The sequence below is a fragment of the Pauljensenia sp. UMB10120 genome (genome assembly GCF_030212035.1).
Taxonomy (GTDB): domain Bacteria; phylum Actinomycetota; class Actinomycetes; order Actinomycetales; family Actinomycetaceae; genus Pauljensenia; species Pauljensenia radingae_A.
On record NZ_JASODH010000001.1, the window covers coordinates 115,344 to 230,686 of the forward strand.

Annotated in this window: 101 protein-coding genes and 1 tRNA gene (1 of these 102 only partly in view); 25 read left to right on the plus strand and 77 right to left on the minus strand. The window is 59.0% G+C overall.

The annotated features are described in order from the left end of the window. Positions 1-49 precede the first annotated feature (49 nt). From QP093_RS00500 to QP093_RS00515, 4 genes are read right to left on the minus strand one after another with little or no spacing between them, the layout of a single operon-like run. Positions 50-805 (minus strand): succinate dehydrogenase/fumarate reductase iron-sulfur subunit, encoded by a 756-nt coding sequence (locus QP093_RS00500; RefSeq protein ID WP_285014063.1) that lies wholly within the window; start codon positions 803-805, stop codon positions 50-52. Continuing rightward, positions 802-3,516: a fumarate reductase/succinate dehydrogenase flavoprotein subunit gene (locus QP093_RS00505; protein WP_285014064.1), complete on the minus strand. Its 2,715-nt coding sequence runs from the start codon at positions 3,514-3,516 to the stop codon at positions 802-804. Before QP093_RS00505 ends, QP093_RS00500 begins: the two co-directional genes overlap by 4 nt. A 53-nt stretch (positions 3,517-3,569) precedes the next feature. Further along, complete coding sequence (locus QP093_RS00510; RefSeq protein WP_058236737.1) at positions 3,570-3,887, minus strand: acyl carrier protein; 318 nt, start codon at positions 3,885-3,887, stop codon at positions 3,570-3,572. A 3-nt stretch (positions 3,888-3,890) separates the two neighbouring features. After that, positions 3,891-4,391: a DUF3145 domain-containing protein gene (locus tag QP093_RS00515; RefSeq protein WP_058236736.1), complete on the minus strand. Its 501-nt coding sequence runs from the start codon at positions 4,389-4,391 to the stop codon at positions 3,891-3,893. Between the two features lie 213 nt (positions 4,392-4,604). Between QP093_RS00515 and QP093_RS00520 the strand changes: the two genes are divergently transcribed. Beyond that, positions 4,605-5,360 carry a DUF981 family protein gene (locus QP093_RS00520; protein WP_058236735.1) on the plus strand — a complete coding sequence of 252 codons (756 nt, stop codon included), beginning with the start codon at positions 4,605-4,607 and terminating at the stop codon, positions 5,358-5,360. Here the strand turns inward: QP093_RS00520 and QP093_RS00525 are convergent. The 3 genes from QP093_RS00525 to QP093_RS00535 are packed head-to-tail and all read right to left on the minus strand — an operon-like array spanning position 5,347 to position 8,480. Beyond that, a complete protein-coding gene (locus QP093_RS00525) occupies positions 5,347-6,210 on the minus strand; it encodes a class I SAM-dependent methyltransferase (protein ID WP_285014065.1) in 864 nt (287 codons plus the stop codon). The genes QP093_RS00520 and QP093_RS00525 overlap by 14 nt on opposite strands. Positions 6,211-6,213: 3 nt before the next feature. After that, the gene (gene def, locus QP093_RS00530; protein WP_285014066.1) at positions 6,214-6,705 is read right to left on the minus strand and encodes a peptide deformylase; all 492 of its coding nucleotides are present in this window, start codon (positions 6,703-6,705) and stop codon (positions 6,214-6,216) included. After that, a complete protein-coding gene (locus QP093_RS00535) occupies positions 6,705-8,480 on the minus strand; it encodes a proline--tRNA ligase (protein ID WP_480295378.1) in 1,776 nt (591 codons plus the stop codon). The genes def and QP093_RS00535 overlap by 1 nt, the downstream gene beginning before the upstream one ends. A gap of 110 nt (positions 8,481-8,590) precedes the next feature. On the opposite strand from QP093_RS00535, the gene QP093_RS00540 reads away from it, so the two are divergent. Next, positions 8,591-9,661 (plus strand): aldo/keto reductase, encoded by a 1,071-nt coding sequence (locus tag QP093_RS00540; RefSeq protein ID WP_285014068.1) that lies wholly within the window; start codon positions 8,591-8,593, stop codon positions 9,659-9,661. Between the two features lie 39 nt (positions 9,662-9,700). Here QP093_RS00540 and QP093_RS00545 read toward each other — a convergent pair whose 3' ends face one another. The 13 genes from QP093_RS00545 to rpsB all read right to left on the minus strand — a co-directional run bounded on the left by QP093_RS00545 (position 9,701) and on the right by rpsB (position 22,408). Beyond that, on the minus strand, positions 9,701-11,065 hold the full coding sequence (locus QP093_RS00545; protein WP_285014069.1) for an ABC transporter substrate-binding protein: 1,365 nt from the start codon (positions 11,063-11,065) through the stop codon (positions 9,701-9,703). 29 nt (positions 11,066-11,094) lie between these two features. Then, positions 11,095-11,949: a carbohydrate ABC transporter permease gene (locus tag QP093_RS00550; protein WP_058236730.1), complete on the minus strand. Its 855-nt coding sequence runs from the start codon at positions 11,947-11,949 to the stop codon at positions 11,095-11,097. Next, a complete protein-coding gene (locus QP093_RS00555; RefSeq protein ID WP_285014070.1) occupies positions 11,936-12,808 on the minus strand; it encodes a carbohydrate ABC transporter permease in 873 nt (290 codons plus the stop codon). Before QP093_RS00555 ends, QP093_RS00550 begins: the two co-directional genes overlap by 14 nt. A 77-nt stretch (positions 12,809-12,885) precedes the next feature. Next, positions 12,886-14,049, minus strand: a complete 1,164-nt coding sequence (ispG, locus tag QP093_RS00560) for a flavodoxin-dependent (E)-4-hydroxy-3-methylbut-2-enyl-diphosphate synthase (RefSeq protein ID WP_070727237.1) — start codon at positions 14,047-14,049, stop codon at positions 12,886-12,888. A 50-nt stretch (positions 14,050-14,099) separates the two neighbouring features. Continuing rightward, the gene (locus tag QP093_RS00565) at positions 14,100-15,353 is read right to left on the minus strand and encodes a M50 family metallopeptidase (RefSeq protein WP_285014071.1); all 1,254 of its coding nucleotides are present in this window, start codon (positions 15,351-15,353) and stop codon (positions 14,100-14,102) included. Then, a complete protein-coding gene (dxr, locus tag QP093_RS00570) occupies positions 15,353-16,585 on the minus strand; it encodes a 1-deoxy-D-xylulose-5-phosphate reductoisomerase (protein ID WP_285014072.1) in 1,233 nt (410 codons plus the stop codon). Before dxr ends, QP093_RS00565 begins: the two co-directional genes overlap by 1 nt. Continuing rightward, a complete protein-coding gene (locus QP093_RS00575) occupies positions 16,585-17,136 on the minus strand; it encodes a DivIVA domain-containing protein (RefSeq protein WP_058236726.1) in 552 nt (183 codons plus the stop codon). The genes dxr and QP093_RS00575 overlap by 1 nt, the downstream gene beginning before the upstream one ends. Continuing rightward, positions 17,129-18,361: a dual-specificity RNA methyltransferase RlmN gene (gene rlmN / locus QP093_RS00580; RefSeq protein WP_285014073.1), complete on the minus strand. Its 1,233-nt coding sequence runs from the start codon at positions 18,359-18,361 to the stop codon at positions 17,129-17,131. Before rlmN ends, QP093_RS00575 begins: the two co-directional genes overlap by 8 nt. Beyond that, positions 18,358-19,260, minus strand: coding sequence for a phosphatidate cytidylyltransferase (locus tag QP093_RS00585; RefSeq protein WP_058236724.1), 903 nt, complete (start codon positions 19,258-19,260; stop codon positions 18,358-18,360). Before QP093_RS00585 ends, rlmN begins: the two co-directional genes overlap by 4 nt. Then, a complete protein-coding gene (frr, locus tag QP093_RS00590; RefSeq protein WP_058236723.1) occupies positions 19,260-19,817 on the minus strand; it encodes a ribosome recycling factor in 558 nt (185 codons plus the stop codon). The genes QP093_RS00585 and frr overlap by 1 nt, the downstream gene beginning before the upstream one ends. A 2-nt stretch (positions 19,818-19,819) precedes the next feature. Beyond that, positions 19,820-20,554: a UMP kinase gene (gene pyrH / locus QP093_RS00595; protein WP_371935764.1), complete on the minus strand. Its 735-nt coding sequence runs from the start codon at positions 20,552-20,554 to the stop codon at positions 19,820-19,822. Positions 20,555-20,614: 60 nt separating this feature from the next. Beyond that, the gene (tsf, locus tag QP093_RS00600) at positions 20,615-21,445 is read right to left on the minus strand and encodes a translation elongation factor Ts (RefSeq protein WP_058236722.1); all 831 of its coding nucleotides are present in this window, start codon (positions 21,443-21,445) and stop codon (positions 20,615-20,617) included. A 45-nt stretch (positions 21,446-21,490) separates the two neighbouring features. After that, positions 21,491-22,408 carry a 30S ribosomal protein S2 gene (rpsB, locus tag QP093_RS00605; RefSeq protein WP_058236721.1) on the minus strand — a complete coding sequence of 306 codons (918 nt, stop codon included), beginning with the start codon at positions 22,406-22,408 and terminating at the stop codon, positions 21,491-21,493. 372 nt (positions 22,409-22,780) lie between these two features. Between rpsB and QP093_RS00610 the strand changes: the two genes are divergently transcribed. Further along, positions 22,781-23,287: a M23 family metallopeptidase gene (locus QP093_RS00610; RefSeq protein ID WP_074026184.1), complete on the plus strand. Its 507-nt coding sequence runs from the start codon at positions 22,781-22,783 to the stop codon at positions 23,285-23,287. Between the two features lie 9 nt (positions 23,288-23,296). Here QP093_RS00610 and QP093_RS00615 read toward each other — a convergent pair whose 3' ends face one another. From QP093_RS00615 to rpsP, 12 genes are all read right to left on the minus strand, one after another. Continuing rightward, a complete protein-coding gene (locus QP093_RS00615; RefSeq protein WP_058236720.1) occupies positions 23,297-24,229 on the minus strand; it encodes a tyrosine recombinase XerC in 933 nt (310 codons plus the stop codon). A gap of 9 nt (positions 24,230-24,238) precedes the next feature. Beyond that, positions 24,239-25,411 carry a DNA-processing protein DprA gene (gene dprA / locus QP093_RS00620; protein ID WP_058236719.1) on the minus strand — a complete coding sequence of 391 codons (1,173 nt, stop codon included), beginning with the start codon at positions 25,409-25,411 and terminating at the stop codon, positions 24,239-24,241. Next, on the minus strand, positions 25,386-26,963 hold the full coding sequence (locus QP093_RS00625; RefSeq protein WP_058236718.1) for a YifB family Mg chelatase-like AAA ATPase: 1,578 nt from the start codon (positions 26,961-26,963) through the stop codon (positions 25,386-25,388). The genes dprA and QP093_RS00625 overlap by 26 nt, the downstream gene beginning before the upstream one ends. Further along, positions 26,960-27,400, minus strand: a complete 441-nt coding sequence (locus QP093_RS00630) for a YraN family protein (RefSeq protein WP_074026163.1) — start codon at positions 27,398-27,400, stop codon at positions 26,960-26,962. The genes QP093_RS00625 and QP093_RS00630 overlap by 4 nt, the downstream gene beginning before the upstream one ends. A gap of 144 nt (positions 27,401-27,544) precedes the next feature. Continuing rightward, the gene (locus QP093_RS00635) at positions 27,545-27,847 is read right to left on the minus strand and encodes a DUF2469 domain-containing protein (RefSeq protein WP_058236717.1); all 303 of its coding nucleotides are present in this window, start codon (positions 27,845-27,847) and stop codon (positions 27,545-27,547) included. A gap of 7 nt (positions 27,848-27,854) precedes the next feature. After that, positions 27,855-28,538, minus strand: a complete 684-nt coding sequence (rnhB, locus tag QP093_RS00640) for a ribonuclease HII (RefSeq protein ID WP_058236716.1) — start codon at positions 28,536-28,538, stop codon at positions 27,855-27,857. Next, on the minus strand, positions 28,538-29,266 hold the full coding sequence (lepB, locus tag QP093_RS00645; RefSeq protein WP_257525464.1) for a signal peptidase I: 729 nt from the start codon (positions 29,264-29,266) through the stop codon (positions 28,538-28,540). The genes rnhB and lepB overlap by 1 nt, the downstream gene beginning before the upstream one ends. Before the next feature lie 64 nt (positions 29,267-29,330). After that, positions 29,331-29,684: a 50S ribosomal protein L19 gene (gene rplS / locus QP093_RS00650; protein WP_285014074.1), complete on the minus strand. Its 354-nt coding sequence runs from the start codon at positions 29,682-29,684 to the stop codon at positions 29,331-29,333. Positions 29,685-29,855: 171 nt separating this feature from the next. After that, positions 29,856-31,220 (minus strand): tRNA (guanosine(37)-N1)-methyltransferase TrmD, encoded by a 1,365-nt coding sequence (gene trmD, locus QP093_RS00655; protein ID WP_058236714.1) that lies wholly within the window; start codon positions 31,218-31,220, stop codon positions 29,856-29,858. Between the two features lie 4 nt (positions 31,221-31,224). After that, positions 31,225-31,734, minus strand: coding sequence for a ribosome maturation factor RimM (gene rimM / locus QP093_RS00660; RefSeq protein ID WP_058236713.1), 510 nt, complete (start codon positions 31,732-31,734; stop codon positions 31,225-31,227). A gap of 79 nt (positions 31,735-31,813) precedes the next feature. Continuing rightward, positions 31,814-32,053: an RNA-binding protein gene (locus tag QP093_RS00665; protein ID WP_058236712.1), complete on the minus strand. Its 240-nt coding sequence runs from the start codon at positions 32,051-32,053 to the stop codon at positions 31,814-31,816. After that, a complete protein-coding gene (gene rpsP, locus QP093_RS00670) occupies positions 32,053-32,580 on the minus strand; it encodes a 30S ribosomal protein S16 (RefSeq protein ID WP_058236711.1) in 528 nt (175 codons plus the stop codon). Before rpsP ends, QP093_RS00665 begins: the two co-directional genes overlap by 1 nt. 262 nt (positions 32,581-32,842) lie before the next feature. Between rpsP and QP093_RS00675 the strand changes: the two genes are divergently transcribed. Beyond that, entirely contained in the window at positions 32,843-33,838 is a 996-nt protein-coding gene (locus QP093_RS00675; RefSeq protein WP_285014075.1) for an inositol monophosphatase family protein, read from the plus strand. Here the strand turns inward: QP093_RS00675 and QP093_RS00680 are convergent. The 12 genes from QP093_RS00680 to QP093_RS00735 all read right to left on the minus strand — a co-directional run bounded on the left by QP093_RS00680 (position 33,794) and on the right by QP093_RS00735 (position 50,742). Then, positions 33,794-34,903, minus strand: a complete 1,110-nt coding sequence (locus QP093_RS00680) for an amidohydrolase family protein (RefSeq protein WP_058236709.1) — start codon at positions 34,901-34,903, stop codon at positions 33,794-33,796. The two genes, QP093_RS00675 and QP093_RS00680, sit on opposite strands and share 45 nt — an antisense overlap. Positions 34,904-34,911: 8 nt before the next feature. Next, positions 34,912-36,504 carry a signal recognition particle protein gene (gene ffh / locus QP093_RS00685; protein WP_058236708.1) on the minus strand — a complete coding sequence of 531 codons (1,593 nt, stop codon included), beginning with the start codon at positions 36,502-36,504 and terminating at the stop codon, positions 34,912-34,914. A 66-nt stretch (positions 36,505-36,570) separates the two neighbouring features. Then, positions 36,571-37,725, minus strand: a complete 1,155-nt coding sequence (gene ftsY, locus QP093_RS00690) for a signal recognition particle-docking protein FtsY (protein ID WP_058236707.1) — start codon at positions 37,723-37,725, stop codon at positions 36,571-36,573. A gap of 18 nt (positions 37,726-37,743) precedes the next feature. Next, positions 37,744-38,112: a hypothetical protein gene (locus QP093_RS00695; RefSeq protein WP_070727205.1), complete on the minus strand. Its 369-nt coding sequence runs from the start codon at positions 38,110-38,112 to the stop codon at positions 37,744-37,746. Positions 38,113-38,188: 76 nt separating this feature from the next. After that, entirely contained in the window at positions 38,189-41,710 is a 3,522-nt protein-coding gene (smc, locus tag QP093_RS00700; protein WP_058236705.1) for a chromosome segregation protein SMC, read from the minus strand. 26 nt (positions 41,711-41,736) lie between these two features. Next, a complete protein-coding gene (ndk, locus tag QP093_RS00705; protein WP_058236704.1) occupies positions 41,737-42,204 on the minus strand; it encodes a nucleoside-diphosphate kinase in 468 nt (155 codons plus the stop codon). Between the two features lie 79 nt (positions 42,205-42,283). After that, a complete protein-coding gene (dhaM, locus tag QP093_RS00710) occupies positions 42,284-42,994 on the minus strand; it encodes a dihydroxyacetone kinase phosphoryl donor subunit DhaM (protein WP_285014076.1) in 711 nt (236 codons plus the stop codon). Further along, positions 42,991-43,644, minus strand: coding sequence for a dihydroxyacetone kinase subunit DhaL (dhaL, locus tag QP093_RS00715; RefSeq protein WP_058236702.1), 654 nt, complete (start codon positions 43,642-43,644; stop codon positions 42,991-42,993). Before dhaL ends, dhaM begins: the two co-directional genes overlap by 4 nt. A 14-nt stretch (positions 43,645-43,658) precedes the next feature. Beyond that, the gene (dhaK, locus tag QP093_RS00720) at positions 43,659-44,651 is read right to left on the minus strand and encodes a dihydroxyacetone kinase subunit DhaK (protein ID WP_058236903.1); all 993 of its coding nucleotides are present in this window, start codon (positions 44,649-44,651) and stop codon (positions 43,659-43,661) included. Between the two features lie 86 nt (positions 44,652-44,737). After that, the gene (locus QP093_RS00725) at positions 44,738-46,402 is read right to left on the minus strand and encodes a bifunctional folylpolyglutamate synthase/dihydrofolate synthase (RefSeq protein WP_285014077.1); all 1,665 of its coding nucleotides are present in this window, start codon (positions 46,400-46,402) and stop codon (positions 44,738-44,740) included. A 16-nt stretch (positions 46,403-46,418) separates the two neighbouring features. Continuing rightward, on the minus strand, positions 46,419-49,673 hold the full coding sequence (gene ileS, locus QP093_RS00730; protein ID WP_092648585.1) for an isoleucine--tRNA ligase: 3,255 nt from the start codon (positions 49,671-49,673) through the stop codon (positions 46,419-46,421). A gap of 289 nt (positions 49,674-49,962) precedes the next feature. Then, positions 49,963-50,742, minus strand: a complete 780-nt coding sequence (locus QP093_RS00735) for an SDR family oxidoreductase (RefSeq protein ID WP_285014078.1) — start codon at positions 50,740-50,742, stop codon at positions 49,963-49,965. A gap of 331 nt (positions 50,743-51,073) precedes the next feature. Here QP093_RS00735 and QP093_RS00740 point away from each other — a divergent pair, with 331 nt between their 5' ends. The 4 genes from QP093_RS00740 (at position 51,074) to QP093_RS00755 (ending at position 55,551) form a co-directional block, all read left to right on the plus strand. Further along, a complete protein-coding gene (locus QP093_RS00740; protein WP_285014079.1) occupies positions 51,074-51,544 on the plus strand; it encodes a hypothetical protein in 471 nt (156 codons plus the stop codon). Positions 51,545-51,624: 80 nt separating this feature from the next. Next, positions 51,625-52,722 carry a GntR family transcriptional regulator gene (locus tag QP093_RS00745; protein WP_285014080.1) on the plus strand — a complete coding sequence of 366 codons (1,098 nt, stop codon included), beginning with the start codon at positions 51,625-51,627 and terminating at the stop codon, positions 52,720-52,722. Between the two features lie 121 nt (positions 52,723-52,843). After that, positions 52,844-54,382: a glycoside hydrolase family 76 protein gene (locus tag QP093_RS00750; RefSeq protein WP_285014081.1), complete on the plus strand. Its 1,539-nt coding sequence runs from the start codon at positions 52,844-52,846 to the stop codon at positions 54,380-54,382. 83 nt (positions 54,383-54,465) lie between these two features. Then, positions 54,466-55,551, plus strand: a complete 1,086-nt coding sequence (locus QP093_RS00755; RefSeq protein ID WP_285014082.1) for a substrate-binding domain-containing protein — start codon at positions 54,466-54,468, stop codon at positions 55,549-55,551. A gap of 79 nt (positions 55,552-55,630) precedes the next feature. Here QP093_RS00755 and QP093_RS00760 read toward each other — a convergent pair whose 3' ends face one another. From QP093_RS00760 to QP093_RS00775, 4 genes are read right to left on the minus strand one after another with little or no spacing between them, the layout of a single operon-like run. Continuing rightward, entirely contained in the window at positions 55,631-56,953 is a 1,323-nt protein-coding gene (locus QP093_RS00760; RefSeq protein ID WP_285014083.1) for an ABC transporter substrate-binding protein, read from the minus strand. A 35-nt stretch (positions 56,954-56,988) separates the two neighbouring features. After that, complete coding sequence (locus tag QP093_RS00765) at positions 56,989-57,906, minus strand: carbohydrate ABC transporter permease (RefSeq protein ID WP_285014084.1); 918 nt, start codon at positions 57,904-57,906, stop codon at positions 56,989-56,991. Further along, positions 57,893-58,858, minus strand: coding sequence for a carbohydrate ABC transporter permease (locus tag QP093_RS00770; protein ID WP_285014085.1), 966 nt, complete (start codon positions 58,856-58,858; stop codon positions 57,893-57,895). The genes QP093_RS00765 and QP093_RS00770 overlap by 14 nt, the downstream gene beginning before the upstream one ends. Continuing rightward, on the minus strand, positions 58,851-60,173 hold the full coding sequence (locus QP093_RS00775) for a glycoside hydrolase family 125 protein (protein WP_285014086.1): 1,323 nt from the start codon (positions 60,171-60,173) through the stop codon (positions 58,851-58,853). The genes QP093_RS00770 and QP093_RS00775 overlap by 8 nt, the downstream gene beginning before the upstream one ends. Before the next feature lie 149 nt (positions 60,174-60,322). Between QP093_RS00775 and QP093_RS00780 the strand changes: the two genes are divergently transcribed. From QP093_RS00780 to QP093_RS00795, 4 genes are all read left to right on the plus strand, one after another. Beyond that, complete coding sequence (locus QP093_RS00780) at positions 60,323-62,335, plus strand: M13 family metallopeptidase (protein WP_285014087.1); 2,013 nt, start codon at positions 60,323-60,325, stop codon at positions 62,333-62,335. A 143-nt stretch (positions 62,336-62,478) separates the two neighbouring features. Further along, complete coding sequence (gene pepN / locus QP093_RS00785) at positions 62,479-65,061, plus strand: aminopeptidase N (RefSeq protein ID WP_285014088.1); 2,583 nt, start codon at positions 62,479-62,481, stop codon at positions 65,059-65,061. A gap of 163 nt (positions 65,062-65,224) precedes the next feature. Further along, the gene (locus QP093_RS00790; protein ID WP_058236691.1) at positions 65,225-65,455 is read left to right on the plus strand and encodes a PTS sugar transporter subunit IIB; all 231 of its coding nucleotides are present in this window, start codon (positions 65,225-65,227) and stop codon (positions 65,453-65,455) included. Beyond that, on the plus strand, positions 65,452-65,922 hold the full coding sequence (locus tag QP093_RS00795) for a PTS sugar transporter subunit IIA (protein ID WP_058236690.1): 471 nt from the start codon (positions 65,452-65,454) through the stop codon (positions 65,920-65,922). The genes QP093_RS00790 and QP093_RS00795 overlap by 4 nt, the downstream gene beginning before the upstream one ends. 26 nt (positions 65,923-65,948) lie before the next feature. Here QP093_RS00795 and QP093_RS00800 read toward each other — a convergent pair whose 3' ends face one another. The 3 genes from QP093_RS00800 to QP093_RS00810 all read right to left on the minus strand — a co-directional run bounded on the left by QP093_RS00800 (position 65,949) and on the right by QP093_RS00810 (position 69,027). Next, on the minus strand, positions 65,949-66,392 hold the full coding sequence (locus tag QP093_RS00800; protein ID WP_285014089.1) for a Dps family protein: 444 nt from the start codon (positions 66,390-66,392) through the stop codon (positions 65,949-65,951). 114 nt (positions 66,393-66,506) lie between these two features. Further along, positions 66,507-68,681, minus strand: coding sequence for a 4-alpha-glucanotransferase (malQ, locus tag QP093_RS00805; protein WP_285014090.1), 2,175 nt, complete (start codon positions 68,679-68,681; stop codon positions 66,507-66,509). Between the two features lie 52 nt (positions 68,682-68,733). Then, positions 68,734-69,027 carry a PTS sugar transporter subunit IIB gene (locus QP093_RS00810; RefSeq protein ID WP_082628516.1) on the minus strand — a complete coding sequence of 98 codons (294 nt, stop codon included), beginning with the start codon at positions 69,025-69,027 and terminating at the stop codon, positions 68,734-68,736. A gap of 74 nt (positions 69,028-69,101) precedes the next feature. Here QP093_RS00810 and QP093_RS00815 point away from each other — a divergent pair, with 74 nt between their 5' ends. From QP093_RS00815 to QP093_RS00825, 3 genes are all read left to right on the plus strand, one after another. After that, entirely contained in the window at positions 69,102-70,061 is a 960-nt protein-coding gene (locus QP093_RS00815) for an acyl-CoA thioesterase (protein WP_285014091.1), read from the plus strand. A gap of 15 nt (positions 70,062-70,076) precedes the next feature. Continuing rightward, positions 70,077-71,129, plus strand: a complete 1,053-nt coding sequence (locus tag QP093_RS00820; protein ID WP_285014092.1) for a D-2-hydroxyacid dehydrogenase — start codon at positions 70,077-70,079, stop codon at positions 71,127-71,129. A gap of 89 nt (positions 71,130-71,218) precedes the next feature. Beyond that, entirely contained in the window at positions 71,219-72,061 is an 843-nt protein-coding gene (locus QP093_RS00825; RefSeq protein WP_285014093.1) for a hypothetical protein, read from the plus strand. Here QP093_RS00825 and QP093_RS00830 read toward each other — a convergent pair. Together QP093_RS00830 and QP093_RS00835 are read right to left on the minus strand one after the other, a co-directional pair. Then, positions 72,048-75,344 carry an ABC transporter ATP-binding protein/permease gene (locus QP093_RS00830; RefSeq protein ID WP_285014094.1) on the minus strand — a complete coding sequence of 1,099 codons (3,297 nt, stop codon included), beginning with the start codon at positions 75,342-75,344 and terminating at the stop codon, positions 72,048-72,050. The two genes, QP093_RS00825 and QP093_RS00830, sit on opposite strands and share 14 nt — an antisense overlap. Continuing rightward, positions 75,328-75,981, minus strand: a complete 654-nt coding sequence (locus QP093_RS00835) for a TetR/AcrR family transcriptional regulator (protein ID WP_285014095.1) — start codon at positions 75,979-75,981, stop codon at positions 75,328-75,330. The genes QP093_RS00830 and QP093_RS00835 overlap by 17 nt, the downstream gene beginning before the upstream one ends. A gap of 135 nt (positions 75,982-76,116) precedes the next feature. On the opposite strand from QP093_RS00835, the gene QP093_RS00840 reads away from it, so the two are divergent. Beyond that, a complete protein-coding gene (locus QP093_RS00840) occupies positions 76,117-77,154 on the plus strand; it encodes a DUF2804 domain-containing protein (RefSeq protein ID WP_285014096.1) in 1,038 nt (345 codons plus the stop codon). Positions 77,155-77,327: 173 nt separating this feature from the next. Here the strand turns inward: QP093_RS00840 and QP093_RS00845 are convergent. Beyond that, positions 77,328-77,401: transfer RNA gene (locus QP093_RS00845), tRNA-Pro, on the minus strand. 128 nt (positions 77,402-77,529) lie between these two features. Between QP093_RS00845 and QP093_RS00850 the strand changes: the two genes are divergently transcribed. Together QP093_RS00850 and rarD are read left to right on the plus strand one after the other, a co-directional pair. Further along, positions 77,530-78,138, plus strand: coding sequence for a sugar O-acetyltransferase (locus tag QP093_RS00850; RefSeq protein ID WP_285014097.1), 609 nt, complete (start codon positions 77,530-77,532; stop codon positions 78,136-78,138). Between the two features lie 127 nt (positions 78,139-78,265). Next, positions 78,266-79,252, plus strand: coding sequence for an EamA family transporter RarD (rarD, locus tag QP093_RS00855; protein ID WP_285014098.1), 987 nt, complete (start codon positions 78,266-78,268; stop codon positions 79,250-79,252). Here rarD and cmk read toward each other — a convergent pair. The 7 genes from cmk to xerD are packed head-to-tail and all read right to left on the minus strand — an operon-like array spanning position 79,204 to position 85,079. Beyond that, entirely contained in the window at positions 79,204-79,962 is a 759-nt protein-coding gene (gene cmk / locus QP093_RS00860) for a (d)CMP kinase (RefSeq protein ID WP_092648580.1), read from the minus strand. The genes rarD and cmk overlap by 49 nt on opposite strands. A gap of 10 nt (positions 79,963-79,972) precedes the next feature. Next, positions 79,973-81,115, minus strand: a complete 1,143-nt coding sequence (locus QP093_RS00865; RefSeq protein ID WP_285014099.1) for a prephenate dehydrogenase — start codon at positions 81,113-81,115, stop codon at positions 79,973-79,975. Beyond that, the gene (locus QP093_RS00870; RefSeq protein ID WP_058236677.1) at positions 81,115-81,864 is read right to left on the minus strand and encodes a pseudouridine synthase; all 750 of its coding nucleotides are present in this window, start codon (positions 81,862-81,864) and stop codon (positions 81,115-81,117) included. Before QP093_RS00870 ends, QP093_RS00865 begins: the two co-directional genes overlap by 1 nt. Further along, positions 81,861-82,442: an SMC-Scp complex subunit ScpB gene (scpB, locus tag QP093_RS00875; protein ID WP_058236676.1), complete on the minus strand. Its 582-nt coding sequence runs from the start codon at positions 82,440-82,442 to the stop codon at positions 81,861-81,863. The genes QP093_RS00870 and scpB overlap by 4 nt, the downstream gene beginning before the upstream one ends. Continuing rightward, a complete protein-coding gene (locus tag QP093_RS00880; RefSeq protein WP_257525459.1) occupies positions 82,439-83,260 on the minus strand; it encodes a segregation and condensation protein A in 822 nt (273 codons plus the stop codon). Before QP093_RS00880 ends, scpB begins: the two co-directional genes overlap by 4 nt. Next, positions 83,244-84,116 carry a ParA family protein gene (locus QP093_RS00885; protein ID WP_193600039.1) on the minus strand — a complete coding sequence of 291 codons (873 nt, stop codon included), beginning with the start codon at positions 84,114-84,116 and terminating at the stop codon, positions 83,244-83,246. The genes QP093_RS00880 and QP093_RS00885 overlap by 17 nt, the downstream gene beginning before the upstream one ends. Before the next feature lie 27 nt (positions 84,117-84,143). Next, positions 84,144-85,079: a site-specific tyrosine recombinase XerD gene (gene xerD, locus QP093_RS00890; RefSeq protein WP_285014100.1), complete on the minus strand. Its 936-nt coding sequence runs from the start codon at positions 85,077-85,079 to the stop codon at positions 84,144-84,146. Between the two features lie 150 nt (positions 85,080-85,229). Between xerD and tkt the strand changes: the two genes are divergently transcribed. From tkt to pgl, 4 genes are all read left to right on the plus strand, one after another. Further along, entirely contained in the window at positions 85,230-87,311 is a 2,082-nt protein-coding gene (gene tkt, locus QP093_RS00895; RefSeq protein ID WP_285014101.1) for a transketolase, read from the plus strand. A gap of 147 nt (positions 87,312-87,458) precedes the next feature. After that, a complete protein-coding gene (gene zwf, locus QP093_RS00900) occupies positions 87,459-88,997 on the plus strand; it encodes a glucose-6-phosphate dehydrogenase (RefSeq protein WP_285014102.1) in 1,539 nt (512 codons plus the stop codon). Next, the gene (locus QP093_RS00905; protein ID WP_285014103.1) at positions 88,994-89,944 is read left to right on the plus strand and encodes a glucose-6-phosphate dehydrogenase assembly protein OpcA; all 951 of its coding nucleotides are present in this window, start codon (positions 88,994-88,996) and stop codon (positions 89,942-89,944) included. The genes zwf and QP093_RS00905 overlap by 4 nt, the downstream gene beginning before the upstream one ends. Then, positions 89,941-90,690: a 6-phosphogluconolactonase gene (gene pgl, locus QP093_RS00910; RefSeq protein ID WP_285014104.1), complete on the plus strand. Its 750-nt coding sequence runs from the start codon at positions 89,941-89,943 to the stop codon at positions 90,688-90,690. Before QP093_RS00905 ends, pgl begins: the two co-directional genes overlap by 4 nt. 110 nt (positions 90,691-90,800) lie before the next feature. Here pgl and secG read toward each other — a convergent pair whose 3' ends face one another. The 9 genes from secG to uvrC all read right to left on the minus strand — a co-directional run bounded on the left by secG (position 90,801) and on the right by uvrC (position 100,805). Next, positions 90,801-91,052, minus strand: coding sequence for a preprotein translocase subunit SecG (gene secG, locus QP093_RS00915; RefSeq protein WP_058236672.1), 252 nt, complete (start codon positions 91,050-91,052; stop codon positions 90,801-90,803). Between the two features lie 167 nt (positions 91,053-91,219). Further along, positions 91,220-91,999: a triose-phosphate isomerase gene (gene tpiA, locus QP093_RS00920; protein ID WP_058236671.1), complete on the minus strand. Its 780-nt coding sequence runs from the start codon at positions 91,997-91,999 to the stop codon at positions 91,220-91,222. A gap of 3 nt (positions 92,000-92,002) precedes the next feature. After that, positions 92,003-93,193 (minus strand): phosphoglycerate kinase, encoded by a 1,191-nt coding sequence (locus QP093_RS00925; RefSeq protein WP_285014105.1) that lies wholly within the window; start codon positions 93,191-93,193, stop codon positions 92,003-92,005. Between the two features lie 134 nt (positions 93,194-93,327). Beyond that, positions 93,328-94,335: a type I glyceraldehyde-3-phosphate dehydrogenase gene (gene gap / locus QP093_RS00930; protein WP_285014106.1), complete on the minus strand. Its 1,008-nt coding sequence runs from the start codon at positions 94,333-94,335 to the stop codon at positions 93,328-93,330. 191 nt (positions 94,336-94,526) lie between these two features. Further along, the gene (gene whiA / locus QP093_RS00935; RefSeq protein WP_058236668.1) at positions 94,527-95,507 is read right to left on the minus strand and encodes a DNA-binding protein WhiA; all 981 of its coding nucleotides are present in this window, start codon (positions 95,505-95,507) and stop codon (positions 94,527-94,529) included. Positions 95,508-95,550: 43 nt separating this feature from the next. Next, on the minus strand, positions 95,551-96,558 hold the full coding sequence (locus QP093_RS00940; protein ID WP_070727155.1) for a gluconeogenesis factor YvcK family protein: 1,008 nt from the start codon (positions 96,556-96,558) through the stop codon (positions 95,551-95,553). A 2-nt stretch (positions 96,559-96,560) separates the two neighbouring features. Further along, positions 96,561-97,526, minus strand: coding sequence for an RNase adapter RapZ (gene rapZ, locus QP093_RS00945; protein ID WP_058236666.1), 966 nt, complete (start codon positions 97,524-97,526; stop codon positions 96,561-96,563). Further along, positions 97,523-98,788 (minus strand): formate-dependent phosphoribosylglycinamide formyltransferase, encoded by a 1,266-nt coding sequence (purT, locus tag QP093_RS00950; RefSeq protein WP_285014107.1) that lies wholly within the window; start codon positions 98,786-98,788, stop codon positions 97,523-97,525. The genes rapZ and purT overlap by 4 nt, the downstream gene beginning before the upstream one ends. Next, complete coding sequence (gene uvrC / locus QP093_RS00955) at positions 98,781-100,805, minus strand: excinuclease ABC subunit UvrC (RefSeq protein ID WP_058236664.1); 2,025 nt, start codon at positions 100,803-100,805, stop codon at positions 98,781-98,783. Before uvrC ends, purT begins: the two co-directional genes overlap by 8 nt. A gap of 146 nt (positions 100,806-100,951) precedes the next feature. On the opposite strand from uvrC, the gene glnA reads away from it, so the two are divergent. Continuing rightward, positions 100,952-102,376, plus strand: a complete 1,425-nt coding sequence (glnA, locus tag QP093_RS00960; protein ID WP_285014108.1) for a type I glutamate--ammonia ligase — start codon at positions 100,952-100,954, stop codon at positions 102,374-102,376. Positions 102,377-102,527: 151 nt separating this feature from the next. Beyond that, positions 102,528-104,372 carry an AMP-dependent synthetase/ligase gene (locus QP093_RS00965; RefSeq protein ID WP_285014323.1) on the plus strand — a complete coding sequence of 615 codons (1,845 nt, stop codon included), beginning with the start codon at positions 102,528-102,530 and terminating at the stop codon, positions 104,370-104,372. Here the strand turns inward: QP093_RS00965 and QP093_RS00970 are convergent. Genes QP093_RS00970 through uvrA form a run of 3 tightly spaced genes read right to left on the minus strand, consistent with a single transcriptional unit; the run spans position 104,369 to position 109,236 of the window. Continuing rightward, on the minus strand, positions 104,369-105,397 hold the full coding sequence (locus QP093_RS00970) for a Gfo/Idh/MocA family protein (protein ID WP_058236662.1): 1,029 nt from the start codon (positions 105,395-105,397) through the stop codon (positions 104,369-104,371). The genes QP093_RS00965 and QP093_RS00970 overlap by 4 nt on opposite strands. Position 105,398: 1 nt before the next feature. Then, positions 105,399-106,385, minus strand: coding sequence for a Gfo/Idh/MocA family protein (locus tag QP093_RS00975; RefSeq protein ID WP_285014109.1), 987 nt, complete (start codon positions 106,383-106,385; stop codon positions 105,399-105,401). A 4-nt stretch (positions 106,386-106,389) separates the two neighbouring features. After that, complete coding sequence (gene uvrA, locus QP093_RS00980; protein WP_070727140.1) at positions 106,390-109,236, minus strand: excinuclease ABC subunit UvrA; 2,847 nt, start codon at positions 109,234-109,236, stop codon at positions 106,390-106,392. A gap of 117 nt (positions 109,237-109,353) precedes the next feature. On the opposite strand from uvrA, the gene QP093_RS00985 reads away from it, so the two are divergent. Further along, positions 109,354-109,671, plus strand: a complete 318-nt coding sequence (locus tag QP093_RS00985) for a YciI family protein (RefSeq protein ID WP_070727138.1) — start codon at positions 109,354-109,356, stop codon at positions 109,669-109,671. A 13-nt stretch (positions 109,672-109,684) separates the two neighbouring features. On the opposite strand, the gene QP093_RS00990 is transcribed toward QP093_RS00985, so the two are convergent. The 4 genes from QP093_RS00990 to uvrB form a co-directional block, all read right to left on the minus strand. Continuing rightward, a complete protein-coding gene (locus tag QP093_RS00990; RefSeq protein ID WP_285014110.1) occupies positions 109,685-110,470 on the minus strand; it encodes an alpha/beta fold hydrolase in 786 nt (261 codons plus the stop codon). A gap of 32 nt (positions 110,471-110,502) precedes the next feature. Beyond that, on the minus strand, positions 110,503-112,902 hold the full coding sequence (locus QP093_RS00995) for an HAD-IC family P-type ATPase (protein WP_285014111.1): 2,400 nt from the start codon (positions 112,900-112,902) through the stop codon (positions 110,503-110,505). Further along, on the minus strand, positions 112,902-114,005 hold the full coding sequence (locus tag QP093_RS01000) for a TerC family protein (RefSeq protein ID WP_285014112.1): 1,104 nt from the start codon (positions 114,003-114,005) through the stop codon (positions 112,902-112,904). Before QP093_RS01000 ends, QP093_RS00995 begins: the two co-directional genes overlap by 1 nt. Positions 114,006-114,174: 169 nt before the next feature. Continuing rightward, positions 114,175-115,343 carry the 3' portion of an excinuclease ABC subunit UvrB gene (uvrB, locus tag QP093_RS01005; RefSeq protein ID WP_058236656.1) on the minus strand. The gene runs 940 nt beyond the window's last position, so the window shows 1,169 of its 2,109 coding nt (coding positions 941-2,109); its start codon lies off the right edge, out of view — the gene reads right to left on this strand; the stop codon is at positions 114,175-114,177.

Consider the following 115,343-nt stretch of genomic DNA (forward strand, 5'->3'; position numbering starts at 1 on the left):
GTCAGCCCATCGTCGGGCATGTCATCTCAATGTCTATAGTAGTGGTGCTTTAGCGAGGCTGAGGCCACCTCGACCATAATGCCCTGAGACGTTCGTGTGAGACAACGGCAACAACGTCGAAAGGAATATTCGCAGGACACACTCTGATGCATTCGCCGTAGCCAGAACACGAGCCAAAGTACTGATCCATCGCCTCATTCATGCGCCGGGCACGCTCTGCCCGCTCCAACCCCGGAATGCTCAACGCTGCCAGGTGACCCATCCGTGCACCCGCATACAACGCGGCTGAGCCGTTCGGACACGCCGCAACACACGCGCCGCAGCCGATACACGCGGCCAGGTCAAGTGCACCTTCGGCATCTTGATGACGAATCGGAATCGCGTCCGCATCAGGAGCCAGACCGGTATCAACGGAAGCAAATCCTCCCGCCATCGTGATCCGGTCGAGGACACTGCGATCTACCACAAGGTCACGGATCACTGGAAAGGCGCCCGATCGCAACGGTTCCAGGCGCACATGCGTGCCATCGGCATGAGCGCCGACCCTCTGCATGCAAGCCGGCAGATTCTCACTGAATCCGTGGGGCCTTCCATCAACTTGAATGCCGCATGCACCGCAGATTCCTTCGCGGCAATCCGAATCAAACGCAACCGGCTCGACGCCGCGGGAACTCAGGTTGCGATTGAGGTGATCGAGGAGCTCCAGAATCGACATGCGTTCATCGCACCCGTCCAGTTCGTAGGAGTGGAATGTTCCGACAGCTTCCGGGGCTTTCTGCCGCCACACGTCGACGATCAGTTTCATTGGTAGTTCCTCGTTGCCAGGGGGACGGTAGTAAACGTCAGCTCTTCGGCGTGGTGAGTGCAGGTAATTGCCAAGGGAGCTGCGCCATCTGTCCCCAGGTCATGCCACCCGTCAGTGGTCCAGGCGGATACGTTCATCCACTGGTCGTCGCGGCGCTGCGCCTCCCCCTGCTCCGTCTGGTATTCACTTCTGAAGTGCGCGCCGCAGGATTCCTCGCGATGCCACGCGTCCACACACATGAGTGTGGACATCTGAATGCTGTCCTGAAGCCTGGCAGCTGCAACCAAGTCGGTGTTGAAGTGTCCTGTCTCGCCACTGACACGCAGGTCGGTACCCATGCGCTGTTGGAGTGCGTCGATGTCGCTGAGCGCAGCCTCCAAGCTCTCCTTACTGCGCACAACGCCGCACCCCTGGTACATGATATCGCCCAACTTGCGGGCAAAAGTGTCCGTCGGAGTAGCTCCATCGATGTCGAGCAGGCCCTGCAGTCGCGATTCGACCCCCTCACGGGCAGCGATCACGCGGGAATCATCGACGGAGAGCAACTCCTGGCCTAGAATGCCTGCCAAATAGTCGGGTACTGTGCGCGGGATTGTGAAAGCACCATCGACGCAGGCGGCAAGCAAGGAATTGGCTCCCAGACGGTTGGCCCCGTGGTAGGCCGCGTTCGCCTCGCCGGCTGCAAACAGTCCCGGGATGGTGGTCATGAGGCGGAAGTCGACCCACAAGCCACCCATTGTGAAATGCGCGCCGGGAGCGATGCGCATGGGGCGAGTGTAGGGGTCCTCCCCTGTTGCATCGAGGTACATGTCAAGGAGGTTGCCGTAGCGCTCAGCGATGACGCGTCGGCCCACCCGCTCCAGTGCGTCCCTAAAATCCAGGTACACGCTGTTTCGTTCGGGACCGACCCCATGCCCCGATTCGATCTGCTCGCGCGCAGCACGAGAGGCAATGTCGCGAGGCGTGAGGTTTCCAAACGCGGGGTACTTGCGCTCCAGGTAGTAGTCGCGTTCCTCTTCGGGAATGGTGTTCGGGTCTCGGTCATCGCCAGGGCTGCGTGGCACCCAGATGCGTCCGTCGTTACGCAGAGATTCGCTCATGAGCGTGGTCTTGGATTGCCACGGGAATGAGACAGGTAATGCGGTGGGGTGGAATTGGATCATGCTCGGTGAAGCGAGAGCGGCGCCGGCACGGTGAGCTCGCCATATGCCTGTTGTCGAGCAGTTCTTTGCCAGCGTCGAATAGTAGTAGACGTTGCCGTATCCGCCTGTGGCAATCACAACTGCGTGTGCGGGATGGAAGCGGGTGCGTCCGGTGATCATGTCACGCGTGATCACACCGGCGGCCCGGCCGTCAGCAACGACGACGTCGAGCATTTCGTGGCGCACCCATAACGTCACGCGGCCTGCAGCCACCTGACGCATGAGGGACGAGGACGCTGCCACCTGAAGTTGCTGGCCCGTCTGCCCTCGCGAGTAGTACGTTCGCGAAACCTGCACGCCGCCAAATGATCGTGTGGATAACGATCCGCCATATTCTCGGGCGAACGGCACACCCAGCGCGTTCATGTGGTCGATGACGCGCGCCGATTCAATACCCAGTCTCCATACTTCGGACTCTCTGGCGCGGAAATCACCGCCCTTAATAGTGTCGGTGACGAACCGCTGCACGCTGTCCGAGTCGACTCGTCGTGCCCGCGCCGCATTGATACCGCCTTGAGCTGCCACTGAATGGGAGCGTCGCGGCGTATCCAGAGTTGTGATCGCATCTACCCCAAAGCCCAGTTCAGCCAGAGCCGCTGCGGCACTGGCGCCCGCCAGACCGGTCCCCACAACAACCACCCTGAATGTACGCCTGTTCCCGGGTGAGACGAGGCGCGCGTGGGAGACAAATTCGTCCCACATGCGTTCGGGTTCGACTTCAGGTTCATGGGCGTCAACAGGGGCGCCCTCGTCAATGCGCAGATGCGTGCGTCCGGCAGCGAGCGGAAGTGCGAGGGCGACGCTGATCGCTCCCATGTGCGAAGCGGCGATGACGGTGAGGTCTCCGATCACAACTGCCAAAGCGATCGCATAGCCAGCGATGCGCACAACGGTGCCGATACGTGGTGAGCGCCCACCGAGATCCTGCCAGGCTCGCTCAATGCCGTGGCTGAGGTGAAGGCCTATCGCAATAAGGGCGATGACATATGCCGCGAACATGACAGGCCTGCTCATCGATGCCACCACATTGGCAGCGGCGTAGAAACGAGAGTCGGGATGGCGGAAAGCGGCCGATTCGACCACTGTGCCAATGGTGAGGTCAAGGAGATGGATCACGATAAAGGCAATGAGGACGAGTCCGGTCGGAAGCATGAGCTTTGCTGCCCAGCCGCGATGCTTCAGCCTGCGCGCACCGGGCGTGTGGGTCAACGCGCCGCGGCGCCACAAGATGAGTGCGCCACAGGTATGCAGCAGAACACACGACAGTAAGATCACGCGCAGGATCCACAAAACGGACCCATACGGAAGAGCCGGTTCACCGATCGTGCGCAGCCACTGCGCATAGTGATCCATCTGAGCAGGATCGGTCAGGATCTTGACGTTGCCGACCATGTGGATGAAGACGAACGCCGCCATGATCAGGCCTGTGATTGCCATGACGACTTTGCACACCCATGTTGGAATCGTGACGCGCCGCGCGGTGGGCGTCAACGTGCCGTTGATCGTCATGTCCGATCCTCCTCATATCCAGCCTATCGGGTTCGGGAGGGCTCGTGTGCGGTTCAGGACGTCGAGCGAGCCAGGTTGAGCAGGTCCTCGACCGTTGTGAGTGCATCCACGTCCCGGTCGATCAAGGTGATGCCGAGTTCGTGCTCGATTTGGCTGATCACTGAGTAGCGTCCGAGGGTGTCCAGGTCGAGGTCACCTTCGAGTGTCAGGTCTGCGCGCATCCGGTCTGGTTCGATGGAGGTTTCTTCCAGCAGTGCGTTCATGACGGCTTCACCGACCGTATCGTTGTCCTCCTGATCGCTCTGAGGCGGTTCGTCCATGTCGAGGAGTTCGGTCAAGTCGATGCCAAGCTGGTCGCCGATCGATCCCATGTCTTACCCCACGCGGTTGAGCCAGCGCACCGGAGCTCCGGCACCGGCATAGCGGAATGGTTCGAGCTCATCATCCCACGCCTGTCCGAGCGCAAGATTGAGTTTGTCGATCATCTCTGTCGGGGAATGTGATTCGTCGAGGGCTGCGCGAATCCTTCCTTCCGGCACGACAACGTTGCCTGCCGTGTCCATTTGGGCGTGGAAGATGCCCAGTGACGGCGTGTGAGACCAGCGGCCACCGTCAGTGATCGCGGTGGCTTCCTCGGTGACTTCGTAACGCAGGTGTTCCCAGCCGCGAAGTGCCGACGCGAGTCGGGCGCCGGACCCGGTCTGGCCTACCCATGAGAATTCGGAGCGTACCATCCCGGGTGCAGCATCCTGATCAGTCCACTGCAGGTGCACTTCCTGTCCGAGCGCTGTTCCAACGGCCCACTCGATGTGTGGACACAGCGCTGGCGGAGTTGAGTGCACGAAAAGTACACCACGGGTGTAAGACCTACTCATCGTGACCTCCATTTCGCGTGAGAATCGTCTTCCCCTACGTTCTCAACCGGAAACAGACACGCTGAATCGTGGCGTTACACCCATTATGACGCGTCTACGCCGACTATTCCAGTGCCACGCCGTGAAAGCCTGTTAGCATCGTAGTGTCCCCACTGCGCAGACGGCGCGGCTCCATTTTGTGTGGAGACATGGGTCGAGGAAAGAAAAGAATAGATGGACGACTTTTTCAGAGGTGTTGAAAGCCCCGGCATGATCGATTGGCCGAGCATGCCGACCTACAACACGTTAATGGCAGTCGCAGCCGGTGCAGCGCTCATCGGGCTTGCGATGTTCTTCAGGGAAGTTCGCTCGAACTCCGGCAAGACTGCCGTGCGGGTCGACGGATACGCCATGGCGTTCGGTGCTCTTGGCTTGATCTTGACAACCACCGGCTTGCACATGACGACGACGTGGCCGCTGGCCGCTGGCGGTTTCGCCTACGACAATGTGATCTTCGGTGAAACCTGCCTGGGCTTTGGATCACTCTTACTGTTCGCGTGCTTCTATCTCTGGAAGCAGCGTGACCACATTGCCCGTTCACAGAAGGCTCTGAGCGAACTGCTCCACGCCGCAAAGCCGCTGTCGATTTTCGCCGGCGGACTGGGATTGGGACTGTGGGGCATCGCCTTCGCCGGCGTGATGTACCGACTCTTCACCGCTCCCCCGCAGGAGCCCATTTCCGGTTGGTTTGCACAGTGGCCGTGGTTCGAAGCGATCTTCATGTCACTGTTCTTCTTTGTCATCGGTTTGGGCTGCGTCCTGTTCCCAATCGGCGTGTTCCGCGCTGATAAAGAAGGCACATCTGAATCGCGTGGAGGCGGCATTCTTAACGCTGTCATGTGGCTGTGGCTGGCATGCGGCGTTGCAATCGGCCTATTCGGATGCCTGAACTTCTACACGCACATCGGTCTGATCGTCAACACGATGTGAGATCTGCAGTTGCCACGATTCTGAATGACAGAGGAAGGGCACATGTCGGTGCGGATTCCGGTAGCTTCCAGCTGCTGGGTCCGCACCGTTTCATATCGGGCGACATCGGGAAGAATAACTCATCAATCTCGTCAAGGCGTTTAACAAAGACGCCCTCGTCACTGAGCGCATTGACAATCTGCCCAAGTGAGTGGTTCCACTCCACCGTCGCGTTCTTGCCTGGGGTCACAGAAGAGCCTGCGTAGTCGGCTTCGCTTGAGTCGTCGTCCCATGTGATTCCCTCACGGGTTTCAAAGTACGGGAAATGAAGTTCGAGGGCGTCACATTGCACCGGGTCCTTCAATGTTCCCACAAGAGGATGCACGTCACGTACAACCAGAGTGCCGCCTGGTTTCAGCAAGGAAGCGACAACATGAGCCCACCGGCGTATGTCAGGCACCCATGCAAGGGCACCCTCCGAGGTGTACACAATGTCGAAGCGTTCCTCTACCGCCTCATGGGCAGACAAAACATCCGAGCACACGTAGTCGATGTGGAGGCCTGCTCGGTCGGCAATGCCGCGTGCAATCTCCAGGGATTCTTCGGAAAAATCAAGGCCAACCAGACGGTGCGCCCCCAAGCGTGCCAGTCCTACAGTGTCGGTGCCGATATGGCATTGAAGGTGGATGACGTCGCCGCCCTCGATGCCAGCGCCCTCCAGGTACGGTCGATCCAAGCGTATAGCCTCAGGAATCTTCGCGCGATCGTTCACCAGAGTGTCAACGTCGTAAAACGGTGACTGAGCGTGACGTGATGCCTGCTCCTGCCAGAAGGCGTGATTGAGGCAGAGTGCGTCACCGTGCTCACGCATCAGCTACAGACCCATCTTGCGGATCGCGCGCATCGCTTCCTTACGGTTCTTGCGGTCAAGGCGATCAATGTAAATCTTGCCGTCCAGGTGGTCGCATTCGTGTTGAATACACCGACCCATCAGCTCCTCGCCTTCGACGACAACTGGCTTGCCATCCAGGTCAATCCCCTCGGCACGGGCATACCAGGCACGCTCAGTTGGGAAGAACAAGTCAGGAACTGACAGACAACCCTCATCGCCATCCTGATATTCGTCCTTGGACAACTCGACGATCCGGGGGTTCAGGATGTAGCCCACTTCCCCATCGATGTTCCACGAGAACGCACGCAGACCAACGCCGATCTGGTTGGCCGCGAGACCCGCACGCCCCTCCATATCAACGCCCTCAAGCAAATCTTCGACCAGCATCTTCACGTGGTCATCAATCGTCGTGATCTCCTTGCACGGCGTACGCAGGATGGGATCTCCGATTATGCGAATGTCACGAATCGCCATTATTGCCCCTGATTCATTAAGTCTTGATGAAGTTCACTGACACGCATGAGCGCTTCGTCCACGGGAACTTCATGGCGCTCACCTGTCGCTCTCGTACGGATTTCCACGACACCGTCAGTCAGGCCACGCCCAACGACGAGGGTGATCGGAATGCCGATCAACTCACTGTCAGCAAACTTGACACCTGCCGACATCTTCGGACGGTCATCGTAGAGCACATCGAGACCTGCAGCATCCAACTGAGTGGCCAAATCGCGCGCCGTCGTGAAGATCTCCTCGCCCTTACCCGTAGCGAGGACATGAACATCGAAGGGTGCGATGTGTGCGGGCCATGACAAGCCCTTCTCATCGCTGGTCGATTCAGCCAAGGCCGCCATCACGCGAGACACGCCGATACCGTAGGAGCCCATCGTGACGATGCGGGATTTGCCGTTCTCATCCAGAACGGTCAGGCCCAACGCCTCGGCGTACTTGCGTCCCAACTGGAAAATATGGCCGATTTCGATGCCGCGTTCCAGGTGCAACGGACCGGAGCCGTCAGGTGCGGGGTCGCCCTCGCGTACCTCGGCCGCTTCGATCCAGCCATCTGCAGTAAAGTCACGCCCCTTGACAAGGCCAAAGACGTGCCGTTCGACCTCATTGGCGCCTGTGATCCACGACGTGCCATCCACGATGCGCGGATCGAGCAGGTAGCGCACAGGGTGTTCAATGCCCCGTGCATTGGGGCCCAGGACGTCAGGGCCGATGTAACCGGCGACCAGCTCCGGATGCTGCGCCAGATCCTCGCCGGTCGCGATCTCAACACGCCCCGGTGAAACAGCGGCCTCTAGGCGCTTCATATCGACTTCTCGGTCACCTGGCACACCGATCACCACGACTTCACGCGTGTCGTCAGGATGCGTCAACGCCACTACCACGTTCTTCAATGTGTCGGATGCTTCCCACGGGCGATCCTCACGCGGATGCTCGTCGTTCGCGAACGTCACGAGTGCGTCGATCGTCGTGGAATTCGGCGTCGGATAGACAACTGCCTGGCGCTGACCTTCGATTGGCAGCGGGTCCGGTGCCGGTGTCTTGACAGCTTCCGCGTTGGCCGCATACCCACCTGCAGAGCGAACAAATGTATCTTCGCCAATCGTGCACGGATGCAGGAACTCTTCAGAGCGTGATCCGCCCATTGCGCCGGACATTGCCGAACAGATGACGTATTCAAGGTCCAGACGTTTGAAGATCGCTTCGTACGCCGAACGTTCCAGGTCGTAGGAGGCATCCAGCCCGTGATCGTCAAGGTCGAAAGAGTACGCATCTTTCATGATAAATTCGCGTCCGCGGATCAGACCGGCGCGAGGACGAGCCTCGTCACGGTACTTGGTCTGAATCTGGTACAGCGTGACGGGAAGATCTTTGTACGAGGAGTACATATCCTTGACCAGCAGGGTAAACATCTCTTCGTGAGTGGGGGCAAGCAGATAGTCCCCCTCTTTGCGGTCACGCAGCTTGAAGAGCGTAGGGCCGTATTCCTCCCAGCGATGGGACTGCTTGTACGGGTCGGCTGGAAGCAGAGCTGGGAACAGTACTTCCTGCGCACCGATCCTGTCCATTTCCTCACGCACAACCTGCTCCACCTTGCGCACCACGCGCAGGCCCAACGGGAGCCACGTGTAGATACCGGGTGCGGTACGTCGAATGTAACCAGCGCGCACCAGGAGCTTATGAGAGGTGACTTCCGCGTCGGCGGGATCTTCACGCAACGTGCGGACAAAGAAAGATGACATAGTTTTCAGCACGTCTTCCAGATTAGTTCACCACTGCGCTTCCTGTCAGATCCTGTCCCTGAGATGTCGGAATCCAAGCGAGGCGACCAGCAGCACGAGACAATAGAACCATGATGAATTTTCTTCCAACCGGTACTCCCTGGCTGCCTTCGACGGACCGTTATTCGACCATGCCGACCGCGCGTTGCGCGGACTCAGGTTTGCAGCTCCCTCGCATTGCACTGGGACTGTGGCACAACTTCGGTGACGACCGCCCGTTCCAGACACAGCGTGACATTATTCGCTTCGCATTCGATCACGGTATTTACCACTTCGACATAGCCAATAACTACGGTCCGCCAGCGGGGAGCACGGAAGAGAACTTCGGGAGGATCTTCGCGAAGGATTTGCGGGCACATCGCCACGAGCTCGTCATTTCAACGAAAGCGGGATGGGACATGTGGGAAGGTCCCTATGGCCAGGGCGGCTCCCGCAACTACTTGTTGTCATCTCTGGATGAGTCATTGACCCGTATGGGGCTCGATTACGTGGACATCTTCTACCACCATCGTCCTGAAGGCGAAACGCGCCTGGAAGAATCGATGATGGCGCTGCGTGATGCTGTGGCATCGGGCAAAGCACGCTACGTCGGGATTTCGTCCTACAGTGCGCACGCAACCATTGAGGCACAGTCGATCATGCGTGAACTCGGCGTTCCCCTCGTGATTCATCAGCCGTCGTACTCGATGCTGAATAGGTGGGTTGAAGAAGGCGAGCCCTCGCTGCTGGATACTGCCGCTGAACAGAAGATGGGCGTCATCGCGTTTTCTCCTCTGGCGCAGGGAATGCTCACCGACAAGTACCTGGACGGCATTCCTGAGAATTCACGGCTCGGCGTGGGTAAAGTTTCGCGCGAATTCTTCACCGATGAGACGCTCGATCACATTCGCGCCCTCAACGATATAGCTCATGAGCGTGGACAGGATCTGGCTCAAATGGCTATCGCGTGGGTGCTGCGAGATCAGGGAGCGCGCACCGTGACCACCGCATTGGTCGGAGCTTCCAGCGTGGAGCAATTGTCGAATTCTCTCGGAGCACTCGACGCCACTGACTTCAGCGACGAGGAACTGCAGGCCATCGACGAGCATGCGGTGGATTCAGGCATCAACCAATGGTGGGGCGCAACTGAAACGCGGCCGTAAGGCACCGACTGACCCACGGCCGCGCAAGCGGTATACGTCTTATTCGCCGTTCATGGCGGCGTTCGCCTTCTCGTCCGCTGTCTTCATACCCTCAGCGACGGGAACGCGTCCCTGAAAGACCTCGTTAAGGACTTCGGTGTACGCGGCTGACGCGGCCGTGAAGTTGTCGCCTACAGGCGGATCAATGGTGGGCGCACCATCGGCGACAACGTCGAAGAACGGTTGAATGTCGATCCCCTTGTCCTTCCAGAAATCGAAGTAGACCTGCTGCGCCGCTGTGACCGCAGGCAGATTCGTGCCGTTCTTTCCGATATATTCGTTGCCTTCCTGGGAACCGAGCCACTCCAGAACCTCGGCAACAGCCTCGGGGTTCTCACTCTTCGCATTGCCCGCAACGACGATGCCGTTGGTGACAGAGACACGGCCTGCGGGACCCTCCGGCAGAAGCGCTGTCCCCCACTCAAAATCGGCACTTTCCGCAATGGTGGCCAAGTTGTACAGGCCGGACTGGAAGATCGCCATGTTGCCCTGGAGGAACTGGTTACGAGTGAATTCTCCGTCCATGTTCGTATCGGCTGCCGAGGGAGCCACGTGTTCCTTGGTAATCAGGTCGACAACGTACTGCATGGCCTGTGTGGTCCTGGCGTCAGAGAAGGTGAATTGGTCACCGTTCTGGAACGTGCCGCCGTTGGAGCCAATAAAGGGCAGCATGATTGCCTGGAGATCCTGAGCCGCGTTGTAGCCGTACTGGCTGATCGAATCTGCGTTGAAGTCAGCTGAGTCAGCAGTATTGCCGCTGTTATCCTTCGTGAGCTTCTTGAGCAGGTTGATCAGCGTGTCGTCGCCGCCCTGCGGTGACCATTTCGCATTGGCGAGGTCGTCCGGTGTCACGCCAGCTTCATCGAGGAGAGTCTTGTTGTAGTACAGCGCAATTCCAGCGTCCGACAGCTGCGGCACGCCCCACAATGTGTCATCGAGGGTGAAGGCCTTGACAACATTGGCATCCCACTGGTCGCGCGCTTCGGCGCCCAATGCCTCGTCGATATTGACCATGTTGCCGCTCTTGGCGTAGGACGTGTAGGACGAGTTGTTAATCCAGAACAGGTCATCCATCGAGCCGGCAGCGATATCCGTGCGCAACTTGGTGAAGTAGTCGCTCCACGGGACGACGGAAATCTCCACAGCTATGTCAGGATTCTGGTCGTGAAATGCAGCGAGTGATTCTTCGTAGGCGCCGGCGGCCCCCTCGTCCCACAGCCTCAAGGTCACAGTGGTGGCAGCTCCTGAATTCGAAGCGGTCCCCCCGCTTTCGCCGCTTTGACCGGATCCTCCTGAGCTGCAGGCAGCCAGAGCCAATGCCATGCCCAGAACTCCTGCAAGAAGCGGCTTTCGCAGATGTGTCATCGCTTCATCCTTTCGTGTTGTGGTGGGGTCTACTTAAAGCTCGTGATCGCAATGGAATCGACAATACGACGATTGAAGAGCGCAAATATGAGGATCAACGGTGCCATTGCAATCGTGGTGGCAGCCATGACCAGCGTCCAGTTATTGGTGTATTGGGACTGCAGGCTCGAGGTCGCCACGGTGATCACTGCCCAGTCCTGGCCGGTTGTCACAATCAACGGCCACATGAAGTTGTTCCAGTGCGTCACTACCGTGATCAACGCAAGAGTTGCGATAATCGGGCGGGACATAGGCACGACAATCCGAGTCAATACTCGGATAGTTCCAGCACCATCGAGGCGCGCTGCGTCGATCAGGTCCTGAGGAATGGAGCGGAAATACTCACGAAGCAGGAAGATCGCATACGGGGAGCCGAAGACATACGGCAGCACCAATGCCCAGAACGTATTGCGCAGCCCGCTTTGCGCCATCATCAGATACAGCGGAACGATCGTGACGACCTGCGGCACCATGAGCGTAGCCAGATACACCCAGAAGACGGCGTCACGACCAGGAAAACTGATACGCGCGAAAGCATAGGCGGCCATGATGGAAAAAAGAAGTTGGCCCACAAGGACAACTATCACGACGGCGAACGTCACGCCGAAGGCGCGGCTGAAGTCGACCTTCGTTCCACCTGCAAACAGGTTCGTGAAGTTGTCCAGAGTCGGCGGTGCGGGAGGTTCAAGAGGCGACGAGGTAGCGAACTGCCTTGGTGTCTTCAACGACGTCATGACAGACAACGCGAACGGTGCCAGAACCAGAACCGCACCGATGACCAAGATTGCGTAGACAAGGGTGTTCGTCCACACCGCGGCAACGCCACGCTTCCTAGGAGTACTCATAGGTCATCCTCCGGGAAAAGTAGCGATTCTGAATCAGCGTGATTGCCACCAGGATGACGAAGAGAACCAACGCCGTCACCGACGCTCTGCCCAGATCAAAGTTCGTGAACGCCAGGTTGTAGATCCGGTAGGACAGTACCTCTGTCCGCTTGGCCGGGCCGCCCTCGGTCAGCGCGAAAATCTGGTCGAACATTTGGAAGACGGAAATGGTGGACGTAACCAGTACGAAGAACATCGTCGGGCGGATGAGGGGCACCTTGATTGACCAGAAGATGCGCGTGTCGGATGCTCCATCGACGCGCGCTGCCTCAATGATGTCTTCTGGGATCGCAGCCAGACCGGCCATAAAAAACAGGGCGACGTAGCCGGCCTGGGACCAGATGGATACGAATGCGACTGCTGGCAGGGCTAATGTCGGATCGGTCAGCCATTCGACCCGGGTGCCGATCAGTGCGTTCAGGGCACCGCCGGTGGGGGCAAAAATCCACTTCCACACGATGCCCAGAGCCAGTGGCGCACACACCCACGGGATGACGTAGATAACGCGGAACACTCCCGAGCCTGGTAGTCCTTTCACCATGAGAGCAGCCATCAGCAGGCCGAGGAGTGTCTGAATGGGAATTACCAACAGCACCAGGAGTGCAGTGACGATCAGGGAGTTCACCAGGTCAGGTCCGGTAAGGACAGATACCCAGTTGTCGAATCCGACGAATTGGCGCGGTCCGATCAAATCCCAGCGCTGAAAGCTCAGCCAGATCACAATGCCGATGGGTGCCAGAAGGAAAACGAGCACACCGATCAAACTGGGCACCAAGAGCGCATAACCTGTCACGGTTCGACCCAGGCGATTACTACCCACGAGCCGCTCCCTTCCGCACTTCCAGGCTATCTTTCAACGGTACACAATATCCCCGCTCGACGCGCACCTCACGGTGATCACCGTGCTCCGGCAGGGATGACCTCGACGTGACCGTCGCCTTCTTCAAGGCCCATTTCTTCGGCGAGCAGGTTTGCGCGGCGAATCAGTGTTTCAACAATCTGATCTTCCGGCACTGTTTCGACCACTTCACCCTTGATGAAGATCTTGCCTTTCCCGTTGCCGGATGCCACACCCAGGTCGGCTTCGCGTGCTTCACCTGGTCCGTTCACGACGCATCCCATGACGGCGACGCGCAGGGGAACCGTCAAATCCTTCAGCCCCTCAGTCACACTGTTGGCCAGGGAATACACATCGACCTGCGCGCGGCCGCATGACGGGCATGACACGATTTCCAGTGTGCGCTCGCGCAGCCCCATTGACTGCAGAATTTGAATGCCAACCTTGACTTCCTCGACGGGCGGTGCCGACAAGGACACGCGGATCGTGTCACCGATGCCCTCACGCAACAGGGCGCCAAAGGCGGTAGCCGACTTGATGGTGCCCTGGAAGGCCGGTCCAGCTTCCGTGACACCCAAGTGGAGCGGCCAGTCCCCTCGTTCGGACAAGAGCTCATAGGCACGGATCATCGTGACAGGATCGTGGTGCTTGACAGAAATCTTGAAGTCGTGGAAGTCGTATTGCTCAAACAGCGAGGCTTCCCAGACAGCTGATTCAGCCAAAGCTTCAGCGGTTGGGCCGCCGAACTTTTCATACATACGTTTGTCCAGCGAGCCGGCGTTGACACCGATGCGGATCGAGGTCCCGTGTTCTGTAGCAGCCTGAGTGATGGCCTCGATCTGATCGTCGAACCGACGAATATTGCCTGGATTGACACGTACTGCCCCACATCCCGCCTCGATTGCCGCGAACACGTACTTGGGCTGGAAATGGATGTCCGCAATAACAGGGATGGTGGATTGCTGCGCGATTACTTTGAGCGCAGCAGCGTCCTTATCAGTCGGACATGCCACACGCACAATGTCGCACCCAGCTGCAGTCAGCTCCGCGATCTGCTGAAGTGTCGCCCCGATGTCATGCGTCTTCGTGGTGGTCATGGACTGAACAGAAATCGGCGCGCCGCCCCCCACAGGGACTGACCCTACGTGGATGCGACGAGTCTTCTTCCGAGGAAATCCCACATCCGCAGTGGAGGGCATTCCCAATGCAATTGGCTGGCTCATGGGCTCATTATCTCCCGAAGCATGGCAGTTGGCAGCGATTAACGACGATCTCACAGGGGCAACGTGACAGGGACAACAATGTCGGCAATCACCAGCACAATCGTCATAACCACCAGAATCAGCATCACAGCGTAGGTCACCGGCAACATACGCGCCGTATCAACCGGTCCGGGATCTGGACGATTGCGAAGGCGCGCCCACATGCGACGGGTCCCCTCGAACAGGGCGCCTGCGATGTGGCCGCCGTCCAGCGGTAGCAGCGGAATCAGATTGAACACGAACAACGCCATATTCAGTGAAGCAAGCAGCATCAGCAGCGTTCCGGCAGCACCGGCAAAATCCGTTCCACCTGATTGTGCGTCGTGCGCTGCGCTGGAGGAAATTTCAGCCGCGACGCGACCCACCCCCACAACAGACATGACAGAGTCCTCGCCACGGTCCTTGCCCGTGAAAAGCGACTCCACGACATTCCACACTGCCACAGGGAGCTTGACCACAATTGCCGCTGTGCCGATACCCATCTGTGCCCACACACTGCCCACGGTTGAAACCTGAGCTGAGCGTCGCTCCACCCCGGCAACAATTCCGGTGATATACGAGCCATCAGACACCTGGTGGGCCGTCACGGTCATCGTCTGCTCCACGCCGTCGCGTTCAATTGTCACGGCGGTGGGTTCAGATCCTGTGTGCGCGATCGCGCCGACCAGATCATCCCACTGGTGAACCGACGTGTCACCCCAGGAACGCACCGTGTCGCCTGCGCGGATGCCGGCCTGATAGGCAGGGCCCGGGAATTCTTCCCCGTCGCGCAACGTGATGGTCTGTGGCGCGTCCGCCAGTGTCAGGGATGCGGTCGGAATGCCAATTCCCATCAGTGCCACTGCCGTCAGAACAGCACTGATCAGCAGGTTCATAACCGGTCCGCCCATCATGACAGTGATCTTCTGCGGCACGGACAGCTGATAAAACGGAATGCCGGTTGCATCCTCGTCAATCATTTCCTCGGCGGACTGGCGACGTGCCTGTTCGGCCAAAGTAAGCTTCGAGCCGCGGTGCGTGCGTGTGCCAGGCCGCGCGGGAGGCAGCATGCCCAGGATGCGCACGTAGCCTCCCAGCAGAATCCACCGAATCACGTAGCGCGTACCGCGCCAGGTGCGTTGAGCGATTACCGGTCCGAAACCAACGGAATACTCACTGACGGCAGCTCCAAAGCGTTTGGCTGGCACCATGTGACCGATCTCGTGCAAGGCAACCGAAAGCAGAAGCCCAATGATGACGACGATAATGCCAACGGCTCCCGCCACTAGTGGTCCCCTCGTTCAGATCCCAGACCCGCTACGGCACGGGCACGGTCAGCAGCCCACCGTTCGGCCTCATGGATATCATCCAGTGTTGGATCGCTGACGCCCTCGTGCGCGTCAAGGACAGCCCCAACAGTGTCCACAATGTCGAGCCACCGCACCTGGCCGCGCAAGAATGCATCGACCATGACTTCATTGGCGGCGTTTAATACGGCCGGGTGCGTCGGTGAAGCGGCCACGGCCTGGCGAGCCAGGTCAAGAGCGGGGAACGTATCAGAATCAACGGGTTCAAAGGTCCACGACTGCGATGCTGACCACGTCAGCGGCTGGGCGATGTCGCCTAGCCTTTCCGGGTACGACAGTGCCCAGCCGATCGGCAGGCGCATATCAGGCGGACTGGCCTGAGCAATGGTGGCGCCATCACGCCACGTCACCATCGAGTGCACGATCGACTGTGGGTGAACGACGGGAATAATGCTTTCAGGCGCTATATCGAAGAGCAGATGCGCCTCAATCAGCTCCAGCCCCTTGTTCATCAAGGTTGATGAGTTAATCGTTACCACCGGCCCCATTGCCCACGTCGGGTGAGCCAGAGCCTGCTGCGCGGTGACGTGTGCCAGTTCAGCGCGGGTGCACCCGCGGAATGGGCCTCCTGAGGCGGTGAGCACCAGTTCGGCAACTTCGCTTCGGCCGGTCACTCGCGGCGCCGTTAGACCCTTCTCATGGATCCCCGAGCTGAGGGCCTGTGCGATCGCGCAATGCTCCGAGTCGACGGGAATGATCTGCCCGGGGCGCTGCATTGCTTTCCGGACGAGGGAGCCACCGACAACGAGGGACTCTTTGTTAGCCAGTGCCAACGTGGATCCGGCGGTCAGCGCGGCCAGTGTGGATTCCAGGCCGGCTTGGCCCGTGATCCCGTTGAGGACTGTGGCCTTGGGGTAAGCTCCGGCAAGCTGTGCGACGGCGTCGGCGCCCTCGGCAATGTCTGGACGCGCAGTACCCATCTCGTCCAAGGCAGCGGCAAGCTGGTGTGCTACGGGCTGGGCGAGGGCGACGCGTTCGGGGCGAAAATACCTGATTTGACGGGCGAACAGGTCAATGTTGCTGCCACCTGCTGCCAGCGCGCGCACCCGGAACGCCTCTTCGTGGCGTTCGATGACATCAAGGGCCTGCGTGCCGATCGACCCGGTGGACCCGAGGATTACGACATCGCGCACAAAAGGATCGGTGTGCATCAGTTGACAGCGAGGAGGATCTCAACGGCGCGCCCCAGGTAGGCATCCACAGGCCCTTCAGAATAGGCCTTCGTGCCTTTTGCATCACGGAACGTTGCCAGGCGTACGTCCTCGACAGTGACTTCACCGCGGTCATCGAAGTAGTCAGCCAAGCGGTCCAGAAGATCATCCACTTCCTGTGCGTTGTAGCCTCGGCCGGATGCAGGATGGGAGAAGCGCTCCCCTCGTGGGCGAAGCATGCGGGGGTACAGAGTCGTTGCACGGTCTGCCACGCGTTCATACCAAGCGGATTCGCCGTTGACGGCAATATGGTCGGCACGGTCACGCTGAATGAACGCATCTTCCAGACGGCTCATCGCAGCATCCACTGCTTCACACGCGTATCCGCCGCGTTTGAGCAGGAAGGTCGCCTGGCGGACTTGCTCGGCGCTGAATTGTTCTGCAGGAACACCGCCCTCGTAAGCACTGCGCGCTTCGGTGAAGAATTCGTCAACGAGCTTCGGGTCGTAACCGCGCTTGAAGACACTCACTTTCGGAAAAGAGTCACTCATTCTCACTCCTGCGTTCGATGTGAACCGGGACGGGCCGCTTCTTACGAGATGAGCTTACCTTCTCGACGGCGGTTGCGAGTTGACCACACGCCCCATCAATGTCGGATCCACGTGTATCACGTATCGTGGTCGAAATCCCTGCACGACGTAACGTGTCAACAAATTCATTTTGGGCGGATTGTGTCGATGCCGTCCAGATGGACCCGGGCGTGGGGTTAAGCGGAATGGGATTGACATGGGCCCACGTGCGCCCTCGTTTATTGAGCTCATCAGCGAGGAGCTGCGCGCGCCACGGCTGATCGTTCATATCGCGAATCAACGCGTATTCGATTGACACGCGCCTGCCGGTCGCCATGAAATACCGCCTCGCAGCATCCAGGAGTTCACCGACCTTCCAGCGTGAATTAATCGGAATGAGGTCATCGCGCAGGTCATCGTCGGGTGCATGCAGGGACACTGCCAGTGTCACCGGGATTCCCAAGCCTGACAGCTTGTCGATCGCAGGAACCAGGCCGACAGTTGAGACGGTGATGTTACGGGCGGACATGCCGAATCCCTCAGGCACATCGCGCACGAGTCGGTGCAGCGTGCCCACCAGGTGACGCCAGTTGGCAAGCGGCTCCCCCATCCCCATGAAAACGACGTTAGTCAGGTGTGTCGGCCCATCACCAATGTCGCCTCGGGCACATGCCAAGCGGGCGACGCGCACCTGTTCGACCATCTCACCGGTGGATAGGTTGCGTGTCAGCCCCATCTGCCCGGTCGCGCAGAACGGGCACGCCATCCCGCAGCCGGCCTGAGAAGACAGGCACAGCGTCGTGCGGTGAGGGTAGCGCATGAGAACCGATTCGACGCGGGCGCCGTCGAAAAGCTCCCACAGAGTCTTAATCGTCTGGCCCTTGTCAGCGTGCTGCGCTGTGACTTCCGTCAGGAGCTTCGGGAAGAGTTCCTCCCCCAGCTTCGGACGCAGTGATGCAGGAAGATCCGTCATCTGCGCAGTGTCACCGAGCATGTGCTCAAAATAGTGGCGCGACAGCTGATCGGCTCTGAACGCAGGAATACCAACCGCTGCCACAGCTTCCTTACGTTCAGCAAGGTCCAGGTCAACGAGGTGACGCGGCGCCTTGCCGCGACGGCGCGCGGTGAAAGACAGGACCGGCTTGGCATCAGGATGCGTCGCGCCTTCCGGTGCCTGATCGGTGGGGCGTACTTCTCGGGTGCTCATAGCAGTGTCCCCGGCAATGCATAGCTGACAATGAACGTGAAGACCGGGGCGCACATCAGCACTGAATCGAGGCGATCCATCATTCCGCCGTGGCCTGGCAGGATACCCGACATATCCTTCAGTCCCACGTCGCGTTTGAGCATGGATTCGGTCAGATCACCCACGGTGGCAGCCACAGCAATGAGCGGACCCACAACCAGACCCCACCACCAGCGTCCGCCGAGAGGCACAATGAAACACGCTGCCACAGCCATACACATGGCGACCGAACCAATAAAACCTTCCCACGACTTCTTGGGAGAGATGCGCGGAGCCATCGGGTGACGGCCGACGAGAACACCGCAGGCCCAGCCGCCCAGATCGTTCGAGCAGGTCACCGCCAGGTACATCACCAGAACCCAGCGCCAAGACTGACCCGAGATCATTGTGGCAACGAATGAGGCAAAGAACGGTACGTATACGGCGATAAAAGCCGTGTAGACGAGGTCTCGTCCGTGCGGGCGGTCACCGTCGGGGTCGAGCAGACGCCATGCGCTGGCGATGGCAACAGTCAGAGCCAGAATTCCGGCGCTTACTCCAATCCCGCCCTGGCGGGCGCAGACGATCATCGCAACAGCACCGACATACAGGGGTGCAGTCGGGACGATAATGCCGTCACGGCGCACAGCAGCGGCCAGTTCCCAGATGGCGACCAAGGACATCACGCATACGACTGCGGTGACGGCCCACCGGCCAATAGCGACAGCTACGCCGACAATCGTGATGAGGACGATTGCCGTCGCGATCGCAGCTGGAAGGTTACGTCCGGCGCGTCCGGACACTGACAGAGGTTTGTGATCCTGGGTGGGCCCTGGACGAAAAACCTGTGTGATGATGGTGCGTGTCGAGGCGTGTGCCATCAGATCGTCAGCAGTTCGCTTTCCTTCGATTCGAGAAGCTCGTCGATCTGGCTGACGTGTTCGCGGGTCGTGTTTTCCAAAGACTTTTCCGCGCGTTCGATCTCGTCTTCCCCAGCGTCTCCGTCTTTCTTCATCTTGTTGAGCTGATCCATGGCCTTGCGTCGCACAGCGCGCACGGACACGCGAGCTTCTTCAGCCTTGGTCTTAGCCTGCTTGACATAGTCGCGGCGACGCTCCTCGGTGAGCGATGGCAGCACCACACGGATGACGTTGCCGTCGTCCGAGGGGTTGACACCCAGGTCAGATTCGCGGATAGCGCGCATGATCTCTGCGGTCGAATTGCGATCATAAGGAGAGATCAGGACGGTGCGCGCCTCGGGAATCTGAAACGAGGCCAGCTGTTGCATCGGTGTGGGTGCGCCGTAATAGTCCACCATGATCTGCTGGAACATGCCGACGTTGGCGCGTCCAGTGCGAATATTGCCGAAGTCTTCCTTCGCCACTTCGATGGCGCTGTCCATTTTGTCTTCTGCTTCGAGCAGAACATCATCAATCACGTTTACTCCTCGTCATCTGAAGGTGTTGCAGTCACTAGCGTACCGATTGATTCGCCCATCAGTGCCTTAGTGATGTTTCCTGGTTCGGACATTCCAAACACGCGCATGGTCAGTCCGTTGTCACGACTCAGAGCAAATGCGGCAGCATCTACAACTTTCAAGCCGCGAGCCAGTGCATCCGAGTATGTCAGAAAATCGAAGCGACGGGCATTCGGATTGGAACGCGGGTCGTCATCGTAAACACCGTCGACCCCATTCTTCGCGACGAGCAGTTCGTCGCAGTGGGTTTCCAGTGCGCGCTGAGCGGAGACAGTGTCGGTCGAAAAGTACGGCATTCCGGCACCAGCACCGAAGACGACCACGCGGCCCTTTTCCATGTGACGAATGGCGCGCAGCGGAATATAGGGCTCAGCGACCTGTTGCATGGAGATGGCGGTCTGCACACGACTGGCGACGCCAGCCTGTTCGATGAAGTCTTGCAATGCCAGGGCATTCATGACAGTACCGAGCATCCCCATATAGTCGGCGCGTGCACGGTCCAGTCCAGAGCGTGACAATTCGGCACCTCGGAAGAAGTTGCCCCCGCCCACCACAATGGCGACCTGGATGCCCTGGTGAACTGCCTGCGCGACCTGTTCGGCAATCTGTCTGACGACGGTAGGGTCGAGACCTACTTTGCCACCGCCGAATGCTTCTCCTGACAGTTTCAGTAATACTCGGCGCTGAGACATCGCCATGCACTCTCCTTATTGTGATGATGGCCCCGTCCGTGTGGGCGGGGCCATCATGGCTACTGTTTAGGCTCCGACGTGGAGACGAACGAAGTCGGTCAGAGTTGCGCCGGCTTCCTTGAGAACCTGTCCAACGGTCTTGGAGGGGTCACGAGCGTACTCCTGGTCAACCAGGCAGTTGTCCTTGAAGTATGCGTTCAGGCGGCCTTCAACGATCTTGGGAACGATGTTCTCAGGCTTGCCTTCCTGCAGCGTGATCTTCTCGAGAGTCGAGCGCTCCTGTGCCAGTACATCGGCCGGAACGTGGTCGCGGTCAAGGTACGTCGGCTGGTAGGCAGCGATGTGCATAGCAACGTCGTGTGCAATCTCGCGGCCAGCTTCGTCAGTGGAGACGAGAACGCCGACCTGCGCAGGTAGGTCAGGGCTGGTCTGGTGCAGGTACAGGGTGACCAGTTCGCCTTCGAGACGGACGATACGGCGAATCTCAAGCTTTTCGCCGATCACGGCGCCCATCGTGTTGAGCGCATCCTGCACGGTTCCTTCCTCATGGGAAGCAGCCAAAAGATCCTCGAGGGTGGCTGCGCCGGAGTTGACTGCCGATTCGAGAACCGAATGGGCGAAGTCAATGAACTTCTGGTTCTTGGCAACGAAGTCGGTCTCAGAGTTGACCTCAACCAGGATGCCGGCCTTGTCATCGACAACGGTGCCGACAAGCAGTCCAGCCGAGGCAACACGGTCTTCGCGCTTGGACAGGGACTTGAGGCCCTTGAGTCGGATGATTTCAAGAGCTTTGGCCTGGTCGCCGTCAGCTTCGGTCAGTGCCTTCTTGACGTCCATCATGCCTGCGCCGGTCTGTTCACGCAGAGCCTTGACGTCAGCAGCGGTGAAATTCGCCATTGCTGTCAGTCCTTTCGCAAAAAGTGTAGTGGTCTGCTGAAGCTCTCACTGAGCGTCAGCTGAGGTTTCTTTCTCGGATGCTTCTTCTGACGCGGGTGCGGCTTTTTCGGCCTTTTCTTCAGCCTTGTCGTCGGCCTTTTCTTCAGCCTTGTCCTTGGTTGCTTCTTCAGCAGGCTTGTTGCCCTCAAGCAGCTCGCGTTCCCATTCTGCCAGCGGTTCGGACTGTTCGCCCTCGGTGCTGTCGTCAGCTTCAGCATCCTTCTGGCGGCGCGAGTTGCGTGCGAGGAGGCCTTCGGCTGCTGCATCAGCAATTACGCGGGTCAGCAGGGACACGGCGCGGATCGCATCATCGTTACCGGGGATGCGGTAGTCGACCTCGTCAGGATCAGCGTTGGTGTCGAGGATGGCAACGATCGGGATGTTGAGCTTCTGAGCCTCTGCCACTGCCAGGTGCTCCTTCGTGGGATCAACGATCCACAGCGCTGACGGCAGGGAGGACATGTCGCGGATACCACCAAGGGTACGGGCAAGCTTGTCCTTTTCGCGGCTCATCATGAGCAGCTCGCGCTTGGTGTGTCCGGAGGATGCGACATCCTCGAAATCGATCTGCTCGAGTTCCTTCAGACGCTGCAGGCGCTTGGAAACGGTGGAGAAGTTGGTCAGCATACCGCCGAGCCAACGGTGGTTGACATACGGCATGCCAACACGTGAGGCCTGCTCTGCAATAGCTTCCTGGCCCTGCTTCTTCGTGCCGACGAACAAAATGTTGCCTCCATGAGCAACGGTTTCCTTCACGAAGTCGTATGCAATGTCGATGTCAGCGATTGTCTGCTGAAGGTCAATGATGTAGATGCCGTTGCGTTCCGTGAGGATGAAGCGCTTCATCTTCGGGTTCCAGCGACGGGTCTGATGGCCAAAGTGAACGCCAGATTCCAACAGCTGGCGCATGGTGACGACTGCCATGATCGTCCTTTCTGCGCAATGCGCAGGTCGGGGCACGCAGATGCGTACCGGTTCTCGGTTGTTATCGGCATTATGCCGACCCTGGTGCCATGACCGGATGCCGCCCCGTAGGGACCGTGGCATCCGCGCCCCACCCTCGTCAATTTTCGTGTGAAAACTCGAGTGCGGAAATGACACGCGAAGTCGCCCGCTGATGCGGACGCTCCCCACATTGTAGTCCACGTGGTGGGCATCTCCACCTTCCGGAACTGTGAAGCCCGTCCCTAAACGTCCGTTTCAAAACGTGTCCACAGGTAGATGCGTCGCGTCAACGTGTCCACAGGAGCGCGGCAAGCGATTGCGTGCAAAGCACAGGTAGGTGACAGTGTCGGCATGAGAGTAAGAGGTCAAAGCGCGGGTCGGGTGCTATGCATGCTCGCAGGGGCGCTATCCGTATCGGTCGCCGCATGGGCGGGTGCAGCGCAGCCACTGAGCGATGCGCGCGAGCCGTGGTTATGGCCCAGTGGAGATCCTGTGCCGGTCGCACGCGCTTTCGACGACCTAAAGCACAATTGGCTGCCGGGACATCGAGGGGTCGATCTGGATGTGCTGGTCGGCTCACCGGTTTACGCGCCAGCGGACGGCACAGTTGTGGTGGCAGGCGTCATTGTCGATCGGCCGGTGGTCTCTGTGTCGCACGGATCGGTGCGTTCAACGTTCGAGCCGGTTGAAGCCACGGTAACGCCCGGCGATGAGGTTCGCAAGGGTGATGTGATCGGCCATGTTGCCAGTGGCCACTCCCCCGGCGCTTTGCATTGGGGCGTGAAGTCTGGCCCCCGGACCTACCATGACCCGCTCAGATTCCTCGTTGGACCGATTGTCTTGAAGCCGTGGGAGTGACGCTAGGGGTCACGCACGCGGATGTGCCTGACGGTAGATCGCCGACAGACGCGCAGCATCGACATGCGTGTAGCGCTGCGTGGTCTGCAATGATGAGTGCCCCAGGATTTCCTGAACAACGCGCAGGTCGGCGCCGCCTTCAAGAAGATGCGTGGCGGCGCTGTGGCGCAACGCGTGCGGCGCGACGTCCCGCACACCTGCCCTGGCTGCCAGTCGATGCAGGCGAGCTCGAACAACACGCGGGTCGATACGTTTGCCGTGCTCACCCAAAAATGCGGCGTTCGTTGTCACGCGCGCATCGACGAGGGCGACGCGACCACGGTCCAACCACATATGCAGTGCCTGAGCTGCCGGATCGCCCAGGGGAACAACGCGTTCCTTGTTGCCCTTGCCGAGTACTCTCAGGCATTGCCGGTCGAATGCGAAGGACCCCAGATCCAAACCGCATAGCTCGGAGACGCGTATGCCGGTCGAATAGAGGGTTTCCACCATTGCCCAGTCACGGATATGGACCGGATCGCCGTCGCGCGCTTCCTGACGTGCATAGTCCATGAGTGCGCGCGCCGCCTGAATGTCGAGGACATGTGGTAGGCGCTGGTCACGCGAAGGTGCGGTGACGAGAAGGGCGGGGTCTGCGCTCAGATGCCCGTGATGGTGCGCCCAGCTGGTGAATCCGCGGATGGAGGCGATGCGTCGAGCCAGGGTCGCCCGACTCATCCCATCATTGGCCATGTGGGCGAGCCACTGACGAATCGAGCTGGTGGTCACTGCCTGGTCCAGTGTGGTGCCGTTTGCGATGCGCTGGTCCAGAAAATCTGCAAACTCATTCAGGTCAGTTCGATAGGCGCGCGCAGTGTTGGCTGACAGGCCACGCGAGTGCGCGAGCTCATCAATCCACACGTCGATGAGCTCCCGTACCGGTTGTGTCCTAGCATCACTCACGCGCCTATTTTACGCGGTGCGCTTCCACCGACCGTGTGTGTGCGCTGCGAGCCCTGCAAGCTCGAGAGCGCCCAATGCGCTCATCACATCCTCTATGCTCATCCCTGCCGTGACGGTTATGGCATCCACGCTGGAAGCGGCGCGCCTGGGCAGCGCTTCCCACACTCTGCGCTGGTGGCAAGGCAGGGCGTCGATGCCGTGGTCGGGTGATTGAGGCTGGTCGAAGAGCGGTTCTGTGTTTCCGATGTTCAGGTCAAGGGTGCTGACCATCTCAATAACATCTGCGCTGTCGCGGATCAGCGTGCCGCCCTCACGAATCAACCGATGGCAGCCTCGTGACATTGCTGATGTAACAGGGCCTGGAATAGCTCCGACGTGCCGTCCCAGCTCCATGGCGCGCCGCGCTGTTGCCAGCGCTCCGGATCGTTGATCGGCTTCAACGACGATGGTCGCTTGTGCCAACGCCGCGATAACGCGGTTACGCGTGAGAAAACGCCAGCGTGCAGGGCGCCACCGTGGCGGTACCTCACTCATCAGCGCACCCGCCTCATGGCTGACTATCTCGTCAAAAAGTTGACGGTGTGCTACGGGATACGGCCGTTCGAGTCCGCCAGCCATCACGGCAATAGTGGGGCCCGGAGGCGAGGCGAGTGCTCCCCTATGTGCTGCGATGTCAATGCCGAACGCGCCTCCGGACACCACGCACATACCTTTGGACGCCAGCTCGTATCCCATGTCGGCAGCAGTCTTCTCACCAACCCGGGTGCAGGCTCGTGATCCGACAATGGCGACGGTAGGGCGATCGAGCAGGTGGCCTCGCACCCATAGGCACACCGGCCGCTCGTGTTCCAAGTCGTTCAAAGCCTCAGGCCATTTGCTATCGCTCGGAATCAGCAGCTGACCACCGACGCGTTCAATCCATTCAAGGTCCCCGGCCGGGTCGGCGACCACGGCTCGTGGATGCCAGCGCTTCCAGACAGTCTCCCAATCCCGAGGAATTCCCTGCGCAGTTCGCTCAAGTGCAAGTGGCAAGCTGCCCGGCGTGTCTGCACACACCCAGGCGATCGCCTCATCATCGCCCAGAGCGAGGCGAAGCGCATGGGCGTACACGTCACCCGGTTCGATCACACTGGACCACCAGGCAGCAATATGATGCTCATCGGGCAGTAGGGGGATCGTCATAATCTTCTCCTGTTCGAAGTGAATACGCCATCGTGAAGTCATTCATGGTGGGATGGTTGTGACCTGCCAGATCAGCGATCGTCCATGCCACTCGCAGGACTTTGTCCGCGCCGCGCATTGACAGTGAGCCGCAATCCACTGCGCGCGACATTGCGCATGCGATTGCCTCGTCGGGCATGAAATCCCGCCGCAGGACGGAGCCAGGAACTTCTCGGTTGAGTCTCCAGGGTGTCCCCTCGAAGCGGCGGCGTTGTCGCTGGCGGGCCTCCTCCACACGCTCGCGAACGCATGCCGAAGTCTCCCCCGTATCCATCGCGAAGTCTCCCGCGGTAGGTCTGGACACATTCAATTGAATGTCGACACGATCAAGAAGCGGTCCAGACAGGCGCGACAAGTAGCGGCGCTGCTGCATGGAGGTACATGTGCATCGAGCATGCTTGGAGTTCCGGTTACCACAGGGGCACGGGTTGGTCGCCAAGACGAGCTGAAAAGATGCCGGGAACGTGACGGTTGCGCGCGAGCGGTGAATCGTCATCACACCGTTTTCCAACGGTTCACGTAAGGCATCCATCACTGAGGGGGCAAACTCAGCAGCTTCATCAAGAAACAGCACTCCCCCATGTGCAAGGGAGATGGCGCCTGGTCGCCCCACTGATTGTCCCCCACCCACGAGGGCCGGCATCGATGCCGAGTGGTGTGGAGCTTCGATCGGAGGCTGAGTGATCAGTCCGTGCTCTGCGCTCCACGCCTGCGCCAGACAGTGCAGCGCGGTCGTCGTGAGTGATGTGTCAGTATCCAAAGGTGGCAGGATGGTCGGCAACGCGCGCGCAAGCATGGTCTTTCCGGCTCCTGGCTCCCCTATCAACATGATGTGGTGTCCCCCTGCTGCGGCGATCTCAAGGCCTGTCCGGGCATAAGACTGGCCTCGTACATCGCTCAAATCAAGTAAGGACGGACACTGCGCGCTGGAACTGTAGTGATCGCACTCGCCCTCGGAAGGATGGGAGAAGCCTACGCTTCCGCTGCGCTGGGCAATGCCGCCAACAGATTCGACTAAATCCGCCAGATGCTCGTAGCCGTGGACGGATACACCCGGCACCAGCGCCGCCTGAGCGACACTTGCTGCTGGGACCACGATATCGGTGGTGCCGCCTCGTGCAGCACCTATGACAGCTGCGAGAAGGCCAGGCGGAGGCCGCAGCGACCCATCCAGACCCAGTTCGCCCAAGAAAAGCGTGTCCACCACAGCGTCGGGCGGGATCTGTCCACTGGCCAGCAGAACAGACAGTGCGATCGCCAAATCAAACCCTGATCCTGACTTGGGTAGGCCGGCCGGTGACAGGTTGACGGTGACGCGCTGGTTGGGAAGGCCCAGCCCGCAGGCACTGAGTGCGGAGCGCACACGGTCCTTGGATTCACGCAAAGACGCGTCCGGTAAACCGACCAGAGTAAATGAGACCACACCGTTCGCGACAGATGTCTCCACATTGACTATGTGACCATCCATGCCGATCAACGCAATCGTGCGGATCGAGGCCGTCTGCCCACTCATAGCTGAATGCCCTGACACCAGGTGATATCCGCATTGCGACGCAGCCATTGAGCGCCGTGGCCGCTCTCAAGTGCGCGACTCAAGCATGCTGCCCGGCTGGGGCTGACCTCGATTGAGACCACATCAAATCTGATCGGCGCTTCCGGCCGGTTGGCCGCGCACCATGCGGCCGCTGCCTGCGCGATGCGCGTGAACTTAACGTGTGTCACGGCTTCGAGGCCACTGCCGAACCTGTCACCAATACGCGTTTTCACTTCAATAAAGGTGGTCATCCTCGTGCCGCTACGCGCAATGAGGTCAATCTCGCCGCGAGTCCCGTTTCTCCAGTTACGTGCGAGGACCTCGTATCCACACTCCTGTACGACGCGGGAAGCGCAGTCTTCTCCGGCGCGGCCCAGTGTGCCTCGCCAGTCGATGCGTTCGTCGGTTGCTGTCATAGTGCAACCATGCCAACGAGGTCGAGTCAGTGGCTATCGCGGCTTCAGTATCTGTGGATGCGATGCCTGTACACACGGCATCTGTGGAAGGATCTCTTCCGGGAAAAATCCTGTGGATAGAGCTATTTGAACAGGTCGTAGGACCTACGGAATGTCAAGCTCAGGCTTCGACAGCTCTTCGACGTTGACATCCTTATACGTAATGACCCGCACTGACTTCACGAAGCGAGAAGAGCGGTAAATGTCCCACACCCATGCATCAGTCAACGTGAGCTCGAAGAAAACGTCGCCGCCCATCGGTCGGGCCTGCACATCAACCTTGTTGCACAGATAGAAGCGTCGCTCGGTTTCCACCACGTACGAAAACAGTCCGATCACGTCGCGGTACTCACGAAACAGGTCAAGTTCGAGGCTATTCTCGTAGCCTTCCAGATCATCTGCGCTCACGGTATCATCATGCCCTGTTCGTCAAATTCGTGCTGGGCTCCACGCCGGGAAGTTTCCACGAACGCCGATGCTGGTCACACGCACCCATGCGGCTCAGGGCGTCAATATGGGTGCGCGACGCGTACCCTTTGTTGTGAATCCAGTCGTATCCTGGATCCTCCAACGAGCACATCAATCTGTCTCGCTCCACCTTCGCCAGAACGGACGCAGCGGCAATGACTGCACATTCTGCATCTCCATGCACGCGCGTCATGATGGAAACGTCAGTGCCGACGGGAGAAACACCGAGAAGATCTGCAGCGAGCCAGTTATGAACACCATCAAGTAACGTCACCCCGATAGTGGCTCCATCCCCTCTCACCGCTTCAATCGCCCGCGATGCTGCCAATCTTAAAGCGCCGATGATGCCACCCTCGTCAATTTCTGCGGGGCTGGCCATGCCGACTGCCGAGGCGGCGACCCACTGGTGAATAGGGTCAACGAGCTCTTCTCGAGCGCGCGCAGAGAGCATCTTTGAGTCTGCAAGTCCAACAGGAGCAGGTCCCGATTTTTCAGTCACGAGGGCGACTCCCACGGCAACGGGACCAGCAATTGCGCCGCGTCCCACTTCGTCCACACCTAAAACGGTGGGATACGACTGCAGCAATTCGCACTCGACGTCACGTGTGGCAAAGCGGCGAAGCTGACGCATCACGAATCTTTGACGGCTGAGAAAACATCACGATCGCCTAGCCAGCTCCAGTGACCGAGGGGCCACAGCACCATCGTTGCGCGGCCGACGATCTCGTCAGTGTCAATGAATGCGTTCTCGAGCGGGTTCATATGGAAACGTGAGTCAGCGGAATTCGGGCGATTGTCCCCCATCACCCACACTGATCCTTCGGGGACGGTGACGTCGAATTCCATACGCGATGCTGGTTCGCCTGCAGGAATGTACGGTTCGGTGATCTCCTGGCCATTGACGGTGAGTGCGCCGTTCGCGGTACAGCATTGGACACGGTCTCCGCCTACTCCGATGACGCGCTTGACCAGCGTCTGTTCGCCGTTGGCTGGGAGGATGCCGATAAATTCTCCCACCGAACGCAGGATTCTCCCTGCACCTTCTGATTCTGCGCGAGGAAGCCATCCTTTTGCATCGTTGAACACGATCACGTCACCGCGCTCGATATCGCCTCGGAAGGCCGAAATTCGTGAGACGACGATGCGGTCATTTTCGACGAGCGTGGAACGCATCGAGGGCGAGGGAATCCAGAACATCTGGAAAATAAAAGCGCGAATGACGGTGGACAGGACGAGTGCACCCACCACGATGATGACGCACTCTTTCAACCATGAGAAACCGCTTGACTTCTTCTGCAAAGAGTCATCCTGGTCGGAGTCGTGGTAGCGCTTCCTGTGCTGGATCGGTTGGTAGTTCACGCGTTGACTTCCTCTGAAACTGAGGCCCGGTACCGTGGAGGTACCGGGCGCTCGTGAGTCTCGTTCACTCACTGAACTCGCGGTGCTCGCGCACACGCGCCGCCTTGCCATGACGATCACGCAGGTAGTACAGCTTCGCGCGGCGCACATTACCGCGGGAAGTGACCTCAATGTGGTCAATGGTAGGCGTGTGGATCGGGAAGGTACGCTCAACGCCGACACCGAATGAGATCTTTCGGACGGTGAACGTCTCGGACACGCCGTGACCACGGCGTGCAATAACGATCCCCTGGAAGACCTGAATACGGCTACGGTTACCTTCAACGACTCGTACGTGAACCTTCACCGAGTCTCCAGCACGGAAAACCGGAATGTTATCGCGCAATGACGGTGCATCAACAGCATCCAGTTTCTGCATTTTTACTCCTCAACGTTTCTGCCGCAGGTCAGTCCCGTTTATACGGCGGATCTTGGTCCGCAATTCTTGAGCAGATCGTGCTTTCTGGCGCTCCCCCCGCGGCAGGCTACGCCCAGCTGATCTGACGTTCTAGTGTGCCACAAGAATCGGGTGCTTCCCAAGTCCTGTGAGCTATTCGTGGCGTGATCGCGGCGTGATGTTACGCACGAATACGTCATCGATATTGGCTTTCTCCCCCACCATGAACGTGCGCCTGCCGGCAACTGAGAAACCATGACGCTTGTAGAACGTCTGCGCGCGTTTATTGGCGATCGAGGTTCCCAGGGCAATCTGTGAGTTGCGCCCCTGAGCTTCCACATCTGCGACCGCACGCTCGATCATCGCTCCGGCCACACCTGACCCCTGCCAGAATTCTCTCACGTAGCATTTGGACAGATATGCCGCCCCTAGCTCAAGCTTCCCAGGCCGCACCATCTGGGTAGGCATTCCGTCGGGCCCGGACAGAATAGTCAGGGTGTAGCCGATCAGCTCCGATGAAGCACCGCGCAACTGCGCGACCAGGATCCGGTAGACGGACGGGGACGCGAGCATGCGTTCAAATTCGCTGGGAGACAGGCTTTCCCCAATGAAGGCTGCAATATCGTCCTGACTGACGTAGTCCGGACATGCCAGTGGGAACGTGTTGGCTGCAAGCTCAGAAAGAGCCTCTGCTTCCCCTTCACGCGCCAGCCGTATCATGACATCGCGTCGCCTGGGGGTGATGATCGTGCCGGCACCGGCCAGCACTTCCTTGTCGCGGGTTGACAGGCATTGTGCATCGAGCCGATCAATGAGGTCGGGCCGACGGTGAGCAGTTCTGACCAGTGATCGATCACGGCGCCACCGGTCAATCTCGGCGTGGTTGCCGCTGGTGAGCACGTCGGGCACGTCAATGCCGCGCCACGATCTGGGCCTGGTATACACAGGATATTCGATCAGACCATCGGGCCCATAGGATTCTTCGTCAAGAGATTCAGGATTGCCGAGGACACCCTCGAGCAGTCGTGACACGGATTCGATCAGGACGAGTGCTGCGGCCTCGCCGCCATTGAGGATGTAGTCGCCGATGGAGTATTCGAGGACTTCCACTTCCTGCTCGCGGTAGAAGTCGGCAACGCGTTGATCGATACCTTCATATCGTCCGCAGGCAAGGATGATCTGGTCGACTTCGGCAAGTTTTTCCACACGGCGCTGATCCAGCGGCGTGCCGGACGGGGTCGGAATCGCGAGGACTCTTCGGGCGGAGTCAGAGTGGGAATCAGCCAGGTCGACACTCAGAACCTGGTCGATGCCGCGGCCCCACACGTCGGGCCGCATCACCATTCCTGCTCCCCCGCCGTACGGCGCGTCATCGACAGTGCGATGACGATCCGTTGTCCATTGACGCAGATCATGGGTGTGAATGTCGAGTAGACCCGCGTCCTGGGCCTTGCCCAGAAGGGACAGGTCCAGGACGTCAAAGTAGTGCGGGAAGATGGTGAGCAGATCAATTCGCACGCCGCTATTCTCCGTCCATGTCGTAGTTATCGTCGAACAGACCCGGGATCGGATCAATCGTCATGGTTCCCTCGTCCACGTTGACTTCCGGTACCAGGGCGCTGACAAATGGCACCAGTACTTCCCGGCCATCGGCATCGACAATGATGAGATCTTGCGCAGCTCCGGGCTGCATACCGGTGACTGTTCCCAGGTGTTCGCCCAGCAAAGTGACGGCTTCCAGTCCGGTGAGCTGGTGGGGATACCACGCGTCATCCTCATCGAGGGCATCCACCATTAATTCCGTGCCGCGCAGGTCCTCAGCCTGTTCGCGGGTGGAAATTTCTTCGAAGCCCGCCAGGACGCGGTCTTTGTGTGCACGCAAAGATCGCATCGTCAAAGTGCTGTATTCGCTGTGAGAGGTGTGCACAGTGGTGCCGGGAGCCAGCGCCTGGGGCCGGTCCGTCGTGACTGTCACGTACACTTCGCCCTTCAGGCCGTGGGCCGTCCCCACCACTGCCGCTCTGAGCTGCATCTTTGCTCCTCACGGTATTGTGGGGTCCGGCTCATGTTGAGCGGACCCCACACCTATGCCATATACAGCCTTGGCGCTGTTACTCCTGGTCAGTATCAATCACGTCAACCCTGACGGAGCCGCGAGTCGACAGGCCGTTCATCACGGCGCGCAGTGCGCGTGCGGTGCGACCCGACCGGCCGATCACGCGACCCAGATCATCCGGGTTAACCCGAACTTCCAGCAGCTGCCCGCGCCGGATCGACCGCCGCGTGACACGCACATCGTCAGGATTGTCGACAATTCCGCTGACAAGGTGTTCCAAGGCATCGGCCAGCATTACTCAGCGTCCTTTTCCTCAGCTGGAGCCTCGGCTGCCTCGGCAGCCGGTTCTTCTGCGGATTCTTCGGCTGGGGCGTCGGTTTTAGCTTCGGCTGCCTCGGCTGCTTCAGCCGAGGCCTGAGCCTTGGCTTCAGCCTCGGCCTTTTCCTTTTCAGCTGCAACCTTGGCCTTACGCTTTTCAGCATCTTCCTCAGCGGCCTTAATGGCCTTTTCGGCTTCTGCTGACTGATCGGTCTCAGCGACCTTGACGCGCGAGACGGCGTCCTTCTTGCCGTTGAACTTGGCAATGTCACCGGTCAGCACGAGCAGGTTACGCACCGTGTTCGAGGGCTGCGCACCCACTGAAAGCCAGTACTGCGCGCGCTCGGAGTCGATCTTAATGATAGAGGGGTCGCGGGTCGGATCATAGATGCCGACCTCTTCAATGACCTGACCATCGCGCTTCTTACGCTGGTCAACGACAACGACGCGGTAGAAGGGCGCATGGATCCTACCAATGCGCTTCAAACGAATACGAACTGCCACTTGTGTGGTCACTCCTGTTTCTAACTCGGGTTGGATCGCACATGGTATCGGTGGGAAACACGATGTCACGATAGATCCTGGACACAGTCTCGAGTGGTGAGAGGGACCAACCCTCGACCGGGTACAGCACTCCATTGTGCCACGCATCGGTCTCAATTCCCAGATCTTGTTCCTCTCATCCTCTGTTTCCTGGCGTGTGATCGATCACGACGAGGGCTCACGAGAAGTGGAAATTCAGTGGGTGAAACACCACAATAGCCTTATGAGCACACATGGTGACGTCACGAATGATGATGAGCGCATTGCTCACGACCTGGCGATCCTGGCGGGGGCTGCAGCGCGCGCCGTGGCCAGCTATCTGCGGCGCGCTGTCAGCCACGTTGAATCCGTTGACTTCAAAGCTGACCACCACGATCCGGTCACTGTACATGACAAGCGCGTGGAATCTGCGCTGCATGTTCTCCTGGGCTATTTTGTTCCGGGCTCACGCGTACTGGGTGAGGAAACTGGTGAACGCACCCTGCCCCGAAAATTCGACGGGCCGACCGAGGAGTTCACCGAGGACTTCGAATTTCCCACATCCCCCCTGGTTCAGGGTGCCAGGCGCCGCTGTATGTCGCTGGCTGAGCGCGTCAGGTGGATCGTCGACCCCATCGACGGGACGGCGAATTTCGCAGCCGGAATGCCTTATTTCAACACGTCAATCGCTGCTGAGCTGGACGGCGCAGTCGTTGCTGGAGCAATCAATGCTCCGATCATGGATCACCTGTTCCTCGCTGATCTCACTCATGCGTGGCTGCGCACTGACGGGGAAGACATCGACATTCACGCCCAGGGTCCCACGAGCGAGCGAGACGCGGTCGTGCTGTCATATCACCCGTCACTGCATTCATTCATTAACGATCCTGCCGGTTCAGCTGAAGAATACACTCGCCTAGCGTCAACATATCAGGCTGTTCGTCGGCCAGGTGCCGCAGCCCTCGACCTGGCGATGGTCGCGTCTGGAAGGGCTGGTGCAGTGCTGGCCGGGACGATGAAGCCGTGGGATGTGGCAGCCGGTATCCACATGGTCAAGGTGGCAGGCGGGAACGTCGTGAATGCCCCGATGGGCACTGATCTTCCCGACGGAGTGCGTCCAGGCGTGGCAGCGTGGGTCGGCTCGATGGAGGCCCCCGTCCTCCAGGAGCTTCTTCACCAGGCTGACAGCCGGCGCTCAGGCGACGCGCGTCCCGCCCAAGATGACGGCGACCGGTCGTGACAGTTCGGTAATGTCTGCACGAGGATCAGCCTCGTAGACCACGCAGTCAGCTGGCGCGCCATCGTACAGACTGGGATAGCCGAGGGCGTCGCGAGCCTGCCAGGTCGCGATGTCGAGAATCTTGGCTGGCGGCATGCCTGCCGTGTGCCATCGGGCAAGTTCTGCTGGAAGGGATCCGTGATCCTGGTAGCCGCCGGCATCTGTTCCGGGAAGCAGGTGGACTCCTGAATCGAAGAGGCGCTCATAATGGTCGTGTCGTCCCTCGTAAAGCGTGCGCATGGTCTGCGCGTAGCGCGCGAACTTGCCGTCGGCAGCCTGCGCGAAGGATTCGAAGAGTTCGATTTGGCAGAGCGTGGGTGTGATGACAACACCTTGCCGTCTGGCCTCACTGAGCTGATCATCGTCCATACCGGAACCGTGTTCGATTCCGTCGACGCCGGCTGCCAGCAGATCATCGATTGCTGCGTGAGAAAACGTGTGAGCGGTCAGGCGCGCGCCAGATTCGTGCGCGGCGGCAACTGCGTCACGCAGGACCTCACCTGGCCACAGGGGGCGCAGATCCGATTCTGATCCTTCACTGCGGTCGATCCAGTCCCCCACGATTTTGACCCATCCATCCGAGCGGGCCGCTTCCTGTGCGACCGCTTCAGGCAGTTGCGAGGGCGTGGCCAGTTCGCGCGAAATGCCACGAATGTAGCGTTTAGGGCGTGACAGGTGTGTGCCGCAGCGGATCAAGTGCGGCAATGTGGGATCGTGTTGAATATGCGACGTATCGACAGGACTGCCGCAGTCACGCATGAGCAAAACTCCGCTGTCACGGTCTGCTTGAGCCTGCCGAATCTGTGTTTCCTGATCGACAGGACCGTGAGGACCCAGGCCAATGTGACAATGCACGTCAACGAGGCCGGGAATGATCCACCCGATCAGTTCCTCTTCATCCGCGGCCGGAGGCTGCGCGGCCGTGGAGATTCTGCCGTCACAAATCGACCAGGAGCCTTGCGTCCATGCGGCGGGCTGCGACCCGTCTGAGGAGGGACGCCACAGAGCTGTTCCTGTCAGGCGCATGATATCCGTCAGAATCCGTTGAGCATGCGCTGAATATCCTCGGGGAGTTGGTCCATAGAGGGGCGCTGGGCAGCGCCCTGGCCCTGACCAATGCCGAATGCGCTACCCGACGAGGACGCATTGTTCCTGCGTTCACTGGCTGGAAGCATTGCTTCGAGTTCCTGCTGGCGACGCTTAGCTGGGTTTCCTGAACGCGCCTTCTTCTTTACGCGCGCACGCTGAGCCTTGGCACGGCGTGCATCTTCACGCTGTTTGGCGCGGCCACCATGTCCCGGCATATTCCCCATTCCGGGGAAGCCGCCGGCAGCGCCCATTTGACCCATCATCTCGCGGGCTGCTTCGAAGCGCTTGACCAGTGCGTTGACTTCCGTCACCGTGGTACCTGAACCGCGGGCAATACGGGCACGGCGCGATCCGTTGAGAATCTTGACGTCGTTGCGTTCGGCGGGCGTCATGGAACGGACGATTGCTTCGACACGGTTGACTTCTGACTCATCGAAGTTGGCGAGCTGGTCCTTCATCTGCGCCATTCCCGGAATCATTCCCAGAACCTTGCGCATGGATCCGAGTTTGCGGACCTGCTGGAGCTGGTTGAGGAAGTCTTCGAGGGTGAGCTGGCCACTCATGGCCTTCTCAGCGACCTTCTCGGCTTCCTCCTGATCCATCTTCTTTTCGGCCTGCTCGATCAGGGTCAGAACGTCACCCATATCAAGAATTCGGCCGGCCATGCGGTCTGCGTGGAATCGTTCAAAATCGTCAAGGCCTTCGCCCGTTGAGGCAAAGAGGATCGGCGCACCGGTCACGCCGCGTACGGACAGCGCAGCGCCGCCTCGGGCATCGCCGTCAAGTTTCGACAAGACGACACCGGTAAAGCCGACGCCATCCCTGAACGCGGTCGATGTCTGCACGGCATCCTGGCCAACCATTGCGTCCAGGACGAACATGATTTCGTGCGGATTGACGGCGTCACGAATCGCGATTGCCTGATCCATCATTTCCCGGTCAACACCGAGGCGCCCAGCGGTATCGACGATTGCCACGTCGAAACCATTGTTGATGGCGTAGTTGACGCCGGTTCGCGCCACGTAGACAGGATCACCGACTCCGTTCCCCGGCTCCGGAGCCCAGACCTTGACTCCGGCACGCTCGCCCAGAACTTGCAGCTGCTGGACGGCATTTGGGCGCTGAAGGTCCGATGCAATCAGCATGACCTTCTTGCCTTCTTCCGTCAGCCACTTGCCGAGCTTGCCGGCAAGGGTTGTCTTACCGGCACCCTGAAGGCCGGCCAGCATGAACACGGTCGGCCCCCGGTCAGCGAAGTGGAGTTCACGCGTTTCGCCGCCGAGGGTTTCGACCAGCTGGTCGCGCACGATACGCACAACCTGCTGACTGGGGTTCAGACCCTGTGAGCGGGTCGCTCCGTAAGCGCGTTCACGCACTGCGGCGGTAAATTCGCGGACGACAGGAAGGGCAACGTCAGCGTCAATCAGGGCGCGTCGGATCTGACTGACTGTTTCATCAACGTCAGATTCGCTGAGAATACCGTGCCCGCGAAGTTGTTTGAACGATTCAGTGAGACGATCTGACAGGTTGGAGAACACTGGATCCCTTCCTTCTCCGATGTGGACGCAATGGTCTTACACTAGCGCACCCACGGCGCCGTGTGCTTACGTGGCAGGCTGTCCCACAATTGCCTGAATGAATGACTCGGCATCGAAGGGCGCCAGATCGTCGACGCCCTCTCCCAGCCCCACCAGCTTGACAGGAACTCCGAGTTCCCTTTGGACCGACACCACGATTCCGCCCTTTGCGGTGCCATCCAGCTTCGTCAGGACGATTCCTGTCACTCCAGCCACTTCTGCGAAAATTTCCGCCTGGCGCATACCGTTTTGGCCGGTCGTCGCATCGAGGACCAGGAGGACCTCGTCAACGGGACTGACACGTTCCATGACGCGCTTGACTTTCCCGAGCTCATCCATCAGACCTGACTTGTTCTGCAGTCGGCCCGCCGTGTCCACAATCACGACGTCAACGCCGTCGTCGACACCGCGGTGTACGGCATCAAAAGCGACGGATGCGGGATCGGCGCCTTCACGGTCGGATCGGACCACGTCAACCCCCACGCGGTTGCCCCACGTCTCCAGCTGGTCAGCCGCTGCGGCGCGGAATGTATCAGCAGCACCGAGCAGGACTGTCTTGTCCTGTGCAACAAGCAACCGGGCCAGTTTGCCAATCGTCGTCGTCTTACCTGTTCCATTGACGCCGATCACCAGCACAGACGCACTGACCTTGGTGCCGTTTTCATCAATGTGCGGCTCGCAATGCAGGGAACGATCCATAGTCGGGTCGACCAGTGCCAGAAGCTCTTCGCGTACAATCGTGCGGGCTGACTCGGCATCTGAATGTCCCTCAACCTTGACGCGGGTGCGCAGCCGCTCCATGAGTTCTTCGGTGGCCGGCAATCCCAGGTCGGCCATCAGAAGTGAATCTTCGATCTCTTCCCAGTCTGCCGCGTTGAGCTGCGCGCGCGAGAGAACTGAAAGGAGCGCATGTCCGATAGCGCCAGACTGCGCGAGGCGTCCGCGCAGACGTTGCATGCGGGAGGGAACGGATTCAGGGGTTTCGGTACGCGGTTGCGTCTCAACGTCAGGAGCCGCAGTGGTCTGACCGCTCTCAATAGTGGGTGTGCGGCGTTCTTCAAGTTCGGGGCTGGACTGTCGTCCTCGTACGCCCCACCAGATTCCCACGCCCACAAGGGCAACGAGAACCAACAGGCATACCAGACCGATCGGACTTGTCACAAAATCGGTGAAAGTGTTCATAGTCCTATCATGGCCTATTTAATGCGTGAGTTGCATTTTACGCACGCGTCCGCGCCGCGATGCAGCCTCCATGCGTGTGGCCGCCTCTTCGACACGTACTGCTGCATCCTCGAGGCGTTCATATCCAGGCAGGTCGGTCGCATCGACATACGCCGAGCCGTCTCGCCCATTGCTCCGGAGCATCGTGTCCAGGCTGACAAGCTGAGGATCGATATCCGCGTCCTCATCTGTTCGCGCCGGGTCAGCCCAGCGTTTCGACTGGTCTTTCCAAAGAGACTGCCATGATTGGGCGCCTCGGCGTGACAAGGCCAGGCTTGCCAGGACGCCTCCTGCCAGAGCCACAACAACCAACGTTGTCAGCACGATGACCACAAGAGAACCAAACATGTCTTCATTGTCATGTGTGACGCCAGCGAGAGCCACAGTAAACGCCGCACATGCTCAATTTGTTATCTGTGATCTCCTAAGCATCTGCCAGGCGCTGCGAGACGACGGTTGTGACCCCGTCACGCATCGTCACGCCGTAGAGCGCATCAGCGATTTCCATCGTGCGTTTCTGGTGGGTGATAACAATCAGCTGGCTTTCTTCCTGCAGCTCCCGGAAGATTTCGAGCAATCGCGTCAGGTTCACATCGTCGAGGGCGGCCTCAACCTCGTCCATGACATAGAACGGTGAGGGACGCGCCTTGAAGATGGCGATGAGGAATGCCAGAGCTGCCAGGGAGCGTTCTCCGCCGGACAGCAGTGACAGGCGCTTGACCTTCTTGCCCGCCGGCCTGGCTTCGATCTCGATGCCCGTTGTCAGCATCGAATCTGGATCCGTCAGCGTCAGGTTGCCCTCGCCGTTGGGGAAAAGGACCTCGAAGGTGTGGGCAAACTGTTCGCGCGTGTCGTTAAACGCGGTGGTGAATGCGTCTTCGACCAGGCGATCGACGTCGTCAATGATATGCAGCAAATCGGCTTTCGACGATTTCAGATCATTGACCTGGGAAACCAGGAATTCGTGGCGCTTGGACAGTGCTTCGTGTTCCTCCAGTGCCAGTGGGTTCACGCGGCCAAGTTTTGCCAGGTCACGTTCAGCAGCCGCCAGTGCCTTTTCCTGTTCGGGGCGCGAAAAGGCAGTCGGGTCGCCCTCGCCTGAAAAATCCGGCACGAGGTTATGGGGGCCGAATTCTTCGATGAGCTGGTCAGCTTCCAGGCTGAGTTCCTCCATCGACCGGGCGGTCGCCTGTTCCAAGCGCATCATGGTCTGTGCACGTGCGATTTCGTCCTGGTGTGCCAGGCCGGTGATCTCGGCAATTTCAGCATTGACGGCATCGAGCGCGGCGCGCAATTCGATGCGCTCATGGCTTGACTGCTGACGCAGTGATTCAGCTTCGGCGCGCAGGTGTTCCCAGTGCTCAACGATTCGAGCGGCAACGTCCACGCCGTACTGAGCCTGTTCGGCAACGCGTTGGGCAATGAGCAGCTTGCGCCGGCGCTGGTCCTCACGTTGGGCGTATCGGCTGCGCTCCTCACGGCTGCGCGCTGCTGCCTGCCTGAGAGCTCGAGCCCTTCCTCCGCTTTGTCTCGACCGTTCTTCATTGGTGCGAAGTTCCAGACGCGTGGCCGTCTCATGTTCGCGAGCTTCGCGGGCTATGCGCGCGGCTTCGCCTGCTCTCTGTTGAGCCGGCTCAGCGTCGGGAGCCGGTTCCATGTCTTTGGAGGTGCTCAGCCGCTCGTCGGCGGTATCCACCTGGCTGCGTGCCCATTGAACATGCTCGGCGACTTTACGTGCGGTCGCCTCGCACCTTTGTGTCTCTGCCTGAGCAGCCTTGGCTGCCGACTGGGCGCGCGCGTATGCTTCAGCGAGCTTTGCGCGCTGCGAGTCCTGGGCACGCAAGGCTTTGAGCGCTTCGTTGGCAGCGCGGATCGCCTGATCGAGTACCTTATTTGCGTGAACCAGCTGTTCAGAGGCCTTCTGTTCGTCATCGAGGGCGTGGCGCGCTCCCTCAACGGCCTGTTCGTACTGAGCGCGCACACTCAACACCGAGGAAGTGGAGTGGCCAGATCCGATCAGTGACTCCCCCGTGACAACATCACCGTTGGACGTGACCACTGTTCGAACGTCGGGATGCTCCAGCAAGTCCTGCACTTCGTCGAGATCCCGGCACACGACGACGCTTTCGAGCAGCTTCGTGACGCTGCGCGAAACCGAGTGCGCGTGGGTGATGACGTCCAGCGCCCAGCGCGCTCCAGACGGAAGGGGACCACGTGGCTGCGGTTCCACCTCGTTATTGCCGTCGCCGTCACCGGCGCGCATCATGCGCATCTGTCCTTGTTGGTGTTCGCGGGCGTGACGCAGGCAGTCTATTCCGTTCGCCGTTCCGTCGACGATCGCGGCATCAGCCAGTGGGAACAGTGCTGCGGCAATGGCATCTTCCCAGCCCGGCTCAATGGTCAAGGCTTCAGGGACCGTTCCGAGGACACCGGAGCGGCCTGCCAATGTCGAAGTTGCGTCGTCGGGTGCGAGCTGCTCAGCCAACGTGTCACGGCGCGACTCCCACCTGGCTCGCTCGGCGCGTGCTTCCCGCTCACGCGCCACCAAAGCGTCAACCTGACTTCGGGCTTCATCGCGTTTGACGGAAGCCTGCGAGTGGTTGCGCGCAGCAGTGTCTTCGCTACCCTCGCCATCGGGAGCAGGCGTCTTTCGGAGGGCTTTCTCGGCTTCCTCCTGACGTTTGCGCGCGGCGCGCACCAGTTCTTCTGCTCGATTTTCCTCAGCTTCGGCAGCTACGAGGCGTGAGCGCGCAGATTCGACGTCGCCTGTCAGACGTGCGATCTTCTCACGTCGATCCGCTATCTGGCGCGTGATGCCGGACAGCGTCCCGTGGGCTTCTTCATCACGCTGCTCCGCCTCCTCACGAGCACTGATAGCCTCCTGCAGGCGCCGTCGGCACTCTTCTACTGTGCGCAGAAGCTCGGCGTCCTCGGCACTGGCCTCATCGGCACGCCTGTCCAGTTCGTCAGGATCGTCACCGGAGGGCGCATCAAGTGGACGTTCGAGGGAGGCAATCTTGTCGCGGGCCATCAGAACTGTTGCGCGCAAGGACTCCCCGATCGCAGTGAGGTCACGCCAAGCGGTATTCGCCTCAGTCAAACGCGGATCGGCTTCGCGTTCGCGCTGTTCACAAAGTTGAATACTTTCTGTCAGCTCGCGCGCGTGAACACGCAATTCCTGAGTCTTCTGGGTACGCACCTGGTCGGATTCGTCGTGCGCATTCAGGCGGTCGCGAAGGTCAACGATCTCATCTGCAATCAGGCGTGCCTTTGCGTCACGAACACGAGCCTGTATCGATTGTGCACGGCGGGCCGTTGCAGCCTGGCGTGCCAGTGGGCCAAGCTGGCGGTGGATTTCCTGCGTGAGGTCGAGGACCCTCACCAGATTCTGATCCATTTGCTCAAGCTTGCGCAGGGCGCGTTCCTTACGTCGGCGATGCTTGAGAACACCGGCGGCTTCTTCGATGAAACCTCGACGTTCCTCAGGTGTTGACGAAAGGATCTGATCGAGTTGTCCCTGACCCACGATGACATGCATCTGCCTGCCCATACCCGTGTCGGACAGGAGTTCCTGAACATCGAGCAGGCGCGCTGGGGTGCCGTTGATGGCATACTCTGATCCCCCACCGCGGAACAATGTGCGCGAGATCGTCACTTCTGAGTAGTCGATGGGCAGGGCCCGATCGGTGTTGTCGATGGTCAGATCAACTTGAGCACGCCCCAACGGTGCTCGCGAGGATGTTCCGGCGAAGATGATGTCCGCCATCTGTCCACCGCGCAACGTTTTGGCACCTTGTTCGCCCATGACCCAGGCAAGAGCATCGACGACGTTCGATTTGCCCGACCCGTTCGGGCCGACTACACACGTGATGCCGGGTTCTAAACGCAGCGTTGTCGCCGAAGCAAAGGATTTAAAGCCTCGTAACGTTAAATTTTTCAGGTGCACGTCTTTAAGAATACGTAAAAAGGCAGTTAAGCGTGCATTGCATCGTCGGCAAGCTCCGGGAACCACAGGGCAATCTCGCGTTGGGCAGAGTGCGGCGAATCTGATCCGTGCACGATATTTTCCGCGGTTGCGCGTCCCCACGCGCGGCCCAAGTCGCCACGGATTGTTCCTGGCTCGGCGTCAGTCGGGTCGGTTGAGCCGATTAGTCGGCGCACTCCGTCGACAACGCGTGTCCCTTCGACAACGGCAGCCACGAGCGGTCCAGACGACATGAATTCGATCAATGCAGGGTAGAAATGGCGATGGCGGTGTTCATGGTAATGTTCCTGAAGCAATTCTTCAGAGGCTTGCTGAACTTTCAGACCAACCAGCTTGTATCCCTTTGATTCAATCCGTCGCAGCACTTCGCCTGTCAATCCTCGCCTGTATCCATCAGGCTTGACCAGCACCAGTGTGCGTTCATGGGAGCCGTCTGTGCGTTCGTGTGCCGACATAGCATTCCCCCTCGTAGATGATCGTGCACTTCATGCAGCCTTTCGGCCACTAGGTCAAAAGACCTACATTATTATGCAGTCACTCTTCGAGCTTGTCGACCAGTGCATCTATTGCTTCCTGTGCCTGCGGTCCTGTGGCACGCAGCTGCACAATGTCACCCTGACGCACCCCCAGCGCCATCACTTCCAACGCTGACCCTGCATCGGCTCCGTTGACGAATACTTCTGCATCGAATGAGCCAGCTAAGCGAGCCAACAATGCAGCCGGACGCGCATGGAGCCCTACCGGGTCGGCCACTCGCGCAGTTGCCGTCACAACGTGGTCAGCGGTGTCTTCGTTTTCGTGAATCACGACGCGTCCCACCGGGGAGGCGGCAGAACGCGGCGTGTCAGGAGCGCCAGCCCGTTCAGCTGCGGCGCGCACCTCACTGCGACTACTGCCTGATTGCGCACTGATCGCAGCAGCAATGGTGCCTTCAACGAGTGGAGCATGCGCGTGTTCCAACGCCTCGAAGTCTTCCATTTCCTGGACGGATTCCACGGTCAGATCTGCTGAGCCCATGTCGGTCAGACACACGACGCCTGCACCGTCATGGCCGGTCTCGATTGCTCCGAGTGCGCGGGTAATCGCAGAGGCAACCTTGTCGTAGGAGGTGCCCAGCGAGCCGTCCTGAATTCCCCCCGCGCATTCGATGTGCACGTCGGGTGCCATCTGCTCTGCTACTTCCCGCACGCCCCTCGCCAGGAGGTCACTGTGGGACACGATTACGAGGGCGACTCTTGAGCTCATCGGTTATCCACCGACTTTGCGCCCTTAGCCGCAGCTCGAATAATCATCGCTGAGGAGGCGGCTCCAGGATCGCGGTGGCCTACTGAGCGCGGCCCCAGATATGATGCGCGCCCCTTCGTGGCCTGCATGTCGATCGTGGCTTCAACGCCTTCTTCGGCAGCGCGCGCGGCGGCCTCGAGAATCTCGCAGATCGGGCGCTCCACTTTGGCAGCATCATGAGCGGCGCGAGCGGCCGGTGCCCACGCATCGACCATCGTCTTTTCGCCTTCTTCTGCCTTGCCTCGGGCCTGGATGCCTTCCAATGCTGCGTCGAACATGGCCACCACGTCCCGGGCGGAGATTTCCTGTCCTGTCAGTGCCTGTGATGCGCGCAGGAACGCTGTGCCATACAGTGGGCCGGCAGCTCCGCCAACCGTGGACATCAGGGTCTTCGCAACTGTTTTGAGCAGGGCCGCTGCAGCTTCGTGCGCATGGTCATCGGACTCCATCGCGTCGCGAACGGCACTGAAACCGCGATCCATATTCTCACCGTGGTCGCCATCCCCGATGTGTCGATCCAGGTCAATCAGATATTCTCTGTTGTCTGCGATCGTGTGCACAGCAGTCATCATCCATTCGCGGATCCACTGCTCGTTTAGCGTCTCACTCATCTATGCTCCTGATGTCATTTCCAGGCCGGCGTGCATACGGGAGCATCGAAAAGCTCCACGATGTCGTTGTCCGCCCGTAATAGGGTAACCGAAACACCCGGCATTTCCAGTGACGTCACGTAGTCACCGACAAGGCTGCGTGCCAGATTGATTCCGTCACGCTGCAGCAATTCGGCCACGTGACGGTACACAATGTACAGCTCGCTGAGCGGGGTTCCGCCCATGCCGTTGACCAGCGCAATCACGGATTCGCCTGCTTCGAGGGCCAGATCGGAGCGAACCTTGTCGTAAAGTTCCTCAGTCAGCGTGTCCGCAGTTTCCATCTGACCGCGCCGGTATCCCGGTTCGCCGTGGATTCCGATCCCCAGTTCAATCTCGTTGTCACCCAGTTCAAAGGACGGGCGTCCTGCATGTGGCACGGTGCAGGGCCCCAGTGCCAATCCCATCGATCGGACATTGTCGATCACGTGCTGAGCGATGCGGGTGACAGTGTCCAGATCGTCTCCGCGTTCGGCTGCTGCGCCAGCGATCTTCTCCACTAGAACCGTGCCTGCCACGCCCCGTCGTCCGGCTGTATAAAGCGAGTCCTCCACTGCGACATCATCATTGACGGTAACGGTGGCAACGTCGATGTCGTCCATCTGCACCAGTTCGGCAGCGGTTTCAAAGTTGAGGACATCGCCCGTGTAGTTCTTGACGATGAACAGCACGCCCGCTCCGCGTTCGACAGCCAATGCGGCCTGCGCGATCGGGTCAGGTGTCGGTGACGTGAACACGGCACCGGGCACAGCGGCATCCAGCATGCCTTTCCCAACGTATCCCGCATGTAATGGTTCGTGGCCCGACCCACCACCAGAGACGATGGCAACCTTCCCCTGATCCTTCGCCTGTGCACGAGTGACATAGGCTGGATTCGTATGGACGGTGACGAGGTCGGCGTACACACCACCGAAGCCTTGCAGAGCCTGCTCAACTACTTGATGAACGTCGTTGACCAGTTTTTTCACCAGTGCCTCCTTGAACCAATCAATCTCACATCCATGGTGCCATCCTTCATGGATTTTAACCACGGAAACGGCGACACTCGTGGAAGTCAGCGGCCGTTAGCCTGGGAGACGATCTGCGTGGCCTGCCCTGCCAGTACAATCGAGCCGAACACGATGACGGCCACATTTTCACCCGGCTCAGCGCGTGTTTCCACACGGGTGGCAGCTTCCGCTATTGCTTCGGCGATGTCAGGAATCCGACTCACCCTCGTATCATCGAAGACATCCTCAGCAATGGCCTGCACGTCGTCGAGTTCCATCGCCCGCTCAGAATCCATCTGGGTGACGATCAGCTCGTCCATCACGGGTTCAACTTCGCCGAGCATCGTGTCCACGTCCTTATCCGCCATCGCCGCGAACACGCCGACCACGTGAGCCAGACCGAGATCGTCGATGGCGGCGCGAACGGTACGCGCACCTGCCGGGTTGTGGGCTCCATCCACGATGATCATGGGTGAGCGTCGCACGACCTGCAGCCTGCCCGGTGATGTCACTGCACCGAATGCCTGCTCGACCACCTGCGCGTCCAATGCGCGCTCACCGATGAACGCTTCCACACCTGCCAAAGCGGCCGCGGCATTGTACGCCTGGTGCTCGCCATGAAGGGGAAGGAAAATATCGGTGTACATCGCATGCGGAGTGCGCAGTGACATGAGCTGCCCGCCTACTGCCCTTTCACGAGTCACGACCTCAAAGTCTGTGCCCTCCACCAGGAGGCGCGCACCCACCTGGTCGGCGCGCTCGCGCAGAATCTCGAGCACCTCGTCACGCTGGTGGGCAACAACAGTGATCTGGCCGGGTTTGATGATGCCGGCCTTTTCATGGGCAATGTCCGTGACCGTCTTGCCCAGCCACTTTTGGTGATCAACGTCGATCGGCATAATGACACCGACCTGACCGTCCACCACGTTGGTGGAATCCCACGTGCCTCCCATACCGACTTCCACCACAGCCGCGTCGACCGGATAGTCTGCGAATGCAGCCAACGCCATGACAGTGAAAACTTCGAAGAACGACAGTGTCGGGCCACCCTGCTCGATCGAGCTGTGGTCAACCATGTCGATATAGGGCTGCACATCGTGGTAGGCATCAATGAAGGCCCGGTGCGAGATGGGCTCTCCGTCCAGGCAGATGCGTTCGCGAACGTCCAGCAGGTGCGGCGACGTGAAACGGCCCGTGCGCAGGCCCAGCGCTCCCAGCAGGGCATCCATCATGCGTGCAGTTGTCGTTTTGCCATTCGTGCCCGTGATATGCACGCTCGGGTAAGACGTGTGGGGATCGTCCAGAATATCCATCACGCGAGACACGCGCTCCAGGCTGGGTTGGACTTTGTGTTCCGGGGCGCGCGCCACAATTGATTCGTAGATGCGTGCCACTTCCGCGCGTTCCTGGGCAGCCTGCTGCGCGTCGTCGAGCATGCGTTCGTGATCTTCTTCGTCCGAGGGTGTCCCGTCCTCGTCCTCATCTGATTCGATTTCAGCCAGGATCGACGGATCGGGTCCGAGCAGGAGCGAATTCTCTACCAGTGCACGCAATGCCTCGGCTCGCTCCCGGTCTGCCCGATCCGCCGCTTCTTCGGCTTCCTGACGAGCCTGGTCGGCCTGACGGTCCGCCTCAGATGGCTCATCTGCAGCCTCAAGGTAGGGCAGCAAATCCGCAGGAATGCCACTGGGTTCCTCGTCGGAGCCAAAGAAGGCGGGATGGTCACTCATGGAACAGGGTTCTCCTTCAGTTGTCTGCGTGCACGCTGACGTGCGCTGCCAGCGTATCGCCTGGAACGATGGAAACGGACAGCGACAGTGTTTCGTGCGCGATCATGTCTCGATGCGTTTCCGCATCCGCCACGTGTTCCTCTGGCACGGTCAGCTCCAGGTCGATGCGGTCTGAAATATTCAGATCCTCTCGCTTGCGCTCGTCCTGTACGATGCGGATGACGTCGCGCGCGTATCCCTCGGCAGCAAGTTCGGCGGTGATGTCCGTGTCGAGGACGACCACTGTGCCGTCAGCCAGAACGGATGCAACCTCACCTTCTGATGCTTCGACGGTAGTCGACACAGAGAACTGTCCCTCGCCCAGTTGAACGGGCTGCCCGCCCACCTCGACGTTGGGGAACGTCACAGTCTGACCTGATTCGTCCAGCTCCCACTGCCCCTGCTTGTGGGCTGCGAAAAGCTGGGAGGTGACCTTACGGACCTCGGGGGCGAATTCGCGAGGATTCAATGCCAGTTGCGTCGTCACTTTCAGACCGGAGTGATCCGGATCCACTAAAGTGACGTTCTTGACGTTCACTTCACTGGCAATGAGGGAAGCGAAGGGTTCAAGGGAGGGCGCCGCCTCCGAGACGACGGAAAGCTGACGCAGAGGCTGGCGCACGCGCAGATTATGCGTCTTGCGCAATGCGTGAGCACCTGATACGGCCTGACGCACTGCATCCATCACGGCGACCAGTTCGTCGTTGCGCACTGCCTCGGGCATTGTCGGCCAGTCCTGCAAGTGGACCGATTCTCCACCTGTGAGTGCCCGCCAGATTTCCTCGGTCAGCAGGGGCAACAACGGGGCAGTAACCTCGCACAGGGTCACCAGGGCTGATGACAATGTGTCACATGCGCGCGCATCTTCATCCCAGAAGCGCTGACGCTGAGTGCGCACATACCAGTTCGTCAGAACATCCATATGATCCTGAACCAGTGAACACGCCGTGCCGATATCGTACGCATCCAAAGCGGTGCGAACAGCGTCAGCCAGTGACTGGGTGCGTGCCAGCAGGTAGCGATCCATGACGTCGAGGCCGTCAAGCACTTTCGGATCGTCCAAGGCCAGCGGCTCAGCCACATATCCATTGCCATGATCGGACGCACCTGCGTACAGGGCGAGGAAGTGGTAGGCATTCCACAGAGGAAGCAGGATCTGGCGCACCGTGTCGCGGATGCCACCCTCGTGAACAATGAGGTTACCGCCGCGCACAACCGGTGAGCTCATGAGGAACCACCGCATCGCGTCGGACCCGTACTCATCGAAGACGCGGTTGACGTCCGGGAAGTTGCGCAAGGACTTGCTCATCTTACGGCCATCGTCGCCCAGCACGATTCCGTGGGAGACGCAGTGCGTGAATGCGGGCCGGTCAAACAGTGCGGTGGCCAGAACATGAAGTGTGTAGAACCAGCCGCGGGTCTGCCCGATGTACTCGACAATAAAGTCGCCCGGGTAGTGGCTTTCGAACCAGTCGCGGTTTTCAAACGGGTAGTGCACCTGGGCGTACGGCATGGAGCCCGACTCGAACCAGCAGTCGAACACATCGCTGATGCGGTGCATTGTGGATGTGCCGGTCGGGTCGTCGGGGTTTGGTCGCGTCAGCGTGTCGATGAATGGGCGGTGCAGATCGGTGACCTCGACCCCAAAATCAGCTTCGAGGTCCGCAATCGAGCCGTAGACGTCAACGCGGGGGTATTCCGGATTATCTGAGACCCACACGGGGATCGGCGCACCCCAGAAGCGGTTACGCGAAATGGACCAGTCGCGGGCGCCGGCCAGCCAGTTTCCGAAGATCCCGTCCTTGGTGTGCTCAGGTACCCATGTGATCTGCTGGTTGAGCTCCACCATTCGGTCACGGAAAGCACTGACCTTGACGAACCATGAACTGACCGCCTTGTAGATCAACGGTTTACGGCAGCGCCAGCAGTGTGGGTAGGAGTGGGTGAATGAGGATTGACGCACCATCTTCGCACGCACCTCTTCAGGGCGACGTGCGATGGGCCCTGATTGTTCGCGCAGGTGAGCCAGCACGAGTTTGTTCGCGTCGAACACCTGCACGCCTTCGTAGTCGGGCACCTCAAAGGTGAAGCATCCTGCCTCATCGACAGGGACGACAGGCCTGATGCCGACTTCCTGACAGGCGATCATGTCGTCTTCACCAAATGCCGGTGCTGTGTGCACCAGGCCGGTGCCGTCCTCAGTGGTGACGAAGTCGCCAGCGATGATGGTCCATGCGTTCGGTCCGGGCGTCTGGCCTTCAGCGCGGCGTTCATCGGTATCGAAGTAGTCAAAAATCGGTGCATAGCGCCGTCCGACCAGCTCAGAGCCAGGATAGGTGGCTTCGATCGTCGGACCTTCGCCCAGTTCCTTGCTGTAGGACGCCAGCAAGTCATGCGCGATGATGACGCGTTCACCCGCCAGTTCGCCTTCCTGAGGAACAACCGTAACGTATTCGATGTCCGGCCCAACAGTGATGGCGAGATTGGAAGGCAGTGTCCACGGGGTTGTTGTCCAGATCAGGGCCAGCTCGCCGCTTTCCATGCGTAAGCCGACGGTGACCGACTGGTCGGTGCGGTCCTGATAGACGTCGTCATCCATCTTCAGTTCGTGGTTCGACAGCGGGGTGCGATCGTGCCAGCAGTACGGCAGCACGCGGTATCCCTCATATGCCAAACCCTTGTCATACAGCGTCTTGAACGCCCACAGCACCGATTCCATGTAGGTGATGTCAAGAGTCTTGTAGTCGTCGTCGAAGTCGACCCAGCGTGCCTGGCGCGTCACGTAGTCCTGCCATTCATCCGTGTAGCGCAGGACGGAGGATCGGCATTCAGCGTTGAACTTTTCGATGCCCAGTCCGCCTGGTTTGGTGATTTCGGAAACGTCGTCGATACCGAGCAGGCGCTGTGCTTCCAGCTCGGCGGGCAGGCCGTGTGTATCCCATCCGAAGCGTCGCTCCACGCGATGCCCCAGCATCGTCTGGTAGCGGCCGACGATGTCCTTGATGTAGCCGGTCAACAGGTGGCCGTAGTGTGGCAGGCCGTTGGCAAAGGGCGGACCATCATAGAAGACGAATTCATTGTCGCCGCGATTGCCCGCAGCACGCTCATTGACGGACTTGGCGAAAATATCGTGCTCATCCCAGTACTTGAGAGTCGCCTCTTCCATATCTGGGAAAGAGGGGTTACCGGTTGGATGGGTGTTCCCGTTCAGAGGGTAATGTCCCTGCGCCATGATGGTCCTCGTTTCGTCTCCTGCGTAGCAATACAGGGACGGATCCTGGCGTCGCCAGCTTCCGCGGTACCACCCCGTTTGACGCTCGCGCTCCGTTATCAGGATCCCCGAGCGACCACTCGTTTGGGGCTGTGTCGGGCCCACCCGTCCGGTTCTACTGAAGGCCGAAGCCTCGTTCTTCCAGAAGACTCCCCGCTGATATCCCGGAATTTCCGGGTCGGATCATCGCCACTGCCAATAGTAGCCGACTTGAGGCGCAAGGCTCATGCGCGTCCATGTGGCGTTTGCCCTAATTCGACCCGTCTGTTTCGCGGGCGACAAGCGTATTGCTGGCTTGGGCGCGTGGGCGGATAATCATCGAATCGATGTTGACATGCGAGGGCCTGGTCAGGGTCCATACAATCGCATCTGCAATGTCAGCAGCTGTCAGTGGCTCCGCGACGCCCTCGTACACCGAATCGGCGGCTTCCTGTGACTCCAGGCGACGCAGGGAGAATTCCTCCGTTTTGACCATGCCAGGTGCGATCTCAATGATCCGTACCGGCTCGCCTACTAATTCAATGCGCAGAGTATTGGCAATGATACGTTCGGCGTGTTTGGCGGCCACATATCCTCCCCCGCCGGGATAGGTGTCATGGGCGGCTGTCGATGTCAGGAAGACGATGTCGCCGCCGCGCTCACGCATCTGTGGCAGCAGTGCCCGGGTCAGTTGCAGCGTGGTCTTCACATTGATGTCGAACATGTGCTGCCACTTGTCCACAACGGCGTCAGCGATCGTTTCAACCCCTCTGGCCCCTCCAGCACAATTGACGAGGGCATCCACCGCACCTATCTCGTCAGCGAACCTAGCCAGAGCGTCAACCTGGCCTTCATCCACCAGGTCTGCAGCGAAGGGAATGCATCCGCATTCGTGTGCAAGATCTTTCAGACGGTCACCGCGTCTGGCAACAGCAATGATCTCCCAGTTACGGTCACGAAGCTGGCGAACTGTTTCCTGTCCGATGCCACTGGATGCGCCCGTCACGATTGCGCGGCGCGCGGGCTGGCCTGCAGATGGTGAAGTTGTCATAACTCCATTATGGTCTCTTCGGACACGAAAGGAGGTCCGATGGCATCGCGTCAATTCAGTGAGCGGACCACTGTGCGCGCCTGTTATACGGGCTACGTTGTCCACGCGGTCATCAACAACCTGGCTCCCCTGCTGTTCGTCATCTTTAACGAGTAGCTCGATATTTCCGTCGCACAGCTGGCAATCCTGTCATCGTTTAACTTTGGCATCCAATTGCTCACTGATTTCGTCGCGATGTTCATCGTGGACAAGGTCGGCTACAGGCCGCCTATGGTATGCGCCCACGCGGCAGCGACGGTCGGCCTTGTGCTACTGGCGGTACTCCCCCAGGTTGCGTCCGATCCGTACGACAGCTCTCATCTCGCTTATCGGCACGCAGTACTGGTCACTGCTGCCACTGCTGTGGGCGGTCATTCCTGCCGTGAATCTTCTGCTCTTTCTGCGTGTCCCCTTGCCGCCCACTGTGGCCGACGATGATCGCACACTCGTGAAATCACTACTCGGGATGCCCGTTTTCCTCATTGACCGCGGCTCGTTTCCCCGCCGGAGTGCGGCAATGTTCGCGGTACTGGCGCTCGCAAGTGATGCGGGCGGTGCGCTGGGGCCCGGTGCGGCAGGTCAGCTTGCTGCAGCATCGTCCGGTTTCCTCGAGCCGGTCGCACGGTTTCTTCCTGACGATGGCGGGTCGGGATTACGTGTTGCCCTATTGATCAGCGCGGTCGTGCCACTGGTCTTTGCCCTGTGCGTCCCGCTGGTTGCGCCTCGTGGTTGGACTGTTCACAGCGGCAGTGAGCTAGAATAGAGCGAACCTTCAAAGGGTCTCCCTGCAGCTCGCTATACTCAATAAGAATACTTTTTAAAATCAACGGGATAGGACGCTCCGTGAGTGCTTTATATCAACGGGTCTACGATGACATTCGGAACCGCATCGTCCATGGTGATTTGAAGATCGGCTCACGCCTTCCCCGCGAAGCTCAGCTGCGTGAGCACTATTCCGTCAGTTCCATCACCATTCGCCGCGCACTGGATATGCTGCGCGAGGATGGCTTCATCACGCGTCAGCCTCGCATCGGGACCACGGTCGTGTCGAACACTCCGACCCGCCCTCGCGAAGGGCAGAAAGAACCGCTGATCGGCCTGATTGTCACGAATTTCGACGAGGCGTTCGGTGCGCATATCCTGACCGGAGCATTTGAGGCGTCCTTTGGGACCGCGAATCTGATCGTCAAGTTGACGCGAGGCGAGGCTGGCCGCGAAACCGAAGCGATTCAATCGGTGATCCGGGCGGGCGCGCAGGGCATTATCCTGATGCCACTCATTTCGAAGATGATCAGTCCGGTCGTCCTCAAGCTTGTCGGAGAGCACTTCCCGTTGACGATCCTTGACCGCCACTATCAGACAATTCCGGTAGCTGCGGTGAGCTCGGACCACGAGGCGGGCGCCATTACGGCAACGGAGTATCTCTTTGATGCAGGTCACCGCCATGTTGCCATTATCGGTGCGCCACGAACGGTTACATCCAATGCCGATCGCCACTCCGGCTGGGTTAAGGCACACGCACTGCGCCATATCAGCCTGGATCAGTCACTGTCCTATCACGAGATTCGTTCGACCACACCGGGCACGAACGTGTCGGTGGAAGACGATCAGGTTGAGTTGCGCGCCTTTATTGAGCAGCACCAGGAGGTCACTGCGTTCGTCGCGTGCGAATACAATATTGCGCTAATCTTGCGTGACACCCTCGACGACATGGGTCTGCGCATTCCCGAGGATAAGTCAATTATCTGCTTTGATCACCGTCCAGCTGGTTTCGACCACACACTGTCACGCTTCACTCATATGAAGCAGGAGCAGGAGGAACTGGGTCGACTGGCTGTTGAAACAACGATCCAGCAGATTCGCGAAGGCGCGTCCACGGAGAAGATTTCTTTGCCGTTGACACTGGTGGAAGGCGACACAGTCGCTCGCTTGAACGACTAGTTCTCAACGCGACGATTTTACTGAACCCCTTGACAGACGGTGGGATCAGTGTCACTGTATATTGCACATATTTCGATCAATCATCATGATCTCCAAATACGCATTGATTCGAGGGTGAACAATGAGAATACGCAAGATCGTCCGCTTCCTGACCGCACCGATTATCGCAGCCCTTCTCGCCGTTTTCTGCGTGAGTGCGCCGACGCAGGCTGCGCCGGCAATCCCCGACAAGGCTACGAAAATGTGGAACGCCTTCATCGACAAGTACTGGGATCCAGAAGCCCAATACTTCTATACCTATTCAGACCGCCACGTTCACGCCGGACACCATGCCGGCCCCAGGAACGGTCTGTACACCGATTACTGGTGGGAAGCTCAGCTGTGGAACACCGTGATGGATCGTTACGAGCGAGTGGGCGATGACCAGTCGCGACAGATGATCGATCAGGTCTTCGACGGCTGGCGGGCCTTCTACCCTGACTTTTCACGCAACGAATACAACGACGACATGGGCTGGTGGGCGCAGGGCGCCATCCGCGCATGGAAACTCACCGGTGACGACAAATACCTGACAGAAGCCGTATCGATCTTCGACTTTATCTCGCAGTTCGAAGATGACCATTTCGGAGGCGGCATCTGGTGGAAGAACACCAATGTCGGCAACCCCTACCGCAATGAAAAGAACGTTGCCACCAATGGAACGGCTGCCTGGATTGCAGCTGAACTGTACATGGCTACCGCTGACAGCACGTACAAGGACATCGCGCAGCGTCTGATCGCTTTCCTTGAAGAAGTCTTCTTCAACGGCGGACATCTGAAAGACAACATCAAGGAGGACGGCGTCGTTAACTCCTGGGACTTCACCTACAACAACGGCGCATTTGCCGCTGCGGCTACCCGCCTGTACCAGATCACCAACGATGAAAAATACCTCAACGAGGCTCGCGCAGCATTTGACTGGGCGATCGATAATCTGACCATAGGTGGCATCTTCACTGGAGAGCGGGGCGGCGACGGCCAGGCGTTCAAGGCGATTTTCACCCGCCACCTGCGGGACTACATCAACGTCACCGGCGATGACTCCTATGAGAACTTCCTCAGTGTCAACGCCAGGGCCGCGGCTCAAAACACTGGCCTGAACTCGATCGGATGGACAGACTGGGCCTTCAAGGCTCCCCTGCTCATCACGGAAGCACGCGCGTCAGTGAGCGCCGCATCTGCAGTGTCCATCGTCCATCAAGCGCAACCTGGTTTCACCCATGTTCCATTCCCTGAAGTCGGAACAATCGAAATTGAAAACGGAGCTCATGATGGCATCGACACCGAGGCCAATGGCGAGTACACAGGCCGCGGCTACCTGGCCGGGTGGAACTCGGTCGACACATCAGCCACAGTTGCCTTCCAGTCGAAGTGGGGCGGACTGCACCGCCTGAATATTCGCTATGCAGCAGGAAATGGCGATGCTGCGCGAGCCGTTCTGGTCAACGGTTTCCCCGCTGTCAGTGCACAGATGCCTGCCACCGACGGATGGCAGGACTGGCAGACCGTGTCAATCCCCGTACTGCTGGTACCCGGGACAAATACTGTCGAGCTGAAGTTTGATCGGCTCGTTGCAACGAACTATGCCAACATCGACTCGATCACAATCGAGAAGGGCTAGTCAACGCAAAATTGTGACAGGCTGGTGACGGCGCTCTTCGCACGTCACTGGCCTGTCACCTTTCGTGAAGGGAGCGCGCAGCAGTGCTGTATCAACGCGTCTATGACGATCTACGGGCCGCAATTGAGAGCGGAGAGATTCCCATAGGTTCCACGCTTCCACGAGAATCGGTGCTGCGCGACAAGTACGAAGTTTCCTCCATTACGATTCGGCGCGCTCTGAGCATGCTTCGAGATGATGGCTTTGTTCGTCGACGCCCACGCGTCGGCACGACGGTCATCGCACAGTCACCCCAGCAGGTCTCACCCGCCTCCAAAGATCCCGTCGTGGCTCTCATTATGACCAGCTTCAACGATGCGTTCGGCACCCGCATTGTCGAGGGTGTCCTCGACCGCGCTCAGGACCGTGCGCACATCATGTTGATGCGGACCGGCGGCGACACCAAGAAAGAGCGCGAGGCGATTAAACGCGCGCTGGGCATAGGAGCCCGTGGCCTGATCCTGCTGCCATCCAGCTCGCAGATGATTGATTCATCGGTACTCAAACTTGTCAGCGCCGAATATCCGCTGACCATCATCGACCGACGCTACGACTCGATCCCTGTAGCCGCAGTCACATCAGATCACATGAATGCTGGCATCCAGGCCACCACATGTCTGATTGAAGCCGGGCACCGCCACATAGCTCTCTTTGGTGCCAGCAGGTCACTGACCTCGAATGCCGACCGTCACCGCGGGTGGGTGGCTGCCCATGCCGTCAACGATGTCGCTTTGGATGAATCGCTCGCATGCGATCAGATCACGTCCACGACGCCAGGCAACGCAGGAACACGGAAGGACGATATCAAGCGTATCGGGTCGTTCCTTCGCAACCACCCTGAAGTCACATCTGCGGTTGCATGTGAATTTGCTATCGCGGTGCTCCTTGAAGAAGCGTTAGCCAACCTCGGCAAGTCCATTCCCCGCGACCTGTCGCTCGTGTGCTTTGACGAGCAGCCTTTCGAAACTCTGGGCTCCACGCCACAGCTGACACACATTGCTCAGCAGCAAGAAGAGATCGGGGCGCGCGCCCTGGACGTGACGTTGCAGCAAATCGATGGCGGGGCAACTGCTGACAAGATTGTGCTCCCTACCACTCTCGTACCGGGCAACTCTGTTCGTCCGATCTAATTGAACCGGCGCCACGCACAAAACAAAGAAAAAGAAAGAGCCTCCGGAGCGAACTCCGGAGGCTCTTATCTTGTGACGTTTACTGACCGCCAGTTTCGATCAACTGGTTGACGCCGTCAACGTATTCGGACACTTCCTCGATTGGCTTTTCACCCTTGAGGATCGGTGTCCACACCTGTACTGCCAGGTCACCAGCCTGCGATGCCCACGTGGTTGTCAGGCGAACGCCTGTGGTGTTCTCAACGCCCAGTGAGTATTCCAGGGTGTCTGAGATCGTCGAGCCGGCAAGATCCTTGATCGAATCCAGATAGCCCTGACGCCCGGGCTCGTATGCCGGAGGTGCAACGGGTGTTTGTGCCATAACTTCCGGAATCACTTCAGTTTCGAGGAACTTGGCAACTTCCCAGGTATCATCAGCGTTGGCCGTGCTCTGAGGTGTGCACATGCCGATTGCATCGTAGAACGTGGCAGGAGTGGACTGGCTGGGTAGCGGCGCCCATCCCCACTCAAAGCCCTTCGCATCGTTACCGAATGACTGAGCCAACCACTGGCCGCTCGACATCATCGGCTGCGAGCCTGCAGCAAACAGTGAGGTGGAGTTGTCCAGGTTGAAGTCCGGAGGATTCACCAGGCCGTCTCCAATGGCCTTCACCAGCTTGTCGAGGCCCTCCATGAATTTGTCATCGGCCACGGCTTTCGTCGGATTGTTGACATCGTCAACAAACGGTTGGCCACCTGCTGACATCGCGTACTGTCCCATCGCGACCGGGCCACTCGTGCTGGTCAGGCCATCAAGGAGCAGCGGGTAGGTTGACCCGCCGGCACCCTTCAAAGCGGCGGCAGCTGAGTAGAGGTCATCCCACGTCCAGTCCTGCGTGGGCAGAGGAACGTTGTTTTCTTCAAACAGCGTCTGGTTGTACCAGATACCTGTGACGTTAATCAGTGAGGGCAGGCCGCCAATACCGTTCTCGGGAGTCTTCCACGTATCGAGGAAGCCCAGCTCGCCTTCCTTAAAGTCGGACGCAATCTTGTCGGTCCAGTCTGTCAGGATTCCCATCTTGGTGTACTGCTGCTCAGTATCGTTACCGCACCAGAAGATATCGGGCAGTTTCTGGGCCTGAGCCAGTGAACCAAGTTTCTGCGAGTAGTCGCCGGAAGGTGCGTCAACACGGTTGATTGTGATGTCCGGGTTGTCCCACTTTTCTGCCACGATCTTGTCGAACAAGTTGTTGGTTTCGATGGATTCCCACGTCATGTAGTTGACGGTGCCTTCAGCTGATGCGGGCGGTTCACCGCTTTCGCCGGATTCACTGCCTCCTGAGCTGCAGGCAACCATGGTGAGCGGAAGGGCGATGGCTGTGCCGATAGCGGCCATCCCCCGTCCTGTGCGTCGGATTGTCATCGTCGACTCCTTTCATATTTCCTGTTAATGGACTTCTACTTTTGAGATGTGTTTCCGAGGGCGCTCAAGCCTTCAATGAAGTAACGCTGAGCGAAGAGGAAGATCAGAAGAGGTGGAAGCATGTACAACAGGTTGGTTGCCATGTACTTCGACCAGTCCGGAGCTTCACTTGCGAAACCGGACACGAATGATGACATGCCCAGCGCCAGTGTCCACTTGTCAGTGGAGTTCAGGTAGATGAGTGGATTGAGATAATCGTTCCATGCTCCCTGGAAGGCCATGATGACCATTGCGATCCAAGCAGGCTTTGTCATGGGCAACATGATCGAAAAGAAGATTCGAATGTGTCCTGCTCCATCGACCTTTGCAGATTCATCAATCTGCATGGGAATCGCTAGGAAGTACTGGCGAGCCAGGAAGATGAAGAGTGGGTTACCACCTAGGAATGCAGGTACGATCAGCGGGAACCACGTGTCATACCATCCGATATCCCTGAACAGCTGGAACAGGGGGATGATGCCAACAATTCCGGGCAGCAGCATGGAACCAACAAAGATGTAGAAGAACACTCTGCGGCCCTTGAAGCGCAGGCGTGCCAGCGCGTAGCCAGCCATCATCGAGGTCAGAACGCCGCCGAAGGTGCTGAGCAGGGAGATGATCAGCGTATTGACGAACAGGCGTGGGAACTTGATGATTCGTGGGCCTTCGATGAAGTTGGACCAGACCCATTCATCCGGGAGGAATGAGGGCGGAACTTCGAAGACGGTGGAATTCGACTTCAACGAGATCGTGATCATCCACAGCAACGGAAGCAGCATCGTGGAGCACGCGACAATTGCGCATGCATACCACATCACCGCACGCCCTGGACGCTTCTTCAAATGTGTGCGCCGAGGCTTCTTCGCAACACTTGTCACGAGTTCAGGTGCTTCAACCAGCTCATACTTGGACATCGTCGTACCTCCAGGCTTTGGTGAATCGAGCTGCGAAAACCAGGCAGATAATGATCAGGAAGAACAGAATCCACACCTGAGCGGTCGCGTATCCCAGTTCCGGAACTCGTCCCAGCGGCGGGAAACCGTGGTTGTAGATCGACAGCATGAGTGTATTCGTCGCCCAGCTGGGACCACCACCAGTGAGGATCTGCGGCTGAACGAAGGTCTGCATAGCACCGTTCATCTGCATGACGAACTGGAGAATCAGGATCGGGACAATCGACGGCAGAGTGATCGAAAAGAAGATGCGGAATGGTCCCGCACCATCAACTTTGGCTGCCTCGTAGATTTCGTTGGGCACTGCCTGCAACGCTGCCAGCAGGATGATCATTGTTGACCCCACGCCCCACAGCATGACGATCACAATCGACGGCATCGCTGTGTGCTCATTGCTCAGCCATGCAATTGGTGGAATTCCAAAGAATCCCAGCACCTGGTTAGCCAGACCGACTTGCGGGTCAAAAATGAATTTCCACAGCGTCACCGTGGCGACGATAGGAAGAACTGCCGGCAAGTACAAGATTGTTCGGATCACGGATACGGCTGGAAGCCTGACGTTGACAAAGACTGCCAGAGCAAGTCCGAGTGCCATCGATGCGGGTACGTAAAGAAGAACCAGATATCCCGTTGCCGACAGCGTCTTCAGGAACGACGGATCAGCGGTGAACATACGGACAAAGTTCCGCAGACCCACAAATTCCGGCGGGGTGATTCCGTTGTACCGTGTCAGTGACAAATAGGCTGCACTGATGAGCGGGTAGACAACAAAAATGCTGAAACCGCAGATTGCGGGAGCCATGAACGCCAAAGCAGCTTTGAGATCGCGATTGGCTCCTCTGTCTTTCTTCTTGCGCTCCGGCGCGTCTTCTTTGGCAGAAGCGGTTGCCTGCGTTGTCTGAGCCTCATCCATTGCTTGCCTCCTTTCTCGAAATATCGTTCGACTGGGTAAGCGAGCAGTAGGCCAGAACCAACTCGCAGAACATGGCGTTAGCCCACGAGAACCACTCACGGGTAAACAGGGCGTCGTCATCCTTATGGAAAGATTCATGCATCAGGCCAGTTCCGCCCGTTGTGTGAATCAGAGTGTCGATTATCTGGTCAACTTCACGACCTGACATACTTGTCAGTCCCTGCACCGCCAATGCGATTGGCCAGATGTACTCGTGCGGCGTATGAGGGCTGCCAATTCCCTGCGCACGTGACCCGTTGAAGTAGAACGGGTTGGTATCGGAGAGCACCATGGCTCGGGTATTGAGGTAAATCTGATCATCCACTTCGAGGAAGCCAACATATGGAAGCGACAACAAGCTGGGCATGTTGGCGTCATCCATGACCAGAGTCTGACCCAGACCATCGACCTCATAGGCAAATACCTTCCCCCACTGTGGATGTTCAATGACGCCATGCTCGTAGATACCTGCACTGATCTGGTCTGCCAGGTCACGAGCCCGACAAAGAACCGGACTTGAGGTGGCGCCAGTTGCAGCATTCATCTCGTCAAGAACCCTGGCCGCCGTTCGCAGAGCAACCACAGCAAATGCATTGCCTGGAACGTTGTATCCGTAGGTGTTCGCATCATCACTGGGGCGGAATCCACTCCACGTCATTCCGGTGTACCCCACCGGAGCACCTTTTCCACCGTGGGAGAGAGTCTCGGTCGCTACCTGAGCGCCGGGGCGTTCAAAACGGTAGTCAGATGTTTCGTGACGTTGTTCGCGCACAAAGACATCGACGATTGTTTCCAGAGCCTTCTCCAGACCACCCAGATGCGTGCCGTCGTGGGTTCGGTCCCACAGCTGTCCAGCTAGGAACAAGGGAGCGCTCAGAGAGTCAACCTCGTACTTGCGTTCCCAGATCCACGGGCTCATCTCGGTGAGATCGTCGTGATGTCCGGCGCCATTGGGCTCGGCATTGAAGGCGTTCGCGTACGGATCCATATCGATATACATCAACTGACGTTGAAGCACCCCACCGATCAGCTCGGCAATTTCGGGATAGTCATTGGAGAAATGCACGTACGGAATCATCTGCCATGTGGAATCGCGCAACCACATCGCCGGAATGTCACCGGTCAGAACGAATGCGCTGCCGTCGTCGTAACGCTCAATTGTCGAACTGAGCGTGTTGACGAAGCAGTTCTCGAAAACCTCGCCGACGCGCGCATCAACGCGCTCCTTCACGGCGGCAATGATGTGCTCCATCCAAGTCGAATCTGCTCGAGCCACTATGCTCTCCCTCACTTGTGGTGATGACATCAATCAGCATAGACCTAATAGCATTATGAACACAAGGTATGTATTGCATATACATATTGTGTGCGCGTCTCAGCTCCTTTCACTGGATGATCACCTTGTCGGCACGTACAGTGTCAGACATGACTGAACTTCTCGCACACGTCCTCGACCAGTCCCTGACCGATCCCAGCGTTCGCCCACAGGATGACTTTTACGGCCATGTGAATGGAACCTGGCTCGCGACCCATAACATTTCAGCTGATCGACCCATCGATGGAGCCTTCTACACGCTGCGCGATCTGTCTGAAGAGCGTGGACGTGCCATTGTTGAGGATGCGCTAGCCGGACGCATCGACGATCCGGATGCTCACAAGATCGCCATCATGTACCGCCAATTCATGGATGAGGACAGCATTGAGGAACAGGGCGCCTCCCCCATCATTCCACTGCTCGAGGCGGTAGCCGCCACGACATCCCACGACGAGCTCGCCACACTCTCCGGCCAGCTCATGCGCGGAGGCATCTCCACGTTCTTTGTGCCTTACGTCAACACCGACACCGATGACACCTCACGCTACATGCTCTACTTCCAGCAGGCCGGTTTGGGTCTTCCGGACGAATCCTTCTATCGCGAAGACCAGTACGAGCCAATCCGCCAAGCCTACTGCTCTCACATTGAGCGCCTGTTCACCCTCGCCCACATTGGCGACGACGAGGGCGACGCTGCTTCATGCGCTCAGCGCGTCATGGACTGGGAGACCCGCTTAGCCGCACACCACTGGGATTCTGTCACAAACCGAGATCCTCACAAGACAACCAACCCTCGCACCGTCTCGGAACTCATTGACGACAATTCCGGTTTCGACTGGCGTAACTGGGCGCAACAGGTTGGCCTTCAACTCGGATCAATCGCGAATGTCAACGTCAATCAGCCTGATTACCTGGCCACCGCGGCGTCGATGTGGGCATCGGAGGACCTGCGCACGCTCAAACTGTGGCAGAGCCGCAAGATCATCAGCGCCCACGCTTCACTGCTGTCACACGAGTTCGTTGAAGCCAATTTCGATTTCTACTCACGCACGCTTGCCGGCACCGAAGAACTCCGACAGCGATGGAAGCGCGGTTTGGGCCTGGTGGAGGGCACACTGGGTGACGCCCTGGGACGCCTGTATATTCAGCGACACTTCCCCGCTGACTATAAGGAACAGATGGAAGCACTCGTCCAACGCCTGTTGGAGGCCTACCGTACGTCTATTTCCACACTGAGCTGGATGAGCGAGGAGACGCGCACCAAGGCGCTGGCAAAGCTCGATACCTTCAATCCCAAGATTGCCTACCCCGACACATGGCGTGACTATTCAGGTCTCGATCTTGATGAGAATGCGTCACTGGTGGACAACGTGCGCAAGGCAGACGCATATGAACTGGACTATGAATGGGCCAAGCTGTCACGGCCGGTGGACCGCGACGAATGGTTTATGACGCCTCAAACGGTGAACGCCTACTACAACCCGTCACTCAACGAGATCGTATTCCCCGCCGCTATCCTGCAGCCTCCCTTCTTTGATCCAGATGCTGATGCCGCAGTGAACTTCGGTGCAATCGGTGCCGTCATTGGCCACGAAATCGGACATGGTTTCGATGACCAGGGATCGCGCTACGACGCAGACGGCGCACTGCGTAACTGGTGGACTGATGAAGATCGCAACGAATTTGAATCGCGCACGCACCACCTCATCGAACAATACGAGGCTCTTGTCCCCCGCCAGCTAGAAGCAGCTCCCGCCGAGGTACACGTCAACGGCGCCTTAACCATCGGTGAAAATATCGGAGATCTGGGTGGTCTGGCAATCGCGTGGAGGGCGTGGTGTGCTTCGCTTCGCGATCAGGGCATTGATCGCCCTGAAGATGCGCCCGTTATCGACGGCCTGACCGGGCCGCAGCGATTCTTCTACTCATGGGCTCGAATCTGGCGATCCAAGTCGCGCGACGAGTTCGCCCAGCAGATGCTCGTTATTGACCCTCATTCGCCGGCAGAATTTCGATGCAACCAGGTGCTTCGCAATTTTCCGGAATTTGCGACAACATTCGATGTCACGGAGTCGGACGGCATGTGGTTAGATCCGAGTCAGAGGGTGGAAATCTGGTCGTAGCAGCCCCCTGAAATGTAACCTCTTACGCATTCGACGCCATTTGTGGCCTCTCACTTAGGCGTTTGGGTCCAATTAGTGAAAGACTAAGAACTGTCATATGCGCTTGTTGCGCTATCCCTGAGTTACATGAGAAAGGCTACTCAATGCCGGGTCTTAACCTCACGCGTGATGAAGCGGCTGAGCGGGCACGCATAATCTCAGTTCACCACTATGACGTTGAACTGGATTTGACGTGCGGTGACACTGACTTCCGCTCCCGCACCACCTTGAGCTTTGATGCCACTGAAGGCGCCTCAACGTTCGTTGATCTGGTCTCCAACAATGTCCATTCCATCACGCTGAATGGACGCGACGTGTCAGTCGGAGCACATCAGGACAACCGCATCGACCTGCAGGAACTGGCTCAGTCCAATACGCTCATCGTCGACGCGGACTGCCAGTACATGCACACCGGCGAGGGACTGCACCGCTTTGTTGACCCCGCTGATAACAAGGCGTACTGCTACTCGCAGTTTGAAGTTCCCGATGCCCGACGAGTCTTCGCAACCTTCGAGCAGCCCGATCTCAAGGCAACATTTACCTTCACCGTGACAGTTCCGCAAGGGTGGAAAGTGTTCTCCAACTCCGTCACACCCTCACCGGAAGAACGCGATGGAAAATGGACCTATCACTTTGAGGAAACTCAGCGTATTTCCACCTACATCACGGCGATCATTGCCGGACCGTACGAGGGTGTCACTGATTCTCTGACCAGCAGTGATGGGCGCGAAATTCCGCTCGGTGTGTGGTGCCGCGCCTCGTTGCGCGAATTCCTGGACGCCGACCGCGTCATCGACGTCACCCGCAAGGGCTTTGCATTCTATGAAGCCAACTACGGTATCCCCTACCCCTTCACCAAGTACGACCAGATTTTCGTTCCCGAATACAATGCAGGCGCGATGGAAAATGCCGGATGCATTACCTTCCGCGATCAGTACATCTTCCGTGCACGCCCCACCCACGATGACCTGGAGAAGCGTGCCAATACGATCCTGCACGAACTGGCTCATATGTGGTTCGGTGATCTGGTCACCATGAAGTGGTGGAATGACCTGTGGCTCAACGAGTCTTTCGCTGAGTTCATGTCTCACTACTGCCTGGCAGAAGGAACCGAATACACCGACGCCTGGACCGGCTTTATGTCCCGTAAAGACTGGGGTATGCGTCAAGACCAGATGCCCACGACCCACCCGATCAAGGCTGAGATTCGCGACCTTGCTGACGTGGAAGTGAACTTCGATGGCATCACTTACGCCAAGGGTGCATCCGTTCTTCGTCAGCTAGTCTCCTACGTCGGCCGTGACGAGTTCTTCGCCGGGCTGCACGAGTATTTGACCAAGCACTCCTACGACAATGCAACGCTGGATGACCTTTTGGGCGAACTCGAAGCAGCATCCGGACGCGACCTTGACCATTGGTCCCGCGTATGGCTCGAAGAAGCGGGCATCACCACGTTGAGCACGGTCGTCGAAACAGATGACGAAGACCGCATGACTCGACTGGCAATCCGCCAAGAGCCGTTCACGCCGGGTTCCTCGCTGCGTCCTCACCGCCTAGCAGTGGCAGGCTATTCGCGTTCTGCCGCACAGGATGATTCCGGCTCGAACCGAACGACACCTGTTGAGCAGGTTTTCCACGAGGAGCTCGATGTCGACGGTGAGCTGACCGAGGTCAGCAGTGTCGTCGGCCAGCCTCGCCCCGACCTCATTGTTATTAATGATGGCGATCTGGCTTATGCGAAGATCCGCCTCGATGATCGCTCCCTTGCGTTCGCCACTGAAAATATCACGCAGTGCACCGATTCTCTGCTGCGCAATGTGATCCTGGCTTCTGCATGGGATATGACGCGCGATGCCAAGATGCCTGCGCGCGCTTTCATCGACCTGGCGCTTGCTGCGCTGCCCGTCGAGGACAATATGTCGATGCTGCGTCTGACGTTGGCACACATTGCCACCGCAGTGTCGAGCTATGTTGCTCCTGCTGATCGTGCCGACGCGCAAGCGATGGTCGGCAGCCGCCTGCTCCTGCAGGCCCGTTCGGCAGCGTCCGGCAGTGACCAGCAGCAGATCCTGATCCAGGCGGCAGCCCGCCACGCAGTGACCGACGATCAGGTGGGTGCTATCAAGGCTCTGTACACAGGCGAGCAGACCTTGTCCGGCCTTGATCTCGATGTCGATGTGATGTGGGATTTGCTCACCGCTCAGGTCCGAACCGGACACGCCTCAGAGGCAGATATTGCCGAACGTGAGCAGGCGGATGACACGATGACAGGCCGGCAGCACGCAGCTCAGGCTCGCGCAGCGGTTGCAGACCCGCAAGTGAAGGCTCGCGTGTGGGACGAAGTCATGCACAACGTGTCAATCGCGAACGATACGCGCTGGGCAATGGTCTCCGGTTTCTGGGCTCAGGCACACACTGCACCGGATACTTACACCGCTTTTGTCGACGACTATTTCGCCTCGATCGAAAAGGTCTGGTCAGAGTTCACCTTCCACATGGCCGAAGACATCGTCACATTGATGTTCCCGACCGCCTTGGCAGGCTACGTTGATGGGCTCGACTTGGCTGAACGCGGTCGCCAGTGGATGAACGATCATCCTGATGTCTCTGCCGCACTCACGCGTATTATTCGTGAACGCGTCGCGGTTGTTGAGCGCATGACGGCGGCACAGAAAGCGGACATCTAACCCTTCCTCTTCCGAATTGAACGACCGAGTGTCGGTAGGGCTCCATCATGAGCCCTACCGACATTTTGTCTGCATAGCGGCCAGTTGCCCGGCCGTAAACAGCTGGTGCGTGTTAATCTTCGAGTAAGTGCATCAGTACACAGGACGTTCAGAGGAGTTCCCCATGGGCCAGGCAGAACAAATACTGGGAGCATTAGGCGGTTGGGACAATATCAAGGATCTCGAAGCCTGCATCACCCGCATCCGTGTTTCGGTTGGTGACGAAGAACTCGTGGATGAGGATGCCCTGAAGAATGCGGGCGCCTTTGGTGTCGTGTCGGTGGGAACGTCCATCCAGGTTGTCATGGGGCCGCAGGCTGACAGCATCGTTGAGGAGATTGAGAAACTCAAGTGACCCGTGTACTTGCTCCACTTGCTGGGCAAGTGATTCCCTTATCTGACGTGAATGACCCCGTCTTCGCAGAGAAAATCGTCGGCTCAGGTCTGGCAATTATTCCCGATACCTTGACCGCGCATGGGCACTCAGACGTGGTCAGTCCGATCGCGGGAACAATCATTAAGGCTCTCCCCCACGCATTTGTCGTCCGGTCAGCCGACGGCCCCGCTGTTCTGGTTCACGTGGGGCTCGATACCGTCAAGGCCGACACCTCGTCATTCATGGTCGTCGAGGGTGACCACAGCACTGTAGAGACCGCTCAGCCAGTTGTTTCATGGAGGCCCGCGCATCTTGTCGACGGTGGTTTCGACCTGACCACCCCCGTCATTGTCATGGACAGCTCGGACGCGATGATCGGGTCACACGCTGAATATGGAACGCACGTCCAAGCGGGAGATTTCCTGTTTGAAATTCTCCCCGCCTGAACGTGCGGTGATGAGCGCCTGTTACCTTACTTCTCGATTGCGGCGCGCAGGAACCACGCCTGCTTTTCGAGTCCGCGTGCAGCACCGACCAGGATGTCACCACTGAGTGAATCGGCATCATCGACCTTTTCAAGATCCGACTTGATGCGCTCGGATGCAGCCATCAGCTTGCTTTCCATCTGCTTGTAGGCGTCGGCAACCGAAATGGTGCCTTCAGCCACGTCACCGATTCCGGAGTCCCTGGCAACCGTGGCGGCGCGGCCATCGGGAGTACCACCCAGGGTCGAAATACGTTCGGCAACCTCGTCGAGGTCTTCACGTACCTGATCGACGATCTCATCGAGCGCCAGGTGAAGAGCGCGGAAACGATCGCCTCGAATATTCCAGTGGTACTGCTTTGCCTGCAATGACAGGTCGGTCAGGTCCACCAGTGCGCGCTGGAGCGCATCGATCACGAGTTGTTCAGCCATTTTGGAGTCCTTTCTGCTCAGTGACTCTTCTAACATACAAGGGCGCACCCTCATTTGAAAGACTTCCGCTGCCACGTTCGCTGCCAGACAAAGACGGTACGAACGCGAACGCTCCTACTTGGGCAACGCCTCGTTGACCACATCGAACAGTTCAGTCATGTGATGGTCGGATGCCAGGCGCTCAGTACTGACTTCCCTGCCCGAACCATCGCACAGCGGGACACACCAGTTCGGGTATTCCGTATTGGTACCCGGTAGATTCTGAGGGCGGATATCTCCCACAGCGTCCACCAATGCCACACCCACCAGACGCGAAGGTGTCATCGTAATGAAGCGATGCAAAGCTGTCACGATTTCTTCCTTGCTGGGCTCTGGCGAGTCCAACAATCCGTATTCGCGCAGACGCACCAGCATGCGTTCGCGCTCGATTTCCTCCCCCGCGCGCACCACATCAACAGGATCGACCAGTAAGCCCAACTGGTCACGCAGCGTGGTCTGCACGCCGTCAAGGTATCCCGAAGTGGGTGGCAGATCATGAGTGTTCACTGTCGCAAGAACGTCGCGCCGGTATTGATCCGCATGCAGCGGCCAGCCAGAGTCCTCCTTTTCGAACCACAGCACCGATGTTCCCAGGATTCCTCGATCATTGAGGTAGCCGCGCACCCACGGTTCAACCGTGCCAAGGTCCTCACCGATCAGCACTGCTCCGGCGCGCTGGGCTTCAAGCAGCAGCACGCCAACCATCGCTTCGTGGTCGCAGGACACGTATGTTCCATGCGAAGCTGGCTCTCCCTCGGGAATCCACCACAGTCTGAACAATCCCATGATGTGGTCAATGCGCACCGCTCCGGCATGGGACAGCACGGTTCGAATCATGTCGCGCAGCGGTTGGTACCCGCACCGCGCCAGCTCACGTGGAGACCACGGAGGCTGCGACCAGTTTTGGCCTTGCTGAGAATACATATCCGGCGGTGCTCCCACCGTCATTCCCGGTGCAAACAACGTCGGCGTGGCCCACACGTCGGAGCCTTTCGGGTGAACGCCAACGGCCAGGTCAGCCATAATGCCAATGCTCATGCCCAGTTCGGTGGCCAAGGTCTGCGAATCTCGCAACTGTTCGAGGGCGACCCACTGACACCATGAATAAAAGTCGATGCGGTCAGCCAGTTCAAAGCGTGCGCGCTCAATCTGATCAGTATCAGTGAGCATCTCGGGAATCAAGGGCTTATCGTCGCGCTCCAGATCGCCTGCCACAAACGACCCGGACGCTTCGATGAGCGCGCACCACAAGGAAAAGTCCGCCAGCGCATCGCCTCCTTCGTTCGTGAAACGGAGGAACTGTGCGCGGCGCGATGGGCGCATGGGTTGCGCATGGATGATTGCGAGTGCCTGAACCTTCGCCCGCCAGGAAGTGTCACGGTCAATCAGATCCGTGCGTGATGCGCCCCAAGATTCCTCGCGCAGAGCATCAACTCGGCTGCGGTCCCGTTCAGACAACTGCGCATATTCCGGCAGCGATTCAGGATGAATGTACAGCGGGTTCACCCACCTGCGTGTCACCGGCAGGTAGGGCGAGTTCTCCAATGGCGAGATGGGCGCACACGCGTGAACGGGGTTAATCAGCACAAACTGCGCACCGTGCGCAGCACTGACCGACACGATGTCCTGCAGATCCGCGGTGTCGCCGATACCCCACGAGGAGGCAGAACGTACCGAATAAAACTGCGCGGAGGTGCCCCACTGCTGATCGGACTGCATCAGCGCAGGTGGATCGATTCGGTCGGGAACGACGATCAGCGGCGCGGAATACACTGTTCCGCCCTCAACGGTTGCGACAAGGCGGTGCCATCCCAATGGCAGTGAGGCTGGGATTTCGAACGTTGCACGTCCCACCAGCTGATCGCCAATCTGACGTGGCGGCACCCATCGGTCGAGCTGGGGGCACTGTCCCCCCTCGCCACTTTCGAGTTCGTAGCTGACTGTCACCCTGCGGCCGTGCGGCACGTGAACGGGTACGTCCCGGGTGCAATGCTCGCGCACAACGGTGCAGTCAGGCAGGATCGTGGACCAGTGTTGATCCTCAGTGAATTCAACAGCGCGTTGAAGGTCCTGGACGGTGGAATCCTCATCGAGAGGCAATCCCAGTGCGTGTAGAACCTTCAGCAAAGATGTGGCTTCGACGTCAACAAGGTTTCCATACCAATCCCAAAAGTGCGTCGCCACTCCATTGGCTTCGGCCACCGAGCGCAGCAGGTCAATCTCGGTGTGTGCTGGTGCAGCTAGATCCATGAAGGTCTCCGACTCATCTCATCCACAGCGGTACTGCTACCGATCGTACACGTCATGAACACAGTTGACGCAGTTCGCCCATCACACGTTCCGCATCTATTCCAGTGACCAGCTGCACGACATCGCCTGAGCGCACCACCGCGATAACCGGCGGTTGTCTCAGTAGGTGTTCATCGATGCTATCTTGGTCGCGGACCTGCACGCGGATTCTCAATGCACACGGTTCAAGATCGACAACGTTGTCGCATCCGCCCAGCCCCTGAAGTATTTCCCGGCATCGTTGCGGCAAGGATGGCTCAGCTGTCCATTCGCGATCCACGCCTGCCTGACGATTTTTGTGCACCATGTGTCCATCGTAGAAGATTGCCCACGATGCGCACCTGCTGTGCACAAAATGCCGCATGAACGGACAATAGAATTATGACGACACCGATCGACGTACCGTTGACCACCGATGAGCCCGTAGCATCTGTCCTGCGTATTCTGCGATTGACCGAAGATGCCGAGCACGAGGACACCTTCACTGCTCACTCCCTGCCGCAGGTGAGGCGCGTATACGGAGGACAGGTCATCGCACAGTCGTTGCTGGCGTCAATGGCCACCATTGACCAGGACGATCGGCTTCCCCACTCCTTCCATGCCTACTTTCTGCGCGGCGGCGACCCGCAAGCTCCATTTACACTGCACGTCAACCGTTTGCGCAATGGCCGTTCCTTTTCGTCGCGTTCCGTGACATGCAGGCAGTCTGAACGCGAAATTCTCACACTCGCCGCATCCTTCCAAAGCCCTGAATCCAGTCTGACATACGAGATTGAAGCGCCGGATGTGCCCGGCCCCGATTCCTGCGACTCAGCATTGGAACTCTTCCGCATGATGAATCACCCAGTGGGCCGATTCCTCGGCAAGACTGCTGCATTCGATGTTCGTCATGTCCAGGACAGTTTGTATGTCAAACCCGACCCTCACCCCACGAATCGCCAGCAGCTTTGGATGCGTCCGCGCTCTCCGATCCCCTCCCAGGTCAGTCAGCTCATTCACCGCGCGCTTCTGGCATACGTCGTCGACCAAGTCATGTTGGAACCAGCCATGCGCGCCACCTCATTGTGCTGGATGACTCCAGGTTTGTCGGCCGCTTCCCTGGACCACGCCATGTGGTTCCATCACGATGTTGATATCAACGACTGGCTGCTTTTTGACGGCACGTGCACCAGTGTCAATAACGGTAGAGTCCTGACCCATATGCAGATTTTCTCCTCCAACGGCAGGCTCGTTGCCGATGCCAACCAGCAGGGCATGATGCGTGTGCCACGCGGCGGTGTGCATGGCTCAGGCCGATGGGAGTTCATGGATGGCGACACGGCCACGGTCGCACCTGCTTAAGAAATGGAGTCCAATATGAGCATCTCTGCCCTGACCATTGCGGTCGCCACGCCGCTGCCCTCTGACCTGGTTGAACCACTCATGCAGTGCGATCCGCGCCTGCTGGTGGATTACCGCCCCCATTTGCTGCTGCCTCAGCGCTGGGTCGGTGACTGGGGTGGCGACACGAGCGTCACCCGCACCGACCAAGAGCACGCCGAGTACGTCCAGATGCTCACCCACGCTGACATTCTTCTGGGTATTCCTGATTCCTCCGCTCGCCTGCTGCGCGAGGTCGTCGAACACAACCCGAGACTTCGCTGGGTGCACACAATGGCTGCCGGAGGCGGCGCACAAGTCAAGTCTGCCGGCCTGTCGGAAGATGACCTCCAGCGCGTCACCTTCACCACCAGCGCGGGTGTCCACGGCACGACGCTCGCTGAGTTCGCACTGTTTGGCCTTCTCGCCGGCGCGAAAGATCTGCCCCGGCTGCACTCTGATCAACGCGCGCACCACTGGCCTGACCGCTACCCGATGCGCCACTTATCTGAAATGACCGTTCTGATCATGGGCACAGGTGGCATCGGCCGCGTTGTCGCGCACCGCCTTCACGCTCTCGGTGCGACCGTATGGGCAACCTCGCGTTCGGGCACACCGGTCGAGGGCGTGGAACGGCTCATCGCGATGGATGACCTGCACGATGCTCTGGGTCAGTGCGATGGCCTGGTGATCACTCTGCCTGGCACATCAGCCACCCGCCATATGATTGACGCCGCCGCGTTCGCGTCAATGAAACCGGGGATGATCCTGGTCAATGTGGGTCGAGGAACGGTGATTGACGAGGACGCCCTCGTCGATGCCCTGAATGGGCAGCGCGTAGCTTTTGCTGCACTTGACGTAACGGAGACCGAACCTCTTCAGGATGACTCTGCCCTGTGGGATCATCCCCGTGTCCTGATCAGTCCTCACACGGCTGCGCTCTCAACGCATGAAGGAGAGCGTATCGTTGAACTCTTCATGGACATTGCGGCGCGCTTCCTGAATGGTCGTCCGCTCCGCAATGTTGTCAACACCATCGAGTTTTACTAGCACCCCGACCCATGCACGCCCCTCCACCACGTAGGCCCCGGACTTTCACAGCTCTGGGCCGTCAGGCCATCGCTTTGATAGCACGCCAGATGGTGCGCGAGGGGCGCCGTACTGTCATTGTTCCGACCTATGCCTGCCTGACGATGATCGTGCCGTGGCAATTGGAAGGCATGCGCATCGAACAGGTGGCGTGCGATCCGGTGATGATGGATCCCGCAGATCTTGAACGAGCCCTTGCCAGGTGCTCAGCTGACGAAACAGTGGTGTTCTACTGCGAGACTCTCGGCTGTCAGCCCTCGCGCGCGCTCAGCGATGTACTCGGTGAAACACGCGGGCGCGGTGTCCGAGTTGTTGCAGACAGAACCCACAGTATGCTGTGCGATTCGGTGTGCGCCGCTGACATGGAACTTGTTTCTGCCCGCAAGCTCCTGTCGATTCCGGAGATCGCGTGGGTCGATGGCAAGGTCGACCAGCCCTCTCGACGAAGCGAGGCTGACAATGCGCTGACGCGAGCTCGCCAACAGTTTCTTTCCACTCCGTCGGTTGCAACGTTTGAAGCCGTTGAGGATCTGGCAGATGAGCTGTGGACGCCGGTGTCGCCGTCTCAGGACGCTATGACGGCGCTGGAAGCGATTGATATGGCCGGGCTCCGTGCAGATGTGCGCCGCACGCGCACACGAGTGGAAGTGGGTCTGCCACCGGGGTGCACAGTAGTCAACGAGGGCGTGTGCGCTCCCCTCGTTGTGCGCACCAATCACGCCGGCAAGGCGGCCGACGCACTGTATTCGCGCGGCATTGTCGGACCAATTCATTGGGATCGTCCCGCCAGCAGCCGGCTCGAGTGGCCGAGCGATCTGCTGTGCCTACCGCTGGTGATGACGCCTGACCAGTGCGATCAGTGCATCGAAGTCCTGACCGCTATTCACTCCTGAGTGCTTCCACCGGGTCCTTACGTGAGGCTGCTGAGGACGGGATCAAGCCTGCAATGAAGGTCAGGAACATGGAGATCGCCACCAGTATCGCTGCCGCACCCACCGGCAGGATCGCCACATTATAGATCCCGAAGTTCGCTGCCACAATGAGGTTGGCCGGTATGGTCAGCAGCGCGGAGATGCCGATACCCAGCAGGCCCGCAACCAGACCCACGATCAGGGTTTCCGCATTGAACACGCGACGAATATCCCGCTTGGATGCGCCGATGGCGCGCAGAATGCCGATCTCTTTCTCGCGTTCGAGCACCGAAATATAGGTGATCACGCCGATCATGATAGACGAGACAATCAGTGAAATCGCCACAAATGCGATCAGCACGTAACTCACCACGTTGATGATGGTGGTCACCGATGACATGAGCGTGCCAACTAGGTCACTGTAGTGGATGACCTTTTCCTCATGCCCGTCGGCTCGTTGCTGCTCGTTGTAGCTATCCAGAATGGTGATGATTTCACCCTTGGATTCAAAATCCGCCGGGAAAATGTCGATACGTGAGGGACTGGCCGGATCGGCATACCCCATCTTCGACAGATTCGCGTCGTATGAGGTTGGCTCGGTCATCATCATTTGAGCGATCAGCTCGCTCAGTTCCTTCTCATCCATGGTGAAGTTAAAGGCGCGAGCCAGAGCGTCCTCGTCAATTCCCATCGCTGCCGACATGTTCTGACTGAGCTGGCTCATCTGGTTGGAGAGGGCAGTGCCAATTGAATTTTCGAGGATGGAGCCCACCTGCGCTGAAATCTGGTCCGACACAGCCGTCATGGCGTCGTTCATGTAGGCACTCATGGCGGCATTCATCTGCTCAGCGAGGGCGGGGCCTTGAGCTGCCATCTGTTCGTCCATCTGTTGCCCGATCGATTCGCTGATCTGCCTAATGGCCGAGTCCGCCACGCCGCTCAGATCAGCCTGTGTTCCGTTCAGGTTGTCCTCGTTCTGGGCGAGCAATGCCTTTCCCTCCTCCGAGTCGAGGAAGACGGCGAAGTTCGTTGCCACGTCGCTGGCGTCGAGCCCATGCACCATGCAGTACTGGAAGTAGCCTGTCATCATCTGCTCGACCAGTGAGTTCAAGCGTTCAGGATCGATCGCACTAGCCGCATCCATGCCCAGGCTCTGCCAGTCCACGCTGGCCATCGCGCGCTCAATGTCAATACCGTCCATCAGCGAGCTCATGTCCACGGATCCAAGCATGTCCTCGATACTGAGAGTCGGCAGCATAGACGGGTCAATAGTCAGTCCGGGCATATTCAGGTTCACGTTCAGTGCCGACGGATCGATTGCCAGCTGCGATTCGTCAAATGTGAACGCCTCGGCCAGGGCGTCCTGGTCCACGCTGATCAATGACTTGAAATCCACCCCGCTGTTGCGCGGATTGTTCTGTTCATCGGCAAAGGTACGCCCCGTGAGAATATTGACTGACTGCTGGTCCAGTTGTGCGGCGACCACGTCGGAGTCGGCCGCCTCGTCCATCAGGTCCCTGACCAGGCTCGACGTGTAGTAGATGCCGGGTTGCAGGGCTGTGGCCGTGACTGATTCAGCGGGCTGCACGATGCCGACAACTCGCAGATCCTTCCCCTTGTCGACCAGACCGGACACAAAATCCTGATCCTTGCGCTTATCGGTCCACACCTTGTGCGTCTCGTCATAGACGTAGTAGTCGGCAGCATTCACAACCTTGAACGCGACACCCATGATGTCGTCGTAGCTGACGTCGATTGGGTCATCAGGGGCATCAATGTCTTCTTGGTTGGCGAATTGTGCCACCATTGTCTTGAGTTCTTCCGGATCGCGCAGTCCGAGCGCGTACAGCGCGAAGTCGCTGATCTTTCCTGAGGGTGTGAGGACGGCCAGCGCCTCGTTCGATTCCGTTGGCCAGTGACCGGCAACCATGTCGTACTGTTGCTGGATGAGGGAGAGGTCGTCGCCCAGTTCGTTGAATACGTCAGTGTTCATCGCCTGGTTCATGAAGGCATTCGAGGTGGTGCCTGCGCCGATGCCGAGGGAAGCGAAAGTTGTGTCCGGGTTGACCTGGCGTGGCCCCGATTCCATATCGTCCGCAAAAATCTGAGGCCTGACGTTGTAGCGATACTCGATGGAGCGTGCGTACTGATCGAGGTTGTCTGGATCGGAATCCAGGTATCTCTTGAGCGCGGTCAGATCATTTGAGTCAACCGTTTTGAACATGTTGGTCACCATCGGCATTTCGCCCACGTGTCCACTCTGCACACTGTCCGCGCTGTCTGATTTCTCCGGCATTTCCGCGGACACCTCGAGCATGGACGACATGTTCAGTCCCTGGTTGAAGATTTGGAGAGGATAGACGGAGAGCGTGTCTTCCTCGACGTTCTTGATATAACTGTTCACGCCGTTGGCAAGAGCCAAAATCAATGCAATCCCAATGATGCCGATACTGCCGGCGAAGGATGTCATCAGGGTACGGCCCTTCTTGGTCATCAAGTTGTTGAAGGACAGTCCCAGAGCGGTGAGGAACCCCATCGAGGTCTTCGCATTCTCGCTACTTTGAGTGATCTGACTGTGAGTATGCTCCTCAATCGGGTTGGAGTCGTCCGATACTGTGCCGTCCTTGAGTGTCACGATGCGGGTTGCGTATCGGTCAGCAAGGTCGGGATTGTGCGTCACCATAATCACCAGGCGGTCTTGTGCAATGCCGGTGAGCAGATGCATGATTTGTTCGCTCGTCACCGAGTCCAGGGCGCCTGTCGGCTCGTCAGCCAGAACGATCTCCGGGTCGTTGACCAATGCACGGGCAATGGCCACGCGCTGCATCTGCCCGCCTGACAGCTGGTTGGGGCGCTTGTGTGCGTGTTCCTCGAGGCCGACATCGCGAAGTGCTGTCAAAGCGCGTTGATGCCGCTCGGAACGGGAGACACCGGACAGGGTCAACGCCAACTCCACGTTAGCGAGCACGCTCTGGTGTGTGATGAGGTTGTAGCTTTGAAAAACGAAGCCGATCCGGTTATTGCGGTACGTGTCCCAGTCGTGGTCGGAATAGGTGGATGTGTCAACATCGTCAACGATGATGGAGCCACTGTCGTAATGATCCAGGCCGCCGACAATGTTGAGTAGCGTCGTCTTGCCTGAACCCGACGGACCTAGGATAGCGACGAATTCGTTGTCGCGGAACTCAATTGAGACATCGTCGAGCGCCTGTTGCGTCAAGTCGCCTGTCGTGTAGGACTTGGTGACGTTATTGAGCTGAAGCATTGTCTGCCTCCTGGGGCATCAGGCCGGTGCTGACCAATTCGAGCCAGCGCGAGCGGGTGGAGTGGTCGAAAGCGATGGGGGCGCTGCACAGCAGGATGCCGAAATCCTTGACCATGAAGTCGGTACGCAGCGAGTGGTCGCGGCGCCCGGCGTCAATGATTTCAGTGAGGTTGTGAACAATTCTTTCACGTGTGTGGGCGATTTCCCGATCGCGTAGATCTGAAAAAGATTCGAGATATTCGGCAACTGCCTGCCGGTTGGCGCCGTTGCCGGCCGCCTCAGTCACAATCACAGAGAGCAGATGGGACAGGGCGTCTCCCCCACGGACCTGGCCATCTGCGACACGCTTGGCAGTCTCAGTGAAGAGATCACATAGATGGGTCAGAGCCTGCACTGCAACGGCGCGGACAAGCGCCTCTTTTGTCGGGAAATGCCGGTAAAGCGTTCCAACTGCCACTCCGGCTTCCCTCGCGATCTGTTTCATGGAAACACCTGGACCGTGTTTCTTGATCTGTTCACCGGCCGTTGACAAGATGCGCTGCAGATTCAGGCGCGCGTCCGAACGGGTCGGGCCGCCCTCGTCAATAGTTGACGCTTCCGTGTGCATGATGTCGTTTCTCTTCCATGTCGTGATCATGTCGGTGAAGGTGAATCTAGGTTCATGTTATGAGTGCAGTGCGCTCCACGCATAGTGAGCGTTCCGAATGTGGGCAGCCTCTCCTTGCAGGCTCGTTTATCCGCACGCGCGACGCGCACTGCATAGACTGAACGAATGACTCCCCCTGTCGATACGCGCAATCATGAAATCACCGCTTCAGGACCGCTGCTTACGTCTGACGGTACGGTGCGAGAACCTGGCTGGGCACGCTCCCCTCTGCTGGACTACGACCGGCAGGCAATCGCTGCTCCACGGTGGCGCATCAAGGAATGGGACTACTACATTGCGCTCACAGATACCACCGCCCTTGCCTTCACTGTGTGCGACGGCGGCTACTTCGGCATGGTGTCGGTGTCGTGGGTGGATCTGACTGCTCCAAGTGAACACACTGAAACCGTTCTGATACCTCTGCCCATGGGACGGCTCAAACTTCCCCGCTCCTCCACTGCAGGGGTAAGCCAGTTTGTCAATTCTCGCGTCCGGATACGCTTCGAGACGACTTCTACAGGTCGAAAGATTCGCTGCCACATGAAGAACTTCAGCGAGAGTGAGGACTTCAAGTGCGTGCTGACCATGGAGCAACCGGGCATGGATTCACTGGTGATTGCCACGCCCTGGGCTGAAGATCCCCGTGCCTTCTACTACAACCAGAAGGTCAACTGTATGCCGGTTCGTGGAAGCGCAACATGGGGTTCGCGCCGCGTCGACTTCGATGCGGCAACGGATTTTTGCACCCTTGACTGGGGGCGCGGGGTGTGGACCTACGACAATCGCTGGTACTGGGGTTCAGGGAATGCACGCATCGACGGCGTTCCCTTCGGATTCAACATCGGTTATGGTTTCGGCGATACCTCGGCCGCCAGCGAAAACGTCATGTTTTATGATGGCGTCGCGCACAAACTTGATGACGTGTTATTCCAGATACCTCATTCCTACACCGATCCGTGGCAATTCACGTCTAGCGACCACCGCTTCGAAACAGTCTTTGAGCCGATCATCGATCGCAGCGCGAGCATGTCGGTTGGCCCTGTCGCCACCGAGCAGCACCAGGTTTTCGGGCGCATGAGCGGACACGTCGTACTCGACGATGGCACAGACCTCGAACTGCGCGATATCGTGTGTTTTGCCGAGGACGTCCACAACCGCTACTGACACGTTCGGCGATCTAGGCCAGTCGGTCAGTTCACCGATCCTTACTGATCAAAAGCATTCGCGCACCAAGCGGCTCTTATTCCACGTTAGTGGCTCGGAGCCCATTGACGCACGTATGAGCACAATCCACGACAAGAAAAAACCCGGAAACCTGCAATTTCCGGGAAAAATCGTCGGGCTGGCGGGATTTGAACCCACGACCCCTTGACCCCCAGTCAAGTGCGCTACCAAGCTGCGCCACAGCCCGAAGTTCGCCGTCACGGCGACCTGACTACTCTAGCTCACGAAAGCAGTCCTTTCCAAGTTGACCGACTTGATGCCGATCACATCGCGCGGTGTCTTGTTCAGCCCCGCACCGTTCGATAGGCTCCACTCATGTCATCGCCAGATTACTTTGCCAACGATTCGCGTACGAACCGCCAACGTATGCTTGATGAAGACTTCTATATTGGCGACGATCCGGAGAACGCTCGAATCGCCCAGAAAGCCATTGAGCTATCTGAGCAGTATCGCCTCGCGATCATTGCGGGCAACGCGCAGGCACGTGAGATTTTGTGCGAATTACTCGGCTCGTTTGGTGCAGATTCCTACATTAAGCCACCTCTGAGCGTCGACTATGGCGAAAACCTGCATGTCGGTGACCGCACATTCATCAATATGAATCTGGTTGCCCTCGACGTTGCCGCCATCTACATCGGTGATGACTGTCAGATTGGCCCGAACGTCCAACTCCTGACGCCCATTCACCCACTGGCACCCATTCCTCGGCGCGACAAACTAGAGGCCGCGCGCTCCATCCGACTGGGCAACAATGTCTGGCTCGGAGGCGGTGTCATCGTGTGTCCAGGAGTGACAATTGGCGATAACACAGTTGTTGGTGCCGGTTCGGTCGTGACGCGAGATCTGCCGGCGAATGTCGTCGCAGTGGGGACACCTGCACGCGTAGTGAAAGAGCTCGATCCGGAGGATACCCGCCTGGAATAGACCCCATATTTCCAGCACAAACGATCTGTACATCACATGTCGACGCGCGCCCTGCCAATTCGCCGCTGTTGCCCCTAGACTCCATAGCGGGAATGGTCGCGCGTCTTGGCTTGAGGAGTCCACTGGCATGAACAAGGTTGGCATCGGTGTGTCCTTATTGGCATCCGTCACGTTCGCCGCTTTCACGTATATTGCCAAATTTACGCCGCCATTGAGCGGCACACAGTTGTGGGGCTGGCGCATCATGCTGACGGTACCCGGAATCATCCTCACTTTCATCGTGACCGGTCGCGGACGCTCCCTCGTGCGTGAAATACAGATCGTACGGGAGAACCCATCTCGACTGCTCAGCTACGCCTTTTGCGCGCCCATGCTGGCAGTGCAAATGCTGCTTTTTGGGTGGGCACCACAAATGGGCAGGACGCTTGAACTGGCACTGGGGTACTTCCTCATGCCGGTCGTTATGGTGTTGGCGGGGCGTTTCGTGTACAAGGAACGCATGAGTCCCCTCTCGGCTCTTGCGGCTGTACTGGCCGGATGCGCCGTCATCTATCAGGTCGTCTCGACAGGGCAGCTCGGGTGGGTCGCTCTCATCGTCGCTCTGGGATACCCCCTGTACTTCATGGTTCATAAGTATTTCCATACCGAGGGTGTCTCCGCGCTCACGTGGGAAATGATCCTCGCCTCTCCACTGGCACTATGGTTCGCACTGGCACGCGGTGGCGTCAATGTCCCACGAGAAAATCCCCGACTGATCTGGATCATTCTGCTGATCGGCGCTGTCTCAGTGGTCGCCATGATCGTGTACGCATTGTCTGCGCGGATGCTGCCGTACAGTGTGTTCGGGTTGATGACCTACGTCGAACCCGTCCTGGTCTCCCTGCTCGCTATGGCAGCTGGAGAGCGCATCAGTCCTGGCGAAATCATCTTGTATATCGGAATCTACACCGCTGTTGGCCTGTTGGGTGTGGACGGCCTGTTGGCAATTGTGCACCGTGAACGCTGGCGTGCCTTCCCAGCTCGTCCATGGATCAAACGTCGCCGCAGAAAGTCGCCGCGTTCCCGTCACTTCAGGCGCGATCGCACATCCCGGTCGATCAACTCCACCAACTGATCGACCACTTGATCAATTGTCAGATCAGAGGTGTCGATCGGCGTCACACCGGCCGCCGGTGTCATGAACTCCGACACTGTTGAATCCGCGGCGTCGCGCCCCTGGACCTGTGCACGCGTTGCTTCCAAAGCCTCCGCATCCACACGACCATACAGTTCCAGTGTCCGCCTGCGCAGCCGTGCTTCGGGGTCGGCACTCAGCAGCACCCTGACATCGGCATCCGGGCACACCACCGTTGTGATGTCACGGCCTTCAGCGACCATACCGTGACCGTTTGCGCGTGCTTCCATCATGCGGCGGCGCTGCTCACGCGCCATCCAGTGACGCACTTCCATATTGGTTGCCACCTGGGACACCACGCCAGAGATCCGGGGCGTGCGGATATCGAGGGTAATCTCCCGTTCCCCCATGAAGAAGTGGGGATCCTGTGGATCAGAGTCCATACGAAGCGGCATTTGGTCTGCTGCAGCCGTGACTGCGTGATGGTCAGCCAGGTCCACCCCAGATTCCAGGGCGAACCACGTGAGCGCACGATACATCGCACCCGTGTCGAGGTATCCGATGCCCACGCGCGACGCCACGCGTCTGGAGACAGTTGATTTTCCAGACCCTGCGCTGCCGTCGATGGCAACCGTGACGCCGACACGTTCAATTCCCTCACGCAACGCTGCATCGAAATCTGTAACAACTGGTGCGTCCTGGTCGCCCATCACACTGCTCCTACTCTGTACTCGCATGCGCAATAATGCGCCATCCGCGTTTAACCAACTCGACCTCCGCCTCACGCGCACGCGTCGGATCCACCATGATGCGAGCCACACCAACCCGCTGGCGGGCAGCATGGTCAACCGTGAAGTCTTCAATGTTCACGCCGATCGACCCCAGTTCCGTAAACAGGTGCCCAAGCTCGCCAGGCTCATCTGGCACCAGAACCTCAACCTCGGCGAAATGGACAGGAACGCCACCGTGCTTGCCCGGAATACGTTCGACTCCACGGTTGCCTGCTTCCATGACGCGGTTTACCGCACCGACCGATCCACCCGTCAACGGACCGTCTTGGGCGGCGCGATGCAGATGCTCGCGAAGGGCGTTTAAATCGCCACTGAGTGCATCCAAAACCTGCGTGATTGGACCAGCGTTGCCAGCCAGGATGACGGTCCACAACCGAGGGTCCGACGCTGCAATCCTGGTCGTATCACGCAATCCCTGGCCAGCCAGGGACAATGCTTCACTGGGTGCGTCCGCCAAGCGCGCGGCAAGCAGCGAGGACACCAATTGCGGCACATGAGACACCAGAGCAACTGCATGATCATGGGTGGAAGCATCCAGCTGCACAACAACCGCCCCAACATCTGTCGCCAACGTGCGGACCGCGACGATCGCCTTGTTCGATGAGGCCTCGTGCGCGACCACCACCCAGGGCCTGCCGATAAACAGGTCGGGATCTGCCGCCCCCGCGCCGGAGCGTTCACGACCTGCCATCGGGTGCGAACCAACGTATCGCGCTGCCAACGTGGCATCACCTGTGGATGTGGCCAGCTCCAGGACCTCCTGCTGCACGGCGCTCTTAACGGACGCCACGTCCGTGACAACGGCTTCAGGGTAGTCCTGCAAAGCGCGCACCACGCACTCCCCTGCCACGTCAGGTGGGGTGGCAACGACGACAAGGCGCGGCTCGGCGGTCCTCACCGTCTGCAGGGCTCGGCCCGCTCCCATGTCAACGGCAAGCTGCTCAGCGGTGGGAGATGCATCGCTGAGAAATACGTCGATCCCTCCCCTGCTCAACGCCAGGCCGAGGGAGGCGCCCAACAGACCAGATCCAATAATCAGAACTGGGCCATGCGTCCCGACTGCGCCTGCCATTACAGGCCTACGCAGGAGTACAGGCCGACGAGCATGTTCCCCTTCACGCGGCGCGTCGTGCCTGGTTGCAGGCGCTCGAGGCGAATAGGGCCGAACTCGGTGCGTACCAGTTCGCGCACTGGGAAGCCGACCGCATCCATGAGTCGACGCACCAGACGGTTGCGCCCCTCGTGCACGCGGATCTCAACAGCCGTGATGTCGCCGAAGGTTTCAACAACCCTGAAACCGTCAACGGCAATCGGACCGTCTTCGAGTTCAATTCCCTTGAGCAGCTGCTTGCGCACTTGAGGCTTGACCTCACCGTGGACGCGCGCCACGTATGTCTTGGGCACCTCATAGCTCGGATGTGTCAAACGGTTGGCCAACTCACCGTCATTGGTCAACAGCAACAGTCCTGACGTATCAATGTCCAGGCGTCCGACGTGATAGAGGCGCTCCGGGTAGTCTCCAATGATGTCGGTCAGACAGGGACGCCCCTCAGGGTCATCCATCGTTGAGACCATGCCGACCGGCTTGTTCAGCGCCATGACGATGTGTTTCGACTCGTCTGTGATCACCAGATCGCCGTCTACGTGGATAACCTGATGGCCGGGGTCGACACGCGTGCCCATCGCAGTTACTACATGGCCGTCCACGCTCACGCGTCCCTCGCGGATCAGCTCTTCGGCAGCGCGCCGCGAGGCGATTCCTGCTTGAGACAAGACCTTTTGCAGCCGAATTCCACCTTGTACGTGTGGATCGTTTCTCACAGTGTCTCCTCCATGTCATGAGCCAATTCGTCAAGCTCGTCGCTTTCGGGCAGGTAGGGTGCCAAGGGCACCAGCTCGTCCAGAGAGTTCATCCCCATGCGCTCCAGGAACATGTCAGTTGTCCCGTACATTCGGGCACCTGACGGCGCCAGCCCCACTTCTTCAATCAACCCGCGTGCCACCAGCGTACGCACAACCGAGTCAACATTCACGCCTCGAATGTGTGAGATTCGCGCCCGCGTCACCGGCTGGCGGTATGCCACCACCGCCAGTGTTTCCAATGCGGCCTGACTGAGTTTGGATGATTCGGAGCCGACGATGAAGCGGCCCACCATGGATGCCCACTGAGATGAGGAATAGATGCGCCACCCTCCAGCGGCGTGGCGCAGTTCGAATCCACGCGCCCTCGTGCCGGGGATTCGGCCCGCATACTCGTGGGCGAGGTGTTCCAGCGCGGTGGTCACATCATCTTCATCAGTGTCTAACGCATCAGCGAGTTGAGCGGCACTGACGGGTGCGTCGGCGACCATCAAGATCGCTTCCAGTGCGCAGTACAGCGCGTCGGACGGCTCACTCATTGTTCCTCCATTGACGAGGGCGTCTCCCCCTCGTAGTCATCGATCGGCACCTCGTCCAATGTGGTTCCGTTCCATTTCACCGTCAGTTCGCCCAGTGCTTCGGCCTGATCAAACTCAATAATAGTGCGGCGGAAAAGTTCCAGGACCGCCAGAAACCGCGACACCACGACAGCTGTGCTCTCAGCATCTGCGATGAGCGCGTGGAACGTCATCACCGGCTGGGCGCGCAGTTTATTCATGAGGATCGGAACCTGCGTGGCGACCGGGATCACCGGGTCGTGCAGGTGGGCGATCTGCACAGCAGGTGGGCGGTTGCTGAGCGCATCGGCCGCTAGGCGCGCAAGATCTTCGGCACTAATGGTCCACACCAGTTCAGGCAGCAGTGCAGCGAAATGCGGTTCCAGTGCGACGTCCCGGGCGTATGACCCGTCGAAATTTCCCAGTCGTGAAGCGATGCTACCGGCGGCCATTTTGAATGCCCGGTATTGCAGCAGGCGCGAAAACAGCAGGTCGCGTGCTTCCAGATCTTCCAGGTCGACATCTGTTTCATCGACGTCACGCGGGAGAAGGTGTGCCGCCTTCATGTTAAGCAGCGTGGCCGCCACGACGAGGAATTCCGTGGTGCGTGACAGGTCCGGGAATGCGCTCATGTGAGCGATGAACTCGTCGGTCACTTCTGCCAAGGCGACCTCGGTAATGTCGAGGCGCTTGCGTGAAATCAGCTGCAGCAGCAGATCAAAGGGACCTTCGAATACGTCCAGTGTGACTCGAAATTGATCGATGGTCCCTTCGTCAATGATCTCAGGCGACGCCACCACGAGCAACCACTTCTCGAGCCAGGCGGCGGTACGCTTGCGCTCCAGGATGCGTTGGTGCATACGTGGTGATCGGTTCAGTCGCCACCGACGCGTCAGGGAATTTCACCGTGCGACGGATCCTGGTCGAAAACACCAGGTCACCGAATGCTTCACTGAGCCGCTCCAGAACCTCACGCGTGTGCAGCGTGCGGGTATCGACCATCGTGGCCACGATTCCGTCAATGTTCAGCCGCGGGTTGATCCGGTCACGCACCGTCTCAATGGTCTCGACCAGTAGCGCCACACCTCGCAGGGCAAAAAACTCAGCCTCTACCGGCACGATCACGCCGTGGGAAGCGCTCAACGCGTTCACGGTCAGCAGGCCCAGTGACGGCTGGCAGTCAATGAGGATGACGTCGTATTCATCAGCCACCGAACGCAGCACACGTGCAAGAGCGGATTCGCGCGCCACTTCGTTGACCAGTTGGACTTCCGCAGCAGACAGGTCGATATTCGCCGGCAAGACGTCAAGATTGTCCACCGCCGTGGGCACGATCGCCGTATGTGCATCCGGTTTGGACGCCATCAGCAGCGTGTAAATCGTCTGGTCCAGTTCCAGGGCATTGATGCCCAGACCCACCGATGCGGCACCTTGCGGATCAAAGTCGACGATCAGCACACGCCTGCCGTATTCAGCAAGCGCGGCACCCAGGTTGATGGTCGTCGTGGTCTTACCGACGCCGCCCTTCTGGTTGCACATGGCAATAATGCGTGCAGGGCCGTGCCCTTTGAGCGGCTCAGGAACAGGGAAATCTTCTTCCTCGTTGGTGGTGCCACCCAAATCCGTTACCAATGCAGGTTGATCATCATGAGTCACGCTCTTAGCCTAGTTCATTGTGCCGCGTCAGTTGCGCAGCTGGGCACGTGGATGAGCGGATCGGTACACTTCACGCAGCGTCGTCGCCGTCAACCGGGTATAGATCTGCGTGGTCTGAACGCTGGCATGTCCGAGCAGTTCCTGCACGTCACGCACGCTCGCTCCGCCCTCCAGCAGATGCGTGGCAAAGGAATGACGCAGAGTGTGGGGCGATACTTTCGATTCCAGGCCGGCCTCACGAGCGACCCGTTGAATCGATTCCCACGCCGATTGGCGCGACATGGGTCGCCCTCGTAAATTCAGGAACAAATGCGAATCGCCTCGTCCTCGGGAGGCAAGCTCCGGGCGAGCACGCACCAGATAATTGCCCACTGCCTGACGTGCAGCGTGTCCCACCGGTACCAGGCGTTCCTTGCGTCCCTTGCCGAACAGACGCACGATCGGTAGTTCCTCATCCAGGTCGATGTCATCGACAGCCATTGCCAAAGCCTCTGACACGCGTGCCCCGGTGGCGTAGAGGACTTCGAGCAGCGCATGGTCTCGAATGCCGCGCGCCGAGTCGTCGCGCGCCGCCATATCCAGCAGGCGTGTCACCTCGTCAATACTGAGGGCTTTGGGCAGGCGCTCCCCCATTTTCGGTGAGTGCACATCCTGCGTCGGGTCGACCGTACCGTATTTTTCACGGATCGCGAAACGATGAAACCCTCGAATCGCTGCCAGTGCGCGCGCAATTGACGAGGGAGCCTTCGGTGCCGTTTTACCGTGAGGATGGGACAGGGTGGACAGATAATCTGCGACGTTGTCGGGGGTGACCGCCTTCAGATCCGTGACCCCACGTTGATGCAAGGCCTGAATATAGCCCTCGATGTCCCGGCGATAATTCGTCACCGTGTGCACCGATGCGCCTTTTTCCACCTGCAGGTAGCTCAGCCACTCCTCGGCAATACTGTCCAAAGCGTCCACGTGTGAATGCTAGACGATCAGGCCCAGGTGCGCGGCTGAAAGTCCTCGTCAGGGATCGCAGTATTCACGTAGACTAATCCTGCAGCCAATATCAGTGTTGTTCTGACCTGCGTCGCTCAACGTTGGGGCGCAGAAATTCTGGAGGATGTTGTGACATTGAAGTGGGACTCAATCGATGATCGAGCAGTTGCGACTGCCCGCGTGCTAGCAGCCGATGCCGTGGAGAAAGTGGGCAATGGCCACCCAGGCACCGCTATTTCGCTGGCACCTGCCGCGTATCTGCTCTACCAGCGCCATATGAAGTTTGACCCAACTGATGAGCATTGGCTGGGCCGCGACCGTTTCGTCCTGTCAGCAGGCCATTCGTCGCTGACACAGTACGTGCAGCTGTATCTGGCTGGCATGGACTTGGAACTGGAGGATCTGAAGTCACTGCGCACGTTTAAATCGAAGACGCCCGGTCACCCCGAATTCAAGCACACCAAGGGCGTGGAAGTGACCACTGGACCGCTGGGCACCGGCATCGGTGCGGCCGTCGGTTTCGCCATGTCGGCTCGCCGCAGCCACGGCCTGTATGATCCGGAAACACCGATGGGTGAATCCGTCTTCGATCACAACGTGTACGTCATTGCAGGTGACGGTTGCATGCAGGAAGGCGTCCAGTCTGAGGCCGCCTCATTGGCCGGAACGCAGCGTCTGGGCAACCTGACGGTTATTTACGACGACAACCACATCTCAATTGAAGACGACACGAATATCGCGTTCAACGAGGACGTTCTGGCGCGCTACGAATCCTACGGCTGGCATGTCCAGCGCGTTGACTGGCTCAAGGATGATGGCTCCTACGTCGAAGACATCCAGGCCCTGGATCATGCACTGAATGAAGCTGAGAAGGTCACCGACCGTCCCTCCATCATTGCGCTGCGCACCATCATCGGCTGGCCGACTCCGAAGAAGCAGAACACCGGCGGGATCCACGGATCCAAGCTGGGGGATGAAGCGCTGCGCGGCCTGAAGGAAGCGCTCGGCTTTGATCCAGAGGCGATGTTTGCCGCCGATGAAGAAGCCGTCAAGGCAGTGCGGGAAGCCACCGCGAAGCGCGCACGTGAGGCACGTGAGCAGTGGGATGAACGTTTCAACGCGTGGCGTGAGGCCCAGCCTGAACGCGCAGCGATGCTGGACCGTGTCCTGGCGGGCGCCCTTCCGGATGGGTGGGAATCAGTCCTGCCCGTGTTCGAAGAAGGCAAAGCACTGGCCACTCGTGCAGCCTCCGGTCAGGTACTCAACGCCATCAAGGACGTTTTGCCTGAACTGTGGGGCGGTTCCGCTGATCTGGCAGGATCGAACAACACCTACATGGACGGCTACCCGTCATTCCTTCCCGAGGATCGCTCCTCTGAGAAGTTCCCGGGCAACCCGTTTGGCCGTAACCTGCACTTCGGTGTACGCGAGTTCGGCATGGGTGCCGTGATGAACGGTATTGCCGCCGATCACCTCACCCGCGTGTACGGTGCGACATTCTTCGTCTTTTCGGATTTCATGCGCGGTGCGGTGCGCCTGGCGTCCATCATGGATCTGCCCGTGACCTACGTGTGGACCCACGATTCGATCGGTGTGGGCGAAGACGGCCCGACGCACCAGCCCATCGAGCATCTGGCAGCCTGCCGCGCGATCCCGAACCTCGCGGTTGTGCGTCCGGCGGATGCTGCAGAAACGGCTCAGGCATGGAAGTCGATCCTGGAACGTCAGCACCCCGCCGCGCTGATCTTGTCGCGTCAGGGTCTGCCAAACCCTGCCCGCGGCGACGAGGCCGGCCTGGCCGCTGCGGAGGGCCTGGATCGCGGCGCCTATGTGCTGAGCTGTGACGGCGATCCGGATGTCATCCTCCTGGCATCGGGTTCTGAGGTGTCAATCGCCCTTGACGCTGCTGCCACGTTGCGCGAAGAAGGTCGCAGCGTGCGCGTCGTGTCGGTTCCCTGTATGGAATGGTTCGACGAGCAGGACGAGGATTACAAGGAATCGGTCCTACCCAGCAGTGTGCGTGCCCGCGTCTCCGTCGAGGCTGGCATTGCGATGCCGTGGCACCGCTGGATCGGTGACGCAGGCCGAGCCGTGTGCATCGAGCACTTCGGTGAGTCCGCTGATGGCGCCCGCCTGTTCGAGGAGTTCGGCTTCACTGCTGAGGCAGTGGTGAGCGCTGCTCACGAATCACTGGATGCTGCAGCGAAGTAACACTGCTTTCTGCTGACATGAGGTATCGGCGCGGGGTGACGGCACATGGCCGAAGCCCCGCGTCGATCATGTCGTGGGCATGACAAGCTGAATCACGGCGATCTCGATACGATGGTGACCTGACACATGATCGATTGAGGAGTGTGCATGGACCCTTCATCGGATGACGCGACGATGCAGATACGAAGCTCCATGGATCGGAGGCTGCCCCGAATTGCGCCTCCTTGCGGCCTAGTCGTTTTCGGCATTACCGGTGATCTGGCGCGCACGAAGTTGCTGCCCGCTATCTACGACCTGGCACACCGCGGCCTCCTCAACCCTGCGTTCGCGCTGACCGGATTCGGCAGACGTGAGTGGGATCGTGAGGATTTTGAAGACTTCGCGCGCACCTCTATTGAGCAGCACTCTCGAACAAGGCTCGACGAGGGAACATGGAAGCATTTTGCATCCGGCTTGCGCTTCGTGTCCGGCTCATTCGACGACACTGACGCATACGAGGAACTGGCGCGGACGGTGCGTGAACTTGATGAATCCCGCGGCACCGGCGGTAATCACGCCTTCTACTTGTCCATTCCCCCCAAGTGGTTCCCGGTTGTCTGTCAGCACCTAGCGAACACTGGTCTGAACGAGCGTCAGGATAGTGAGTGGCGCCGGGTGATCATCGAAAAGCCATTCGGTCACGACCTCGAATCTGCCCGCGAACTGTCGGACGCAGTCTCGCGCGTCTTCGATGAGCAGGACGTGTTCCGTATCGACCACTATTTGGGCAAGGAAACCGTTCAGAACATTCTGGCGATGCGTTTCGCCAACACGATGTTCGAACCACTGTGGAATGCGCATTATGTGGATCACGTGCAGATCACGATGGCGGAGGATATCGGCATCGGTACTCGCGCCGGCTATTACGACGGTATTGGCGCGGCCAGGGACGTCATCCAGAACCATCTGCTTCAGCTCGTGGCGCTCACCGCGATGGAGGAGCCCATCAACTTGTCGCCTGAGGTGCTCAGGGCCGAAAAGCTGAAGGTCCTGTCCGCTATTCGTCTGCCCGAGGATCTGGCGACCTCAACAGCACGCGGTCAATACCAGTCAGGTTGGCAAGCCGGTCAATTTGTCAAGGGGTATCTCGACGAGGACAATATTCCCGCCGATTCGCACACCGAAACATATGCCGCATTGACATTGCACGTCGATACACGCCGGTGGGCTGGTGTTCCGTTCTATCTGCGTACGGGCAAGCGCCTGGGCAAACGTGTCACGGAGATTGCAGTTGTCTTCAAACGTGCCTCGCACGTCCCGTTCCAGCACTTTGAGATGGGAGAAACCGGGCACAACGTCCTCGTCATCCGTATCCAGCCCGATGAGGGAATGACGATTCGTTTCGGTGCGAAGGTTCCCGCAACAGAGATGCAAGTGCGCGACGTGACGATGGATTTTGGCTACGGCCATGCGTTCACTGAGGATTCCCCGGAAGCCTACGAGCGCCTCATCCTTGATGCGCTGGTCGGCTCCGCGCCACTGTTCCCCGATCAGGATGAGGTTGAGGCCTCGTGGAAAATCCTCGATCCGGTGCTGGATTTCTGGGCACAGCAGGGCCCTCCCGACCAGTATCGTCCCGGAACATGGGGACCTGAATCAGCTCACCAGATGCTGGCCCGCTCCAGCCGCGCTTGGAGGTTGCCGTGATTATCACCCTCAACGACACATCAGCCCTCGATATCGCCTCGCAGCTTCTGCAGATTCGTCAGGAACAGGGGGCTTCGGCGCTGGGCCGCGTGTTGACGCTGATCGTCGTGGTTGACGACCGGATCGACGTTGACCATGCGATTGAAATTTCGCAGGCTGCTTCTCACGAGCATCCCTGCCGCGTCATCGTGGTGGTGGAGCCGGTGCAGGCAGAACGCTCCAGCTCCCCGCGGGTCAATGCACAGATTCGCATGGGCAAGGACGAGGGGCCGTCTGAAGTCATCGTCCTGGAGCCTCGCGGCGACGCTGGTCAGGATCTGGATACCCTGGTTATGCCGCTGTTACTGGCCGATACGCCGGTGGTGACGTTCTGGCCCAGCATACCGCCTGAAAATCCTGCCGAGCATCCGCTGGGGCGACTGGCCGTGCGTCGCATTTCGGATTCACGGGAGACCGATACGCCCATCGATACACTGTTGCGCCTGTCCGAGGTGTACACCCCTGGGGACACTGACTTGGCGTGGTCCGGCGTCACGTTGTGGCGCGCACTGATCGCCACAATGGTCGAGGGGTTCAAGTCGGTACCCACCGCTGTGACCGTTCGCGGCCACCACACTCATCCGTCGTCGTATCTAGTGGCAGCGTGGCTTGCCGATGTGATGGGTATTCCTGCACGCGTCGACACCGATCCGACAGCTCAAACCATTACGGGTGTGCACTTCACGTTTGATGATGCCGAGGAAGCCTCGTTAACGCGCCCTGCCGGCTCGTCTGTCGCGCATGTCAAGCGTTCGGGTCTTGATCCTGTTGCGGTTAATCTTCCGCGGCGCAGTATTCAGGACTGCGTGATGGAAGAACTCAGACGCTTGGATCCTGACCTCATGTATCAGCACGTGATCGGCAATTTCCTGCACGACGTTCGTCGCGATTGCAAGGACCAGTCATGACTTCTTCTCCCCTGCCCCGTATCGTCACCGCTTCTGACCGTAAGAATCTGGCCAGCGCTGTTGCGCGCGAATTGTTGCCAATCCTCGTGCAGGACGCGCGTGAACACAGCGCTGACCGTCCCTTCGAGTGGGCTATCGCAGGCGGCGTCGTGCACGACGTTCTCGCCGATCTCGCCTCGATCATCGCTGACGAGGAGGACCTCGATGCCGACTGGTCGCATATTCGAGTGTGGTGGGTCGATGAACGCTTCGTTCAGGCCACCCACTCCGAGCGTAATGACCAGCAGGCCGTATCCGCGCTGTTCGCGCAACTGCCCGGTATTCAGCTGCGTCCCATGCCCTCCGACCGCGGTCAGGGACTCGATCAGGCGGCTGAGGACTATGCAGAACTGTGGCGCTCAGATATCGGTGACGGGGTGCTTGACTTTGCGCTGATCGGGATGGGACCGGATGGGCACATTGCCTCCCTCTTCCCGGGCCGCACGCACGAAGCTGATGGCGCGCCTGTTCTGGTCGTGCGCGATTCACCGAAAATGCCGCCGCTGAGGCTGTCGCTGCCGATGTCGACTATTGCCAGTGCCCGTGATATCTGGGTTGTCGCGCCCGGTGATTCGAAGGCTGACGCCCTGGCGGAGGCACTGGTGTTGGGCGCGCATGAGCAGGATCGACCGATTGCCGGTCTTCCACGCGATCGAAGCACGTTCTGGCTTGATACGGATTCGGCGCGCGGCCTGGAAATTCGCTGAATCACCGGGTCGTGGCCTCAGTCCCCGCGCACCCAGTCAATAGAGTAATCGCACGTGGGACGTTCACGTCTCACGTGCGATTACTGAAAGTTTGAGCGTAAGGTCGTATCTTAGCTGGCGACCGTGATCTTGGTCAGGAGCGCGTAGGCTACGATGCACACCACCCACACGATCAGAATTGCCAAGGTAATGCGATTCAGGTTACGTTCTGCCACGCCTGATGATCCCGCAGTGGTGGAAATGCCGCCGCCGAACATATCTGACAGGCCGCCGCCGCGCCCTTTGTGCATCAGCACTGTCAATACAAGCAGGATGCTGGCCAAAACGGTCAGTACGACAAGGATTATTTTCAGAGCAGTCACTGGTTTTCCATTCACATGCTGGGGACAACAGTAAGCAGTGTAGTGGTATAAGGCCGTCCAACACCAGTTGGGCGCGCGGCGCGTTACCTCACATCTCTGCCGCAGTTCGCCTGGCCGTCCTGAGTAGGGCGCGCCAGGCGAACTGTCAGAAGACCGGCGCGAGCCGATCAGGCATTCTTGTACAGAGCGATCTTCGAGAACTCCTCCGCCTTCAGAGAGGCGCCGCCGACCAGTCCGCCGTCAACATCAGGCTGAGCCATAATGTCAGCAACGTTCGTCGACTTCACGGAGCCGCCGTACAGAACGCGGACGCTGTCAGCCAGTTCCGGTGTGTACAGCTCTGCCAGACGTGCGCGGATCGCACCGCACACCTCCTGGGCATCTTCAGGTGTCGCAACCTCGCCGGTGCCGATCGCCCAGATGGGCTCGTAGGCAATGACGATCTTGGCAGCCTGCTCGGCGTCCATCCCATCGAGTGCACCGTCGATCTGAGCCAGGACGTGCTCGACGTGACGGCCTTCCTTGCGGACCTCGAGGCCCTCACCGCAGCAGATGATCGGGGTCATCCCGGCTGCCAGTGCAACGCGGGCCTTCTCGCCCACCAATGCATCGCTTTCGCCGTGGTATTCGCGACGTTCGGAGTGGCCGACGACAACATAGCTGACACCCAGCTTGGCGAGCATTTCAGCTGACACTTCACCGGTGTATGCGCCGGATTCGTGCGTTGAGATGTCCTGCGCGCCGTACTTGATCTTGAGGTTGTCACCCTCAACGACAGTCTGAACGGAGCGGATATCGGTAAACGGTGGGATGACCACAACTTCAACGTCGTCATAGGTGAAATTCGCGTCATCCAACGCCATTGCGAGGCCCTGGACCAAATGAACAGCCTCAAGGTGGTTGAGGTTCATCTTCCAGTTTCCGGCCATCAAAGGTGTACGTGCCATGTTTCAGTCCTCCAGAACTGCGATACCGGGCAGAGTCTTGCCTTCGAGGAGTTCGAGGGACGCTCCACCGCCTGTGGAAATGTGAGAGAAAGTGGATTCGTCGAATCCGAGTTGACGAACGGCTGCTGCCGAGTCGCCGCCACCGACCACCGAGAACATTGAGCCTGATGACAGTGCCTGCGCCACGGCGCGGGTGCCCCCTGCGAATGCCTCGAACTCGAATACGCCCATCGGGCCGTTCCACGCCACAGTCTTGGCCTCGGCCAGTGTCTGTGCGAACAATTCGCCGGACTTCGGTCCGATGTCCAGACCCATCTGGTCGGCGGGCATCTTGTCGGCGTCAACAACCGTTGCCGGCGCGTCAGCCTTGAATTCGGGCGCCGCAACGACGTCGACTGGGAGAACCAGCTTGACGCCGCGCTTGTCGGCCTCGTCGATGTATTCCTTGACTGTATCGATCTGATCTTCCTCGAGCAGGGACTTGCCCACCTCGTAGCCTTTCGCGGCCAGGAAGGTGAACGACATGCCACCGCCGATGAGCAGCATATCGGCCTTGGTCAGCAGATTCTCGATGACGCCGAGCTTGTCGGAGACTTTCGAGCCTCCCAGCACAACGGCGTAGGGACGCTCAGGATCGCCAGTCACGCGTGACAGGGATTCAATTTCCTTGACGACCAGGAGGCCAGCTGCGGAGGGCAGGAGTTTGGCGATGTCGTACACGGATGCCTGCTTGCGGTGGACTACGCCGAATCCGTCGGAGACGAATGCGTCGGCCAGTTCAGCCATTTCCTTGGCGAAGGCTTCGCGCTCTGCGTCGTCCTTGGAGGTTTCGCGGGGGTCGAATCGAACATTCTCCAGCAGGACGATTTCGCCGTCCTGGATCTTGTCCGCCGCTTCGTGTGCCGAGGGGCCCGTTGTGTCCTCTGCGAGGCTCACGGGGGCATCGATCAGCTCTGCCAGACGTGCGGCAACAGGCTTGAGTGAGAATTCAGGCTTCACTTCGCCTTTTGGACGACCCATGTGTGCCATGACGAGGATGCGTGCTCCTTCGTCAACAAGCTTGTTCAGTGTCGGTAGAGCTGCCCGGATACGTCCGTCGTCGGTGATTTCGCCGTCCTTGATCGGGACATTGAAGTCCGAGCGGACGAGGACGCGCTTGCCGCGCAGGTCACCCAATGTTTCTATGGTCCTCATTGAACCTCCCTTAGATTGTGCAGTGCAGCGTATGTCAAATTCGTCGATGGGGGCGGCTCGTTAAGCCACCATGGAAAAGGCGCCCGCACGCAGAGATATGCATGCGGGCGCCTCTCCTCATTCTAACGTCGTGCTCAGAGCGCGGCCGCGACCTTCGAGGTCAGGCGAACGAGGCTGTTGGAGTAGCCCCATTCGTTGTCGTACCAGGAGACAACCTTGATCTGGTTGTCAATGACCTTGGTCAGCTTCGAGTCGAAGATGGAGGTGTGGGGATCGCCGGTGATGTCGGTCGAAACCAGTTCATCCTCGGAGTACTTGAACGCTTCGGCAAATTCGCCGGTCGAGGCTGCCTTGCATGCTGCGTTCACGTCTTCGGCGGTGACGCCATCCTTCTTCGGGATGAAGGTGAGGTCGACGACGGAGCCGGTCGGAACCGGGACGCGCATTGCGTAGCCGTCCAGACGGCCCTTCAGCTGAGGAAGAACCAGGGACACGGCGCGGGCTGCACCGGTCGAGGTCGGGACGATGTTCAGAGCTGCTGCGCGGGCGCGACGCAGATCCTTGTGCGGTGCGTCGTGGATGCGCTGATCGCCGGTGTAGGCGTGCACGGTCACCATGAGGCCGCTATCGATTCCGAAAGCCTCATCGAGAACCTTGGCCAGAGGAGCAAGGCAGTTGGTGGTGCACGAGGCGTTCGACACGATGTTGTGCTTCTCGTTGTCGTAGTCGTCGCTGTTCACGCCCATGACGAATGTGGCGTCAACGTTCTTGCCAGGCGCGGAGATGATTACCTTCTTGGCACCGGCTTCGATGTGGGCCTTTGCCTTCTCACCGTCTGTAAAGAATCCGGTGGACTCGACGACGACATCTACGCCGAGGTCCTTCCACGGCAGGTTGGCCGGATCGCGCTCTTCAAGAGCAACAATCTTCTTTCCATCGACGGAGATTGACTCCTCGTCGTAGGTCACCTCTGCGTCAAGACGACCCGTGATGGAGTCAAACTTGAGCAAGTGAGCGAGGGTCTTGTTATCGGTCAGATCGTTTACTGCCACGATTTCAAAATCCGCACCCTGCTGACGAGCGGCACGGAAGAAGTTGCGGCCGATGCGGCCGAAGCCGTTGATTCCAACGCGGATGGTCACTATAGTCCTCCTGCTTGTACCCCATATAGGGGCACGTATTTCGTGCAACCGGATAGGGCTCGGTACCACAATCCAGCCCGCAGACTTCTGCGGTTCAAGCACTCTTCAATGTACACCCCATAGGCCATTTAGTCAGGGTCGAATGGCCTACAAGAAGTTTGCGTCAAGCGAACAGGCTGTTCGTGACACTTCTAATCATCGAACATTTCGAGCGTGAGTGCAGACTCAGTGTCGGGTATCCCCTGCTCGTGTGCAGCCTTATCGGCCATTGCCAGCAGTCTACGGATGCGCCCCGCCACGGCGTCCTTAGTCAAGGGTGGATCAATGTGCTTACCCAGTTCTTCCAATGAAGCCTGGCGGTATTGGATGCGCAGTTCGCCCGCCTCACGCAGATGCGGCGGCACGGAGTCGCCCAGAATCTCAAAGGCACGTCGAACCCTGGCACCTGCGGCTACTGCCGCACGAGCCGAGCGCCGAAGGTTCGCATCATCAAAGTTGGCCAGGCGGTTGGCGCTGCCTCGCGCTTCGCGACGTTCGCGGCGTTCTTTCCACACCTCAAACGTCTTGACGGCACCCATCGCATTGATGAGCGTGGAAATCGAGTCCGCCTCCCGGATGACAACCCGATCAGCTCCGCGGATTTCGCGCGACTTCCCCGTCGCTCCCAGTCGTCGTGCACACCCGACAAGGGCCATTGCCGCTTCAGGGCCGGGACAGGTCACTTCCATCGACGTTGATCGACCCGGTTCCAGCAAGGATCCTCGTGCCAGAAAGGCTCCTCGCCATCCTGCTGCTGCTTCGTCTTTTCCGGCGCTGACCAGGTGCGGCGCCAAGCCTCTGACCGGGCGTCCCAGTTGATCGACCAGTCCTGTCACGCGTGCCAGGGCGTCTGCTTCCTTGACGACGCGCACCACGTATCGGTCACCGCGACGCAGCGCACCACCTGACACGACAACGACAGATGATTCCGTACCGTACAGCGAGGTGAGGAAGGCTCGCAGGCGTCGAGCGACAAGTGGGGAATCCAGTTCAGCCTCGATGATAATTCGACCAGACACGAGGTGCAGACCTCCGGCAAATCGGAGCATCACAGCAGCCTCGGCCGCCATTGTCGATTGACGTGCAGGAACCAGGTGAGCAAGCTCCTCTTTCATGTCCATCGTTAAAGACATGATCGCCTCCTCGTGTCGTGTAGAGCGCCTTGATGACAACTGCTCATGCTAACCACGGTTCCGATCGTCCCACCTCTCCCATGAATCCATCGAATGCATCTCGCAGAGCCGCAGCCAGACGCAACGGATCATGATGGGGCTTCCCGTCGCCCGTTCGCACCTGGCGCAACATGACTCGAGCGCCCACGTCCTGCGCTGCCTGAATGAGCGTATCAATATCATCCGTGGCAGTCGGGTCGGCAATGACAACGTCCAGCTTGAGATCAGGTGCATGGTCGCGTAGGACGCGCACGTGATCGGCAGCGCTCATCGTGTCTGTTTCACCACGCTGGCGGGCCAGATTCAGGACCAGTGCCCTGTGGGCATCTGTTGTGACCAGTGCCCGGTGCAACTGTGAAACCAGCAGGTGCGGAATTAACGAGGTGTACCACGACCCTGGACCGAGCACGACCCATTCAGCTTCCTGGATGGCGTGCATTGCAGCCTCTGGGACGGGCGGATCCTCAGGGATAAGGCGCACGTGGCGCACACGTCCGGGCGCGACGGCGACGCGTGACTGGCCCCGTACCGTGTACAGCTCGCCTTCGTTTTCCATATCGGCTTCAATGTCCAGTGGAACTGATGCCATCGGCAGGACCCGGCCCTGAGCGCCCAGGAGCCGGCCGACCCATTCCAAACCCTCAACGGGGTCGCCCAGAAGCTGCCACAGGCCGGAGATAAGCAGGTTCCCAAGGGCATGGCCATTCAATGGCCCGTTGGTACGCAGACGCAGCTGCATCACATCGCGCCAGGTCAGTCCCCATTCGGTTTCCTCGCACAAACTGGCCAGAGCCATTCGCAGATCTCCTGGAGGTAGAAGATCTGTTTCAGAACGCAGACGTCCTGAAGATCCCCCATCGTCGGCTACTGTGACGATCGCTGTGAGCTGATGCGTGATGTGTCGCAGAGCCCGCAGGGTTGCGGACAGCCCGTGTCCACCCCCCAAAGCAACGACACGTGAGCCGGATTCACCGCGCTGTGCCCATCCTTCTGCATCCAGATATCCCGCCATAATCAGTCCCTGCCTATGTCGCGGTGAAGGACTCGCACCGTCAATTGGTGGCTACGGAAACGCTGAGCGATCAGTTCTGCGATCGCGACCGACCGGTGCCGACCACCTGTGCACCCGACGGCAATCGTCACGAAAGGCTTCAGCTCACTGACATAGCCCTCCATGATGGGCAGCAGCAGGTCAACATAATTCTCAGCAAATTCGCGAGCTCCGGGCTGATCGAGCACATACTGTGCGACCGGTTCGTCGCGCCCCGTCAAGTGGCGCAGCTCCCCCACCCAGTACGGGTTCTTCAGGAAGCGGACGTCCACGACATGGTCGGCATCCAGCGGCAGTCCGTACTTGAATCCGAAAGATTCAACTGTGAGCTGCAGGGGACGCTCTCCTTCCCCTGCAATGACGTCGCGGATGTGTCGCGACAGGTCATGCACTGACATAGCGGACGTATCGATCACTTCATCCGCGTGTTCGCGCAGCGGTGCCAACAACTCCATTTCACGTGTGATGCCGTCCAGTAGTGTCCCGTCCCCTTGAAGAGGGTGCGGCCTCCTGTTCGACTCATATCGGCGCACCAGTGTCGGTTCGTTGGCTTCCAGGAAAATGAGGCGGTACATGATTCCGCTGTCGCGCATCTTTTCCAGTGTGGATGTCAAGTCAGCGAAAAAGGCGCCTGAGCGCACATCTACCACGGCGGCCAGGCGGTGTACGCCCGCACCTCCGCGTGGAGACATCATGCCGACCAGTGCCGGCAGCATCGAGGGAGGCAGATTATCGACCACGTACCAGTCGAGGTCCTCTAACGCACGCGCAGCCTGAGAGCGGCCAGCACCTGAACGGCCGGTGATAATGAGGACTTCGTTCGTGTCCTCCTCCGCTTCTTCCGGCGGAGGCGTGTCACGATCTAGCAGTGGAATGCCCTGAGGAACTGTCAGCGGATCCACGTCGTCACTGTTGTGCGTTGTCGTCATGAAACTAGGATGCCATCTTCATCGGTATTTTGTGCTGAGTCATCACGTTCGACTACCGTCACTTCGCTCGCAATCGCCTGAGCACGTTCACGTGCTTCCGGCACCGAGTCGCCCCATGCCAGCGCCACCGCCAGCCTGCGGCCGGCACGCGTGGCGGATTTCGAGAAGATTCTCAAATCTCCTCCGTCACGTAGCGCGCGGGCGACACCCTCGTAACCGGCAAGGGAGAACGCTCGTGGCGCCTTCACAACTGCAGATGCTCCAGTGCGGCGCATCGTCGTGTCGACGGGCAGGCCAAGGATCGCGCGAGCATGAATGTCGAATTCAGATTGGTCCTGCGTCATCATGGTCACCATGCCGGTGTCATGTGGGCGCGGTGACAACTCGGAGAACCACACGTCGTCGCCCTGAATGAAGAACTCCACTCCAAACAGTCCCAGACATGGCTCCGCCCCGCGCTCTGCCAGAGCGCCGGTGACGGCAACAGCCATCTCCTCGGCTCGCTCACGTGCACGCGGTGAAATGTCGGCGCTTTGCCACGATTCAACGTAGTCACCGCTGACCTGCCGGTGACCGATCGGTTCACACACGCTGGTTCGAACCTCGCCTGCCTCGTCGTCCCACCACCGCACGGTGAGCAGAGTGATTTCACAGTCGAATGTCACGCCCTCCTCAACGATGACGCGCCCTGTGGTGGCCCGCGCATCGTCCTGGGCATATGTCCACGCCGATTCAGCCTCGTCAACCGATTCAACTCGCGACTGTCCATGTCCCGACGAGGACATCGTGGGTTTAATGAAGGCCGGTACGCCCGTATATTCCAGCGCGCTGCGCACCTCGTCGACACTGGATGCGAAGCGAAACTTCGATGTGCGCACCCCTGGAACAGCACTCGCCACGCTCCGTATGCGTTCGCGATCCATCGTTGCCTGCACCGCGAACGCGTTCGGAACGACGCGTGCGCTCCCAGCCTGTTCAAATTCGGCCAGCACGTGCGTGGCAATTGCTTCCAGTTCGGGCACAATCAGGTCAACGTGCACGCTGCTGAGCACGTCACGCAAAGAGTCCGGATCGCTCATGTCGATCACACGATAGTCATCCGCAACCTGCATCGCGGGAGCATGCGCATAGGCATCGACCGCAGTCACATGGGCGCCCAGGCGCTTGAGCGAAATCGTCAGTTCACGCCCCAGTTCCCCCGATCCCAGCAGCAATACCCGCGCGGGAAGCGGTGTAGGAAGGGGCGACGTCGATTCAGTCATTGCGAGTCTCCTCACGGTCAGTGCCAAGCGATTCCACAATAGTAGCGGCCAATGCTGGTCCGATACCCTGGACTTGTTCAATCTGCTCAGCGCTGGCAGCCCGCAGGCGCTTCACCGAGCCGAAATGAGCCAGCAACGCTTTTTGACGTACGGGCCCCAGTCCCTCAATTCCGTCCAGGACAGACCGCGTCTGCGCTTTCGTGCGTCGACGCCGATGGTGCGTAATCGCAAAACGGTGAGATTCATCGCGCAAATACTGCAGCAAATACAGAGCAGCCGAGGTGCGAGGCAAAATCAGTGGAAACTCATCACCAGGCACCCACACCTCCTCCAGACGTTTGGCCAGTCCTACAACCGGCAGGTCAACCCCCACCCCCGTTAAAGCCTTTTCGGCCGCGTTCACCTGCGCCAGTGCGCCGTCAACCACCACAAGATCCGGCCGGTAGGAAAATCGACGAGGGCGTCCCGTGTGCGGATCGATCGGTCCAGTAGCGAACTCCACACCATCATCGTCTTCACCTTCGATGCCGGCCTCTTCCGCCAGCAGGCGGGTGAAGCGCCGCTGCAATACCTGCGTCATTGCCGCCGTATCGTCAGGCGGTGTGCCGTCGGAGCGCGGTCGGATGTTGAACGTGCGGTAGTCCGACTTACGCGGGGCACCATCTTCAAATACCACCATCGAAGCAACCTGCTGCTGGCCGGCTGTGTGGGAAATGTCGTAGCACTCGATACGCAGCGGTGCTGCTTCCAGGCCGAGGTTCTCAGCCAGTTCTTCGAGCGCCCGGGACCGCTGGGTGAGGTCACTGGCACGTTTCGTGCGGTGAAGAACCAGCGACTGCTGCGCGTTTTCCTGCACCGTTTTCATCAAGGAAGCCGCGGTTCCGCGCTGAGGCACACGCACACGCACACGCGCACCGCGCAACGTGGTGAGCCACTTCTCCAGGGCGTCGCGATCCGCAGGCTCCACTGACACCAGAACTTCCCGGGGAAGCGTTGATGTCGGAGTATGTGCCACATCGTCCACGGATCGAGCTTCAGCCTGGCCGCGCGGCCGCCCTCGTAAAGGCTGTTCGGCGCGAGGAACGTCTCCGTAGACTTGCTCGAGCAGAGCGCTCATCAGATCTGCCTCGCTCGCATCGTCGACGCGGTCCACTACCCACCCGCGTGTGCCTCGTACGCGACCTCCCCTCACGTGGAAGACATACACGGCAGCGTCCAGTTCATCACACGCCAGGGCGAATACGTCAGCGTCGGTTCCGTCCTCGAGGACCATCGTGTTACGCTCCAGCACCGTCGTTATGGCTTTCAAATCGTCACGCAGCCTAGCGGCTTTCTCAAAGTCGAGTTCGGCGGCAGCCTGCTTCATCTGCGCCTCAAGGGAGCGAATGACTGGCGCAGCCTTGCCCTGCATGAACTCGCACAGGTTCTGCGCAAGTTCGCGATGAGCGTCGGCACTGATGCGCCCGGCACACGGCGCAGAGCATTTGCCAATATCGCCCAGCAGACACGGCCTGCACTGCGCCTGGTAGCGTTTGAAGACACCAGGTGAACATGTTCTGACAGGGAAAACTCGCAGCAGCATGTCGATGGTTTCGCGGATCGCCCACACTTGCGTGTAGGGGCCAAAATAGCGTGTGCCTTTTCTGCGTGACTGCCGCGTGATATGGACGCGCGGAAACTTTTCTGACATCGTCACCGCAAGGTACGGATAGGACTTGTCATCGCGATACATCACGTTGAATCGCGGGTCGAATTCCTTGATCCACGTGAATTCCAGGGAGAGCGCCTCGATCTCGTTGGACACAACTGTCCACTGCACGCTGGCAGCTGTTGCAACCATGTGGCGGGTGCGCGGGTGCAGAACCTGAGGATCCTGAAAATAGTTGGTCAGCCGGTTGCGAAGGTTTTTCGCTTTACCGACATAGATGACGCGGCCCTGGTCGTCACGAAATCGGTACACTCCCGGCTGCGTGGGAATGTCGCTCGTCCGAGGGCGCCACTGATCCAACTTCGCCATTCCTTTAGCCTAGCTTCCGGCAGCGACGGCGCCAATTGAACGGCACGACGCAGGACGGACGCGATGTGAGTGCGGGCGTTCAAATGAGTACACTCAGACATGGCGACTGCCGTGATCTCATGAATCGACCCGGAAGGGGCACACGAATGTTCACCAGCGAGAAAGAAATAGTCGACTTCATCACGCGTGAAGAGATTGAATTCATCGATGTACGCTACTGCGATCTTTTCGGCATTCAGCAACACATGATTGTTCCTCCCAATGAGTTCATCGACGGCGCGTTGTCAGACGGCCTGATGTTCGACGGTTCATCTGTGCGCGGCTTTTCCGCGATTCACGAGTCCGATATGAAGCTCGTCCCCGACATCACCACCGCCTACGTCGACCCTTTCCGCGCTGCCAAGACACTGGTCGTCGTCTTTTCGGTCGTTGATCCGTTCACCTCTGAACCGTTCTCCCGCGATCCGCGGCAGGTGGCGCAAAAAGCTGAGGCCTACCTGAAGTCGACCGGCATTGCCGATACGTGCTTCATCGGCGCTGAAGCCGAGTTCTACATGTTTGACAGCGTGCAGTACAAAGTCGAGCCTCACCACAGCATGTTCCGACTGGACAGCGATGATGCCTACTGGAACACCGCGCGCAACGAGGACGGCATGAACCTGGGCTACAAGACGCCACTGAAAGGCGGGTACGCGCCGGTTTCCCCGATAGATATGTTTGCTGACGTTCGTGACCACATGACACACAATCTTGCTGAAGCGGGCCTCGTCATTGAGCGCGCGCACCACGAGGTCGGTGCAGGCGGCCAGCATGAGATCAACTACCGTTTTGCGCCTCTGTGTCAGGCCGCCGACGACATGATGAAGTTCAAGTACATTGTGCGCAACTCCGCGTGGGAATGCGGCAAGACCGCCACGTTCATGCCTAAGCCGCTCTTCGGTGACAACGGCTCTGGCATGCACACCCACCTGTCCCTGTGGAAAGACGGCGACCCGCTGTTCTATGACGAACGAGGATATGGTTCTCTGTCCGACCTGGCGCGCTGGTTCATCGGAGGCCTGTTGGAGCACGCGCCCGCCCTGCTCGCCTTTACGAACCCGTCGATTAACTCCTACCGTCGACTCATGCCGGGCTTCGAAGCGCCGGTCAACCTCGTTTATTCGGCGCGCAACAGGTCGGCGTGTATCCGAATTCCCGTGTCAGGAACCTCACCAAAGGCCAAGCGCGTCGAGTACCGCGTACCTGACCCGTCAGCGAACCCGTACCTGTCCTTCTCGGCGTGCCTGATGGCCGGCCTGGACGGTATTCGCAACCGCGTGGAGCCTGCCGCCCCCATCGATAAGGATCTGTACGACCTGCCTCCGCAGGAATACACCGATATCGCCAAGCTGCCTCACTCTCTTGAAGCGGCGTTGGATCACCTGCGTGCCGATTCAGACTTCCTGACAGAAAACGACGTCTTTACGCAGGATTTGATTGACACGTGGATTGAGTACAAGACCACCAACGAGATCGCGCCGATGCGTGCTTACCCGCACCCGGCAGAGTTCGACATGTACTTCAACGTGTAAGGTGCTCGCTCACCTGCGGTAAGCTTGTCTGAAACATAGATGATGGCCGCCCCGTCGTCCATCATGACTGTCCACGTGAAAGGGAATCACAATGCCTGACCGAGATCAGACCGTATATCGAGCTGACCTCACCCAGCCGGTGGATCCATTGATGACGATTCCAGCAATGCTGCGCAAGCGTGCCGACGAGTTCCCCTTTGATGTCGTGGTTGAAGATCGCTCCTCGGTGGGCGCAATGCTTCCCATCACCGCGTCTGACTTGCTGGATCGCGTCGAGGTAATCGCACGAGGTTTTCTTGCGTGGGGTCTGGAGGCCGGTGAACGGGTGGCGATTTTGTCTCCCACCAGTTTTGACTGGCTGGTCCTTGACCTGGCAGTGATGACTGTGGGCGGCGTAGTTGTGCCCATCTACGAATCGGATTCAACCGCACAGATCGAGCGCATCCTCACCGATGCCCATATCCGACACGTCATCACGGCAACCGTGCAGCAGGCGGATCTGGTGGAAACTGTTCGCCCCGAATGCGTCGAGTCGATCCATTCCCTCGATCGCGGAGCAATGCGTAACCTGGCGCGCGCGGCGGGCCGCATCGTGCCGGACAAGGTTGAGGAGCGTTTCCGCGATGTACGTGGTGATTCTCTGGCCACTCTGGTCTACACGTCGGGCACGACCGGCACCCCGAAAGGTGTCGAGCTGACGCATCACAACTTCGTCGGCACGACGCTGGGTCTGGGGCAAGTCCTGCCGCAGTACCAGTACAACGAGAACTCACGCCTCCTGTTGTTCCTCCCAGTCGCGCACGTCCTGGCGCGCCTGGTCATGCATGCCTTCGTGGCCGGCCGAGGGCGACTTGCTTTCTCACCAAACATCAAGAACCTGCTTCCCGACATTCAGGCCTTTAAACCATCGATCCTTCTGGCGGTGCCTCGCGTCCTTGAAAAGGTTTACAGCGCGGCGTCAGCAAAGGCGGCGAAGGGCACAAAGCTGCGTATCTTCCAGTGGTCGGCCAAACAGTCTCGCCTGTATGCACGTGCAGAGCGCTCGGAAACAAGCACTCCCCTGTCGCTGAGACTCAATCATGGGATCGCGACGGCTTTGGCGTTGCGCAAGATCCAGGCGGCATTGGGTCCCAATATTGAGCTGATTATTTCCGGTGGCGCGCCCCTGGCACCGGAACTTGCTGAGTTCTTCTCAGGCCTCGATCTCACGTTGGTTCAGGGCTACGGGCTGACCGAGACAACCGGCCCGATCGCCGTGCAGCATGCCGATTACACGCCGTTTAACACGGTCGGCAGTGTTGTTCCCGGAAACGAAATCAAGATCTCCGAGCACGGTGAAATTCTGGTGCGCGGCGTATCTGTTTCAACCGGCTATCACAGCTTGCCTGATGAGACTGCTGAATCGTTTGAGGATGGGTGGTTCCACACGGGCGATCTAGGAACGATTGACCCGCACACTGGTCACCTGTCGATTACGGGGCGCCGCAAGGAACTCCTGGTAACGGCCGGTGGCAAGAACGTGTCGCCCGAGGTACTCGAAGAACAGCTTCAGACACATCCGCTGATCGGACATGTGATCGTAGTGGGCGATAATCGGCCCTACATTGGTGCACTCATCACCCTCGATTCAGATATGCTCGCCAACTGGCTGGTCGCACATAATCTGCCAGTTGTTGATCCCTCGGTTGCAATGCGCATGCCGGAAGTCCAGCATTCTTTGCAGCGGGCCATCGACAGAGCCAACCGCGCTGTTTCGCGAGCCGAGTCGATTCGTCGCTTCCGCCTCGTCGACACCGTGTTTACCGTTGAGGACGGGTACCTGACCCCCTCGTTGAAACTTCGTCGCTCGAAAGTGCTGAAGGATTACGCACAGGAAGTTGATGCCCTGTACGAGGAAGGCCTGGCCGAGCGTAATGCGACTGTACGTGCACGTCAGCCGCACGCGAGACCTGCGTCCACGGTGAGCAGGAAACTGCGGTCCTGGCTGCGGCGCTAGTTGAGGTGGACTACCGCACCCCTGCGTGCCGATTGCTGTGCTGCCAGCATGATGTCCAGTGACCGGATAGCCGATGCTGCGTCCGGCTGAGGTGTGTGACCGGTGCGCACAGCGTCAGTGAACGTGCGCAGCATGACGCCATCCATATCTTCACCGTATCCCAGCCATGCGGCTTGCCCACAGACGGCACCAGACACCCGCGCATCCAAGGGGGCGAAACGCGCGGTACCTCTTGTGCCGATAATGTCGAGGGCAAGGCCACCCCATGTTGGCGCCGCTTCCGGCATGCTCCATGAACAGTCAATTGTGCCGACCAGACCTGACGGATAGCGCACCGTGACGAGTCCGCTGGTCTCTACATGAACGTCGGGATTATCTGCGCCCAGAATCCGGTTATCGGCAGCCCACACGGATGATGCCTGTTCACCGTCGAGCAGCATGTCCAGAATGTCAGCGATGTGGACGACATGGTCGACGAGGGCACCGCCACCGGCCTGATCCGGATCAGTGAACCAGGTGCGGCCACCACTGGGGATTTTCCCGTTATTCGAGCCGGCGAAGCCCACCAGATCGCCCAACTGGCCGTGATCAACTCGCGTCTTGAGTTCTCGGCACGCTGTTGAAAAACGCACCGGATAAGCGGTCATCAGGAAGACTCCTGCCTGACGGCATGCATCCCACATGGCGACAGCATCGTCATGACTGGTGGCGATCGGTTTCTCACACAGGACGTGATATCCACGCTCAGCCGCCCATTCGACCATGCGCCTGTGTTCGGTATTTTCGGAGCAGACGATCACTGCGTCTGGCCCCCATTGCTCTAACTCCTCACACGTGTCGACGTAGGGCACACCGAGCGCGCGGGCTCCTTTTCTGCCGCGCCATGCAGGGCTGGGGCGTCCTGCCCTGTGTGAATCCGGGTCGGTGCACATCAATTCGACGCCGTCCATGCCCATGAGGGCTGTGGCGTATCCCTCGGCATGCATGTGTGCGAACGACAACAATCCGATACGTATGGTTTTCATCTCACAACTCCACTACCGCATCGCGATGGGCTGACAGGCGAACCGCGTCTGCCAGCTTCAGCGCTTCGACCGCGTCTTCTGCACTCACCCTCGGCGTTGAGCCGGTGGACATGGACTCCATGAACTCGCTCAGTTCTGCGTAGTAGGGGTCGGCCGGGGATCCTGATGTGGTCGGCAGCATTGATACGTCAGTTGGTGCGTCGCTGCGGACCTGCAGAGGTGGGTGAGCTGTTGAATCGTGCTCCAGACACCCGTCGGTTCCCGCAACATAGAATGAAGTGCGAAATGGTGTGCCCACCGGCCCCCACGTCGCGCGCACATTCGAGATCGCTTCGTCCTCATGACGCAATGTCGCCTGAGCAACGCTCACGCGCCGTCCATCGGGAGCAGTGGCATGGCGCAGTGTTGCATACACGCTGCGTACCTCTCCCAGCACCCATCGGGCAATATCAAGGTCATGGATCATGAGATCATCGACAATTCCACCGGATTTTTCCTCGTCAGCGAACCACGAGGCCCATTGCGGGAACGTGCCGGTCCGGTTCAGACGTGCTACCGCCGGGCGGCCGATATATCCGCTGGAGACGGCATCGTGGAGGGTGGCATATTCCGGGAAATACCGCACGACATGCGCGACGTACAGTGCGTTGTCGCGTGCGCGTGACAATTCAAGCAGCTGCTGTGCTGTCGGCGCGTCCAGTGCCAGCGGTTTTTCACAGATGACCTGGCGCCCGGCGTCCAGACCGGCGCGCACAGCTTCCTCGTGTGCGTATGTTGGTGTCAGGACATCGATCACCTGGGATTGTGCGACCAGGTTCTCGAGCGTGTCAACGACGCGTCCGGTGGAGAACTCCGCGCACAGCTCGTTGGCGTCTTCCTTCGAATAGACGAGGATGTCAACGCCGAGTGACCGCCACGCTGACATGTGGGATCGCGCAATGCCGCCAGCTCCGACCAAACCTACTGTTATGCGCCGGTCACCACTCATAGATCTACTCTACGCTGAAGTCGAGAATTTTTCTCAAATACTGACCAGTGAATGATTCGTCGACGGCGGCAACATCTTCAGGTGTGCCCTCAGCCACGACCTGGCCACCGCCGGATCCCCCTTCAGGGCCCATGTCAATGATCCAATCCGCGCACTTGATGACATCCAGGTTGTGCTCAATCACGATGACCGTATTGCCTTTATCAACCAGTGTCTGCAACACCATCAAGAGCTTGCGAATGTCTTCGCTATGCAGACCCGTCGTCGGCTCGTCCAGAACATACACTGATCGTCCTGAGGAGCGTCGCTGCAGTTCGGACGCCAGTTTTACACGCTGAGCTTCGCCACCGGACAGTGTCGTGGCGGCCTGTCCCAGCCGCACGTACCCCAGGCCAACCTCGACGAGCGTGTTGAGATGACGAGCGATACGCGGCAGCGACTGGAAGAACTCCGCCGCTTCCGAGATGGACATATCCAGAACATCTGCCACTGTCTTGCCCTTGTAGTGGACTTCCAGTGTCTCCCTGTTGTACCGCTTGCCGTGACACACCTCGCACGGCACATACACGTCGGGCAGGAAGTTCATTTCAATGCGAATCGTGCCGTCGCCCTTGCAGGCTTCGCACCTGCCGCCCTTAACATTGAAGGAGAAACGTCCCGGCATGTAGCCGCGAACCTTGGCTTCATGCGTTTGTGCGAAAAGCTGGCGAATCAGGTCCCACACCCCGGTGTAGGTAGCTGGGTTCGAACGCGGGGTGCGTCCAATGGGTGACTGATCCACATGAATCACCTTGTCGAGGTGATCCAGACCGGTGATCGCGCGGTGGCGTCCCGGAACCATGCGCGCCCCGTTGAGGCGGGATGCGAGGGACCGATACAGAATCTGGTTAACCAGAGTGGATTTGCCCGATCCTGACACGCCCGTCACGGCGATGAACACTCCGAGAGGGAATGACACGGTGAGGTTATCGAGGTTGTTTTCACGCGCGCCTTTCACCGTGATGACGCGGGAGCGGTCCACCGGCCTGCGTTCGGTTGGAATGGCAATGGACCGGCGCCCCGACAGGTACTCCCCTGTCAACGAGTTCCGATTCTTCTTCAACTCCTCCACGCTTCCGGAGTACACGACCCATCCGCCGTTTTCTCCGGCACCCGGTCCAATGTCCACGACCCAGTCGGCCGATTCAATCGTTTCTTCGTCATGTTCGACAACGATCAGCGTGTTGCCGAGGTCGCGAAGGCGCTTCAGGGTGGCGATCAGGCGCTGGTTATCACGTTGATGCAGGCCGATAGATGGCTCATCCAAGACGTAGAGAACCCCGACCAGTCCCGACCCGATCTGGGTGGCCAGCCGGATACGCTGAGCTTCACCACCGGAAAGGGTTCCGGCCGCCCTTGACAATGTCAGGTACGTCAACCCCACATCGTTGAGAAACTTCAAGCGGGCGATGATTTCCTGCAAAATAGGGCGCGCAATGAACTGCTGTCGCTGGTCGAGCTCGAGCTCACTCATGAAACGCTCGAGATCAGCAATCGACAGGTTCGACACCTCGGCAATGTTCAGGCCACCGATGCGCACAGCCAGCACTTCCGGCTTCAGGCGGGCACCCTGACACACGGGACATGGCACCTCACGCATGTACGCTTCCAGGCGTTCCAACGTTCGATCCGACTCAGTTTCCTCACGCTTGCGTTCGATGTAGTTGACAGCGCCTTCGAAGCCAGTCGTGTAGGAACGCTCGCGCCCCCACCTGTTACGGAACTTGACTTTCACTTCGTAGTCTTTGCCGTACAGGATCGCCTGGCGCGCCTGACTGGGCAGCTCCTTCCACGCAGTCCTGGTCGAAAAGCCGAGCTCCTTACCGAGGGATTTCAGCAAGCGTACGTGGTACTTAACGTTCCGGCTCCACGGTGCGACAGCCCCATCCTCAAGAGACAGTTCTTCGTCGGGAACGACGAGGTCAGGGTCGACTTCCAGCCGCGAGCCGATCCCCATACATTCAGGACATGCACCGTAAGGAGCGTTGAATGAGAATGTGCGAGGCTCGATCTCTTCAAGTGCAAGTGGATGGTCGTTCGGGCAGGCGCGCTTTTCAGAGTAGCGGCGCCGCCTGTTCGGATCGTCCGCGTCCAGATCCACGACGTCAATGACAACCAGGCCTTCCGACAGCCCCAGCGCTGTTTCTACCGAGTCAGTCAGACGCTGCTTCATACCGTCGCGCACCACCAGTCGGTCGATGACGACTTCGATGGTGTGTTTCAGCTTCTTCTCAAGGGTCGGCGCGTTCTCCAAACGCACCACTTCACCGTCAATCAATGCGCGTGAATAGCCGGCAGCGCGCAGATCGTCGAGTAATTCGCGGTACTCACCCTTGCGGCCACGCACGACGGGTGCGAGGACCTGGAAGCGGGTGCCCTCCTCCATCGAGCGCACACTGTCCACGATCTGCTGCGGGGTCTGGGCGGTGATTTCAGCGCCACACGTCGGACAGTGCGCAGTGCCCGCCCGTGCGAACAAAAGACGCAGGTAGTCGTGGATTTCAGTGATCGTGCCTACCGTTGATCGCGGGTTACGTGAGGTGGATTTCTGATCGATGGACACTGCCGGAGAGAGGCCTTCGATGAAGTCAACGTCAGGTTTGTCCATCTGACCGAGGAACTGGCGCGCATATGACGACAGGGATTCAACGTAGCGGCGCTGCCCCTCGGCAAAAATGGTATCGAATGCGAGAGATGACTTTCCGGAGCCGGACAGGCCGGAAAAGACGATCATCGCGTCGCGAGGTAACTCGAGGTTGACGCTTTTGAGGTTGTGCTGGCGCGCTCCGCGCACGATCAACTGGTCTGACACCCCTCGATCCTACGGCTCCGGCGCGATTCTCGCACATCTGTTCCATGTGGGGTGGGTGCGCAGGATCTGTTCATGCATTCAGGCGCGCCGCGATCGCAATGCTGGGATAATTGACCTATGCGTATCTATGTCGTTGAGTACACGTATGACACCAAGTTGAATTCTCTGACGCAGGATTTCCGCCCGGCGCACCGCCGTTTCCTGCGGGATCTGTATACGAAAGATGTTCTGCTGTCCTCAGGTTGGCTCCGCGATGCGATGCATGAGGGTGCCCTCATCATCTTGAAGGCAGAGTCCGCCAATGTGGCGCTGAAGATCCTCGAGGATGATCCGTTCTACGTTCAGGGGTTCATCATTGATCGGCGCATCATGCAGTGGGAACCGACCATCGGCAGCCTGGCCGAAGAATTCGACACGAAGTTCCCGTACTCGTAGATTTCGGCTGCCTCTAGTCGACCAGCCCTTTGAGAGCCCGAGCCACCAGCTCCGGCTTCTCAACGGCGCTCATATGCCGCGCTTGAGGGATGCGTGCCACCTGCACAGTCGCCCCTCCACTACGGATGGTGCGGGCCAGTTCGTCAGCGCCCGCCCAGTTCAGTGAACCGTCCTCTTCAGCGCTGATCAGGAGGGTTGGAGTGTGGATGCTCGCAACGTCGCCACGCATGTCCGTACTGGCGAGGACCTCGCAGCACTGCGCGTATCCCTCGTCATCACAGTTTTCGAAGATCCTGCGAATCGCCTCAACGCGGTCAGCACCCTCCCCCGAAGCAAATTCAGGCATGAACCAGCGCTCGAACGTTGCGTCCACCAGGCTTGCTGTGCCGTCGCGACGCACAGCCCCAGCTTTGTCGTACCACTGATCAGGCTGACCATTGATCGGCCCGGCACTCATGACGGTGAGGCTGCGCACCCGCTGAGGATGTGTGATTGCAGTAGCCATGGCGACCATGCCACCCAGTGACAGTCCGGCGCAATGAAACGTATCGACGCCGTGATCATCCAACGCGCCAAGCAATGCTTCCACAACGTCGGTCATCGTCAGTTCACGGTCGACCGGAGCAATCGGTGTTCCTCCGTGCCCGGGCAGATCGTAGAGGACGATATAAAAATCGTCGCGAATCAAGGGGATGACGCTCTCCCACATGTCGTGGCTTGATCCCAGTGAATGTCCCAGCACCAACGCCGGAGCATCCTCGTTTCCCAGGATCGTCAGCGGCAGCTTCCATGCAGTCATCTTCAACTCCTTCACGCGGTATCTCCGCACTGTCAGTCTAGTGGCGCACCGTCCGTTTCAGCCTTTCGCTGGTGGCGCAATGAGTATGCGCGATGCGCCGCTTCGATGAGGATACAGGCGGTAAGGCCGCACGCGAGGATCACCCATCCGTCGTGCGCTGCCGGCCACTCCAGCGCAAAGAAGTCGCGGATGAGTGGAATGAATACTCCCGCGATGGCACAGATCAGCATGAGTGCAATCAGTCCGGCGCGCCACGAATTGACCGGGCGTGCGGTAATGGACAGGAGCCACAGTGCACCACACATCAACGACAACGCGGCAGCGGTTTGGCCCTCCACTTTTCCTACGCCCACCATCCAGTACGCAGTCAACGCAGCTGCAGCCAACACGCACCCTGATGGAACGGCCAGGCCGAGCACGCGCTTCAAATATCCGCTGACGTATCGTCGCCTGTTCGGTCCCAGCGCGATGAAGAATGCCGGGATTCCGATGGTCAGCGCATCAATGTAGGTGAAGTGACGGGGCAGGAACGGGTAGTGCCAGGCGGCAAGCGCGCAGATCACGGCTATGAGGCTGGCGTAGACCGTCTTGGCCAGGAAGAGCGCGGAGACACGTTCCATATTCGCCATGATGCGCCGCCCTTCAGCGACGACCCCTGGCAGAGCTGCAAACGCTCCATCGACCAGCACGATCTGCGCCACCGCTTTCGTGGCGCGGGCACCGCTGCCCATCGCGATTCCCAGGTCGGCATCTTTCAGGGCAAGTGCGTCATTGACGCCGTCACCCGTCATCGCGACAGTATGCCCGCGAGACTGTAATGCCCGCACCATTGCGCGTTTTTGCTCCGGAGTGACACGTCCGAACACATCATGATCCATCACGGCCTGCACGAACGCGTCGCTGTCCATGTCCTCAGGCAGGGTGCGCGCATCCATCCCGCGAATCGTCGCCTGGTCCTCACGCAATGAGGCCACGCTCGCGATAGCCTGCACAGTCGCAGGATTGTCACCTGATATCACGCGTACCCGCACGCCCTGCCGGCGGAAATACGCCATTGTGTCAGCAGCGTCGGGGCGGATCTGTTCGCGCAGGACGATCAGAGTGTTCGGCTGAAGTCCCTGCAGTAGTTCCTCCTCCATTGACGAGGGAGCTGCCGGCGCACAGCTGAGCACCACAACGCGAAGTCCCTGGTCGGCAACGCGCGTGACGTGTTCCAGCACGTTCGCGTCAGTCACCGTCATTTCCGGAGCGCCCAGCACCCAGGCCTGCTGTCCATCACTGAATCCCGACCATTTGCGTGTCGAATTGAATGGGACGCTCCAGTTATCAGACAGGTCAGCTGGCTCCACCCCGAGTGCCTGCGCCTTCAGATGAGCAACGATCGCTTCCGCAGTTGCGTTGTGTGTGGAAGCATTGAGTGTCAACAGTGCGCGGGCGGCACCCTCGTCAATTCGGTCACCGCTGTCACCCGCGCCTAGGGGAATCATAGAATCGACGCTCACTCCGCCGGTAGTCAGCGTTCCCGTTTTGTCAACGCAGAGGGCATCCACACGCGCGAGGACTTCCACCGCGGGAAGCTCATTGACGAGGACTTTGCGCCGTGCCAGTGTTGCCGCGCCGAGGGCGAAGTTCATGGAGGTCAGCAGAACCAGGCCCTGCGGGATCATGCCGACAACTGCCGCGATCGCCAGGACGAGTGCGTGCCGCCATCCACCGCTGAGCGGATCGAGGCGGATCTGCGACCATACGATCAGCGCGGTGACGGGCACAATCAGCCACGAAATGACCCGCAGGACGCGGTTAATGCCCTGCTGAATCTCGGACGTGGTGCGCGTGAACCGGCGGACCTGCTCTGTGAGCGTATGGGCATAGACGGCGTTTCCGACAACAGTGGCTTCGATAAGGCCGTCACCTGAGACGACAGCGGTGCCGGCCAGGACGCGGTCACCCTGCTTTTTTCTGATCGGTACGGATTCGCCCGTCAACAAAGATTCGTCAATGTCGAGGCTGTGGGAAGTCTGCACGATTCCATCGACGGGAACCTGGTCCCCCAGGCGCAGCTCGATGATGTCGCCGCGTACCACGTCTTCCGACAGGACCTCGCGCTCTTCACCGTCCCGCCACACCAGCGAATGCGGCGCGTCGACAATCGCCAGGGAATCGAGCGTTTTCTTCGCGCGGTATTCCGCCGCGATACCGATGATGGCGTTGAGTACCATCACGCCGCCGAACACTGCGTCCCGCCAGTCCCCCACAATCAGTACCACAACAATTGCGGTGGTAAGGATCGTGTTGAACAGGGTGAAAACATTCGCTCGCGCTATTGATCCGAGCGAGCGGGACGTCTTCGTATGGTGATGGTTGACCTCACCCTGACGGGTGCGTTCTTCCACTTGCGCGGCCGTGAGGCCGGATGGCTTGGGTGCTGGCATCAGTCCACTGACGGACGCGGCTCAGTATGCTGCTCGTCGGAGTCAGCGACCTCACGCACCGAGGAGCGTGCCGCATCCTGCTCGGCCTTGGCACTGCGATTAATCGGCTGAGGTGCCCGCAGGGCGTTTGAGTGGCGTGACTTCAGGATCGAGGCGATCACCGTGATGATCAGCGTTCCGGCGATGACGGCCAGTGAGAGCGGTGTGCCCACCTCGGGGACGCTTTCGAAGCCCTGTCCACCGTTAATGAACGGCAACGTGTTCTCATGCAGGGCGTGCAAAATGAGCTTCACGCCGATGAAGCCAAGAATGACGGCCAGGCCGTAGTGAAGGTACACGAGACGATCAAGCAGTCCGTCGATCAGGAAGTAGAGCTGACGCAGACCCAGCAGGGCGAAGGCGTTGCACGCGAAGACCAGGTACGGCTCTTTCGTGAGGCCGAAGATTGCCGGAATGGAGTCGAACGCAAACATGAGGTCGGCTGACCCCAGAGCGAGGACCACCAGCAGCAGCGGTGTCACAGCAGTCTTTCCGCCATGGCGATAGAGGAACCGGTCCGAGTAATACCCGTCGGTGACGGGAACGATGCGGCGCACGAGGCGGATGAACCCGTTTTCACCCTGTTCGGATTCTTTCTCGTCTCCGCCGGTCCCCTGGCGTGCCTGAGAGTATGCCGTCCATAGCAGCCATGCACCGAAGATAAAGAAGACCCAGGAGAAGCGCTCAATCAGTGCGGCGCCGATCAGGATGAAGATCAGGCGCATGACGAGCGCAATGATGATGCCGCTGAGCAGCGCTTTTTGCTGATATTCTCGCGGCACTCTGAACGAATTCATAATGATGACAAAGACGAACAAGTTGTCGAGCGACAGGGACCATTCGGTGATCCAGCCGCCGTAGAACTCTCCGGCATACTGGCCGCCATAAATCGCCCAGATCCCGATTCCGAATAGCATCGCGAGAGAAACGTAGCCCACAGTCCACAATGCCGCCTCTTTCATGGTGGGGGCGTGCGGTGTACGGACATGACCGATGATGTCGATAGAAATAAGCACAATGACGACGAGGCCTAGGCCGACCCAGCCGAGCGCGTGAACGTCCACGTAAAACCTTCCGTGTTCGGGGTGATACAGCCGAGGTCTGGTCCGCCTGTCTGCGACAGGCCTCGGTACCGGGTTCGCTGCGCGCACGTAGCGTCCCGAGATGACGATACCGGGTTAAAGGATTACTCCCCTCGTGGATCTCATACTACCGCGTTCAGACGCCCCGGAATCAGTTTGCTTCCTTCATCTGTCGAAGCTCACGTTTGAGATCCGCCACCTCGTCACGCAGCCGGGCGGCCAGCTCGAACTGAAGATCGCCTGCCGCCGCATGCATCTGCGCTGACAGGTCGTCAATGAGCTGCGCCAGTTCAGCTTCAGCCTGAAGTCCCAGTCGCTCACGGGTATCCCTGGCGTGGCGCAACACGTCGTCGCTGGCTCGGGCATGTCCGATGGGCTTGCCGGAGCGTTCCTGACGGTACCCACCTTCCAGCAGTGATTCCGTGTCAATGTCCTCGCGTGCGAGCATGTCTGTCACGTCAGCGATCTTCTTGCGCAGAGGTGTCGGATCAATGTGATGTTTTTCGTTATAGGCAATCTGCTTGGCTCTGCGCCTTTCGGTTTCCTCAATCGCCGCACGCATCGAATCGGTGATGTTGTCGGCGTACATGTGAACCTCGCCCGACACGTTACGGGCTGCGCGGCCAATCGTCTGAATGAGGGAACGCGTTGAGCGCAGGAACCCTTCCTTGTCCGCATCCAGAATGGACACGAGCGATACTTCGGGCAGGTCGAGGCCTTCTCGAAGCAGGTTGATCCCGACAAGGACGTCGAACTTGCCCTGACGCAGTTCCCGCAACAGTTCCACGCGGCGCAACGTGTCGACATCCGAGTGCAGATATTCGACGCGAACGGAGCGTTCGGCCAGATACGTGGTGAGGTCTTCTGCCATTTTTTTGGTCAATGTGGTGACGAGGACGCGCTCATTGCGTTCCACACGCACCCGGACTTCTTCGAGCAGGTCATCAATCTGTCCCGAGGTAGGCTTCACAATCACCTTCGGATCGACTAGGCCAGTTGGGCGAATGATCTGTTCAACAACTCCGTCGCAACGCTCGAGCTCGTAGGGGCCGGGTGTGGCCGACAGATACATGGTCTGCCCGATGCGCTCAACAAATTCATCCCACTTCAGTGGTCGGTTGTCCATTGCCGAGGGAAGACGGAAACCATGATCGACGAGGGTGCGCTTACGCGACATGTCGCCCTCGAACATGGCACCGATCTGCGGGACCGTGACGTGAGATTCATCGATAATGAGCAGGAAATCGTCCGGGAAATAATCCAGGAGAGTGTGCGGCGGCGTGCCGGGGCCGCGACCGTCAATATGGCGTGAATAGTTCT

Bases quoted from the DNA above. Each gene is read 5' to 3' on its own strand.
- QP093_RS00825 (WP_285014093.1), top strand. From the start codon at position 71,219: ATGGTGCGCGAGGGGCGCCGTACTGTCATTGTTCCGACCTATGCCTGC.
- pepN (WP_285014088.1), top strand. From the start codon at position 62,479: ATGCCGGGTCTTAACCTCACGCGTGATGAAGCGGCTGAGCGGGCACGC.
- QP093_RS00925 (WP_285014105.1), bottom strand. From the start codon at position 93,193: ATGAGGACCATAGAAACATTGGGTGACCTGCGCGGCAAGCGCGTCCTC.
- QP093_RS00995 (WP_285014111.1), bottom strand. From the start codon at position 112,902: ATGCCAGCACCCAAGCCATCCGGCCTCACGGCCGCGCAAGTGGAAGAA.
- QP093_RS00525 (WP_285014065.1), bottom strand. From the start codon at position 6,210: ATGCGTGAGCACGGTGACGCACTCTGCCTCAATCACGCCTTCTGGCAG.
- rplS (WP_285014074.1), bottom strand. From the start codon at position 29,684: ATGCAGAAACTGGATGCTGTTGATGCACCGTCATTGCGCGATAACATT.
- QP093_RS00800 (WP_285014089.1), bottom strand. From the start codon at position 66,392: ATGGCTGAACAACTCGTGATCGATGCGCTCCAGCGCGCACTGGTGGAC.
- QP093_RS00535 (WP_480295378.1), bottom strand. From the start codon at position 8,480: ATGTCATCTTTCTTTGTCCGCACGTTGCGTGAAGATCCCGCCGACGCG.
- QP093_RS00790 (WP_058236691.1), top strand. From the start codon at position 65,225: ATGGGCCAGGCAGAACAAATACTGGGAGCATTAGGCGGTTGGGACAAT.
- QP093_RS00865 (WP_285014099.1), bottom strand. From the start codon at position 81,115: ATGGCAGGCGCAGTCGGGACGCATGGCCCAGTTCTGATTATTGGATCT.
- QP093_RS00985 (WP_070727138.1), top strand. From the start codon at position 109,354: ATGCGTATCTATGTCGTTGAGTACACGTATGACACCAAGTTGAATTCT.
- rimM (WP_058236713.1), bottom strand. From the start codon at position 31,734: ATGCAGCTCAGAGCGGCAGTGGTGGGGACGGCCCACGGCCTGAAGGGC.
- QP093_RS00610 (WP_074026184.1), top strand. From the start codon at position 22,781: ATGAGAGTAAGAGGTCAAAGCGCGGGTCGGGTGCTATGCATGCTCGCA.
- zwf (WP_285014102.1), top strand. From the start codon at position 87,459: ATGGACCCTTCATCGGATGACGCGACGATGCAGATACGAAGCTCCATG.
- QP093_RS00515 (WP_058236736.1), bottom strand. From the start codon at position 4,391: ATGAGTAGGTCTTACACCCGTGGTGTACTTTTCGTGCACTCAACTCCG.
- tsf (WP_058236722.1), bottom strand. From the start codon at position 21,445: ATGGCGAATTTCACCGCTGCTGACGTCAAGGCTCTGCGTGAACAGACC.
- QP093_RS00970 (WP_058236662.1), bottom strand. From the start codon at position 105,397: ATGAAAACCATACGTATCGGATTGTTGTCGTTCGCACACATGCATGCC.
- QP093_RS00940 (WP_070727155.1), bottom strand. From the start codon at position 96,558: ATGGCGGGATATCTGGATGCAGAAGGATGGGCACAGCGCGGTGAATCC.
- QP093_RS00500 (WP_285014063.1), bottom strand. From the start codon at position 805: ATGAAACTGATCGTCGACGTGTGGCGGCAGAAAGCCCCGGAAGCTGTC.
- QP093_RS00840 (WP_285014096.1), top strand. From the start codon at position 76,117: ATGACTCCCCCTGTCGATACGCGCAATCATGAAATCACCGCTTCAGGA.
- QP093_RS00665 (WP_058236712.1), bottom strand. From the start codon at position 32,053: ATGCTGGCCGATGCCTTGGAACACCTTGTCAGCGGAATTGTCGACAAT.
- QP093_RS00520 (WP_058236735.1), top strand. From the start codon at position 4,605: ATGGACGACTTTTTCAGAGGTGTTGAAAGCCCCGGCATGATCGATTGG.
- dhaL (WP_058236702.1), bottom strand. From the start codon at position 43,644: ATGAGTGAGACGCTAAACGAGCAGTGGATCCGCGAATGGATGATGACT.
- QP093_RS00675 (WP_285014075.1), top strand. From the start codon at position 32,843: ATGAGCACACATGGTGACGTCACGAATGATGATGAGCGCATTGCTCAC.
- ndk (WP_058236704.1), bottom strand. From the start codon at position 42,204: ATGTCGGCACACGAACGCACAGACGGCTCCCATGAACGCACACTGGTG.
- uvrC (WP_058236664.1), bottom strand. From the start codon at position 100,805: ATGGCGAAGTTGGATCAGTGGCGCCCTCGGACGAGCGACATTCCCACG.
- ispG (WP_070727237.1), bottom strand. From the start codon at position 14,049: ATGAGCCAGCCAATTGCATTGGGAATGCCCTCCACTGCGGATGTGGGA.
- rpsB (WP_058236721.1), bottom strand. From the start codon at position 22,408: ATGGCAGTCGTCACCATGCGCCAGCTGTTGGAATCTGGCGTTCACTTT.
- QP093_RS00760 (WP_285014083.1), bottom strand. From the start codon at position 56,953: ATGACAATCCGACGCACAGGACGGGGGATGGCCGCTATCGGCACAGCC.
- QP093_RS00965 (WP_285014323.1), top strand. From the start codon at position 102,528: ATGACGATTCCAGCAATGCTGCGCAAGCGTGCCGACGAGTTCCCCTTT.
- whiA (WP_058236668.1), bottom strand. From the start codon at position 95,507: ATGTCTTTAACGATGGACATGAAAGAGGAGCTTGCTCACCTGGTTCCT.
- QP093_RS00850 (WP_285014097.1), top strand. From the start codon at position 77,530: ATGTCATCGCCAGATTACTTTGCCAACGATTCGCGTACGAACCGCCAA.
- rarD (WP_285014098.1), top strand. From the start codon at position 78,266: ATGAACAAGGTTGGCATCGGTGTGTCCTTATTGGCATCCGTCACGTTC.
- dprA (WP_058236719.1), bottom strand. From the start codon at position 25,411: ATGACGATCCCCCTACTGCCCGATGAGCATCATATTGCTGCCTGGTGG.
- QP093_RS00815 (WP_285014091.1), top strand. From the start codon at position 69,102: ATGACGACACCGATCGACGTACCGTTGACCACCGATGAGCCCGTAGCA.
- ftsY (WP_058236707.1), bottom strand. From the start codon at position 37,725: ATGAACACTTTCACCGATTTTGTGACAAGTCCGATCGGTCTGGTATGC.
- QP093_RS00975 (WP_285014109.1), bottom strand. From the start codon at position 106,385: ATGAGTGGTGACCGGCGCATAACAGTAGGTTTGGTCGGAGCTGGCGGC.
- QP093_RS00680 (WP_058236709.1), bottom strand. From the start codon at position 34,903: ATGCGCCTGACAGGAACAGCTCTGTGGCGTCCCTCCTCAGACGGGTCG.
- glnA (WP_285014108.1), top strand. From the start codon at position 100,952: ATGTTCACCAGCGAGAAAGAAATAGTCGACTTCATCACGCGTGAAGAG.
- QP093_RS00830 (WP_285014094.1), bottom strand. From the start codon at position 75,344: ATGCTTCAGCTCAATAACGTCACCAAGTCCTACACGACAGGCGACTTG.
- QP093_RS00545 (WP_285014069.1), bottom strand. From the start codon at position 11,065: ATGACACATCTGCGAAAGCCGCTTCTTGCAGGAGTTCTGGGCATGGCA.
- malQ (WP_285014090.1), bottom strand. From the start codon at position 68,681: ATGGATCTAGCTGCACCAGCACACACCGAGATTGACCTGCTGCGCTCG.
- QP093_RS00505 (WP_285014064.1), bottom strand. From the start codon at position 3,516: ATGACGATCAACGGCACGTTGACGCCCACCGCGCGGCGCGTCACGATT.
- purT (WP_285014107.1), bottom strand. From the start codon at position 98,788: ATGACTGAATCGACGTCGCCCCTTCCTACACCGCTTCCCGCGCGGGTA.
- QP093_RS00765 (WP_285014084.1), bottom strand. From the start codon at position 57,906: ATGTCCAAGTATGAGCTGGTTGAAGCACCTGAACTCGTGACAAGTGTT.
- QP093_RS00725 (WP_285014077.1), bottom strand. From the start codon at position 46,402: ATGAGTGACCATCCCGCCTTCTTTGGCTCCGACGAGGAACCCAGTGGC.
- rnhB (WP_058236716.1), bottom strand. From the start codon at position 28,538: ATGCGTCAGCTTCGCCGCTTTGCCACACGTGACGTCGAGTGCGAATTG.
- dxr (WP_285014072.1), bottom strand. From the start codon at position 16,585: ATGCACACCGATCCTTTTGTGCGCGATGTCGTAATCCTCGGGTCCACC.
- QP093_RS00780 (WP_285014087.1), top strand. From the start codon at position 60,323: ATGACTGAACTTCTCGCACACGTCCTCGACCAGTCCCTGACCGATCCC.
- QP093_RS00820 (WP_285014092.1), top strand. From the start codon at position 70,077: ATGAGCATCTCTGCCCTGACCATTGCGGTCGCCACGCCGCTGCCCTCT.
- QP093_RS00540 (WP_285014068.1), top strand. From the start codon at position 8,591: ATGATGAATTTTCTTCCAACCGGTACTCCCTGGCTGCCTTCGACGGAC.
- rlmN (WP_285014073.1), bottom strand. From the start codon at position 18,361: ATGAGCACCCGAGAAGTACGCCCCACCGATCAGGCACCGGAAGGCGCG.
- tpiA (WP_058236671.1), bottom strand. From the start codon at position 91,999: ATGGCACGTACACCTTTGATGGCCGGAAACTGGAAGATGAACCTCAAC.
- cmk (WP_092648580.1), bottom strand. From the start codon at position 79,962: ATGGGCGACCAGGACGCACCAGTTGTTACAGATTTCGATGCAGCGTTG.
- QP093_RS00630 (WP_074026163.1), bottom strand. From the start codon at position 27,400: ATGACAGCAACCGACGAACGCATCGACTGGCGAGGCACACTGGGCCGC.
- QP093_RS00810 (WP_082628516.1), bottom strand. From the start codon at position 69,027: ATGGTGCACAAAAATCGTCAGGCAGGCGTGGATCGCGAATGGACAGCT.
- scpB (WP_058236676.1), bottom strand. From the start codon at position 82,442: ATGAGTGAGCCGTCCGACGCGCTGTACTGCGCACTGGAAGCGATCTTG.
- QP093_RS00625 (WP_058236718.1), bottom strand. From the start codon at position 26,963: ATGAGTGGGCAGACGGCCTCGATCCGCACGATTGCGTTGATCGGCATG.
- rapZ (WP_058236666.1), bottom strand. From the start codon at position 97,526: ATGACGACAACGCACAACAGTGACGACGTGGATCCGCTGACAGTTCCT.
- def (WP_285014066.1), bottom strand. From the start codon at position 6,705: ATGGCGATTCGTGACATTCGCATAATCGGAGATCCCATCCTGCGTACG.
- QP093_RS00695 (WP_070727205.1), bottom strand. From the start codon at position 38,112: ATGTTTGGTTCTCTTGTGGTCATCGTGCTGACAACGTTGGTTGTTGTG.
- dhaM (WP_285014076.1), bottom strand. From the start codon at position 42,994: ATGAGCTCAAGAGTCGCCCTCGTAATCGTGTCCCACAGTGACCTCCTG.
- pyrH (WP_371935764.1), bottom strand. From the start codon at position 20,554: ATGGCGATGTCTCAGCGCCGAGTATTACTGAAACTGTCAGGAGAAGCA.
- QP093_RS00585 (WP_058236724.1), bottom strand. From the start codon at position 19,260: ATGGCACACGCCTCGACACGCACCATCATCACACAGGTTTTTCGTCCA.
- QP093_RS00835 (WP_285014095.1), bottom strand. From the start codon at position 75,981: ATGATCACGACATGGAAGAGAAACGACATCATGCACACGGAAGCGTCA.
- QP093_RS00575 (WP_058236726.1), bottom strand. From the start codon at position 17,136: ATGAGTGACTCTTTTCCGAAAGTGAGTGTCTTCAAGCGCGGTTACGAC.
- QP093_RS00510 (WP_058236737.1), bottom strand. From the start codon at position 3,887: ATGGGATCGATCGGCGACCAGCTTGGCATCGACTTGACCGAACTCCTC.
- QP093_RS00735 (WP_285014078.1), bottom strand. From the start codon at position 50,742: ATGACAACTTCACCATCTGCAGGCCAGCCCGCGCGCCGCGCAATCGTG.
- QP093_RS00550 (WP_058236730.1), bottom strand. From the start codon at position 11,949: ATGAGTACTCCTAGGAAGCGTGGCGTTGCCGCGGTGTGGACGAACACC.
- QP093_RS00770 (WP_285014085.1), bottom strand. From the start codon at position 58,858: ATGGATGAGGCTCAGACAACGCAGGCAACCGCTTCTGCCAAAGAAGAC.
- QP093_RS00990 (WP_285014110.1), bottom strand. From the start codon at position 110,470: ATGACTGCATGGAAGCTGCCGCTGACGATCCTGGGAAACGAGGATGCT.
- ileS (WP_092648585.1), bottom strand. From the start codon at position 49,673: ATGGCGCAGGGACATTACCCTCTGAACGGGAACACCCATCCAACCGGT.
- QP093_RS00750 (WP_285014081.1), top strand. From the start codon at position 52,844: ATGAGAATACGCAAGATCGTCCGCTTCCTGACCGCACCGATTATCGCA.
- pgl (WP_285014104.1), top strand. From the start codon at position 89,941: ATGACTTCTTCTCCCCTGCCCCGTATCGTCACCGCTTCTGACCGTAAG.